The organism is Saccharothrix obliqua (genome assembly GCF_019375475.1).
GTDB classification, from domain to species: Bacteria; Actinomycetota; Actinomycetes; order Mycobacteriales; family Pseudonocardiaceae; genus Actinosynnema; species Actinosynnema obliqua.
In genome coordinates, this window is the sequence record NZ_JAHXGQ010000003.1 from 287504 (window position 1) to 402846 (window position 115343).

The window sequence follows — 115343 nt, forward strand, 5'->3', positions numbered from 1 at the left end:
TGGTCGCCATGGCGAAGCCGGTGACCAAGTGGGCCACCCGCGTCACGCACCCGTCGTCGCTGCTGCGCACGTTGCGCCGCGCGGTGAAGACCGCGATGACCGCGCCGCGCGGCCCGGTGTTCGTCGCGCTGCCGATGGACGTGCTGGACGCCGAGAACACCGAGCCCGCCGTCCCCACCACCGTGCCCAGCCAGGCCGTGGTGCCGGTGGCGCAGGACCTGGACCGGGCGGTGGCGGCGTTGTCCGGCGCCTACCACCCGCTGATCCTGCTGGGCGACGGCGTTTCCGTGTCCGGCGCGCAGGAGGAGCTGACCCGCGTCGCGGAGCTGCTGGACGCGCCGGTGTGGGGCGTGGACAGCTCCGAGCTGAACATGGACAACACGCACCCGTTGTGGCAGGGGCAGCTCGGCCACATGTTCGGCGCGCGCAGCGCGGGGATCGTCGCCGACGCGGACGCGGTGCTGGTGGTCGGCACCTACGTGTTCCCCGAGGTGTTCCCGTCGCTGGACAACCCGTTCCGCCCGGACGCGCGGATCGTGCACATCGACCTGGACACCTACGAGATCGCCAAGAACCACCCGGTGGACGTGGCGCTCGCCGCCGACCCGAAGCACGCGCTCGCGGGCATCGCCGAACGGCTCACCGCCGCCGGCAGGCGGCCGACCGCCCGGTCCTCCGCGGTGTGGCGGCGGCCCCGGCCCGAGCCCAACGCGCCGATGATGGAGCTGTTCGCGGCGGAGCTGGCCGAGCAGGGCGGCAGCGACCTGGTGCTGTTCGACGAGGCGCTCACCGCCTCGCCCGGCCTGACGAAGTACCTGCCGCCACGCGTGGCGGGCAACTACTTCTCCACCCGGGGCGGCTCGCTCGGCATCGGCATCCCCGGCGCGATCGGCGCGAAGATCGCGCGCCCCGACGCGGAGGTCATCGGCTTCACCGGCGACGGCGGCAGCATGTACACCATCCAGGCGCTGTGGACCGCGGCCCGCGAGGGCGTCGCGGCGAAGTTCGTGATCTGCAACAACCACCGCTACGAGCTGCTCGACCTGAACATCGAGGAGTATTGGCGGGAGCGCGGGATCGACCGCCACGAGTACCCGTCCGGTTTCGACCTCGGCAGGCCCGAGATCGGTTTCGTGGAGCTGGCGCGCGCCATGGGCGTGGACGCCATGCGGGTGGAGAAGCCGAGCCAGGTCGCGGGCGCGGTGCGGCGGATGCTCACCGCCACCGGTCCGTTCCTGCTCGACCTGGTCACGAAGTAGGCCGCCGATGCCCACGCTGCCCAGGCGCGAGAACGGCCGGTTGGCCGGCCGCACCATCGCGATCTTCATGGAGACCGACTACGTCGAACCCGAGATCCACTACTACGAGCGGAGGTTCGCCGAGGAGGGCGCGACGATCGAGTACCTGACCCGGTTGTGGGGCCAGGAGTCCATCACGTTCACCGGGCACGAGTACCAGGTGCCGCTGACGGTGACCGGCGACCTGGAGGCCGTCGACGACGCGCGGCTGCGCCGCTACGACGCGGTGATCGTGCCGTCCGGCATGGTGTCGGACCGCCTGCGGTACACCGAGGACGTCAACGCCCTCGCGCCCGCGGTGCGGTTGCTGCGCCGCGCCTTCGACACGCCCAGCGTGCTCAAGGGCATCATCTGCCACGGCATGTGGCTGGTCGCGCCGATCCCCGAGGTGGTGGCGGGCCGCCGCGTCACGTGCCACAACAACCTGATCGGCGACGTGCGCAACATGGGCGCGGTCTACACCGACCAGGACGTGGTGGTGGACGGCGACCTGGTGACGGGTCGCAGCGCGGACGCGGCGCACCTGTTCGCGCGCACGCTGATCGACCTCATCGCGGCCCGCACGCCGGAGGGCACCATGCGCAGCCGCCAGCGGATGCTGCGCGGGTTCGGGGTGACGCCCGGTGGCCGCTGACAACCCGCAGCCCGGCGCCAGCCCGGCCGGGCCCCGCCGACGACACGACGACAAGGTGACCCCCGATGGCCGTTGACTTCGTCTTCTCCGACCTGGTCGCCGGGTACGTGGTCCGCTTCGACCCGACCCGCGGCGCGCTGGACCTGCGCACCAGCGACGGCCGCGAGGTGCGCGTGCGGGTCACCAAGGACACCCACGCCGAGCTGATCCGCAACCTCGGCGAGCCCACCCGGCCGGTGGCCGAGCCGATGGTGGACGTGCTGGTGGCCGGCAGGCACGTGTTCGCGCACGGCCTGTACTACCCCGAGCGCGGCGCCACCACGTTCGACGCCAAGCGGATCGTGCTGGTGGGACCGGGGCTGGCGTACCGGTTCGAGGAGGCCGACTGGTGGCCCCACCAGCTCGCCGAGCTGGCCCGGTTCTACCGGCACGCGCAGTTCGGCGCGAGCAACCCGGTGGACTTCGCCGACTACCGCACGATCCTGCGCCTGGGCGGCGACAAGGCCGACGACCACGTGCAGGAGACCGACACCGTGTCCCGGCTGGTGTACGGCATGGCCAGCGCGTACATGCTCACCGGCGACGAGGACTTCCTCGACGTGGCCGAGCGCGGCACCGAGTACCTGCGCGACAACATGCGGTTCGTGGACCGGGACGAGAACGTCGTCTACTGGTACCACGGGATCGACGTGCGGGACGGCATCCAGTCGCGGTGCTTCGCGTCGGAGTTCAGCGACGACGCGCAGTCCATCCCCGCCTACGAGCAGATCTACGCGTTGGCCGGGCCGACGCAGACCTACCGGATCACCGGCGACCCGCGGATCGCCGACGACATCGACGGCACGCTGCGGCTGTTCGACCGGTTCTTCAAGGACCCGGTGCGCGGCGGCTACTACTCGCACATCGACCCGATCCTGCTCAGCCCGCACCACGAGTCGCTGGGACCCAACCGGTCGCGCAAGAACTGGAACTCCATCGGCGACCACGCGCCCGCCTACCTGATCAACCTCTACCTGGCGACGGGCGAGGAGCGGCACGCGCGGATGCTGGAGGAGACGTTCGACCTGATCGTCGAGCACTTCCCGGACGCCACCAGCCCGTTCGTGCAGGAGCGGTTCCACGGCGACTGGTCGCCCGACCGCACCCACGGCTGGCAGCAGGACCGCGCCGTGGTGGGCCACAACCTGAAGATCGCGTGGAACCTCATGCGGATGAACGCGATCAAGGGCAAGGACTCCTACACCACGCTCGCCGACCGCATCGCCCGCTCGCTGCCCGCGTACGGCAGCGACCGGCAGCGCGGCGGCTGGTACGACGTGGTGCAGCGGGTCCTCGGCGTCGGGCAGGACACGCACCGCCTGGTGTGGCACGACCGCAAGGCGTGGTGGCAGCAGGAGCAGGCGATCCTCGCGTACCTGATCCTCGCCGGCACCACCGGCGACGCGGAGTTCGTCAAGCACGGCCGGGAGGCGCAGGCGTTCTACAACGCGTTCTTCCTCGACCACGACGAGGGCGGCGTGTACTTCAACGTCCTCGCCGACGGCCACCCGTACCTGCTGGGCACCGAACGGCTCAAGGGCAGCCACTCGATGTCCATGTACCACTCGGCGGAACTGGCGTTCCTGTCCACTGTGTACGGTCGCCTGCTAGGTGGTGGCGGCCCGTTGACGCTGTGGTTCAAGCCCCGGCCGGATGGCTTCCGGGACCGGGTGCTGCGGGTCGCGCCGGACGCCCTGCCCGCGGGCACGGCCCGGCTGGAGTGGGTGGAGGTCGACGGCAGGCCGCACGCCGACTTCGACCCGGTGGCGATGACCGTGCGCCTGCCGGACTCGCGGCAGGACGTGACGGTGCGGGCGCACCTGGCGCCCGTCGAGCGGTGACGGGGTGGCGTCGCCGCCGGTGGTGCTGTTCGACCTGAGCGGCACCACCACCCTGTCCGCCGCCGCGCTGCGCAGGCTGCTGGTGGACTACCGGTCCGCCGGGCGGGCCGCGCTGGTCGGCGTGGGACCCGCGTTGCGCGGCGTGCTCGCCGCGACCGGTTTCCTCGGCCACTTCACGGTTCTGGAGCAGTCATGAGCACGGCGGAGCGCGTCGACTCCTACCCGACGCACTGGATCGCGGGTTTCGGGGTGCGTGCCGGGCGGCTGCTGCCGTTCGGCGCCACCCCGGTGCCCGACGGGATCAACTTCGCGGTGCCGTCCAACCACGCCACCGCCGTCACGCTGGTGCTGTACCGGCGGGGCGAGGCGGAACCGCTGGCGGAGCTGCCGTTACCGGACCAGTTCCGGGTGGGCGGCGTGTGGGCGGTGACCGTGTTCGGCGTCGACGCGGACACCGTGGACTACGGGTACCGCGTGGACGGGCCGTTCCAGCCGGAGGCGGGTCACCGGTTCGACCCGTCGGTGGTGATCGCGGACCCGTACGCGAAAGCCCTCACCGGCGGCGAGGAGTGGGGCGTGCGGCCCCGGCCGTACGAGCCGACGCGGTGGCGGTCCCGGGTGGTGCACGACGACTTCGACTGGGAGGACGACCGGCGACCCGGCATCGCGCACGAGGACCTGGTGGTCTACGAGCTGCACGTGCGCGGCTTCACCCGGCACCACTCGTCCGGCGTCCGGCACCCCGGCACGTTCGCGGGCCTGGTGGAGAAGATCCCGTACCTGAAGGAGCTGGGCGTCAACTGCGTCGAGCTGATGCCGGTGTTCGAGTTCGACGAGTTCACCAACTCGCGGCACGACCCGGAGTCCGGCACGTGGTGGTACAACTACTGGGGTTACAGCACGGTCGGCTTCTTCGCGCCCAAGGCGTCGTTCGCGGCGACCGGTGCGCACGGCCTGGCCGTGGACGAGCTGAAGAACCTGGTGAAGGAGCTGCACCGGGCGGGCATCGAGGTCATCCTCGACGTGGTGTTCAACCACACCGCGGAGGGCAACGAGCACGGGCCGACGATCTCGTTCCGCGGCCTGGACAACCACACGTTCTACATGCTCACGCCCGACGGCGGCTACCACAACTTCAGCGGCACCGGTAACACGGTGGACTGCAACGACCCCGTGGTGCGCGGCTTCGTGCTGGACTGCCTGCGCTACTGGGCGGCGGAGTTCCACGTGGACGGCTTCCGGTTCGACCTCGCGGCCATCCTGTCCCGCGGCCCGGACGGCGCGGTGCTGGCGAACCCGCCGCTGGTGGAGGCGCTGGCCAACGACCCGGTGCTGCGGGACTGCAAGCTGATCGCCGAGGCGTGGGACGCGGCGGGCCTGTACCAGGTCGGCACGTTCCCCGGCTACCGGCGGTTCGCCGAGTGGAACGGCCGCTACCGGGACGTGCTGCGCCGGTTCGTCAAGGGCGACAGCGGTGTCGTCGGCGAGCTGGCCACCAGGTTCGTCGGCTCGCCCGACCTGTACGGCGACCGGGCGCCCGCCGCGTCGGTCAACTTCGTCACCGCGCACGACGGGTTCACCCTCGCCGACCTGGTGTCGTACAACGACAAGCACAACGAGGCCAACGGGGAGGGCGGCCGGGACGGCGACGACGGCAACCACTCGTGGAACTGCGGCGTGGAGGGGCCCACCGCGATCCCCGAGGTCGTGCGGTTGCGGCGGCGGCAGGTGCGCAACCTGCTGCTGCTCCTGCTCACCAGCCAGGGCGTGCCGATGCTGCTCGCCGGCGACGAGGTGGGCCGCACCCAGCGCGGCAACAACAACGCGTACTGCCACGACTCGGAGCTGTCGTGGTTCGACTGGGGACTGGTGGCGCGCAACAACGACATGTTCCGGTTCACCCGGCGTGCGCTGGCGTTCCGCGCCGCGCACCCGGCGCTGCGCAGGCGCGCGCACCTGGTGGGCGGGCAGGACGTCACCTGGCACGGCCGCGAACCGGGACGGCCCGACTGGTCGGGTGGCAGCCGCCTGCTGGCGGCGACGCTCAGCCACGGCGACGACCACGTGTACGTGGCGGCGAACGCGCACTGGGAGGACGTGGACGTCACGCTGCCGACCGGGTTCGCGTGGCGGTTGTTCGCCGACACCGGCCGGGACGTGGTGCACGAGCCCGGCCACGAGCCGGCCGTCCGGACGCCGCGGCTCAACCTCGGGCCGCGGTCGGTGGTCGTGCTGACCGCCCGCCCGGACTGGCCGGACACCGAGAGAGGGGATGGGGAATGAGTTTCGCAGCGAAGAGCCACGTGTGGGACGGGACGGCGACGATCCGGCTCACCGGCGAGCTGGCCGCCAAGTCGGCGGGGCAGTTCAACCGCGTCATCGCGGACGTGTCGGCGCAGGACCCGCACCGCTTGGTGCTGTTGCTGGACGAGCTGACCTACCTGTCGTCGGCGGGCCTGCGCAGCCTGGTCTACGCGCACCAGCGGCTCGGCCGCGGCGTGGAGATCGTGCTGGTCGGCGCCCAGCCGGAGGTCGCGGAGACGATCCGCCTCACCGGCTTCGACCGCAGCGTGGTGATGCAGGAGCCGACCGGCGCCTGACATGACCACCGCCAAGTCCACAGTGGACGACATCGGCGCGCGGGTCGCGGAGGTCGTGCGGTCACTGGCCGCACGGGCGGCGCTGACCCGCGCGCAGGCGTACCGGCTGCGCCTGGCCGCGGACGAGATCGCGACGAACATCGTGCTCCACGGCTACGGCGGGGAGGGCGAGGTCGGACTGTGCGGCGGCGTCGCGGAGGACCACGTGTGGCTGCGCACGGAGGACTCCGCGCCGCCGTTCGACCCGCGTGACCACGACCCGTCGCCCGTGCTGACCGCCGATCCAGCCACCCGCGCCCCCGGCGGCCTGGGCGTCCACCTCGCCCTGGCCGCCGTCGACGAGCTGCGCTACGAGCAGGTCGCCGGCCTCAACCACACGACGCTGGTGGTGTACCGCGATGCCTGACCGACCGGCGTCCACGGCCCGCCGCACGCGGACGGTCCTCGTGGTGGGTGAGCGGCACACCGAGCTGTCCGACGCGCTCGTGGAGGCGGGTTTCGACCCGGTCACCGCCGACCCCGTCGAGATCGCGAACGACCCGGACGCGGTCGGCAGGCCGGACGTCGCGCTGCTCGCGGCCTCGCTCGGCCTGCCCCGCGTCGCGTTGCTGAGCAGGCTGCTGCGGGAGGCGGGCGCGGCCGGGGTCGCGGTGTACGCGGACGGCGACCTGGGGGCGCTGGAAACGTGCGTGCGGGCCGGGTTCGAGTACGTCGCGCCGCCGTACTCGCCGGTCCTGCTGCGCAGCAGGCTGGTGTCGGCGTGGGAACGCGGCCGGCTCACCACCAGGGGCGAGCGCCTGGCCGCGGACGAGTCGCGGCGCGAGTACGAGCGCGATTTGTTCGTGGCACACGAGTTGCAGGCCGGGTTCCTGCCCGACGCGCTGCCCCAGCCACCGGGCTGGGAGCTGGCGGCCCGGTGCCGACCCGCCCGCATGGTGTCCGGCGACTTCTACGACGGTTTCGAGCTGCTGGACGGCCGCCGCCTCGGTTTCGTGGTGGCGGACGTCTGCGACAAGGGCATCGGCGCGGGCCTGTTCATGGCGTTGATCCGGACCCTGTTGCGGCACAGCGCCGAGCACACGCCCGCCTCGCGGGTCGCCGACGGCGGGCCGGACCTGCCGCCCCGGCTCGCGTTCGGCGCCGGACCGCTGGTCCAGGCCGTGGTGGACACCAACCGCTACCTCGCGGCCAACCACCTGCGCCAGGGCTACTTCGCGACGGTGTTCTTCGGCGTCCTGGACCCGTTGTCCGGCGGCCTGGTCTACATCAACTGCGGCCACAACCCGCCGGTCGTGCTGCGGGCGGACGGCGGCACGACGACGTTGCCGCCCACCGGTCCGGCGCTGGGGATGCTCCCGGACGGCGAGTACCGGCTGGGCCGGGTGTTCCTCAACCCGGGCGACTCGCTGTTCGTCTACACCGACGGCGTGGTGGAGGCCGCGGACGCCCGCGGCGACCGGTTCGGCACGCGTGCCATGCTCGACGCCCTCGCCCCCGACCGGTCCGCCCGGGACCTGCTGGACGGCGTGGACGACGCGGTGCGCCGCCACGTGGACGGCGCCGAGCAGTCCGACGACATCACCACGCTGGGGTTGCGCCGACTGCCCGCCGGCCCGTTGCGCTGACCGCCGGGAACGACCGGTAAAACCGCACGAAGTGCCCCCGGCAGCGGATTCGAAAAGCTTTCGAGACCATTTTCCGCCATAGGATATCACTCGGCCGAAGAATTTCCGGGCCGATCGGAAGCGAAGTGCGAGGGACAGAGATGAGTGTTGTCGAGAACATCCGGTTCCGGCTGGTCGACGGCGTCACCGAGGCCGAGTTCCGGGAGCGCGACCGCAAGGTCCACTTCGAGTACATGGCGAAGCGCCCCGGTTTCGTCTCCCGGGCCTCGTCGGTGAGCGCCGACGGCGAGTGGTTCGTCGTCGTGCACTGGGCCACCCCCGAGGACGCGGAGGCGACCATCAACGGCTTCTTCGCCGCGCCCGAGACCCAGGACTTCCTGGCCGCGGTCGACAAGACGACCGTCGCGTCGGGCAGCTACACGCTGGTCAACCAGTCCTGAGGGCGGTGGCACGCGGCGGGCCCGCGGGCCCGCCGCGGCACGTCACAGCGCGGCGCGGACACCGGCCAGCGCGTCACCGAGCGCCGCCAGGTGCCCGTCGGGCGTGGTGTGGCCGAGTCCCATGGTGTCCACGGACAGGTGCGTGGCGCCGAGGTCGCGCCAGCCGCGCACGTAGTCGGCCCGCCGGTCCGCCGGCAGGTCGGCGAGCGTCAACCGGGTCTCGAAGCCGATCGCGGCCGGGTCCCGGCCCGCGTCGCGGGCGTAACCGCGGACGCGGTCGAGCTGCTCCCGCGCCACCTCGTCGGGCCACCGGCGCGGCATCCAGCCGTCGCCGAGCCGCCCGACGCGGCGCAGGGTCCGCTCGGCGTAACCGCCGAACCACACGGGTATCGAGCCGACCACCGGCTTGATGCCGGCGCCGTCGACGCGGTGCCAGCGGCCGGTGAAGTCCACCGACTCGGCGGCCCACAGCCTGCGCAGCAGCTCCACCTGCTCCTCGCTGCGCGCGCCCCGGTCGTGGAAGTTCTCGTTCAGCACGTCGTACTCGACCTCGTTCCAGCCGATGCCGACGCCGAGCCGCAGCCTGCCGCCGGACAGCAGGTGCACCTCGGCGGCCTGCTTCGCGACCAGCGCGGTCTGCCGCTGCGGCAGCACCAGCACGCCGGTGGCCAGCTCCAGGGTGGAGGTGACGCCGGCCAGGAAACCGAACAGCACCAGCGGTTCGTGGAAGGCGTCCCGGCTGGTGTACCCGCGCCACCCCGGGCGCTTCGCCGGGTCCGCGCCGACGACGTGGTCGAACGCCAGCACGTGGTGGAAGCCGAGGCGCTCGACCTCCTGCGCCCAGGTCCGGATCGCGCCGGGGTCCGAGCCGATCTCGGTGTGCGGGAACACCGCTCCGATGCGCATGGGACTCCGATCAGGTGGCGGGAAGTGGTCACGGCGGTGGCCGCGCCGAAGCGCCGCCACCGCCGTGAACCGAGGGGTGCGAGAAGTGGTCAGGCGGGTTCCGGCGCCGTTGCCGGAGCGGACGCGGGCGCGTCGTCGGCCGCGGCGTCCGCGACGGCCGGCGGCTTGAGGAAGCTGACGCCCCACGCGATCGGGAGGGCGACGGCCACAACGATGAGGCCCACGAGGAGCACGGTGTTGGGGGTGTTGCCGTCGGCGGAGATGACGCCCGCGCCGACCGCCGCGCCGATGGCGATGCCCGCGTTGATCGCGGACGGCGGCAGGGTGCCCGCCAGCGCCGCGCCGGGGCCCGCCAGGCCGACGATGCGGTACTGGAGCGACGGCACCAGGCCGAAGCTCAGCGTGCCCCAGGCGATCAGGCCGACCGCGGCCAGCGCCGGGATGTTGCCGATGGCGTAGAGGAAGCCGAGCGCGACCACCAGCAGCACGTTGATGATGACGATGGTGCGGGCGGCGTTCTTGTCCGCGAACCGGCCGCCGCCGAACGAGCCGATCGCCGCCGCGACGCCGTAGATCAGCAGGAAGGCGCTGATCAGGCTGCCGTTGATGCCGGTGACCTGCTCCAGGAACGGGGTGATGTAGGTGAGCACGGCGTACTGGCCGGTGTAGAGGACCAGCACCAGGCCGAGCATGGCGAGCACCCGCGGTGCGAGGGCGTACTTGACCTGGTCCTTGGCGCTGGACGCGCCCTGGTTCGGCACGCCGGGGACGAAGATCAGCAGCAGGACGAGGCACAGCGCGCCGAAGATGGTGATCGCGGCGTACGAGCCCTTCCAGCCCAGCGTCTGCCCGATCAGCGTGCCCAGCGGGACGCCGAAGGCGATGGCGATCGCGAAGCCGCTGATGACCATGGAGATGGCGCGGCCGATGCGCTCGGGCGGCGAGATCGAGATGGCGGTGACGAACGCGGCGCCGACGAACAGGCCCTGGAGCGAACCGGTGATGAACCGGACGGCGACGAACAGCGCGAAGCTGCCGCCGAGGATCGCGGCCAGGTTGCCCAGCAGGAACAGGACGAGGCTGGCGATCAGCAGCGAGCGGCGGGGCAGCTTCACGGTCAGCGCGGTTAACACCGGGCCGCCGATGGCCATGCCGAGCGCGTACGCGGTGACCAGCGAGCCGGTCGCGCCGATGGAGACCTGGAGGTCGTCGGAGATGAAGTTGATGATGCCGACGATCACCATCTCGACGTTGCCCATGGCGAAGGTGGTGAGGAAGAGCGTCACCAGCGCCAGGGTCAACCTGGATTGGCTCAGCGCCGGTGGCTGGGTCGTACTCATGTGAACTCCCTGTCTTGGCGTCCAGCACGGCATCCCGTTGGCCTGCGGCGAAGAGGTGGCCAAGGGCGGCGCTGCGGACTAGACTATAGGGAACCATCCCTAACAACGCAACGGCAGGAGGCGACGTCGTGCAACGCTCGGCAGCCGAGACCCGGTCGCACTTGCTGAAAGTCGCCCACGAGCTGTTCTACTGGCGCGGCATCCGGGCCACCGGCGTCGACCTGGTCGCGGCCGAGGCCGGGGTCGCGCCGACGACCCTGTACCGGCTGTTCGCGTCCAAGGACGAGCTGGTCGGGGCGTACGTGGAGCAGGCGGACCACGCGTTCCGCGAGTGGTTCGAGTCCGTGGTCGAGCGCGCGGGCCCGGACCCGCGGGAGCAGGTCCTCGCGGTGGTCGACGGGCTGCTGGTCCGCATCGGCACCGACCAGAAGCGCGGCTGCGCGCAGATGATGACGTTGGCCGAGTTCGCCGACGCCGAACTACCCGCGCACCGCAACGCGGTCGCCGCCAAGACGTGGATACGCCACCGGTTGCGGGAACTCGTCGGGCGCCTGCCCGGCGTGACCAGGCCGGACGTGATCGCCGACCAGTTGACCCTGGTCGTCGAGGGGCTCTACGCGTCGAGCCAGTCGCTCGGCGCGGACGGGCCGGCCAAGCAGGCACGGCGGCTCGCCGAGGCGATCCTCCCGACCCACGCGCCGCGGTCGGGCGGGTCCTGAGGCGAGGTGGCCGTGCCACCACGGCGGAGGGCGCCGACGCGATCGCGTCGGCGCCCTCCGGAATCGTCCCCGCGCCCGGCGGTGGCGCGTCGGGACCGTGATCAGCCCGCGCTGCCGGGGGGAGGTGGCGACAGCACGATGCCGTAGCGCGAGGACAGGTCGACGATCTGCTGCTTCTGCACGTCGGTCAGCGGCGGGGGCGCCTCGCCGGGGACGGCCTCGGTGCCGATCGAGTTGAAGAAGCCCTCCATGCCCGCGCCCGGCGAGAACAGGAACAGCATTCGGGACACGTGCAGGCCCACGTTGCGGAACCGGTGCCGCACGCCGCGCGGCACCCAGACGAAGTCGCCCTCGCCGGCCCGGAAGGTGTCCTCGCCGTTCAGGAACTCCAGGTCGCCGGAGAGGATGAAGAACGCCTCGTCGGTGTAGGGGTGGACGTGCGGGGGCGGTCCGCCGCCGGGCGGGACCGTCGCCTCCGCGAACGTCAGCGAGCCGTTCGTGTTCGCGGTGGTGGCCTTGAAGGTGTAGATCGCGTCGCCGAACCAGATGGTGGGCCCGGTTCCGGCGGGGTGATGAATTACTTCCGCCACGGGAAGCTCCTTTCTTGGCGGCTTTCAGCCTATTGATCGGGTGGTGCTCGGGAAAGGCTGGTGGAATGCCCGGCGGGCAGTCCGTCAAGTCGCTTTCCCGGTGAATGCGCGGGTGGGTCGGGGCGGTCGCGACGGGTTTGCCGCCCGGCCGGCCGCGGAGCTGGGTTGGCGTGTGCCGGGTTGGCCGCGGAGTCGGGTTGGCGCGTGCCGCGGGAGTGGCCCGCGCCGGTGGGCGGTTCCGGGTCGGCCTTTCGGTCGGCCGCGGGGTGGTCGAGTGACGATGTCCGGTGGCGGAAAGCGCTTTCCCGGCGCGACTTGGCCGGTCGCGGAGGCGTCCGGCGCGTGCGGGGAAACGGCCCGCGCCGATGGGTGCGCCCGGGACCGGCTTTGCGTTGCGGCGGAAAGCGCTTTCCGCGGCTGCCTGACCGGTTGCGAGGGCGTCCGGCGCGTGCAGGGGAGTGGACCGCGCCGATGGGTGGTCCCAAGATCGGCCTTTTGGTCGCGGAAGGCGCTTTCCAAGCCTGCCCGACCGGTCGCGGGGACGATCGGCGCGTGCGGGGGAGCGGCTTGCGCCGGTGGGTGGTTCCGAGGTTGGCGCGCGGAAAGCGCTTTCCGAACCGCCTGGTCGATCGCGGGGGCGTCCGGCGTGGGCGGGGAGCGGCTTGCGCCGGTGGGCGGGTCTCGAGTCCGCCTCCCAGTTGGCCGCAGGGCGTTCGGGTGGCTGTCCGGCCCGCGTGGTAAGAGCTTTCCCAACGGCGTCGTTTGGCGGGGCGCGCGAGCACGGCCTGCTTGATCGGTGCCGCTTCGTCGGTGTGCCTTGACCAGCCGGGTGATAAGCACGGGCGGTAAGCGCTTTCCTGGCGGTGCCGCTTGGCGGGATTTTCGGTAAGCGCTTTCCTTCGTGCCGCCTGGCCGGTCGCGGGGTGGTCGGCGTCGCACGCGTGGTGGCCGGTCGGCCGCCTGGTGGCGGGGTCGCCTGGTGGCGTGGCCGCGTGGTGGCCACGACCACCGCGCGAGGCCCAGCCGGTGGCCCCCGCGGCGTGCGGTGGCTCTCCGCCGATGGGCTGGGCCGGCGGAGAGCCCCTGCCGCGCCGCCGGTCCGGCCCACCAGCCGGCGGCGCGGCAGGGGCGCGCCGCGCGGGCGGTCAGCGGATCAGGGCGGGCACGCCGCGGAACACGTTGTCCGGGTCGTACTGGGCCTTCAGGGCGAGCAGGCGGGAGTGGTTGCGGCCGTAGGCGATGCGCACCCGCTCCTCCTCGTCCGGCCCGAGCAGGTTCACGTAGCCGCCGGGCAGCGAGTGCGCCGCCAGCGCCTGGTCCAGGTCCCGCGTCCACTCCTCGTGGACGGCTGCGGGATCGCCGGCCTCCCACGTGCCGACGACCTCGATCAGGTTGTGCTCCCGCCGCAGCTCGAACGGCGTCGCGGCGGGCGGCACGCGGGTCGACGCGCCGTGGAAGTGGTGCACGAACAACCCGGAGTACGGCGACGTGAACCGCGCTGCGGCGTCCACCAGGACGTCGGCCACCTCGTCGCTGATCTCCGACACCTGGCGGTTGGCGGCCAGCACGTGCCTGCCGTCGACCACCACCGGGTCGAGCAGGCCCAGCACCTCGAACGGCGTCATCGTGCCGAGCGTCGTGGCCACCGGCGTGCCCAGCGCGTTCAACCGGTCCGCGTGCCGCTGCGCGCGCCCGGCGTCACCGCTCCACATCGGCATCAGGAACAGCAGCGGCACGCCGTCCGGACCCGTGAAGAAACCCGTCATGACCGACAGGTCGTCCGGCGCCGCGGCGGTCAGCTCGCGGTAGCCCTTCAACACCTTGCGCGCCTGGTCCAACCCGAACAGGACCAGGCCGGACATGGCCCGGCGCAACGGGTGCGCGCGGTAGGTGGCGCGGGTGACCACGCCGAAGTTGCCGCCGCCGCCGCGCAGGCCCCAGAACAGGTCCGGGTTCTCCGCGGCGCTCGCGGTCACGTGTGCACCGTCGGCCAGCACCACGCGGGCGCTCACCAGGTTGTCCGCCGCCAGGCCGTGCCTGCCGTTGAGCAACCCGTACCCGCCGCCGAGGGTGAGGGCGGTGATGCCGACCGCCTTGATGGTGCCGGTCACGGCGGCCATGCCGTAGCGGTCGGCCGCCGCGCCCACCACGCCCGCCGTCGCGCCGCCCTGGGCGTCCACAGTGGACGCGTACGGGTCGACCCCCACGGAGCGCAGGAAACGCAGGTCGAGGACGACGCCGCCGTCACGCACCGCGCGGCCCGCCCAGTCGTGCCCGCCGCCGCGCACCGACAGCGGCAGGCCGTGCTCGCGCGCGATCCGCACGGCCAGGGCCACGTCGCCCTCGGTGGCGCAACGCGCGATCATCGCCGGGTGCCGGTCGGCGGCGCCGTTCCACACCCGGCGCGCGGTGTCGTAGTGGGGGTCCGTGGCGACCAGCACGTCGCCGATCAACGCCGACCGCAGCTCGCTCAACGCGGCGGCGGACTGCGCGGACACCGATGTCGTGGATGTCATCTGTGGCTTCCTCCAACGATGGGTGTTTCTGCTCAGGGGCGGGGCAGCAGCCAGATCGTGTCGTCGCGCACCTCGACCGGGTGCGTCGTCAGACCGGCCGACGCGGGCGGCGCGAGCGCGCGCCCGGTGCGCAGGCAGAACGTGCCGCCGTCCAGCGGGCAGGAGATCCGGCCGTCCCGCACCAGCCCGGCGGACAGCGGCGCGTGCGCGTGCGGGCACCGGTCGTCGACCGCGTACAGCCGACCACCGTCGTTGAACACGGCGATGGCGCCGCCGGTGCCGGTCTCCTCCCTCGGCACCCGCAGCGCCACGCCCGCGGGCAACTCGTCCACGCCGCACACCAGCACCCGGCGGTGCGGCCGTTCCGCCACCGTGCCCTCCCCGTCAGCCCTGGTAGTCGATCCGGGCGAGGCCGAACTCCTCGGCCGCGATGATCGGGTCGAAGAACTCGTGGTACTCGTAGATGTGGCCGGACTCGGTGAACTTGAAGATCGACACGTAGGTGTTGCGGTACCGCTTGCCGCCCTTGAGCAGGCAGTTCCCCTCGAACCGGGCGATGACCGTGTCGCCGTCCTCCCACGCCTCGGTGATCGGGAACTCCCAGCTCTCGAACATGCCGGGGGTGTCCTTCCACCGCGAGTAGACGGCGGTCTTGCCCACGATGTGGTGCGGGAACATCTTGGTGCCGAAGGGGTAGTAGTGGTCCGCCCCCTCGGCCCACAGCTCGATCCACGCGTCGATGTCCATCTCCTCCAGCAGGCGGAGGAAGGTGTGCACCGTCTGCACGTTCCGGCTCAGGCCGTCAGCCATTTGCTGTCTCCAGTGTCCGATCGCCCCGGTCTGGCGCCGGGGCTGCGGCGCCGCGCCGGCCCACCGCCGCGGCGCCGCGGGAAGTCGTGCGCTACCGCGCTTCCGGGCCGATGATCCAGTGCTCGCGCGTCACCAGCCGGTGCACGTAGCGGGTGTTGACGAACGCCTCGTAGTCCTCGGTCAGCTGCTTGTACTCCGGCGACGCCAACGCGTCGCGCAACGCCTCCACGTCGTCGAACCACAGCTGGTACGCCGCGTCGAGGGTGGGCTCGCCGATGCCGTACCAGCCGTCGACGGTGTGGCCCTGGATGTAGCGGCGCAGGCCGGGCAGCTTCAGGCCCAGCTCGCCGTGCTGGTGCAGGCTGTAGGCGCGGAAGTCCTCCAGGGACACGCCTTCCTTGCGCTTCACCAGGACGATCAGCTTGACCCAGTTCTGCCCCTTGTACAACGCGGGGCCGGCCTTCAGCTCGTGCGCGGTGGTGTCCAGCACGAGCGTCTGCCAGAACGCGGCCCAGTTCGGCTCGTCCAGGCGCGCGCCCTGGAGGAACTCCTCGGTCTGGAGCGAGGCGATCTGCTCCTCGGGGCGCAGCCAGATCTCGGCCACGCCCTGCCACTTCGGGTCGCCGTTGCCCAGGTCGAAGTCGAACGTGGTGTCGATCAGGTACTTGCGGATCTGGGGGATCTTGCTCGCGTACTGGACCGCGTGCACGTTCACCCAGTAGTCCTGGAACTCCCGCACCGTCATGCCCGGCTTGGGCGCGGCGAAGATGAGCTGGTGGATCATGTCGTGTCCCCCCGGTCAGACCTTGTAGCGCTTGATGACGTCCTCGGCGAAGCCGATGTAGTCGCGCAGCGGCCACACCTCTTCGAACTCCAGGTACTCGCGCATCGGCAGCCGGCCGAGCGCGGTGCGGTCCAGCTCCTCGGCGTTGGGCGCGTCGATGATGCCGATGACCCGCTTCTGCGCGGCCACCTTCCACAGGCCGACGGCGAACCCGGAGTCCAGCGTCTCCTGGGCGTGCTCCGCCTCCTCCTGCTCGATCTCCCACAGCTCGTCGAGCGTGATGCGGCCCTCGTGGTTCCACTTCATCTGGACGTAGAACAGCACGTGCGTCTTCTCCTTGCGTAGGAAGGGTTCTAGCGGGTCTTGGCGCGGATCAGCGCGGTCAGCGGGTGGTCCGCGCCGAACTCGTCCACCGCGAGGTCCAGCGGCGTCTTGCCGTCGTGGCCGACGACGTCGAGCCGCGCGCCCGCCTCCACGACGATCCGGGAGCACTCCTCGTACCCGTGCCAGAGCGCGTCGTGCAGCGGGGTGTACCCGTTGGTGGCGCCCTGGAAGTCCAGGTCGACCCCGGGCCAGTGGGCGATCAGCCGGGTCAGTTCGACGTGTCCGTTGTAGACGGCCTTGTGCAGCGGCACCGCGCCGAACGTCGGCTCGGTGGCGTTGACGTCCGCGCCGGCCTCCAGCAGCAGCCGCGCGATCTCGGTGTGCCCGTCGCGGGAGGCGACCAGCAGCGGGGTGTGCGCGTCGTTGAACCCGTTGACCACCGGGAACCGCTCGTCCACCGGCGCGCCGTCGCCGAGCAGCTTGCGCACGCCCTCCACGTCGCCCTGGGTGACCGCGGCCATCAGCAGCTGGTCGGCGGCGCGGCGCTCGTCGGACGCCTGGCGCTCCTGGATGTGCTGGTGCGCCAGCAGGATCTTGTCCTTGCCCATGGTGTTCACGTTCAGCTCGTACTCGAAGTGCTGCTGCAACGAGAACCCGTAGTGCGTGCTGAGGTTCAGGCTCGCGCCCCGGTCCAGGAGGTACTTCGCGATCTCCGGGTGCTTGAACCAGACCGCGTCCATCACCGGCGTGTGGCCCGTGTTCGGCGTGACGGCGTCGATGAACGCGCCCGCCTCCACCAGCGCCTCCACCACGGCGAGGTCGCCGCCCTGGCACGCCTTGTGCAGCGCGGTCGCGCCGCCGCCGCTGTCCACCGCGTGCACGTCCGCGCCCGCGGCGATCAGCAGCCGGGTCAGCTCGACGTCCGCGCGACCGGCCGCGATCAGCAGCGGCGTCAGGCCGCTCGCCGGGTCGCGGTGGTCGACGCGCGCGCCGAACCGCAGCAGCTCGGCGGCGGTCTCCCGGTCGCCCGCCCAGGACGCCGCGACCAGCCGCTCCTCGCGGTCGGCGTTGAACGCGGCCACCTCGCTGTTCGGGTCGAAGTAGACCTTCCACGCGATGATCCGGCCGTGGTCGTCCACGGTCAGCCGGTGGACGTCCTCGATCTCGAACTCCTGGCGGGTCCGGGTCTGCGCGGCCCGCGTGTAGATCACCGCGAACGCCGTGTCGCCCTCGGCGCGCACGTCCCGCAACGCGTAGTCCAGCACCTCGGTCGTCTCGCCGCGGACCGCGAACGCCCGGCGCACGGCGGGCAGGCCGACGTGGCGGCCCAGGTAGGGGATGACCTCGTTCCACCGGTCCACCGGCAGGTCGAAGTCGATGGTGTGGGACAGCGCCGACAGCGCCGAATCCAGGTCACCGCGTTCCAGGTCGGTGAAGAACTTCTCCACCACCCGGCGGGTACGCTCACTGCTCATCGCAGAGGTCCTCACTGCTCGTGCTCTTCGCTGCGGAATTGACGATGTGTCGGATCGGCGCGCGACCCGACAACGGGCCGGGCGCGCATTCAGTAGTTCACGGTGGTCGGATCCGCGACAAGGCGGCCGACAATGCGTGACGGGACTGCGTGAGGTCACCGCAGCAGCTCACGAAGTGCCATCCGGCCAGTTCGCCGACCTTGTCGGAACACCTCTCCCGGCCGCACAGTTGCGATCGAGCCCGGCAAAAAATGTAGTCGAACCCCTACAGGAGAGAGTCCACCGTGAGTGCGGAAGACACCAATTTCCGGACGGTCCGGGAAGACACCCTGGAAGTATTCCGGCAGCTCGGCCTGACGACCGTTTTCAGCAATCCCAGCCACACCGAGATGAAGCTGTTCGAGACCTGGCCGGACGACTTCCGCTTCATCATGGGCCTCCAGGAGGCCACGGTGGTCGGCATGGCCGACGGCTACGCCCAGGCCACCGGTGAGCCGTCCCTGGTGGTCATCAACGGCGGTCCCGGCACCGGCAACGCGATGGGGTCCATCTACACCGCGGCCAGCGCGCACACCCCGATGGTGATCATCGGCGGCCTCCAGGCGCGCAAGCTCCAGCAGGGCGCGCCGTTCCTGAACGCGCCCAACGCCACCCAGCTGCCCCAGCCCTACATCAAGTGGGCGGCGGAGGCGGCCCGGCCGCAGGACGTGCCGGCGCTGATCGAGAAGGCGTACCACATCGCCAAGCAGGCGCCCGCCGGTCCGGTGTTCATCGGCGTGCCCGAGGACGACTGGATCCGCCCGGCGAACTCCACGCCGTACCGGGTCCGCACCGTCCAGCCCGCCGTGGTGCCCGACCCCGAGGTGCTCGGCACCGTCGCCGACGTGCTCAACTCGGCCACCAACCCGGCGGTCGTCGCGGGTCCCGGTGTGGAGATCGGCGGCGCGCGGCGCGACCTGATCAAGCTCGCCGAGCGGCTCAACGCCCGCGTCTACGGCAGCCCGGTGTGGCCGCGCGGCGCGTTCCCGGAGAACCACCCGCTGTTCGGCGGCGTCCTCCCGCCGCTGGCCGAGCTGATCAACGCCCGGCTCGCCGAGCACGACGTAGTGATCGTGCTGGGCAGCCCGACGTTCACCCTGTTCACCACGGCCGACCTGTTCTCGCAGGCGCCCGCGCAGGTGGACACCAGCGACGCGCCGAAGCTGCCCGAGGGTACGCGGTTCATCCACGTCACCGACGACCCGGAGGCCGCGTCCTGGTCGATGGCCGGCACCGCCTACGTGACGCCGCCCGCGGCGTTCGTGCGCGGCCTGGTCCCGCTGCTGCCGCAGCGCCAGCGCCTGCCGCTGCCCGCCCTCGGCGAGCCGCTGCCGACGCCCACCGCGACCACGCCGATCACCGAGCCCTACCTGTTCCACGTGCTGTCGCAGGAGCTGCCCACCGACGCGCAGGTGTTCGAGGAGCTGCCGATCGGCCGCGCCCCGTTCCACGAGCAGATCCCGCTCGGGCCGGACAACGGCTACTTCGCCACCGCGTCGGGCGCGCTGGGCTTCCCGTTCGCGGGCGCCGTCGGCTACGCCGTGGCGCGCCCGGACCAGCGGGTCGTGGTCGTGGTCGGCGAGGGCTCGGCGCAGTACACCATCCACGCGCTGTGGACGGCCGGTAAGTACAACCTGCCGGTGACGTTCGTGATCCCGAACAACTCCGGCTACCTGTCGCTCAAGTATTACCTGGACGAGACCAGCCAGAAGGCGTGGCAGGAGGGCTGGGACCTGAGCGGCGTCGACATGGCGCAGCTGGCCCGCGGGTTCGGCGTCGCGGGCGAGCGGGTGGAGACGCCCGAGCAGCTCCAGCAGGCGCTGCGCCGCGCGCTCACCGCGGACGGCCCGGTGATGCTCGACGTGGCCGTCTCCGACCCGGGCCTGTTCCGGCTCTGATCCCCTTGCCGTCGCGTGCCACCAGCGGGCGTCCCGCCGCCCTCCCCGACGGCGGGGCGCCCCGCGACCCGGCCGACACCGCCGCCGGCGCGGTCGGGCGGCTGCCCGCGGACCCGAGTCGCCGGGAGGATTCGTCCTCCCGGCTACCGGCGTGTCCGCGGGCAGCCGTTTTGCGGATATGCGGGGTAACGCGGGAAAACCGCCGACTACCGTCCCCGGCCCGGGAGCCCGCCTGGCTACACTGGCCGGCGGCGGCCGGGACACTGGGGGAGGGTCCATGAAGGCAGCTAGTCACAACAGGGGGGAACTGGGGCGCTTTCTGCGAAGTCGTCGGGAAAGGCTCAATCCGGCGGACGTCGGGTTTCCGACCGGTCCGCGCCGGCGGTCCCGCGGATTGCGCCGCGAGGAAGTCGCGGTGCTCGCCGGGCTGAGCCCGACTTGGTACACGTACCTGGAACAGGGCCGCGACATCCGACCTTCGCCGGAAGTCGTGGACTCGCTCGCGCGCGTGCTCTGCCTGACCGAGGACGAACGCCGATACGTGCACACCCTCGCCTACGGCCACGTGGCGCGGCCATTGCCGTTGGCGAGCGAAATCTCCGCGGACGAACTGCTCCACCAGGTCATCGCGTCCTACCGGGACTGCCCGCTGCCGGTGTTCGCCACCAGCCCGCCGGGCGACCTGCTGGCGTGGAACCCGGCGGCCACCGAGTGGTACGACGACTGGGGCGCGCTGCCCGCGGCCGAGCGGAACCTCGTGCGGTGGCTGCTGGTGTCGCCGACGGCACGCGGGCGCCTGGTCGACTGGGAGGTCGAGGCACGCGACGCGGTGGCCCGGCTGCGCACCGAGGCGGCCCGCTGGCCCGGCGACGAGGCTATGGCTCGGCGGGTCGCCGAGCTGGCCGAGCTGAGCCCGGAATTCGGCCCGTGGTGGGACGAGCACATCGTCCGGGAGCGCCGCTCGCGGACCCGCTGCTTCCGCCACCCCGTGCTGGGCCTGCGGGAACTCCGCCTGGTCCCGATGCAGTCACCCGAGTTCGCACCCGCGGGCGTCGTGCTGCACCTGGCGGCGTGAGACGACTTGACGAAGTACACGCGCGGGCCGCCCGCCATCGGGAATCCCTATGTCGAGGATCATCGAAGCCGGGGGAAACCGGTCGCGGTCTGGTGCCCGCGCAACCAGATCTCGATAGCGTCGGGGTGGTTCGCAGCGACCGCGCGATCGCCGCCGACGGGAGGGGCAGATGCCGACGACCACCTGCACGAGGGGTGGCTCCGCAGTCGTCGGCCGTCCGCGCCGACCGTCCTCGCGACCGGGATCACGGGTACTCCGTGCTGTTCCCGGCCCGCCGGCGGAATACATTCGACCGGCGGTCCGCGGTTGGCTGGTAAAAGGGTTCGGAACCTACTGGGGGATTGATGCGCGTTTGTGCGGTGAAGTCCGGCGGCGGTGGCCCGCCGGAGGTAACCGGTGGTGCCGAACGGGGCAATCGGGGGTAACTGCCGCCGTGGCCGGTACTGGAACTGGGGATACCACCACAAGTCAAGTCTAGACAATCGCGTCGAGTGCTTGAAAATCTGTGATCGTCCGCGGGGCGGGACTCGACCCGCGGACAGCCGGTCAGTACGGGCCGGTTGCTGGGGGAACTGGGGCGATCATGATGGGGGTCGACCGTCGGCGTGCCCGCCGCGGCCGGTGGCACTGGGGTCACCGGAGGCGCGGCGCACCCGCCCGCGAGACGGTCGACAAGTATTTGTGATGCCGTGAGCCTCCTTCGGAAAACGCTGTGCCTAGCAGAACGACGTGGACATGAGAGCCCCGCTGTGGGGCTGCCGTGCGGCTATCCGAAATGCTGGAGGGGACCAACCGTGCACAGGTACGAAGCGGTTTCGGCCGGAGCCGATCCGTCCGATTTAGTGGGGTTCGGGGACTACTGCGAGGAGCTGTTCACGACCCTGGGCAGGTCCGACCAGCGCCGCTGGGCCGAGACCTACGTCAAGGGGCTGCTGGTCGTGCCGGGTCGCAAGTCGATCCGCCGGATCTCGGAGGTGGTGGTCGGTCGGGACGCCGACCAGTCGTTGCAGCAGTTCGTGAACCAGAGCCCGTGGGCGTGGGCCCCGGTGCGGCGCAGGCTGGCCGAGCAGGTGAGCCAGGCGATGCGCCCGCGGGCGTGGGTGGTGCGGGAAGTGGTGTTCCCCAAGAACGGGGACAACTCGGTGGCCGTGGCCAGGCAGTACGCGCCGACCGCCGGCCGGATGCTGAACTGCCAGCGCGCGGTGGGGGTGTTCCTGGCCGGGGACCAGGGCGCGAGCCCCGTCGACTGGCGGCTGCTGATGCCGAAGGCGTGGGACGACGACGCGGAGCGGCGCGCGAAGACCCGCGTGCCCGCCGACGAGAAGTCCAAGCCCACCTGGCAGTACCTGCTCGACGCCTTCGACGAGATGACGGGCAGCTGGGGGTTGCCCGTCGCTCCCGTGGTGGTCGACCTCAGCGGTGACCCGGGCGTCTTCCCGCTGCTGGGCGGGCTGGAGGAGCGGGGGATGCGCTACCTCGCGCAGGTCTCCACCTCCACGCCGGTGCTGCCGGTGAACCTGGTGGGCGCGCAGAACCAGCCGCGCACCGTCGGCCAGCTGGTCGCCGCCGCGGCGCGCCGCGGTCGCACGACGCTGTCCTGGCGGGACGAGCGGACCGGTGCGGTCACCACGTCGGACTTCGTGGTGGCGACCCTGTCCGGCCACGCGGGGGACGGCAGGCCGGGCAAGCTGCCGTGGGTGCGGCACGTGCTGGCGGAGTGGCCCGCGGGCCAGGCCCGGCCGCGTGCCGTCTGGACGACCAACCTGGGCGCCGCGGGCATCCGGGAGCTGGTCGGCCTGATGCGGGCGCGCGACCAGGCCGAGGCGCAGGTGGTCCGGCTCACCGAGGAGTTCGGGCTGCGGCACTTCGAGGGCCGCTCGTTCCAGGGCTGGCACCACCACACCACGCTGGTGTCGGCGGCGCACGGGTACCGGTTGCTGCGGGCCCTGGAGCACGAGGGCTACCCGGAGGAGCGGCTGCTGCGCCCCTACGCGTGACCGTTGGGGGAGTGGACCAACGTCGTTCCGCTTCCCCGGCGCGTAATCCGAACCGACGCGGCGCACCCGGCCCCCGAACCCATCCGGTGTTAGGTTAGGGAGAGGTCCACAACCTGGCTCGGGAGGCGTGGGCCGAGCGGGTGGGAGCCCGTGGTGCGAAGGTTCGGAGGGTGAAGGAGTCGAGGAATGCCTACCGTGCGCAGGCCCGCCGCGCAGACGCGTGAGCACGTGCTCTCCGTCGCGCACGACCTCTTCTACTGGAACGGCATCCGCGCGGTCGGCGTCGACCGCATCGCGGCCGAGGCCGAGGTGGCGCCGACCACCCTGTACCGGCTGTTCGCCTCGAAGGACGACCTGGTCGCCGCCTACCTGGCACGCGCGGACACGCACTACCGCGCGTGGTTCCGGCAGGCGTCGGCCGACGACGGCCGGGACCCGCGGGACCGGATCCTGGCGGTGTTCGACGAGCTGATCCACCAGGTGCAGCCGGACCGGTCGCGCGGGTGCCCGTTCCTGATGGCCCTGGCCGAGTTCCCGAACCCGGACCTGCCCGCGCACCGCAACGCGATCACCACCAAGACGTGGGTGCACGAGCAGTTCCGGCAGCTCGCCCGGGAACTGGCGCGGACCCGCGACGTGCCGGACCCGGACGCCCTGGGCTCCGAACTCGCGCTGATCATGGAGGGTGTGTACGCCACCGTCCAGTCGATGGGCGTGGAGGGGCCCGCCCAACAGGCGCGTGAGCTGGTGGAGCTGCTGCTGCCCGCGTGACCGCCGGGGGACGCGGCGGTCAGCGGGGCAGGTCCGCATGGCGTTCCAGGAACGCCGTGACCGACGCGGCGTCCCCGATGGGGAGCGGGTACACCACCAACCGGTCGAGGCCGAGATCGGCGTACCGCCTGGCGGTGTCGTCGGTGAGCGTGGCGGCGCCCATGTGCATGAAGCTGACCTCCAGTTCGCCGAGGTGTGCCGGTCGGTCCACGTCGGCGCGCACGTCGCGCAGCGCCGCGAGGTGCCGGGCGAGGTCGTCCGGGCCGTTGCCGATGCCGTACCAGCCGTGGGCCTTGGTGAGCGCGCGGCGCAGGGCGGCCGCGCTGTGCCCGCCGACGACGAGATGGGGGCCGCCGTCGGTGAGGGGTTTGGGCAGGGCGTCGACGTCCGCGAACGACACGTGCTCGCCGTGGTACGGCTGGACTTCGTGACGCCACAGGGCACGCATGGCGTCGATGTGCTCGTCGGTGAGGCGCCCGCGCTGGGTGAACGGAACGCCGACCGCGGTCATCTCCTCGCGCTGCCAGCCCGCGCCGACGCCCAGCCGCAGCCGGCCGCCGCTGAGCACGTCGAGGCTGGCGGCCTGCTTGGCCAGCACCAGGGGGTTGCGCTGGGGCAGGATCAGCACGCCGGTGGCCAGCTCGATGCGGCTGGTCACGGCGGCGACGAAACCCAGGTGCACGAGGGGGTCGACGACCGTCTCCGCCTCGACCGAGGTGGGCAGCACCACGTGGTCGGCCGTCCACCACGAGCCGTAGCCGAGCTGCTCCGCGCGCCGGGCCAGCGCGGCGGTGTCCGCCGGGCCGATGACCGAGCGCGTGTTCAGCCCGTGCACGCCGAGTTCCATTGCACAATCTTGACCGGTCCTCACCCGCCAAGTCCAAGATCCGTGCTGATAGCCAGCGGTTATGGATCACCGGTGGTCGCGGGTGGTTTTCCCGACTCCCCGAAGTCCCGGTGGACCGAAGTCGATTCACGCAGGTTGACACGCTCGGCCGTCAGTACCGTAGGGCATGGCGTAGTAACTTCCGGCTATGGACGTGCATGTCCGGGACCTGCGCTATTTCGTGGCGGTCGCCGAGGAGCTGAGTTTCACGAGGGCTGCTCGCGACCGGCTGTTCATCTCCCAGCCCGCGCTGAGCAAGCAGATCCGCCAACTCGAATCGTCGCTGCGCGTGGTGCTGTTCGAGCGCGACCGCCGCTCCGTCGTGCTGACCACGGCGGGCAAGGAGCTGCTGCCGCGTGCGCGGCGGCTGGTGCAGGAGTGGGACGACACCCGCAACGCGGTGGCGGACGCGGCGGCGCGGCGCGCGGCCACGCTCAAGGTCGGTTTCCAGACCCGGATCGGGCGCGGCCTCATCCCGGCGGTGACGGCGCGGATGGAGGAGCGCCTGCCCGGCTGGCGGCTCCAGTTCCGGCAGGTGTCGTGGGCGGACCCGGCGGTCGGGCTGCGCAGCGGCGACGTGGACGTGGCCGTGGCGTGGCTGCCGGTGCCGAACTCGGGTGAGCTGTCGTGGCGGGTGGTGGCCAGCGAGGAGCGGTGGGTGGCGTTGCGCCGCGAGCACCCGCTGGCGCACCTGGAGCAGGTGCCGTTCGCGGCGCTGGCGGACGAGCCGTTCATCGCCCTGCCGCAGGACGCGGGCCCGCTCCGGGACTTCTGGCTGGCCATGGAGAACCGGGTGAAGCCGGCGCGGGTGGTGGGCGAGGCGTCGACGGCGGACGAGACGTTCGAGGCGGTGGCCTCGGGGCTGGGCGTGGTCCTGGTCTCGGCCGGCAACACCGAGGTGTACCAGCGGGAGGACGTGGTGTACCGACCGGTCACCGGCATCGCGCCGAGCACCCTGGCGGTGGTGTGGCGCACCGGGGACGACCGGGCGGCCGTGGAGGTGTTCGTGCAGTCCTGCGTCAGCTGCCTGTACCCGGAAGAGGTAACCCGGTAGCGGGTGAGCCGGCCCACAGAACGATACTACTTCCGATAGACGGATGTCCTAGTAATCTGGTGGTACTTACGCGCTGCCGAAGGAGCCGTCGTGTCTGTCGCCGCACCGCTGCACACCCCTCAGCACCCGGTCCGCTTCGTGACCGCGGCCAGCCTGTTCGACGGCCACGACGCGGCGATCAACATCATGCGCCGCATCCTCCAGGCGCAGGGCGCGGAGGTGATCCACCTCGGCCACAACCGGTCCGTCCGCGAGGTGGTGGACGCCGCGGTCCAGGAGGACGTGCAGGGCATCGCCATCAGCGCCTACCAGGGCGGGCACGTCGAATACTTCAGCTACCTGGTCGAACTGCTCGAGGAGCGCGGCGCGGGGCACATCAAGGTCTACGGCGGCGGTGGCGGCGTCATCGTCCCCGAGGAGATCGAGCTGCTGCACTCCCGGGGCGTGGCCCGCATCTTCTCGCCCGCGGACGGCCAGGAACTCGGCCTCGCCCGCATGATCAACTCCATGGTCGCGGCGTGCGACCACGACCTCTCGGCCGACGTGCCCGCGTCCTGGGACGGCCTGTTCGCCGGGTCGACCGACGTGCTGGCCCGCGCCATCACGCTGATCGAGGCGGGCGCGCTGCCCGCCGAGGTGCTGGAGCGGGCGCGGCGCGACGCGCGCGACGTGCCGGTCCTCGGCATCACCGGCACCGGCGGCTCCGGCAAGTCGTCGCTGACCGACGAGCTGGTCCGCCGGTTCCGGCTGGACCAGGAGGACAAGCTCCGCGTGGCCGTGCTCGCCGTCGACCCGACCCGCAGGCGGGGCGGCGGCGCGTTGCTCGGCGACCGCATCCGGATGAACTGCCTGGACGGCGACCGCGTGTTCTTCCGGTCGCTGGCCACCCGCCGCGCGGGCGCCGAGGTGCCCGACGGCCTGGGTGACGCGATCCTCGCCTGCAAGGCCGCCGGGTTCGACCTGGTCGTCGTGGAGACGCCCGGCATCGGGCAGGGCGACGCGGCCATCGTGCCGTTCGTGGACCTCTCGCTGTACGTGATGACGCCCGAGTTCGGCGCCGCGTCGCAGCTGGAGAAGATCGACATGCTGGACTTCGCGGACGCCGTGGCGATCAACAAGTTCGAGCGGCGCGGCGCGGAGGACGCCCGGCGCGACGTGGCCCGCCAGCTCGTGCGCAACCGGGAGGCGTTCGGCGTCCCGTGGGAGGACATGCCGGTCTTCGGCACCAGCGCCGCGACCTTCAACGACGACGGCGTGACGGCGCTCTACCAGCACCTGCGCGACCAGCTGGCGCAGCGCGGCCTGGGCGTGTCGGCGGGTGTGCTGCCCGCCGCGACGGGCCGGGTGTCCACAGCCGCGTCGACCGTCGTGCCCGCGTCCCGCGCCCGCTACCTGGCGGAGATCGCGGAGACCGTGCGTGGTTACCACCGGGCCACCGAGACCCACGTGGACGCGGTGCGGCGGGTCGCGCACCTGCGGGCCGCGCGTGACGAACTCGCCGCCGCCGGCCACGACACCACCGCCATCGCCGAGCTGCTGGCCGGCGCGGAGCGGCACGTGGCCGGCGTGGCCGCGGAGCTGCTGGCCGCGTGGCCCGGGGTGGTCGAGGACTACACCGGTGACGAACTCGTGGTTCGCGTGCGGGACAAGGAGATCCGCACCAAGCTGACCCGCGAGACGTTGTCCGGCAACAAGGTGCCGCGCGTCGCGCTGCCCAGGTTCGACGACGACGGCACCCTGCTGCGGTTCCTGCGCAAGGAGAACCTGCCCGGCCACTTCCCGTACACGGCGGGCGTGTTCCCGTTCAAGCGGGACGGCGAGGACCCGGCACGCATGTTCGCGGGCGAGGGCGACGCGTTCCGCACCAACCGCCGGTTCAAGTACCTGTCCCAGGGTTCGGCGGCGACCCGGCTGTCCACCGCGTTCGACTCCGTGACGCTGTACGGGCGCGACCCCGACACCCCGCCGGACGTCTACGGCAAGATCGGCACGTCCGGGGTGTCCATCGCGACCCTGGACGACATGAAGGCGCTCTACGCCGGTTTCGACCTGACCGCGCCCACCACGTCGGTCTCCATGACCATCAACGGTCCCGCGCCGACGATCCTGGCGTTCTTCCTCAACACGGTGGTCGACCAGCGCCTCGACGCGTTCCGCGCGGAGGAGGGCCGCGAGCCCACGGCCGAGGAGGCGGCGGAGCTGACGGCGTGGGCGCTGGCCAACGTGCGCGGCACCGTGCAGGCCGACATCCTCAAGGAGGACCAGGGCCAGAACACGTGCATCTTCTCCACCGAGTTCTCGCTGCGGATGATGGCCGACATCCAGGAGTGGTTCATCCGGCGGAAGGTGCGCAACTTCTACTCGGTGTCCATCTCCGGCTACCACATCGCCGAGGCCGGCGCGAACCCCATCAGCCAGCTCGCGTTCACGCTCGCCAACGGGTTCACCTACGTCGAGTCGTACCTGGCGCGCGGCATGGACGTGGACGACTTCGCGCCCAACCTGTCGTTCTTCTTCTCCAACGGCATGGACGCCGAGTACAGCGTCATCGGCCGCGTGGCGCGGCGGATCTGGGCGGTGGCGATGCGCGAGCGCTACGGCGCGAACGAGCGGTCGCAGAAGTTCAAGTACCACGTCCAGACCTCGGGTCGGTCGCTGCACGCGCAGGAGATGGACTTCAACGACATCCGCACCACGCTCCAGGCGTTGTGCGCGCTCTACGACAACTGCAACTCCCTGCACACCAACGCCTACGACGAGGCGATCACCACGCCCACCGAGTCGTCGGTGCGCCGTGCGATGGCGATCCAGCTGATCATCAACAAGGAGTGGGGCCTGTCGGCGAACGAGAACCCGTTGCAGGGTTCGTTCGTCATCGACGAGCTGACCGACCTGGTCGAAGAGGCCGTGCTGATGGAGTTCGACCGGCTGTCCGAGCGCGGTGGCGTGCTGGGGGCGATGGAGACCGGCTACCAGCGCGGCCGGATCCAGGACGAGTCCATGTTGTACGAGCAGCGCAAGCACGACGGGTCGTTGCCGTTGATCGGGGTCAACACGTTCCTGCCGGAGGACGGCGAGCGTGAGCAGGTGTCGATCGAACTGGCCCGCGCCACGGAGGACGAGAAGCGCTCGCAGGTCGAGCGGACGCGTGCCTTCGCGGCGGCCCACGCGGCGGAGGCGGAACCCGCGCTGCGCCGGTTGAAGGAGGCCGCGCAGTCGGGGGAGAACGTGTTCGAGGTCCTCATGGACGCCGCGCGGGTGTGCACGCTGGGGCAGGTCACGGAGGCGTTCTTCGAGGTGGGCGGCCAGTACCGGCGCAACGTCTGACGCACGGGGCGGGCCGCCGGTGCCCGGCACGCGGGCACCGCGGTTCGTGCTGTGGGGTTCGCGCTGCGGGGTTCGGCGTGCGGCATCGGCGGTTCGTGCCGCGGGGTGCTTGTGTGCGGGCATCGGCGGCCAGGCGGTGTTCCTTCGGCCTCCGGGCGGTTCCGGTGCCCGCCGCCGCGCCCACGGCCCCTCACCACCCACCAGCGCTCCCCACCCACGGCGAAGCCGTTGGCTACATTGGCGGTGAGGGAGGGGTCGTGGACCGTGCCGTGCCGCGTTACGCGCCCGACCCCGGACCGCGCGCGTTGGCCAGGCGGTTGGCCGCCCTCGCCGCGGCCGGTGTGCCGGTGCGGTGCCGCGTGTGGCCGGGGCTCGGCGACCCCGACGCCCACTCGTCCCGGCTCGCCGAGGTCACGCACACCATCGCCCGGCACGTCGCCGACGGCACGACCGCCGCGCTGCCCCGGTTCAACACCAACCCCTACCCGGCGACGCGCGTGCTGACGGCGGTCGGGCACGGGCGGGTCGACGCGCTGGGCCCGGACATGGCCGCGTTCCCGGCGGATCTCGCGTCACCGCTGTGGTGGCGGGTCGTGGACCGCCTCCGCGCCGACCCCGGCGACCGGGGCGTGCTGGCGGACCTGCTGCTGCGCCTGGGCTACCAGCGGCACGCGGCGGAGGTGCTGGGGATGACCCGCTTCACCGGCTTCCACCCGGACCTCGCCGTGCGGCAGCTCGCGGTGCTCCACTGGTCCCGACCGTCGTCCGCCGAGGTCGAGGACATCGCCCTGGCGGGCGCGCGCCAGGACGACCTGCCCGCGCCCGCCCGGCACGCGCTGGCCCTGTTCGTCCTGGTCCGCAACGGCCGCCGGGGCGCGGAAACCCCGGCCCTGCACGAGGCCGCCGCGATCGTCGAGCGGACCGCGCCAGACGAACCGCTGCCCCGCCAGGCGCACTACCGGGCGCTCGCGTTCGTCCCGTTCCTGCGCGGTGACGTGCCCGGCACGTGGGACCTGCTGGACCGCGCCGCGGCCTGCCAGCACGCGGCCCGCCCGGGAACACCGCTCGACCGGCTCGCGTGGGACGACTACGCCTTCCCGCTGCACGAGACCATCGCCCGCACGCACCTGCGCACCGGCCACCCGGACCGGGCCGTGGCGGCGACCGGCGAACTGGTCGCGCTGAGCCCCAACGACCACCGCACGTGGGCCATCCGCGGCGACGCGTTGCTCGCCGCCGACCGCCCGGACGAGGCGGTCGACGCGTTCACCTCGGGCGTCGCGCTGGGTGGCCTGCCCGCCGCGCGGGCGGCGTTCTACCGGGGCGTGGCCCTGGCCCGCCTGGGACGCGCCGAGGAAGCCACCGCGTCGTACCGCCTGTCGTGGCGCATCGACCCGACGGTGCCCGCCGTCGCCGCGGCACTGGGTGCCTCGCCCCGGTGACCGCGCGCCGAGTGCTAGGCGTCGGCCCGGGTCGCGTTGCGCAACGCGAGCGCGGCCCGTTCCAGGTTGCCCAGCACGCCCGGCGGCAGCTCGTGGTGGCGGCCGACGACCTCCTGGAGCATCACCTGCATCGGCGCGGACTCCTCGGCCTCCACCACCGCCAGCACCTTGAACGCCGTGCCCGGCGGGAACACCACCCGCTCCTGCACGACGCTGCCGAACGAGTCGACCACGTTCACCCGCCGCCCGGTCACCGACCAGAGCACGAACTCGGTGCGCCCGTCCACGGGCACCGTCGGCCCGGACACGGCGGCCAGCAGGCCGTGCTCCACCAGCACGTCGCCGGTCCGGAACCGGCGTGCCTCACCCCAGCACACCGCCACGCCCTGGTGCACCGGCAGCCTCCGCAGCCCGGACACCACGGCCGCCGCGTACGGCCACAGCCGCCCCAAGCGCCCGGTGCGCAACGCCTCGACCATGACCTCCTCGTCCTGGACGAGGCACGCGGACACGGCGGCGAGGTCCGTCACCACCGCCTCGAACGCCTCCGGGTCGTCGGGGCGCTCCTCGATGTGCCGGCACGCCACGGCGGCGTGCTCGCCGTACCGCTCGCCGAGCATCCGGCGCAACGCGTCCCGCTCCTGCTCGGTGCTGCGGTGCTCCGGCGGCACGACCTCGTCGCCCTGCTGCTCGCCCCACACCGGCGCGGGCGGCGGCGGCAGCGGGCCGTCCAGGCTCACCGGCACCGGCGGGGCGTCGTCCGGCGTCGCGGGCGGCGCCGGCGCTTCCGGCACGGGTGGCTGCGGCGGTGGCGTCGGGTCGCAGAACACCACCCTCAGCAGCCGCCGCACCTCCGGCTCCAGCCGTTCCACCAGCGACGCGCCCGCCACCGCGACCGCACCCGCCGTGGTCTTGCCGGGCGAGCCCACGGTCAGCCGCGCCCACTCCGGGTCCACCGGCAGCGCGCGGACCTCAGGGCCGTTGTCCTCGGCGTCACGCACCCACAGCCCCGACGGCACGACCTCCAGCACCACGCCGCCGCCCAGGTCGAACACACCCGGCGCGCGTTCCACCAGCCCCGGCACCGGCACCCGGTAGCCGGACACGGTGGGCACGCCGGCGGGCGCGTACGCCACCTCCGTCACGTACGGCCGCCACGTCTGCTGGCCACGCGGGTTCACCGCCACCACGGCCGCCCCGGTGCGCAGCGCGCCCACCGGCAGCCCCGTGTAGAGCGAGATCGGCTCGCCGAGCTGGTCGGCGACCGCCTGGCCCTGGTGCTCGCCGCCGTACCAGACCAGCCGCACCCGCGACCGCGCCGCCGCCGACAGGCCGCCCAGCAGGCGGCACACCTCGTCGGTGGGTATCGCGGGCTGGCCGGGACCGCCGACCACCACGGTCAGCACGTTGTCGCGGCAGGGCAGCGACACCACCGGCCGCGCGTCCGGCGAGGCCGGGTCGAACGGCGCGCGTTGCGCCCGCAGCCACAGCCCGGCCGGGATCGGTTCGGACACGCCCACCTCACCGGTCGGCCACGGTGAGTTCGGGTCCACCGCCTCCCACCGCGGCACCGGGAAGCGGCGGCCCAGGGGCGTCGGCGACGCACCGGGCGCGAACCGCAGCCAGCACCCGTAACCGCCGCTGCCCACCACGAACGCCGCGCCGGGCACCGTCGTCACCGCGCCGTCCGCCGCGACGACCTCCGTGCCCAACTGGTCGGCCAGCCACTGCGCGGGCGCGGTGGGCCTCATGCTGCCCGCGTGCGAGGTCATCAGGCGCACCGGCCCGCGCCCCTGCAACGCCGCCGCCACGGCGGGCCAGAACGCGCCCTCCTCGGCGGGCGGGCAGTCCACCACGACCACCGTGCGGCCCCGGTCGACGGGCAGGTTGCGGGCGAGGTTCGCCGCCGCCGCGCCGGCGCCCGAGGGCGGACCGACGACCAGCGCGGCACCTGCGAACGACGCCGAGAACTGCGCCGGGGCGGGCGCCGGCTCGCGCTCCACCACGACGGGTTCCGGAGGAGCCACCACCGGCTCCTGCGGCACGGCCGCGGCACGTCGGAAGATCAAGGCGCCCGATCACCTCCAGGCACGACTGCGCGGGAACGCCCGCACTCTACGCGGAACCGGCCCGGTCGCGGCGAAGTCGCACCAGCCGACCACGATCAACAGCCGCCCCGTGTGGCCCCCACCACGCCCTTCCCACCAATCGGTCCGCGAAGCGACTGCCCACACCGCCGGTTCGCGGAGGCCGGTCCGCGAAGCCCTTCCCCACCGCCGGTTCGCGGACGCACCCGCGACCCCGGCGCACCGCGCGCCCCGACCGCGATCCGCCCCGCCACCCACGCCTCCACCGGGCGGGCGACCAAACCCCACCACCAACCGTCGGCCCCCGGTGCCCCGCCGCGCCCCGACCGAAACCCGCCCCGTGCCTCGACCCCACCGCCCCGGAACCGGCGGCCCCGCCGTCCCGGTTCGCGCGTTCACGCGGTCGCGGCACCCGACACGCCGTCGATTCGACTGCGGGCCGCCCACCCGACCCGGTGTGGTCTTCGCCTCGTGCCGCGCACCCCGCCCCGCCCGGACCGCGTCCCGCCGAGAGCGCCCACACCGCTTGGCCCCCAACGCGGCCGGTGCCGAAGCGGTCCACAGTGGATGGTCGCACCAGAACTCAACCAGCCCGAACACCGCCACCCGGCCGGCCGCTCACCCCACCCCCGGAACGTCACCACACATGAACAGCGCGTGTACGGTCGAGGGGAGGGACCGGCCCGCGGCCGAGGTCGAACCAGCCGCACGACGTGATTCTCCGTCGTGCGGGCGCTCAACTGTCGGTCCCGGAAGTTACCCTCCACTACCGTGAACCGCTCGACGCACGCCAAGACTCGGGGGAGAACTGCCCGGTGACCGCTGAGATCCTGTACGGGGCCGACGACCTGACCCACCTGGAAGGTCTGGAAGCGGTTCGCAAGCGCCCCGGCATGTACATCGGGTCCACCGACAGCAGGGGGATCAACCACCTGTTCACCGAGGTGGTGGACAACTCCACGGACGAGGGCGTGGCCGGGCACGCCACGCGCGTCGTGGTGACGCTGCACGCCGACGGCAGCGTGCAGGTGGACGACGACGGTCGCGGCATCCCGACCGGCACGCACGCCAAGTCGGGCCTGTCCGGGGTGGAGCTGGTGCTGACCCGCCTGCACGCGGGCGGCAAGTTCGGCGGTTCCGGCTACAAGACCTCGGGCGGCCTGCACGGCGTCGGCGCGTCGGCCGTGAACGCCCTGTCCCACCGCTTCGACGTGGTCGTCATGCGCGAGGGCAAGAAGCACGAGATGTCCTTCGCGCACGGCGTGCCCGGCACGTTCGACGGCCCGGGGCCGAAGGCCGCGTTCACCCGCCAGTCGGGCCTGCGCGTGACCGGCCGCACCAAGCGCACCGGCACGTCCATCCGCTACTGGTACGACGCCCGCTACTTCGAGAACGGCGCGAAGCTCGACGTCGAGGCGGTCCGGGCGAAGCTGCGCAACACGGCGTTCCTCGTGCCCGGCGTCACCTACGTGCTGCGCGACGCGACCGACGGCGCGATCGCGGAGGAGACCTTCCACTTCCCCGGCGGCCTGGCCGACATGGTGGACTTCCTGGCACCGTCGAACGAGAAGGCCGTCACCGGCACCCTGCTGATCAAGGGCACCGGCATCTACCACGAGAACGCCGCCGACGAGAACGGCGTGATGCGGTCCAAGGTCGAGCGCCAGGCCGAGGTGGAGATCGCCCTGCGCTGGGGCACCGGGTACGAGCGCACGGTGGAGTGCTTCACCAACACGATCCGGAACATGCACGGCGGCACCCACCGGCGCGGGTTCGAGCGCGCCGCGCTGAAGGCGGTCCAGGAGGCCATCGGCCGGACCCGCGGCCTCCTCAAGCCCAAGGAGGACCCGCCCACCCTGGACGACGTCCTGGAGGGCATGACGGCCGTGGTGCACGCCCGCGTCCCCGAGCCGCAGTTCACGTCGCAGACCAAGGACGAGCTGTCCACCGCCGGCATCACCAAGGTGGTGCTCGGCATCGTGGAGAAGCACCTCAAGGCGTGGACCGAGGACCGCCGCACCAAGTCCGAGGCCAAGGTGGTGCTCCAGAAGGTGGTCGACGCGTCCCGCGTTCGGCTCACCCAGAAGCAGCAGAAGGACGCCGCCCGGCGCAAGACCGCGCTGGAGGGCGCGGCCATGCCGCCGAAGCTGGTGGACTGCCGCACCACCGGCATCGCCCGCAGCGAGCTGTTCCTGGTGGAGGGCGACAGCGCCCTCGGCTCGGCGCGCATGGCCCGCGTCTCCGAGTACCAGGCGCTGCTGCCGCTGCGCGGCAAGATCCTCAACGTGCAGAAGGCGAGCCTCGCGGACACCCTGCGCAACGTGGAGATCGCCTCCATCGTGCAGGTGCTCGGCGCGGGCACCGGCCGGACGTTCGACCTCGCGGCGATGCGTTACGGCCGCGTGATCCTGATGGCCGACGCGGACGTGGACGGCTCCCACATCCGCACCCTGCTGATCACCCTGTTCGCGAAGTACATGCGGCCGGTGATCGAGGACGGCAGGCTGTACGCCGCCATGCCGCCGCTGCACAAGGTGGTCACCAAGGGCCGCAACCCGGAAACCCACTTCACCTTCACCCAGCGGGAGATGGAGCAGCGGGTGGCCAGGCTGGAGAAGGCGGGCAAGACCGTGGTCAAGCCGGTGCCCCGGTTCAAGGGCCTCGGCGAGATGGACGCGGAGGAGCTGTGGGAGACCACGATGAACCCCGCGACCCGATCCGTCCGCCGCATCACCATGGACGACGCGGAAGCCGCGGAGGCCGCGTTGGAACTGCTGATGGGTGAGAAGGTGGAGCCGCGCCGGGCGTGGCTCGTCGAATCGGCCGCCCGGGTCGACCAGTCCGCGATCGACGTCTGACGCAGGAGAAACAGTGGCTCGCCGCAAGACCCCCACGACCAGGGTCGACCCGTCCGCCTTCGACCAGGCGGGCGCGCAGGTGTTCGACAACTCGCTGACCACCGAGATCGAGGACTCCTACCTGGAGTACGCGTACTCGGTGATCCACTCCCGCGCGCTGCCCGACGCGCGGGACGGCCTCAAGCCGGTGCACCGGCGCATCCTCTTCTCGATGAACGAGCAGGGGCACCGGCCGACCAGCCCGTACGTGAAGTCGTCGCGCGTGGTCGGCGACTGCTTCGTGCGCGGCGCCCTGGTGTCCACGCCCACCGGCCTGCGCCCGATCGAGGAGGTCGGGGTCGGCGACGAGGTGCTGGACCCGGCCGGTCGTGCCGTGCCCGTGGTCGAGGCGTACCGGAACCCGGTCTCCGAGCTGGTCCGCGTGACGTGGGCCAACGGCGACACCATGCGCGTGACGCCCGGCCAGCGCTTCCGCACCGCCGCCGACGAGTGGACCGCGGCCCGCGACCTGGCGGGCCGCCACACCCTCGGGTACGGCGCGGCCCGCCACGCCGCGCTGGTCGCCGACGGCGGGGACGTCGAGGCGTACGTGCTGGGCCTGGTCGCGGCGGCGGGCGTCGCCGAGGCGGGCCGGGTGCGCCTGGCCCTGACCGCGCCCGAACCGCTCGACGCGGCGCACGGCTGGGCGATCGCGCACGACCTCACCGCCGCCCGCGACAAGTACGAGGGCGACGACGGCGTGGACCGCCACGTGCTCACCTTCGACCCGGACGAGGCGCTGACCGAGGCCGTGGTCCGCACACCGGCCGCCGTGCTCGCCGAGCGCACCCAGTGGGCCCCGTACCTGGCGGGCCTGTTCGACGCGGCGGGCCACGTGCACGCCGAGCGGGAGATCGGCTTCGCCGAGGACGGCGACCGCGTGTACGCGATGCTCGCCGACGCGGGCGTGCCCGCCGAGCGGGCGGCGGACGGCCTGCGCGTCGCGGGCCGCGCCGCGTCCGCCCTGGCGGCGGCGCTCCTGCGGTGGACGAAGACCGGCCACGACCGGCTGGTGGCGGTGATCCGCAACGCACGCGCCACCGCGGCGGCGGAGGACGTGGCGCACGGCGAGGTCGTCTCCGTGGAGCCGGTGGAGCCGGACACCACGTACGACATCCAGGTCGGCGCGGAGGAGCACGCGTTCGTCGTGGCGGGCCGGTTCGTGCACAACTGCATGGGCAAGTACCACCCGCACGGCGACACCGCGATCTACGACGCGATGGTCCGGCTGGCGCAGGACTTCTCCCTGAACACCCCGCTGGTCGACGGGCACGGCAACTTCGGCAGCCCGGACGACGGCCCGGCGGCCAGCCGGTACACCGAGGCGCGCATGTCGCCCGCCGCGATGCTGCTGGTCGGCGAGCTGGGTGAGGAGACCGTCGACTTCCGGCCCAACTACGACGGCTCGCTCCAGGAGCCGGCCGTGCTCCCGGCCGCGTTCCCGAACCTGCTGGTCAACGGCACGTCCGGGATCGCGGTCGGCATGGCGACCAACATGATCCCGCACAACCTGGGCGAAGTCGTGGCCGCCGCCCGGTGGCTGGTGACGCACCCGGACGCGACGCTGGACCGGCTGATGGAGTTCGTGCCGGGCCCGGACCTGCCGACCGGCGGGGTGCTGCTCGGCCTGGACGAGGTGCGCAAGGCGTACGAGACGGGCCGCGGCGTGGTGCGGATGCGGGCCAAGGTGGAGACCGGCCCGCTGGAGGGCAGCCGGGGCAGGCAGGCGATCACGGTCACCGAGCTGCCGTACGGCGTCGGCCCCGAGAAGATCATCGAGAAGATCACCGACGAGGTGACGAAGTCCAAGCGGCTGTCGGGCATCGCCGACGTCAAGGACCTCACCGACCGCGAGAACGGCACGCGCGTCGTGATCGAGTGCAAGGTGGGCGTGAACCCGCAGGCGCTGCTGGCCGACCTGTACCGGTTGACGCCGATGGAGCAGTCGTTCGGCATCAACAACCTGGTGCTGGTCGACGGGCAGCCGCGGACGCTGGGGCTCAAGGCGTTGCTGGAGGTGTTCCTGGCGCACCGGTACGACGTGGTGACCCGCCGGACCCGCTACCGCCGCCGCAAGCGCGAGGACCGGCTGCACCTGGTCGAGGGCCTGCTGAAGGCGTTGCTCGACATCGACAAGGTGATCAGGCTCATCCGGGGCAGCGAGGACGCGCAGGCCGCCAAGGACGGCCTGATGAAGCGGTTCAAGCTGTCGGAGGTCCAGGCGACCTACATCCTGGACACGCCGCTGCGCCGCCTCACCCGGTTCGACTCGATCGAGCTGGAGGCGGAGCAGGAGCGGCTGCGCGGTGAGATCGCGGAGCTGTCCAAGATCCTCGACGACGAGCGCGAGCTGAAGAAGGTCGTGTCCGCCGAACTGGCGAAGGTCGCGAAGGAGCTGGGGCAGGAGCGCCGCACGGCGTTGCTGGACGGCGACCTGAAGGAGGTGCTGGCGGCGTCCAAGCCGGCCGGGCCGCTGGAGGTCGCCGACGACCCGTGCCAGGTGGTGCTGTCGGCGACGGGCCTGGTGGCGCGGACGGCGGCCGAGTCGGAGGAGGCGTCGGAGGCACGTCGCCGCAACGGTCGGGCCAAGCACGACGCGGTGGCGGCCGTGGTGCACACGACGGCGCGTGGTCAGGTGCTGCTGGTGACCAACCGGGGTCGCGCGGTGAAGACCGACGTCCTGCCGCTGCCGGTGCTGCCGGAGCAGAGCGGGACGGTGTCGTTGAGCGGCGGCATGGCCGCGAGCGAGTTGCTGGACCTCGACCGGGGCGAGCGGGTGGTGGGCATCGCGCCGCTCAACGACACGGGGTCGCCCGGGTTGGCGCTGGGCACGCGGCAGGGCGTGGTGAAGGTGTGCTCGCCGGAGTGGCCGGTGCGGTCGGACGAGTTCGAGGTGATCACCCTCAAGGAGGGTGACGAGCTGGTCGGCGCGGTGTGGTTGGGCAGTGCCGAGGAGACGTTGGTGTTCGTGTCGTCCGAGGCGTCGTTGCTGCGGTACAGCGCGTCGCTGGTGCGACCGCAGGGCCTCAAGGGCGGCGGCATGGCGGGCATCAACCTGCCGGCGGACGCGAAGGTCGTGTTCTTCGGTGCGGTGCGGACGGACGACGACGAGCACGGTGAGCCGATGGTCGTCACGTCGACCGGGCAGAGCGTGAAGGTGACGCCGTTCGCGGAGTACCCGGCGAAGGGGCGTGCGACCGGTGGCGTGCGGGCGCAGCGGTTCCTGAAGGGGGAGAACGCGTTGGTGCTCGCCTGGGTAGGCCCGCGTCCCGCGGGCGCGGCGGCCAACGGGTCGGCGGTGGAGCTGCCCGCGGTCGACCAGCGCCGCGACGGCTCCGGCCACGCCCACCCCGGGCCCGACGTGGTGGGCCACCTGGTCGAGCGGAGCTGACCGCCGTCCGGTGAAGTGATCCGCACTCCGCCCCGTCGCGTTCGCGGCGGGGCGGAGTGCTGTCCGCGGCCTGGCCACTCGCCCGGCGGAACGCCTTCCTCCGGTGCCGGGACTCGTGACAGCGCCGGCCCCGGCTCCCCATCTCGCCGCCGCGCTTCGCCCGCGCCGCTGTGCGCCTCCGCGCTGTGCTTCGCCGCGCCCTGACCGCGCCGCGCCCCGCCGCCTCCCCACCTCACCCACGCCGCCGTGGCCCGCCGCGCCGCCGCGTCCCCAGCCTCGCCGCCGTGCCGACCCTCGACCTCACCGCTCGTCCGCCCGCGCCGCTCTCGCACCCCCGGCTCTCACCCGCCTCCCTCACCCACCGCTGTCACCTCACCGATCCCCGCCGGTCGGCACCACGCGGTCGCCCCTTCGGCGCGTGCGGGCGGGTGATGTTCCGGCCTTCTCCGCATTTTGGGGTTGATAACGACTCTCATATTCAGTAAGTATGGCACCCGCTTCTACCCGTTCGAGTGAAGGGCGCCCATGATCACCGCAGGATTGGCTTCGGTCACCTTCCGGGGCAGACCGGTGGAACAGGTCGTCGGCCTCGCCGCCGACGCCGGGTTGGGGGTGGTGGAGTGGGCCGGTGACGGCCACGTCCCGCCCGGCGACCTGGCGAACGCGGCGCGGGTCGCGCGGTGGTGCCGGGAGGAAGGGCTCGCCGTGGGCACCTACGGGTCGTACTACAAGCCGGGTGACAGCGACCCGGCCGACTTCGCCGCCGTCCTGGACACCGCCGACGCCCTCGGCGCGCCCCGCGTCCGGGTGTGGGCGGGCGTGCGGGGCTCCGCGGAAACCCGACCCGCCGAGCGCGCCGCGGTGGTCGACGACCTGCGCCGCTGCGCGGACCTGGCCGCCGCACGCGGGGTGGCGGTCACCGCGGAGCACCACGTCGCCTCGCTGACCGACCGGCTCGACTCGGCCCTCCGCCTGCTGGCCGAGGTCGACCTGGTGGCGCACTGGCAGCCGCGCGAGCAGCCGGACGTGCGGGAGTGCCTGGCCGAGGTCACCGCGCTGCGCCCACGCGCGGTGCACGCGTTCTCCTGGGGCCCGGACGGCTTCACCGACCGCCTGCCGCTGCACGCCCGCGCCGACCTCTGGCGACCGCTGCTGGCGCTGCTCGCCGAGGACGGCCGGGACCGGGACGTGCTGCTGGAGTTCGTGCCCGACGACTCGCCCGAGGCGTTCCGCCGGGACGCCGCCACCCTGCTGTCCTGGCTGGAGGACCTCCGATGACCAGGTTGCTGCTCGTCACCGCCCTCCTGCTCACCGCGTGCTCCACCGCGCCCGCCGAGGAACCGCCGCGGGCCACGCCGGTCGTGCGCACCGCCGCCCCGCTGGCGTCTTCGTTGAGCATCACCGACCCGCACGGCGTTCACATCACCCTGTCCAAGCCCGCCGAGCGGGTGGTGTGCCTCAACGGCCTGTGCGACGACGCGCTGGCCGACCTGGGTCTCACGCCGGTGGGCACCAGCAACCCGGTGCTGATCACGCACCCCGCGTTGCTCGGCGACGCGGGCCGGGCGGTGCCGGTGGTGCCCGGCACGTTCGGCGGCGAGGACGTGGAGGCGATCGCCGGGCTCCGCCCGGACCTGGTGATCGGCCTGCCCGGCGTGCACGACGCCCTGCGCCCGGCCATCGAGAAGTTCGCACCGCTGTGGACGGTCGAACCCGCGACGTGGGAGGAGTCCGTCGGCTACCTGCGTGCGCTGGGCGCGCTCACCGGGCGCACCGGGGAGGCGGTCGCGGCGGAGGAGCGGTTCCGCGGCAAGCTCGCCGACGCCGTCGAGCGCACCCACGGCAACGGGCAGGCGGCCCGCAAGGTGCTGCTGATGTACGGCAGCGCGGAGGCGATCGGCGTGGACACCACGGCCTCGCTCAAGGGCCACCTGCTCGGCCAGCTGTTCACGTACCCGTTCCCGGCCAAGGGCGGCGACGTCGACACCGCGAGCAACTACAGCGTGGAGGAACTGCTCGCCCAGCAGCCGGACGTGGTGTTCGTGTACTCCCTGCTGTTCGCCGCGGAGGACCGCGAGCTGAGCACGCAGCTCGCGGACAACCCGGTGTGGCAGCAGATCCCGGCCGTCCAGCAGCGGCGCGTGCACGAGACGCACGCCAAGCTGTGGGGGTCGGGCCGCGGGCTGCGCAGCCTGTCGGCGGTGGTGGACGAGGCGCTGGCGAAGGTGCCCGCTTGAGGCTGCTCGTGGCCGTCGGGGTGGTCGCGGTGCTCGGGTCGCTGGCGCTCGGCCGCCCGCTGGTGTTGTTCGAGTGGGGCGAGCTGGAGCAGGTGGTGGTGTGGCAGTTGCGCCTGCCGCGCCTGCTGCTCGGCGTGGTGGCCGGCGCGTGCCTGGGCACGGCGGGGCTGCTGCTCCAGGAGTCGCTGCGCAACCCGCTCGCCGTGCCGGAGCTGCTGGGCGTGTCCAGCGGCGCGGCGGCGGCGGTCGGCACGTGCGTCGCGTTCGGCGTCGCGGTCCCGTTCGCGCCGCTGACCCCGGCGCTGGCCGGTGCGGCGGTGGGTGGTGGGCTGACGTTGCTCGCGGTGCGCGGCGCGACCGGCCCGGCGGCGGTGCTCCTGATCGGCGCGGCGGTCGGGTCGGCGTGCCAGGCGGTGCTGCTGGCCGCCACGGCGGTCGCCGATTCGCGTGAGCAGGGCGTCCTGGTGCGTTACCTGCTGGGCTCGCTGACCGGGACGACGTGGCGGACGCTGGCGCCGGTGGCCGCCGGTCTGGTGCTGGTGGTGCCGGCGGTGGTGCTCGTGCTGCCGCGGGTGCGGGTGCTGCGGCTGGGCGACGACGAGGCGTTGTCGGCGGGGCTGCGCCCCGGCCGGGCCCGCCTGGCGGTGCTCGGGGTGGCGTCGCTGCTGGTGGCCGCGGTGGTGGGGCCGGCGGGTCCGGTGGCGTGGGTCGGGTTCTTCGCGCCCCGGCTCGCGGCCTGGCTCGGGCGGCCCTCGGTCCCGGTCACGGCGTTGGCGGGCGCGGTCGTGGTGGTGGTCGCGGACCTCGTGGCGCGGACCGCGCTGTACCCGGTGGAGCTGCCGGTCGGCGGGTTGACGGCGTTGGCGGCGGTGGCGGTCGGGTTGCTGGTGCGGAGGCGCGCGTGAGGTGGCGGCTCGCGGGATTGGCCGCGGTGGTCGTGGTGTGCGCGCTGGCGCAGCTCAGCGTCGGTGCGACGGGGGCGTCCCCCGGCGCGTTGTTCGGCGCCGACGAGCACGCGCGGATGGTCGTGCTGGAACTGCGTGCGCCGCGGGTGCTGGTGGGTTTGTGCGCGGGTGCGTGCCTCGGCATCGCGGGTGTGGTGCTCCAGGCGGCGATCCGCAACCAGCTCGCGTCGCCGGAGATCACCGGTGTCGGCTCGGGCGCGGTGCTGGGCGCGGTGGCCGCGTCGGTCGCCGGTGTGGCGCAGCCGCTGCCGATGGCGGTCGCGGCGCTCGTCGGCGGTGTGCTGGGCGGCGGTGTCCTGTGGGTGCTGGTCGGTGGTTCCGGCGACGTGGCCGTGCGCGGTGTCGTGGTGTCGGCGGTGCTGGTCGGCACGACGCTGGTGCTGCTGACCGCCCGTCCGCAGCTCGCCGGGGCGGTGTCGCGGTGGCTGCTCGGCTCGCTGGCCGGGCGGACGTGGGAACACCTCGCGCCGCTGTGGCCGGTCGCGGTGGTGGTGCTGGTGGCGGCCGTGTTGCTGGGCGGTGTGCTGGACGTGCTGGCGGTGGACGACGACCACGCGCACGGCGTCGGGCTGGCCGTGGTGCCGTGGCGCAGCGGGGTTCTCCTGCTGGCGGCCGTGGCGACCTCGGCGGCGGTGGCCGCGGTGGGCGCCACGGCGTTCGTCGGGTTGCTCGCGCCGCACCTGGCCCGGCGGTTCGTCGGTGTGGCGCACCGGGCCGCCGTGCCGGCCTCGGCGCTCACCGGTGCCGGTGCGGTGGCGGCGGCGGACGCGGTCGGGCAGGTGGTGCGCGTGCCCGCGGGCGCGATCACCGCGTTGTTCGGCGCGGTGGTGCTGGTCGTGGTGGCGCGGAGGACGGGAGGGATCGGTTGACACCGCTGCGCGCCGAGCGCGTTCACGTGCGGTTCGGCGAACACGAGGTGCTCAAGGGCGTGGACCTGGCGGTGCGGGAGGGGGAGTGGCTGAGCCTGCTGGGGCGCAACGGCAGCGGGAAGACGACGTTGCTGCGGGTGCTGGCCGGGTTGCTGACGCCGTCGTCGGGTCGGGTGCTGCTCGACGGCGGGCCGTTGGACCGGGTGCCGCGTCGCGCGGTCGCGCGCCGGATCGCGTTGCTGCCGCAGTCGACCCCGTACGTGCGGGGGCTGACCGTGCGGCAGTTCGTGCGCCAAGGCCGTTACGCCGCAAGGGGTCCACTGGGGATGCTCGGCGAGGTGGACGACCCGCGGGTGCGGGAGGCGTTGCGGGACACCGGGGTCGAGCAGTGGGCGGACACCCCGCTGGAGCGGCTGTCCGGCGGGCAGCGGCAGCGGGTGCGGCTGGCGTTGGCCCTCGCGCAGGACGCGCCCGTGCTGCTGCTCGACGAACCGACCACGTACCTGGACATCCGGCACCAGTACGAGGTGCTGAACCTGGTCCGGGACCTGCAACGGGAGCGCGGCCTCACGGTCGTGTCGGTGCTGCACGACCTCGCCCAGGCCGCGCGGTACTCGGATCGCGTGGTGGCGTTGCTGGACGGCGTGGTGCACGTGGACGGCGCACCGTCCGAAGTGGTCGACGCGGTGCTGCTGCGCGAGGTCTACGACGTGGCGGGTTCGGTGCTGTGGATCACTACGAACGGGGTATTGAAAATGGTTGTCGTTCCAGATTAGGTTGGTGGCGGTCGACCGACCGGAACCACCCGAAACGAGAGGAGACAGCCATGGACCAGGTCTTCGTGCAGGTCGAGGACGAGCGACTGCTGCCGCACAACTCCGCCACCCACAGCAACGCGCTGGTGGAGAACCCGTTCGACGGCGACGACGAGTGACCGACCCCGGGGCCGCTCCGGCGGCCCCGGGCCCGGCAACCACCGGAGGCGAGTGTGGGAACCCTGAAACCCGGCACGGCGTTGTTCGCCGGTCCGTCCGGGACCGTGCTGCGGGACGCGGCGGGCGAGCTGTTCGCGATCGCCCTGCCCGACGAGGCGGTCGACGCCGTCCGCGCCGCGCTCGCCGGTGCGGACGCGCCCACCGCGCCGGAGCTGGCCGCGTTCGACCACGCCGGTCACCTCGGCCGCCGGCAGACGTGGCCGGTGGAGCGGCGCACCGTGGTGGTGCTGGCCGACGACGGCGTGGACTTCGCCGACGCGTTGCGGCGGGCGGGCGCGCACCCCGTGGTGCTGCCCGCGACGGCGGACCTGGCCGCCGTGCTGGCGGAGCACCCGGCCGCCGTCTGCGCCTGGCACGACGGGCCGGCGCCGGAGCGGTGGCTGGAGTTCGACGCGCTGGCCGGGCACGGTGTCGGTTGGCAGCGGGTGAGCCGCGAGGGCAGGCACGTGCTGCTGGAACCGGTCGGCGTGCCGCACCGGGACGTGCGAGCCCGCCGGCTCGCCGCCGCGGGCTCCGGGCACCGGCACCTGCTGGCCTACTGGTCGGGCGAGCGCGTCGTGGTCGGTGACGAGGCGCCGGACCCGGCCGAGCTGCTGCTGGTCGCCGCCCTCGCCGCCAAGGACCTCGCGCGCTGGGCCACCGGCGTGCCGGTGGTGGCGAACTCCCTGACGCCGCGAGCGATCCCGGCACACCGCCGGCTGCGCGTCGTCGACCTGGACACCGGGGCGATCGCCGACCACCCCGTGCTCCCGGTGCCGATCAGTGCGCCGTGACTTCACCGTGGCGGGGCTCGCGCACACCCTCGTCACGGCCGATCGCGACGCGCCCGTGGTGCTCATCCGCACCCCGTACGGGCGGCACCACCACATCGCCGAGGCGCACGCGTGGGCGAAGCGCGGATTCCCGTGCGCCGTGGGCGATGTGCGCGGCAAACACGGCTCGACCGGCGTGTTCCGGCCCTACCGGGACGAGGGCGACGACGGAGCAATGGTGGTGGACGCGTTGCAACGCATGGGTTTCCGCCACGTCATCGCGATGGGCGCGTCCTACGCGGCGTACTGCGCCGTCACCGCCGCCATCGCCCGGCCGGACGTCGTGATCGGCGTGCTGGCCGCCGTGCCCGCGCTCGGGCTCGGGGAAACCGCCCGCGAACCCGGTGGCGCGGCGCGGTTGGCGTGCCGGGTCGGGTGGTGGGGCGAGCACGCGGCCACCGCCGGGTCGACCGACCTCGCCGCCACCCCGGTGCACGAACTGGTGGCCGGGTGGGACGACCTGTGGGCCGCGCCCGAGCGCACCGCGGCGTTGTGGCGGGCGCTGCCACGCCTCACCATGCCGCTGCTCGCGGTCGGCGGGCTGCACGACCCGTTCGCCGCCGACACCGAACGCCTCGCCGGCTCCTGGGGCGGCCCGACGAGGCTCGTGCTCGGTCCCTGGGGGCACGACCTCGACGCCCCCGCGCCCGGCGCGGCACTGGCGGGGCGCCGCGTCGGCGCGCTCTACCTGGCGTGGGCGCGAGCGGTTCACGCACTCCGCGGCCACAAGTCCTTCTACGCCATCGGTTCGCACGCGGCCGGAGCCGCGCCGTGCGGCTGGCGTCGGCACACCGCGCGGTCCCGCCCGGTGGAGCTGCACGTGGTCACCCGCGCGTTCACGGCCGACCCCGTGCGGCCGTTCCGCTCCACGCCGCTCGGCACACCGATCGGCGACCCGGTGCCGGCCGACGCGAGCGCGCTCCTGCTCACCCCGCCGCTGCCCGCCGGGGAACTGCGCGGCGGCACGACCGTCACGCTCGACGTGGTCGCCGACGCGCCCGACGCGGACTGGGTGGTCCGCCTGTCCCACCAGGGCGTCCAGCTCGCGCACGCGGTGGCCCGCGCCCGTCACCGACCCGGTGTCCCGCGTCGCGTCGCGGTGGAGCTGCCGCCGATCGGCCACGCCCTGCCCGACGGGGCGCGGCTGCGCCTCGACGTCGCCGGTCACCACTGGCCGCGCCACGCCCGCAACCCGCACACCGGCGAGGACCCCGTGCGTGCGCGGCACCTGCGCCCGAGCCATCGCGACGTGCGTCGCGCCAAAGCCCGGATTCCCTGGCACGCGCCGGGATCCGACCGAGTACCCGCCGCCGACCTGCCCGAGGAGATCGCATCGTGACCGCGCCGCCGCTGGTCGACCCGCTGACCGGAATCGTGCGCCGACTCGTCGACGTCGCACCCGTGCCCGGTGTCCCGCGCCGCTACCGCGCGGTCACCGCCGAGGTGGCCGACGCGCGCCGGCTGGGCGGGTGGCCCGCCGACCGGGTCAGCCTCGGCACCGCGTTCGGCGACGTGGACGCCGCCCGCGCCGCCGCGGTCGGCGAGGCCGTGGAGCGGTACTGCGGCAACCGCGTCCCGCCGGGTCTGCGCACGGCCACCGCCGCCGAGCTGGCCGCGGCCGGGGAACGTCACTTCGGCCCGACCGACCTGCCGTTCTTCACACCACGCCAGTACGGCGCGGAGGGTTTTCCCTACCGGCCCTTCACCGACGACCTGCCGATCACCTGGGTGGCGGGCCGGGAATCCGGGGAGACGTGCCTCCTCCCCGCTTCGTGGGTGTACCTGAACTACCACTCCGGCGCGCGGCGCGCGCAACCCCGCCTGCACCACCTGAACTACGCGGGCATCGCGACGGGCGTGAGCGCCGAGGACGCGTTCACCCGCGCCCTGCTCGAACTCGTGGAGCGCGACGCCCTGGAGCGGTGGTGGCACCTCGGTGCGCCCACCACCGGCATCTCCGTGGCGGACGTGCCCGGCCTGGCCGCCGAACTCGCCGGGTGCCCGCTGGAGGTGCACCTCGTGGAACTGCCCACCGAGCACCCGGTGTCGTGCGTCGGCGCGGTCGTGGTGGACCACGCCAACGGCATCGTCGCGGGTGGGGGAGCGGCCCGCTTCGACCCGGTGGAGGCGTGCGGGAAAGCCGTGCTGGAAGCCATCCACACGTGGGTTTTCACGCAGGGGCTGCTGGACGCGGACGGCTGGGTGTTCCAGGCCGTCGAGGCCGGTCTCCTCGCCCGCGGCCTCTACCTGCCGCACCGCGCCGACCGCCGGTACCGGGACGACGTGGGCGTGGACTACGCCGCCGTGCGCGATCTCGGCGCGCAGGTGCAGGTCTGGCTCGACCCGCGGGTGCAGGGCGAACTGCTGCACCGCTTCACCCGCCCGGAGCGGGTGGTGGAACCGCAACCGGGCGGAGACCTCGCCGCGTTGCTGGAGAGCCTGGCGGGCAACCGGATCGCGACCGTCGACCTGACCACGGAGGACGTCGCCGAGGCCGGGCTGCACGTGGTCCGGGTGTGCGCGACCGGGCTGGTGCCGAACGCGCCCGCCGCGTTCCGCTACCTCGGCCTGCCGCGGTGGGGCGACCCGGGTTCCGCGCTGCTCGACCCGCCGCCGTTCCTGTGATCCCGCTGCCCGAGCCGCACCGGCCGGCGATGGGCCTGGTGGAGGCGTTGCTGATCCGCCGTTCGCGTTACGCGTACGGTCCGTTGGACCGGGCGGACCTCGGTTCGCTGCTCCGTTACGCCGTGGGCGTTCAGCGGAACGCGCCACCGCACGTGCTCGGCACCAACCCGACCGCGGGCGGCCTGCCGTCGCTGCGGGTGCACGTCGTGCTGGACCGGCGCGTCTACGAGTACCTGCGTGAGCCGCACGCCCTGTCCGACACCGGGGAAGCCGACCTCGACGGCGTTTTCGCGCAGGAGGAGTTCGCCCGCCGCGCGCCCGCGGTCATCGTCCTAACCGGACGGATGGGGCCGGGGCTCGCGAAGTACGGGCCGCGGCACCACCGGACCGTCCACCTCGACGCGGGTGTGGCGGTGCAGAACCTGTACCTGGTCGGCACCGCGCTCGGCCTGAACTGCTGCGCCGTGGCCGGTTTCCGCGACGACGCGGTGAAAGCCCTTGTCAGGGGTGGAGAACAGGACGTGCCACTCGCCCTGTTCGTGGTCGGCGGGTCCGCGGCACCGGGCATTCGGACCTGAAAAGTGGGCATAAAGCCATTCCCCCCGAACCGCGCGGCCAATACGGTTGTCCGAGTGGCAAAAGAGGGGGAGTTGTCATGGACACCGCGAGGACGGACACGTTCGCCGGTGCGCTGCGGGCCGCCATCGCGGAGCGCGGGCTCGGGTTGGAACGCATCCGCGAGCACCTCGCGCAGCACGGGGTGCGGGTCAGCCTGGCGACGTTGAGCTACTGGCAGTCCGGGCGCAGCCGCCCGGAACGCCGCTCGTCGCTGGCCGCGATCGGCCACCTGGAGGAGATCCTCGCGCTGCCGGACGGCTACCTGGCGAGCCTGCTCGGCCCGCCGCGCCCGCGTGGCCGGTGGCTCAAGCGCGTGCCCGAGCAGCCGCCGCCCGCGGGTCCCGAGTGGTCCGAACCGGACCAGGCCGCCTGGGCGCTGCGGCAGGCCGACACCGGCCGCGACCACCCGCTGACCAGGCTCAGCCAGCACGACCTCGTCACCATCGGGCCGGACCGGGGTGAGCGGACCGTGCGGTCGCGGCACGTGCTGCGGGCCGAGGCGGACGGCGCGGACCGCTGGGTGGTGGTCGTGCGGGTGGACGAGCCGGGCCGCGCGCTGCCGCTGCTGCGCCCGCTGCGGCACTGCGCGGTGGGTCGCCTGGTCAGCCGGCCGGGCACCGGGTTGGTGGTGGCGGAGTTGTTGTTCGACCGCGCGTTGCGTCGCGGCGACAGCATCGTGGTCGAGCACGAACTGGTGCACCGACCGCCCTACCCGCCCGCGACGGACTGCGGCCGGACGTTCCGGGTGCCGGTCCGGGAATACGTGCTGGAGGTCGCGTTCGACCCGTTGGCGCGCCCCGTGGAGTGCGAGCTTTACCGGACGCCCGCCGGCGGTCACCCGGACGTGCGGCCGGCGGAAGTCGACACCGGCGGCGCGCTGCTGGGTGTGGCGCTCGATTTCGGGCCGGGCGATTACGGATTCCGCTGGAAATGGCCTAACGCGCACCGGCTGGGTTAGCGGCGCGGCGCAACGTCGGCGTCGCCCAGGCGAGCGCGACACCGACGAGGAGCACGGCGACCCCGGCGGCCAGCCCGGCACGCGGGCCACCGGCGAGTGCGGCGGCGCCCGCCAGCGCCGCGCCCGCGGGTTGGCCCAGTCCCCACGACACCATGCGGGCCGTGGTGTTGACGCGCGACTGGAGCCCCGGCGGGCAGACCTGCTGGCGGTAGGTGATCGAGTTCAGGACGACGGTCGAGTGCGCCGCGCCCCAGGCGACCGCGACCGCGCACGCCGCCACCCAGTGCGTGGTGACCAGCGTGGAAGCACCGCACAGCAAGGAGATCGGCAACGCGCCCAGCGCCACCCGCGCGCCACCCCACCGCTCGGTCAGCCGGGGCAGCACCTTCGCCGCGACCAGCGCGCCCACGCCCCAGCAGCTGAACAGCACGGCCAGCCGCGCGTCACCGGACGGTGCGACACCCAGCACCCGGTCCGCCCACGGGACCAGCATCGCCACCCACGCGCCGGCCGCCGCCGAGTGCGTCGCGCCGACCAGCGTCAGGGTGCGCACTATTCCGTGGCCCCACAGGAAGCGGAGTCCCGAGCCGATGTCGCCGAGGAGTGTCGTGGCGTCCTCGCGCGGCGTGGACAGCGCGCCGCGGATGGCGTTGATCAGCATCGCCGAGCCCGTGGCGGTGAGGACGTTGACCGCGAGCAGCCCGGCGGGGGCGACCGACGCCACCACCAGGCCGGCCAACCCCGGCACGACGAGTTCCGCGGCCGTCGTCCGGCCGAACAGCCGCGCGTAGGCCGCGGTGATGTTCTCCTTGCCCACCAACGAGGGCAGGGCCCCGAAGTTGGCCGCGTCGAAGAACACGAACGCGGTCTGCGCGAGGAACGCGACGGCCACCACGTGCGGCGCCGTGAGGGCGTCCAGCCACCAGGCGACCGGCACGCTCACCATGCCCGCCGCAACCACCAGATCGGCCCCCACCATGAGCCGCCGCCGATCCACCCGATCCGCCACCGCGCCCGCCAGGAGGCCGAACACGAGGTAGGGCAAGGCTTCCGCCATCGCGACGGCCGATGTCCAGCCGGCGGACCCGGTGAGGCGGTAGACCAGCACGGGCAGCGCCACGACGGCGACGAGGCTGCCCGTGACGGACAGCAGGCGTGCGGTGAGGTAGCGGCTGAAGTCGCGCGCGGGCACGTCCAGGGCAGCGGTCACCGGTACATGCTAATGAATACCGTGTTCATGTAACAAGCGGCAGTCGTCCCGCTCGCCGCGGCCGTCATCTCTTCGTGGGGCGGGAGGCGGTGGGGCGGTCTCCGTCGGGAGGCCCGCCACTCAACCGCGGCGAGCTGCCGCACCCACCCCGGCCGCCCAGCCCGCGCGGCTCGACCGCCCAGCCCGGCCGCCCGACTTGACCCCGCCCTGGCCGCCAGCCGTGCGGCCTGGTTCGCACGGCTTCTCGGCCCGGCACCGCCCGGTCCGGCGGCCGGCGCGCGAGCCGAGCGCCACCGATCAGGACTTGCCCTTCAACAACTGTTCGAAGGGGACGAACCGCTCGCCGGGGCGCGCGGGTGCGAGGCCGACGGCGGGTGAGGAGCGGGGCGGTTCGGGTTCGCGGGCGGTTCGAGAGCGCGGGGCGCGGGCCGCCGGTGCGGGCGGACGGGGGCATCGAGGCGTGCGTGGCCCGAGGCCGCAGGCGGTTCGAGAGCACCGGGCGTGCGGCGCGAGCCGCCGGTGCGGGCCGAAAGGGCATCGAGGTGTGCGTGCCGCGGGCGAGTCGAGGGCGTCGAACGTGCGGCGCGAGGCGTGGCGAGGCGTGCGGGTCTGAGCGTGTGACGCGTAGGCAATGACCTGCGGTGTGACCGGCGATACGAGCGCCTGGGGGTGGTGCGGGCCACCCGGTGAGCGCGGAATACCCGGTGCCGGGGTAGTGTTCCGATGAGTAGTTGAACTCACAACTACTTGGATCGAGGAGCGGCTATGCAGTTCGGGGTCTTCACCGTCGGCGACGTGACGCCCGACCCGACCACGGGACGGACGCCGACCGAGGCCGAGCGGATCAAGGCGATGGTTGCCATCGCGCTCAAGGCCGAAGAGGTCGGCCTCGACGTGTTCGCCACCGGCGAGCACCACAACCCGCCGTTCGTGCCGTCCTCGCCCACCACGATGCTCGGCTACATCGCGGCGCGGACGGAGCGGCTCATCCTGTCCACCGCGACGACGCTGATCACCACGAACGACCCGGTCAAGATCGCCGAGGACTTCGCGATGCTCCAGCACCTGGCGGACGGGCGCGTCGACCTGATCATGGGTCGCGGCAACACCGGCCCGGTGTACCCGTGGTTCGGCAAGGACATCCGCGACGGCATCGACTTGGCCATCGAGAACTACCACCTGCTGCACCGGTTGTGGCGTGAGGACGTCGTGGACTGGGAGGGCAAGCACCGCACGCCGTTGCAGTCCTTCACCTCCACGCCGCGCCCGCTGGACGACGTGCCGCCGTTCGTGTGGCACGGCTCCATCCGCAGCCCGGAAATCGCGGAACAGGCCGCCTACTACGGCGACGGATTCTTCGCGAACAACATTTTCTGGCCCAAGGAGCACTTCATCCGGCTGATCAACCTCTACCGGGAGCGCTTCGAGCACTACGGGCACGGCAAGGCGAACCAGGCCATCGTCGGTCTCGGCGGCCAGGTCTTCATGCGCCGCAACTCGCAGGACGCGGTGCGTGAGTTCCGCCCGTACTTCGACAACGCCCCGGTGTACGGCCACGGCCCGTCGCTGGAGGAGTTCACGTCGCAGACGCCGCTGACCGTCGGCAGCCCGCAGGAGGTCATCGACCGGACGCTCACCTTCCGCGAGCACTTCGGCGACTACCAGCGCCAGCTGTTCCTGATGGACCACGCGGGCCTGCCGCTGAAGACCGTGCTGGAGCAGTTGGACCTGCTCGGCGAGATCGTGCCCGTGCTGCGGCGCGAATTCGCGACCGGCCGGCCCGCCGAGGTGCCGGACGCGCCCACCCACCAGTCGCTGCTCGCCACCCGGGCGGGTGTCCGATGACCTCGCTCGCCGTGGTGTCGGCCGGGCTCGGCGAGCCGTCGTCCAGCCACCTGCTGGCCGACCGGCTCGCCGCCGGGGTCGGCGCGCTGCTGCCGGTCGACGTGCGGACCGCCCACCTGCGGGACGTCGCCCGCGACATCGCCGACAACCTGGTCACCGGCTTCCCCAGCGCCCGGTTGAAGGCGGTCGTGGACGACGTGGTCGGGGCGGACGGGCTGATCGTCGTCACGCCGACGTTCAACGCGTCCTACAGCGGGCTGTTCAAGTCCTTCTTCGACGTGCTGGAGCCGGAGTCGCTGGTGGGCAAGCCGGTGCTGATCGGCGCGACCGGCGGCACGGAGCGGCACTCGCTGGTGCTGGACTACGCGCTGCGCCCGCTGTTCGCGTACATGAAGGCGGCCGTCGTGCCGACCGGCGTGTACGCGGCGTCGGTGGACTGGGGCTCGCCGCAGGGCCTGGCGGACCGGGTCGACCGAGCGGCGGCGGAACTGGCCGCCGCGATGGAGGGCAAGCCGGCGACCAAGCCGGTCGAGCGGTTCGTCCCCTTCGAACAGTTGTTGAAGGGCAGGTCCTGATCGGTGGTCGGCCACGCGGTGATCCGCATAGGGTCGACCCATGACCGCCTCGGCACTGGACCTCGCCACCCGCAACTCCGCCGTCCTGCTGGAGATCCTGGCCCGCACCCGGCCCGGTGGGGTCCTGGTGCGGCGGCCCGGGTTCAGGGCCTTGGACGGCCCTCGCCTGTTGCGCGTGCTGCTCCAAACGCCCGACCCGGCCGCGGAGGACATGGCTGAACTCGGCCGCCTCGTGGCACGAGCACGGGCGCGGGTCACGGTGGAGGACCCGTATTCCGTGGTGGACCTCGAGGAGTGGGGCCTGGTGCCCGACCGCCTGCCGGTGATGTACCGGCCGCCCGCACCGGTGCGTGCCGCGGCCGGACCGGCGGCGGTGCGGGTGCGCACCGCCGAACGGCTCGCCGACGTGGAACGTGTTGTCGTGGAAGGCTTCCCGCTACCCGGCTTCACGACCGGCGAGGCGATCGCACCGGCACTGCTGGAGCACTCCCGGGTCACGCCCTACCTGGTGGAGCGCGACGGCGTGGCGGCGGGCGCGTGCCTGTCCGTCGTGGCCGAGGGCGTGGGCGGCGTGTACTGGGTCACGACCCTGCCCGAGCACCGCTCGCGCGGTGTCGGGAAGGCCCTGATGCGTGCGGTCCTCGCCGACTCGGACGTGCCGTACACGCTCACCGCCACCGAAGCCGGCCGCCCGCTGTACGACGCGTTCGGCTTCACGCCGGTGGCGACGGCCACGTGGTGGACGAAGCCACTGGCATGAGGTAGACCAGCAGGTCGTCCACACCGTCCAGGCACAGCAGGTCGTGCGCGAGGTCGTCGTAGAAACCGCCGACCATGCCCAGCGCGAGACCGTTGTCCTGCGCGACGAGGGCCAGGTTCTGCGCCAAGTGCCCGGCCTCGGTCATGGCCAGCCGCAGCGCGCGCAAACCGTACGTGGCGCGCAGCGAACCGACCCGCGCGTAGGGGGCCACCAGCGCGGGCGTGGTGTCCAGGTCCACCATGCCGTTCTCGTTGGAACCGAACCACATCGAGGCCGTATTCATGTCCGAAGTGGACGGAGCAGGCGCGACGAGGGCCAGGTTCCGCGCGTCTTCGTCCACGTCGTACACACCCGGCGGCAGGCCGTCCACGCGCCACGCCACCACGCGCAGGCGCGCCGAGTGCTGTGCGCCCGCACTCGGGTACGGCCGGCGGTCGTCCGGCAACGCGCCCTGCGCGGTCCACAGGAGGGTCGCCAGCCGCTCGGCGTCCAGCGGACCGCTGAGCTGCGCACCCCGCGCGGTGAACCGGCCGGCGAGCGCGTCGGTCAGCGTGCCCGGCCGCGGCCGGGGCGCGGGCAGGTCGACGGTCGGCCACCACGGAGCCGCCGGAGCGGGCACGGCGTCCTTGCGCGGGAACTGCTCGGTCACGCCCGGCAGGAACCGGCTGGCCTCCAGGTACCGGCGGTCCGGCGCGGACGGCCCGTCGTCGTGGAACGGGGCGACGCCCGCCGGCGCCGCCGCGGCGGCCGCGGTCAGCCAGCACAACGTGCGCTCCTGCTCGGAGCCGATGCCGAGCCGGTTGAGCAGCATGTGCAGCTGCGAGGACCACACCCACCGCGGCACTTCCGGGTCCACCTGCGCCATCCAGTGCGCCACGACCCCGGTGGGCGCGTCGTCCAGCCGGTCCCACCGGGCGGCCAGCTCGACGCCACGCGCGGCGTGCAGGCGGCGGGCGGCGAAGTGCGTGCCGAGGCCCGGCGGCGTGGTCGGCTCGGCCGCCTGCCGCCAGCCCGCGCCCATGCCGCGCAACCACGCCGCCGCCGCCACCCGGCCCATGCCCAGCCCGGACGCCGTGGCCATCACCAGCTCCACGGCGGCGCTGACCTTCGCGGCGGGTGACCGCACGCTGCGCAGCACGGCGACCGCGACGTCCGTGCTGCGGCAGAACACCTCCTCCGCCGCGGCCATCGCGTCCTCACCGCCGTACCGCCGCACCTCGGGCACGTACGGGACCTCACGCACGTCGCCGTGCGGCAGCCACTCGCGGTCCGCACCCGCCGTCAAGCCCGCGAAGTACGCGTCGGGATCGGGTTCGACCACCGCGAAGTCCGCGTCGCGGATCGCGTCGCACAGGCTCCGGCGCAGGTCCTCGGCGGTCTCCGGGGACGCGTCGCGCACACGCACCCGCAAGTGCGGCCCGGTGCTCCAGTAGCGGACGAAGAACCAGTCGCCTATCCGCCCGTCGGCCCGGTGGTCGTCCATCAGCGGGCCGAGGGTGTGCGCGATGAACGTGTCGACGTCCTCCACCGACCACGAGACGCGCGCGTGCAGGCTGTGCCAGGTCATGGGTTCTCCGGTGCGGGCAGCGGGGTGAGGTCGTAGGTGAAACCCGCGCCGCGTGGTCGGCCGGCGGCGAGCAGGTAGAGGACCTGGTGCGACGCGGGCGCGCGCACCGCGGCCTCCAGCACGCGGTCGTGGATGCTGCGTGCCGGGCGGCAGAACATGCCCGACCGCGCGGCGGCGTCGCACGCGTGCTGCGCCATCGCGCCGGCCGCGCGGAGCAACGCGTGGTACCCGCCCGGCCCGTCCGCCGCCACCGCCTCGGCGGCGCTGCCCGTGGTGACCAGGGCCAGGTTCATCGCCGCCACGTCGATGGTCTGCGGTGTGTGCCCGAACGCCTCCCGGACCTGGAGCAGCGCCGGTCCCGGCGCGACCGGCCGCAGGTCCAGGTCGTACCAGCCGTCCGCCAGCCCGACCACGTTCCGCACCGCCAACCGGTGCCGCAGGTCGGTCCTGGTCGGCGAGCCCGGCGGCGGCGAGGTGACCGCCCGGACGAACGCGTGCAGCGCCGCCTCGGGCAGCGGCCGGGGATCGGCCGAGATGCCGCGCGGGCCGAAGCCCGAGCCGCGTGGCGGCAGCGGTGGCACCGGGTCGCCCGTCTCGCGGTGGCTGCGCACCACCACGGTGAGGTCTTCGGCGTGCGCACGCAGCCCCAGCCGGGCGGCGTGCTCCACGAGCGCGGCGGCGACGTGGCCGACCTCCAGCTCGGTCAGCACGTCGCCGAACTCGTGGTAGGCGGGCGAGAGCCGGTCGCGGCGGCGCACCAGGTCCAGCCGCACCTCGTCGGCCACGGCGGGCGCGGCGACGCCGACCAGGGCCCGGCGCGCGGGGTCCAGCCGCAGCCGCGCCGGACCCGCGACCAGCTCCACGTCCACGGTGAACGCGGCGCGGGCCGACGGGTAGCCCCGGTGGTCGTTGTACTGGTTCCACGGTTCCCAGCGCAGCGGCGTGGCGACGTCGGTCAGCAGGTGCGCCACGGCCGCGCCGAACGGCCCCTGGGCGGCCAGGTCGCGCAACGGGACCCGGTGACCCGGCGTCGCCGTGAACGGCGGCGGCTCGCCCACCTCGACGAAGCGGCCGGGACCGTGGGTGTACGCCGTGGCCAGCGCGTCGGCGGCGGTCACGGGAACGGGTGGGGCAGCAGGGGACCGACCGGGCGCAGCCGCGGCACGCCACGCGTGCGGCGGTTCAGCTCGCCGAACGTCATCGGCAGCGTGCCGGGCACCAGCACCTTCGCCGAGTGCAGGCCGAGGCGGTCCCGGGTCACCGGGTCGCTCTGGTCGACGGCGATCACCTCCAGGTCGAGTTCGGCCCACGCCCGGACGTAGTGCTCCAGCAGGGCGTCCAGGTCGTGCCGGGGCACGTCGGGCACGGCCAGGTCCACCGGTTCGGCGGTCGGGTCGAGGAAGTCGTAGCGCTCGGCCGCCTCGGGCAGCCCGTTGACGTTCACGTGGTCTTCCATGGTGCGGATCAGCTCCGGTGCGGCCAGCATCGCGCGCAGCCGGTCGCGGTCGTACTCGCCGGGATCGGTGCGGTAGCGCTTGGCGGCGACCTCCACGTCGACCACGACCTCCACCGCCGCCGAGCGGATCGCCGCGTCCGCGTCCAGTCCCGCGCCGGCGGCGAAGAACGCCTTGGGCGGCAACGAATCCGGGCCGGTGTAGCGGGCCAGCGAGACCACCGACGGGACACCGAGGTCGTTGGTGGCGTCGTAGAACTCCAGGTCGTAGCCGAGCTGCGCCATGCGGTCGGCCAGGTGCAGCGTCACGTCGTCGTGGACGGCCAGCCGCCGCAGGGGCGACCGGGTGTACCAGGCCATCAGGAACGCGTCCCGCTCGGCCACCTCGAACAGCCCGTAGAGCACGGCTTCGGTGAGGCTGTTGCCGGTGCCGCAGCCGTTGGACGTCTCGTCCACGAACCGCCGGTCCACCCCCGCGCCCCAGTACGCCACGTGCTCCGGCACGGCGATCGGCCGGCCGTGCGTGTACGACCAGCCGTGGACCCAGCGCACCACCACGTCCGGCGAGTAGGGCGTGGCGTGCGGCGACTCCTGGTCGGGCAGGCCGAGGCGGACCGGGTCCAGCGCGTGGTCGGCGATGTCCGCGTACGACGCCTCCAACGTGGTGCGCGTGCGGCGCGGGCTCATCCCGGCCTGCCGCTCGACCGCCTCGAACAGGGCGACCCGCTCCGCGCTCGCGAAGTCCTCCGCCCGCCCGAAACCGGCCTGCTGCGCGTGGTCCTCGGGCACGATCTCGGCGCTGACCGACGCGACCGGCAGGTCGCCGACCCGGAACAGGCCGCCGACCGGCCCGTGCCGCAGGTCGAAGAGCGCGGCGCGGACGGCCGGGCCGGCGGTGCGCGGGTTCGCGCCACGCAGCGTGCCCGGCTCGACCGGCGTCGGCTCGCGGCGCACGGCGGCGGTCTCCGGCGAGTCGTCGGGCAGCGGACCGCACACCGGGCAGCCGCCCGTCCGCGGCCGGACCCGGTGCTCGGCGGCGGTGGCCAGGTCGGTCCGGACCGCCACCACCGTCTCCCGGTACGCGCCCGGGTCGGCCGTCATCCGCGTCACGAGCGCGTCCAGCAGCGGCTTGAGCGCCGGGGAAGCGACGCCGCCCAGCCGCAGTCGCGGGTCGCGACGCGGGACGGAACGGCCCAGCGCCGCCAGCCGCACGTCCTCGGCGCACCGCAGGCACACCCCACCGCCCGCGCCGCCGAACACCGGGCCGAGCAGCACCAGCCCGCCGTCGTGGCGGATCGGCAGCACGGGCGCATCCGCACCCGCGGCGCTGATCCGGTCGAGGTCGGCGATGGTGTAGTCGGTCAGTTCGAGCACGCTCACCGCGCCACCTCCGGCACCGCGAACGCCACCACACCCGCCGCGTCCAGCACCGGGCCCAGCGCGACCGGCTCGGCGTCGCCCACCAGCTCCCGGAGCCGGTCCCGCAACCCGGGCTCGGCGTCGCGGACGGCGGACGGCCAAGTCCAGTCCCGGGTCACCCAGGGCGCCTGCGGCCCCTCGGGCGCGGGCAGCGGCAACGCGCCGCTGAGCACCACGGCCTCCGCCCGACCGGCCTGCGCGCGACCGGCGGCGGCCAGGGCGGCGAACGACAACGCGTCGGCCGCGCCCGCCTCCACCGCCCACGCCACCTCGACGCCGTCGACCAGCACGCTCGCCCGCACCACGCCCTCGGCCAAGCGCGTCACGACCGCGGTCGCGGGCAGCGCGAACCGCAGCACGAGCGTCTGCCACCACCGGCGGGCGGTCGGGTCGGTGAGCCATTCGTCCTCGGCGACCGGCGTGCCGCCGAGACGGCGCGCGGCGTGCCGCAACGCCAGCCCCAGCGCGTGGTCGCGGTCCGCGCCGACGACCGCGCCCGGCGGCGCGAGCCGCTGCACGGCACGCAGCAGGGCGTCCAGCCGGGCGGCGTGCTCCGTGGTCCCGTAGCCGACCACGTCGCCCGACGCGGCCAGCTTCACCGGCAGCTGCGGCAGGTCGCCCGGCTCCGGGGTGGGCACCGGCCCGAGTTCCCGGTCACCCAGCACGTCCAGCAGGTTCCCGCCGGGCGCCTGCGGACGGGCCGCGGACAGCCACGGGTGGTACTCGGCGGACAGCGGGTCCAGGCGCGCCACCAGCACCGGCTGGTGGGGCGGGTCGCTCGGCGGCGCGTCCTGCCACATGTTGACCGCCTCGGTGGACGGGTCGGGCAGGCCGCCGAGCACGCACACCAGGCGGTGCGCGGCGGCCGAGCCGACCAGCGCGGCGAGCACTTCCGGCGGCGTGCCCGGCGCACCGGACAGGCGGGCGGCGACGGCGGTGGCGTCCGCGCGGACGTCGGCGGCGGCACCGGGTGCGACCACGAAGCCGACGTCGGCGGCGCACCCCGCGGCCACGGCGTGCGGGCCGGCGGTGAGCAGCAGGTCGTCACCGGCGGACCGCTCGGCGGTCAGCCCGGCGGCGGTGAGCGCGCGGTGTGCCGCGGCGGCGAGCGCGCCCTCACCCGCCACGGTGACCGGGGTGGCGCGCAACCGCCGCCACGCGGTCGCCGGGTCGGGTGCGACGGACTCCAGCCAGCTCGCGATGTCGGCGGGCGGCGCGTCGCCGCCCCAGTCGGCGGGCACCTCGACCAGCAGGTCGTGCTCGTGCAGCTGCTCGATGATCATCGTCAGGGCCTTCGCCACGGCGGGCGGCGCGCCGTCGGGCACGGTGAGCTGGTCCGGCGGCACGCCGTCGGCCAGCGGACCGGCGAGGCGTTCCCAGATGGTCCACAGCCCGGTGCCGCCATCCAGGCTGAAGCTGGACTTCCAGCCCCGCACGTGCAAACCGGTCGGGGTGGGGGTGGCGTGCGCGATGGGGCGCAGGCGCAGCAGCACGTCGCTCATCGCGTCACCTCCGCCATGTGCGCGACGTGCTCCGGCCACGCGACACCGGTGATCCGTTGCGCGGCCTTGGCGACCAGTGCCGCCGCGAGGTAACGCTCGACGGGCGTCACGTCGCACACGGACAGGAGTTGGTAGAGCATGTTCGTCCCGAAGCGGTAGACGGTGACCGGGCGTTGGTAGAGCGGGTGGTCCAGGTCGACGGACCTGAGTCGGCGGTGGTACTCGCTGTAGTAGTCGCGGTGGTCGCGGTGCCAGCGGCGGATGGCGGCCTCGTCGCCGAGTTCCACGGCCTTGTCGCCGTGCTGCGGGCCGTACGCGGCGGGCAGGTCGCCCGCGTCGAACGCCTCCTCGATCAGCAGGCGGCTCTCGACGGTCCACGTCGCCCACGGGGTTTCGGCGCGTCCTTCGTCCACGGCGCGCACGGTTTCCGTGACGTCGTCGGCGTTGTGCTCCCAGATCCGGTCGAAACGGGCCCGCATGACGCCGTTCGGGTCGTGGTGCAGCAGGAAGTCCTCCAGGTGCGACAGGAACGAGTGGTAGCCGTTGCCGAGCCCGGCCGGGTAACGGCTCGCGTGCGCGGCCATCGCGACCAGCGCGAGCTGGACGCGGGCGGACGTGTCGTGGTCGACCGCCACGGCGTCGCGGAGCGCGGGCACGCCGAGTCGCAGGCACCGGGTGCGCAGGTCGACCAGCACGTCCGAGCCCAGCAGCTCCCGGACGCGGGACAGGTCGGTCGGTTCCACCACGACGGTGTTGTCCGGGTGGATCGGCTCGTACGGCGGCGGCACGAGTTCCGCGACGCCGTACTGCTCCGCCTGCGCCAGCAGCTCCGCCGGCGTGGTGTCCGATGTGGACGGACGGGTGGCGAGGTGGGCGCGCAACGCGGCGGCGACCGACTCGGCGGCGGTGTCGGCGGCGGTTTCGGCCAGGCGCACGCGGACGTGCGGTCCGTGCAGCCAGTGCCGCTCGACGTGCCCGGCGGCCCCGCTCGCGGCCAGCGCGGGCAGCACCGCGTCGCGGAGCAAAGGCGCCTTCACCGGGTCGTGGTAGTAGCAGACGACGTCGGTCACGAGGTCCTCCAGTAGGTTTCCGCGACGAGTTCCAGCACCCGGCCGCCCGGCGAGTCCAGCCCCGGCACGGGCAGCGCCTCGGTCAGCCGCAGGCCGTCCGGGAAGCGGGCGAGCAGGCGGGGCAGCGCACGCAGGTGCAGCGGGTCGCCGAGGTCGGCGTACTGCGGCTTGGCCGACACCAGCGTGCGCCGGTAGACCTCCGGCGACGCCGGACCGATGTCGGGGCCCGCGAACACGTGCTCCGGCAGGCCCAGCCGGGCCCGCAGGCGGGTGACCGCCGGCACGACGGCGTCGCCCTCGCCGAGGTCGGGCACGTGGGCGAAGTCCCACGAACGGCGCGCCAGCACCACGTCCCCGTAGGTCAGCCGCCCGCGCGCGGTGACGCCGTCGACCACCACCGACTCGCGCAACGCGGTCAGGTCGACCCAGCCGCACGCCAGGTCCGAGTAGAGCGGGATCAACCGGTCCGGGAACACCAGCGGCACCAGGAAACCCAGGTACAGCACGTCCAGCGGCTCGCCGTCGCGGACCACGCGGACCTCGTCCGCCTCCGGGTCGTGCCGCACGGACAGCGACTCGGCGGGCAGGTCCACCCACCGGGCGTCCTCGCCGACCTCGTGCGCGCCGAGCAGCGGGTGCACGTTCGCGTTGAAGCCGCGCACCGGTCGGAACTGGGCGAAACCCGGCCCGAGGTGGCGGACGAGCTGCGCCGTGACCGCGTCCCGCGCGCCGGGCAGCCGGTCCAGGAACCGGCTGGTGAACTTGCCGAACCCGGTGTAGACGCGGTTCACCACGAGGCGGCCGTCCCGCGTGGGCTGGGCGAAGAAGCTGTACGAGCCGGGGCGGCGGGTCGCCCACGCGGGCAGCAGCGCGTCGGCCGCGTCGAGCACGTCGGGCGTGACGACGCCGCCGCGCACCAGCCCGGCCAGCCGGGCGCGGGCCGCCACGACGGCGGCCACCTCGGGGTCGCCCACCGCGCCCGTGTTCATGGAGTCCTGCCACGCCACCGACAACGCGCCGGAGCAGTCCGCGAGCGAAGCCGTGCCGCCCACCCCGAACCGCTCGACGAACCGCGTGCGCATCAGCCTGCGCAGCAGGACCTGCTCGTCGAACAACGCCAGCAACGGCGTGAGGTCGGCGAGCGCGGGCGCCGCGCCACGCGGCACCGGAACCGGTTCGGGCAGCAGCACGTCCTCCACCACCGGCGGCACGTCACGCAGGTCCGCGCCGACCCGCGTGGCGACCTCCGCCCAGCCGGCGGCCAGGTCGGCGACGGTCCGCGCCCGCGCGACCGGGTCGGCGGTGGCCAGCGACCGGGTCGCCAGCGCGAGGTCGGCGACACCCGGCACGTCCAGCGCGCCGAGCTGGTCCGGGTCCTGCGGGTGGACCGGCGGCACCGGCACCAGCAGCCCGATCTGCCGCATCCGGGCGACGTACGCGCGGGCCGAACCGGCGGCGTCGGCGACCGCGAGCTGCGCCGCGAGGCGGTCGGCGATGGCCGCGGGCGGCAGGCCGCCCGGTCCGGCGGCGCGGACCACCCCGACGACGAACCGCAGCGGTCCCGCGGCGGGCACGTCGACCTCTTCCTCCCGGGTCACCAGGGCGCGGTTGCCCGCGTCCACCGGCACGTCCCGGCGGAACACCACCCGGCCGTCGCGTTCCCGCAGCGCGGGTGCGAGCCGGTGCGGCAGTCCGGGCGCGAGCGCGTCCAGCAGCCGGGTCGTGAGCAGCCGGTTGACCTCGGGGTGGGCCACGGGCTCGGCGTCCGGCCACGGCCCGTCGCCCCACACGCCCCAGCCGACGTGGGTGTACCAGGACAGCGGGCTGGTCTTCGAGGTCGCCCGCAGCGCGTACCGCAGCACGGTGGGTTCCGCCTTGCGCGCCTTGCGGTCCGGTTCGCCGCGGCCCGCCGCCGTGCGGTCCAGGCCGTGCAGCAGGTCCGGTCCGGTCAGCACGCCCGCGCGTCGCACGGCGTCGGCGCCGCACACCTCGGCCAGCCGCTTGCGGGACGCCGCGAGGGCGGGCTCCCACGCGGCACGCGCGGCGGCGTGCGCCGCGTCCAGGTCGGCACGCGCGGCCAGCCAGCTCGCCAGGCCGGGCACCCGGTCCGGCAGCCCGTCCAGCGCCGCGAGCAGCGCGGGCCGGGGCGAGCGGCCGTTGTGCACGTCGCGCCGCAGCGGCAGCACCACGCGGCGGTGGAAGTCGGGGGAGTGGCCCGCGGCGCTGTCGTGCAGCGCGTCGGCCAGGCCGGGCGCGCTCGCCGCGACCTCGGCGGCGACGGCCGCGTCCAGCGCGTCGCGGAACGCGGAGGGCGCCGGTGGCGGGTGCGGCAGCGCCGCGACCCGGACCAGCGCGTACGGCGCGAGTTCCGTCGTGGTGCGTCCAGCCATGCTTCGGGTCCCCGGTGGTTTCAGGGCCGGGGACGCCGCACGCGACGTCCCCGGCGGTTCGGCTGGCTGGCGGTCGGGTCCCGGAGGACGTGACCGCGGTGCGGGCAGGACCGCGACGCGCCCGTCCCGGGCGGTGTCGCGGCGTCCCGCGTCGTGGTGACGGCCGGCTCGTCCAGTGGTGACTAGACGGGCGGGCGCTGGGGCCAACGCGGGTCGCAACAGCAGCAGGAGCTGCCGCACGAACACGCCGACGCGCCGGTTTCCGGCAGCGCGACGGCGTCCCGCATCGTCGTGACGCTCAGGTCGTCAAGAACGAGGTCGTTCTCGTCGAACGCGAGGTCGATCATCTGGACCTCCATCGGTCAGGTGGTCGGGATCAGATGGGGCGCTGCGGCGGGTGGGGCTGGCAGCAGCAGCACGAGCCGTTGCAGGAGCAGGACTGCGACGCGCCCGTTTCGGGCAGCGCGACGGCGTCCCGCATGGTGGTGACGCTCAGGTCGTCGAGGACGAGGTCGTTCTCGTCGAACGCGAGGTCGATCATCTGAACCTCCAGCGGTCAGGTGGTCGGCAGCTGCGGGGACGGGTGCCCGGGCAGCTGCGGCTGCTGGCAGCAGCAGCACGAGCCGCACGAGCAGGACTGCGACGCGCCGGTTTCCGGCAGCGCGACGGCGTCCCGCATGGTGGTGACGCTCAGGTCGTCGAGGACGAGGTCGTCGTCGTCGAACGCGAGGTCGATCATGGAAGCCCCAAGTGGTTCGGTGCGGTCAGTCGGACGACAGCTGAGGCTGCGGCTGCTGGCAGCAGCAGGTCGACCCGCAGCACGAGCAGGACTGCGACGCGCCCGTTTCGGGCAGCGCGACGGCGTCCCGCATCGTCGTGACGCTCAGGTCGTCGAGGACGAGGTCGTCGTCGTCGAACGCCAAGTCGATCATGTGAGCCCCAAACGTCGGTGCGGTCAGTTGGACGGCAGCTCGGGCTGCGGCGGCTGGCAGCAGCAGCACGACCCGCAGCACGAGCAGGACTGCGACGCGCCCGTCTCGGGGAGCGCGACGGCGTCCCGCATCGCGGTGACGGCCATGTCGTCCAGGACCAGGTCCTCGACGTCGAAGGCCAGTTCCAGCGGATTGATCGCCATGATGGCACCTCCTTTCCGGGAGCGGACTTTAAGTGCGTGGCTCACGTCCCGGCAAGAGTTCGTCGGAAAGGCTCCGGTCGGCGTTTTGGAAAACCTATCGGGCTCATTAACGGACTGTGTCAACACCCCAGAAGTGGGGGTAGCGGCAGAACCCTGCGAAGCGGTCCCTGAACTGCGGATACCAGGGTGCCCGGGTGGGTTGCGGTACATTGCGCGACGATGAACCCGAAGTTTTACTCGACCAGGCCGTCCTCGCACGCGCGACGCGCCAGGTCCAATTTGGTATAGGTGGCCCGCCCGCATTCGGTGTACTTCTGCTTGACCCGGTCGAGGTATTTTTTCGCGGTGTCCGGGCGCACTCCGGCGCGGCGGGCGGCGGTGGCCAGCGTCAGGCCGGACACGTACCCGACGAACACCGCCCGCTCCTGCTCGGAAAGCCGGGGCTCCCACGCGGGCACGGGTGGTGGCGCCGGGTCGCCCGCGGCGGCGGTGCGGATTGCCGAAGCCAGGCCGGCCAGCCCCGCCGAGCGCGCCACGACGCCGTGCGCGCCCGCGCGGGCCGCGTCGTCCGCCGCCACCGGGCTGATCACCGCGACGATCCGGCGGCCGTCGCGCAGCAGCGTGCGCACTGCCGCCAGGCTCACCGTCACGCCGAGGTCGACCACCACGACGTCCGCCCGCGGGTGTTCGCTGCCGGCCAGGTCGGCGACGCCGGTGACGGCGCCGACGACCCGCAGGTCGGCCGTCGCGCACAGCCACGCCGTGACACCGTCGAGCAGCATCCGGTCGTCCACGAGCAGGGACACGGTGATCATGGGGGCACGCTCCGGCGGGCGGTCGGGTGCCGCAGCGTGCCGGCCGCCGGTATACGCCCGGTATGCGCCGCGTGTTCCGCTCGCCCCTCGGCGTGCGACATAACGTGAGTCGGTAGTGGCGAACTTGGGGGAGCACCGGAGATGACGATCAGCCCATCGGTGTGCGCGGAGCGGGAAGTGGGGCTGCGCCTGCTGGGCGGCACGGCGGTCGACGGTCGCGCGGCACGCGGTGTCGTGCCCGGCGGGGTCAAGGCGCGCACGCTGCTGGCGGTGCTCGCCCTGGAGGCGGGCGCGGCCGTGTCCACCGAACGGCTGCTGGATCACTTATGGGAGGTGGAGCCGCCACGCAGCGCCGTGAAGAACCTCCAGCTGTACGTGCTGCGGTTGCGCCGTTGCCTGGACACGGCCGGTGCGGGCCTGTCCAGGCTGCTGGTCCGGGTCGGTCACGGCTACCGGCTCGACGTGCCCGCGGAGGCCGTGGACGCCTTGTGGGCCAGCGAACTCGCCCGGCGCGGGGCGGTGGCCGTGCGGGCGGGCGCCTGGGGTGAGGCGGCCGGGTTGCTCGGCGCGGCGTTGGCGGACTGGCCGGTGGACGGGTTGGTGGGGCTGGTGCCGTCGCGGCCCGCGCTCGCCGCGGCCACCGCGTTGCGGGAGCGCAGGTTGGCCGCGGTCGAGCGGCTGGCCACCGCGAAGCTCGCCCTGGGCGCCGCCGCCGAGGCCGCCGACCTGCTCGTGGCGCAGGCCGCCGCGCAGCCGACGCGTGAGTCCACGCACGTGCTGCTGATGCGCGCCCTGTCCGCGGTCGGCGACCGGGCCGGCGCGATCGCCGCCTACCACCGGCTGTGGCGCGCGTTGCGCGACGACTTCGGCATCGAGCCCGGTCGCGCGGCGCGTGCGGAGTTCGACGGGGTGCGCGCGTGACCGGGTGCACCGCACGTCCGGGTGAATTCCGGAAACACCGGGCGTGTTTTTCGACACGGTGCCCGGACCATTTACCGCGGACTGCTCGTAATCGGTGGAAAGCCGATGCCCCGGACCGGCCGCGAGCGTCCGGTTCGACCGGTTCCCGCGGCCCCTCCCGGCCGGACCCATTGGGGTGCTCCCATTCCCTGGGACGACACCCCGGCCCCAGGTCAGGGCGGCGCGGGGCGGTGTGGGAGACTGCGCCGCATGGCTCCTCTTCGCTTCGCCCTGCCCAACAAGGGCTCATTGAGTGCTCCCGCGGCGCAAATGCTGGTCGAAGCGGGGTACCGGGTCCATCGGTCCGGGCGTGAGCTGATCGTGGCCGATCCGGCAAATGATGTGCAGTTCTTTTTCCTGCGGCCCCGGGACATCGCGGTGTACGTGGGCGCGGGCTCGTTGGACGTCGGCATCACCGGGCGGGACCTGCTGCTGGATTCGTCCGTCTCGGCGAAGGAGATCCTGCCGCTGGGCTTCGGTCGGGCGTCGTTCTACTTCGCCTCCAAGCCGGGGGGCATCAGCGACTCGGCCGGGCTGGCGGGCAAGCGGATCGCCACCAGCTACCCCAACCTGGTGCAGGACCACCTGGCGGAGCACGGCATCGAGGCGGACCTGGTGCGGCTGGACGGCGCCGTGGAGACCGCCGTCGAGTTGGGTGTCGCGGACGCCATCGCCGACGTCGTGGAAACCGGCATCACGCTGAAGACCTCCGGCCTGGAGACGTTCGGCAAGCCGATCCTGAAGTCCGAGGCGGTGCTGATCCAGGGCGACACCGTGGACGACGTACCCGCAGCCGCCCGCTCGGTGGAAATCCTGCACCGCAGGCTCCAGGGCGTCCTCATCGCGCGCCGGTACGTGATACTGGACTTCGACTGCCCGGTGGCCACGCAGGAAGAGGCGTTCAAGCTCGTGCCGGGTATCGAGTCGCCCACCGTGTCCCCCCTGGCCCGGGAGGGCTGGGTAGCGGTCCGCTCCCTGGTGCCGCGCGACGACGCGCCGTTCATCATGGACGAGCTGTGGCGCGTGGGGGCACGCGCCATCCTGGTCAGCTCTTTGGACACCTGCCGCATCTAGTTCCGCGGGGGGCGGCCCCCCGGTGCCGCCCCCCGCGCTCCCCGTCGGCCCACTCCGGTTCCCGGCCGGAACACCCGCGCTCATCCGAACGCTCCCGCTCGGCCTCAGCCAACCGCCGCTCCACGCGCATACGCGAGGCGCCCGTTCCACCTCCGCCACGCCCACGTGGTCCGCCGCTCCGCGCGTGTGCGGGCCGCCGCTCTGTGCGGGCGGGTTCCCGCTCCGCCCCCGTCGCGTCCAGTGCGGTCCGCTGTCCCCGCGTGTGCGCGAGGGCTCCCGCTCCACCTCCGCCAAGACGCGGCCAGAACACCGCATGCGCCGCGCGCGTACGGGAGGCCGACTGTGCGCGTCAGCCTCGACGGGCGTCGGTCGCCCACGCCTTCGTGACCCAGCCTCGCTCGGCCTGGTCCGAGCAGCCCCCAGAACGGGAACCAGGCCGTCCGCGTCATCGGAGCCCGCCGGATGAGTCGGTTGTTCACTTCGCGGCGCCCCCGGGTGCGCGGCTGCGGTGCCGCCGTGGCGGTGCGGGTCACCCGCCGCGGGGTCGGTGGGTGTCGAGTGGCGCGGTCGGGCGCGTCGGTTGCGGCGCGGTGGGGAGTCCGGCGGCGGCGCGCGGGTTCGCGCCGGTGCGCAGACCTCGTGGACGCGGCTGGACACCGGCTCGGAGCAGCATCGCGCGGACCGCGCCGTAAGCGACGTCGAGTTCGGCGGCGATCGTGCGGATCGAGGCGTTCTGCGCGTACCGCGTGGGCGAGGAGCAGGTCCCGTGATGACGCTGGTTCGGCGCGGTGGGTCCGTCCTGGTCGTCCCGGGTGGTGGTGTGGGCGGTCGGCCGCGGCCGTGCAACACGGTCAACAACGCCGAAAAATTCGGGCCACCACCCTGTGGGCGCCGACCACCCTCAGAGGAGTCGCGACGGGGAGGCGACGTCGAGCGGGTCGGAGGGGCGATCCTGCGGCGTTGCAAGAGAAGCGGGATCGACGTCGTGGGGGAGGGATGAGGCTCGGATAGAGCGCGAGCCTGGCCGAGAGCACGAGCAGATGGGCCTCGGTGTTAGGCGGTGGCAAAGCGTCAAGCAACCCGCTGATCTTGTCGCGCAGCACCTGATGCCAGGCCGTCAACCTGTCGAAGGTGATCTCGGTGAGTCCGACGTCACCGAGAGGGTCCTGGAGACGCTCGACGCCGAGGAACCGCTGCACATCGAGGCGGGCAATCCGGAGTTCGTCGACGTCGATGCCGGCATGCAGCACCTGACGCGGCTGTGCCGGCGGCTTGCGGACGTCCCGCCGGCGTCACTCGGCCGGGGGCTCCGCGCGTGGCGGTTCGTCCAAGCCGAGCTCGCCGTTCTCCTCCTCGTCGTCCACCCGAGGACCGTGGCGGCGCCGTTATTCACCCTCGACCGGCGAGTTGCACGATCGGGTGAATCAGGTTCGCGTCGGCGAAAAGACCGTAGCCGTGACGCCGGTCACGGCGGTACGTTCCCGCAAGCACAGCGCACCGGCGGATCGTCGGTGTGGGGGGCGCTGGGGTTGCCCAGGGGTGCACGGTGTCGGGCCGGGGGTCGGCGAGCGCGAGGCGAGAACTTCACCACAAGTCAAGGGGACGGGGCACGCCTCCCGAGCAGACGTACCGATGGCCCACCGAGTTCCGCGGCGAGGCAGCGCATGGGCGAGATGGGGAGTGCCATGCCGTCTTCGGAAGCCGGGCGCGGAGGCGAGGGCGGGGCGGTGTCCCGCCGGACGATCCTCGTGGTCGGTGGCGGTGGTCTGCTGTTGGCCGGTCTGCCGCGCGGGTCGTCGGTCCTGGCGTCGTTCGTCCAGGAGGCTGAGCCGACGCTGCGGCTGGACCTGCTGCGGCGCGAGGACATGCTGAAGCTGCACTACGACTTCTACAACCTCCAGGTGTCCCACGCCTCCGACCCGCCGACGCTGGTGGTGGTGGACGGCACGCGGCAGTCCCTGGTCGTCGTGCGGTTCGACTCGCAGCACCTCATGGAGGAGACGACGTTCGTCTCCACCCAGGGCGGCAGCCCGCCGCCGCCGGAGGCGCTGCCCGCGCCGGGTGAGGTCCTGACCAAAGCGGTGGAGCCGAGTCGGATCGCGTTCCTCGTCCCGCCGACGGTCAAGGCGCTGCCCTACACCGAGGACGGGCTGCTCGACTGGTCGGGCTGGGTCATGCGGGTCGTCCCGGTGCTCGCCGAGGGCGCCCAGCAGGCGCCGACCGAACTCCAGACCGACCTGAGGCTGGTGGACTGGCTGCACCTGACGCCCGAGCAGGTCGCGTCGTGGGCCCACGTACGGCACCCGGTCGAGGCCGGCGGCCGGACCGAGCTGTGGCACACGCGGCTCGCCGCCCGGGACGAGCGGGGCAGGCCGGACCCGTTCCGGGGGCCGAACCCGGTGCGCGCGGTGGCGGCCGACGACGTGCCGGCGGACACGAAGTTCAAAAGCCTCATCGGGTACGGCGGCAACCGGGACGTGCCGAAGCGGCTGGTGTCGCAGAGCAACGCGGTCGAGCCGGTCAAGGCCGAACTGCTGCTGCTCAGCGCCCAGGGCTCGTCGGTGGAGCTGGCCGGCGAGTGGGGCGGCGACCTGCCCATCGCCCAGTGGCGGCACCGCTCCTCCCTCGGCCGGGACAACTACGTGCGCATCGAGGAGCGCGGTTTCCTGTTCCCGTACGGGCACCGCGCGGTGCTGGTGACCGAGACCGAGCGCCAGATCATGCCGGACGGCGCCGCGCACCTCATCCAGCGCGCCCACATCCGGGTGCAGCAGCCGGTGAAGGACTACTCGGAGAACGCGTTCCCCTTCACGTCGGTGCGGATCCTGCTCGCCGCCACGCCGAACCTCGCGCCCGTCCCGGAGAAGATCCCGGCGCGCAAGCCGGGGGAGCCGCCGACGTCGGAGGCGCGCACGTTCTGGGTGCAGTACCTGCCGGAGGGCTCGGCGGACCCGATCGCGGACCGCCGGGACATCCCGTTCCCGATGGCCGCCACGGACTGGGCCGGCAACCGCGTCGAGTTCACCGCGTTCCTGGCGTTCGTGCACGTGGAGGACGCCTACGCGGGCGACGCGCTGGCCGAGCTGCGGGCGGTGTTCGGCGCCGACCGCTACCGGCCTGGTGACCTCGGCGCGCGGCGGACCCACGCGCTCGGCGGTCAGGAGGTCGCCTTCGCGCCGCCGGCGGGCGGCAACCCCGCGGCTCGGGCCGCGCCGGCGGAGGGCTCCACCGTGCTGCCCACGGCCGCGATGTACCTCAGCAGCGCCGCGGGCGACCCGGCGGGACCGTGGCGGTGGCTGGCGGAACCGAACTTCGTGCCGCGGATGCTCGCCGCCGAGGTCCGGCTGCCGTCGGTGGAGACGTTGGTGGGCAAGGAGGTCACCGCAGCCATCGGGTACGACCCGGACTACGTCGCCGGCTCGTTCGAGCGGGTGAAGGGCGAGGCGTTCGCGCGGGTCCAGCGGACCGTGGCGCAGGTCGGCGAGCTGGTCCTCAAGCTCGCGACACCGGGCGCGACGCTGCCGACCGGCGGCGAGGTGGCGGCGCAGTTCGGCTCGGTCGTCGCCAACGTGGGCGGCGTGGCGAGCCCGGACCTCGTGATCGGCGGCCTGTCCCGCGCGCTCGGCCCGCTGTCCGGGCCCGCCGAGGTGGTCACCGACATCGTCCGCAACGGCCGGTTCGACCCGAAGAAGTTCTTCGCCGAAGGCGCGAAGCTGCTCGGCGGGATCAGCATCGGCGACCTCATCGGAGGCGTGGACCCGGTCGACCCGACCAAGCCGATCCGGCTCGACCTGGACAGCGGCCCGCGGATCGTCACCACCAGGGTGCACCCCGACGGCGACGTGACGAAGCCGCCGGAGGCCGTGAGCACCACCGTGGACTGGACGCCGCGGCTGCCGTCCGGGCTCACCGCGGGCGTGTTCTGGCCGAAGACCGACGACGGCCGCACGACGAGCCTCACCCTGCACGGCGAGACCAGGACCGCCCTCGGCGACGGCGCCACGACCTACGTGATGACCGGCGACCTGCGGGACTTCGCGCTCGAACTCGTCAAGGGCGACGACCCCGTGCTGTCGTTCGTCAAGCTCACGTTCCGCCGGTTCGCGTTCGAGGCCAGGGACAACGCCAAGCCGAACATCCACGTCGAGCTGGCGGGCGTGGCCTTCAAGGGGCCGCTCGACTTCGTCAACACGTTGCAGCGCTTCCTGGTCAGCTCCGGGCGCGGGCCCGCCGTCGACGTCCAGCCCGTCGGCATCTCGGCCGGCTGGACGCTGGCGATCCCCGACGTCGCGATCGGCGTGTTCACGCTCCAGCACCTGGCCTTCAGCGCCGCGCTGCACCTGCCCTTCGACGGCGGCCCGGCACGCGCCCGGTTCGCCTTTTGCAGCCGGGAACAGCCGTTCACGCTCACCGTGTCGCTGTTCGGCGGCGGCGGGTTCTTCGCGCTCGCGGTGGGTGCCGACGGGTTCGAGATGCTGGAGGCGGCGATCGAGTTCGGCGGCTCGGTGGCGTTCAACCTCGGCGTCGCCAGCGGCGGTGTCTCCGTGCTGGCGGGCATCTACTTCAAGCTCGAACTGACCGACGGCCGCGAACTGGTCACGCTGACCGGCTACCTGCGGGCCAACGGGCAGCTGTCGGTGCTGGGGTTGATCACCATCTCCGCCGAGTTCTACCTCGGCCTGAGCTACACCAGCGAGGGCAACCGGGTGGAGGGCGAGGCCTCGCTGACCGTCGAGATCGACATCCTGTTCTTCCACAAGTCGGTGACGCTGCGGGTGCACAAGAGCTTCGCCGGGCCGTCCACCGCTTTGACCGACGGCCGGGCCGCCGCCGCGCCGCCGAAGTTCGGGGACCTGATGGGCCGCGACGACTGGCACACCTACTGCGACGCCTTCGCGGCCTGACGGGGAGGACGACCCATGCCCGCGACCCAGACCCTGGTGAGCACCGCGCTGCCGAACGGTGTCCGCGCCGTCGACGGCCGGCCGTTCCTGTTCCTGTCCGCCTACCTCACGCCGCGCCTGGTCGGCTCGGACCGGCTCGCGACCTTCCCGGACTTGCTGGCCTGGCCGGACACGCCGATCGCGTTCGACGTCCGGATCGGCACGGCCGCGCCGGTCCGCGCCACCCCGGCGGGCCCCGGCCGGCGCGCCGACCTGTGGCGGAAGCTGTTCCGCGACAACGCGCCGGTGACCGACCACCGGGGCGCCCCGGACATCACGCCGGAGACCACGTACGTCCGGTCCTACCCGGTGCGCGGCGTGCACCACTTCGTGCGCGGGCAGTACGCGGCGATCGCCGCGCACAACCCGGCCGAGCACCCGAGGCTGGACGACTACTCGGAGCCGCGCGGACGGGACGGGGAGGGCAAGCCGACCTACCTCCTGCACACCACCTGGCTGTCCCCGGAGGCCAAGCGGGCCGCCGTCGCGCGGCTGCGGGAGGTGCTGGCCGCCACGCACGTCCTCGACGGCCGCACCGCCGAGGAACTGGCCAGGACGGCCGACCTGTCGGCGCAGCAGCTGAACTTCCTGCTGGCCGAGCAGTTCCACGACCGCAGGCCGGAGCACAACCCCGGCGGACCGCGGGACACGGCGGGCGACGGCCCGGTCACCGCGCCGAACCCGGACTTCCACCTGGTGCTCGGCGCGCTCGGGCAGTACCCCGCGCTGCTGCGCCTGCTGGGCCTCGTGCACGACCTGCGCGTCCCGCTGCCGGACCCGGTCCCGGCAGGCCCGGTCGGCGTGTCCGTGACCCCGGTGTGGACGCCCCGCGCCGATCCCGGTCAAGTCCAGACGCTGCCGCCGGTGGTGACCGTGACCGAATGCGTGATCACCGGCACGACGTTCACGCCCGCCGCACGCGACGCGCTGGTCGCCGGCGGTCTGCTCCGGCTCGATGCCGCCGACTTCGACGTCACCGAACTGGACACCGACGCGGCGGCGGTCAAGCTCCTGGCCTTCGCCGAGACCATGTCGCGCACCACGATCGGGGAGCACCCCGACCGCCGTCCCGCGCCGGACAGCCCGGACGCCGAACCGCCGCCCGCGCTCCAGAGCGGCGGGCTGTCGATCAACCACACCGGCCGGGCGCGGCGGGTCTTCGCCACCGTCGTGCAGGCGCAGGCGTTGCAGGGCGGCCAACACCTGTTCGCCGAGGACATCACGCGCGGCCTGCGGATCGACGTCCGTGACGACACCACGGGGAAGTGGCACAGCCTGTGCCTGCGCGACGGGGTCTACACCTTCGCCGGCGCCGAGGTCGCCGCCTCGGACGAGGGCGTGGTCACCACCGCGCACACCACGCAGTCCGACGACGCGAGCCGGACGTTCTACCTGCACGAGTCGCTCGTCCGCTGGACCGGCTACAGCCTGGTCGCACCCCGGCCGGGCCGGGCGATCGACAACGGCGGCGGCGTCGTCGACGGCGGCAGCACGGCGCCGGGCGAGCACTTCGACCTCCGGACGGCGTTCCGGGCGAAGCCGGGCACCCTGCCCAAACTGCGCTTCGGGCGCACCTACCGGTTCCGCGCGCGCACCGCCGACCTCGCGGGCAACGGGCCGACCGTCGCCGACCCGCCGGGGGACACCGGGGCGAGCGAACCGGTGACCTACTACCGGTTCGAGCCGGTCGCCGCGCCGACCGTGCTGTTCCGCAAGCCGCGCACCGAAGGCGAGTCCGCCGAGCGGATGGTGCTGCGCAGCGACGTCGACACCCCGCCCGCCGCGGACTGCCAGCGCCACCTGGCGCCCACCCGGATCTCCCAGCTGATGGCCGAGCAGCACGGCCTGTTCGACGTCCCGCCGAACCCGCTGATGCCCGGCGGGATGAACAAGGCGGCCTACGACCTGATCCGGGAACGGGACACCGGCTCGTTCGACCGGGGCGGCACACCGGACGGCGACTCGTACGGCATCCCGTTCTTCGACACCGACCGCCTCGCCGTGCCCTACCTGCCGGACGTGCTCAGCCGCGGCGCGGCCTTCACCGGGCTGCCGGGCACGGGCGCGGACGAGGTCGTCACGGTGGACTTCGACTTCGGCCTGCTCGGCGCGTGGCCGGACGCGCGGCCGTTCCGGGTGCGGCTGGTCGAAGGTGAGGGGAAACCGGACTTCGACGCGCTGTTCCGGGTGTTGACGGTCCGGGTGCCGAAGGGGCGCACGTTCGAGGTCCGCTACCGCAGCCGCGTCGACGCCGCCGACCTGGCGCTGCTCGGGCAGTGGGCGTGGCTCGTGCGGGCCGTGCGCTCCGGCGAGGTCACGCCGCCGCCCGGCACCACGCTGGACTCCCTGCGGGACTCCGCCGTGTTGGGCCGGATGTGGCTGCTCACGCCGTACCGCACGCTGACCCTCGTGCACGCGACCAAGCGGCCAGTGTCGCCGCCGGTCTTCGCCAAGCCGGTGGCCGTCCGGCTGCCGGGGCAGACCTACGCCAGGGTGATCGACCAGTTGCGGTTCGACCGGGCCAGCACCGGCAAGGTGGACCTGGAGGCCACCTGGACCGAGTGGGTCGACCTGCCCGACCGGCCCGCGCCGGTGAACCGGCCGGGCAGCGCGCACGCGTTCCAGGTCGTCGCCGAATCGGCGGACCCCACCGACACCCTGCTGCCGGTGGACCGCACGCACGAGTTCCACGACACCAAGCACCGCAAGGTCACCTACACCCCGATCGGCACCACCCGGTTCGCCGAGTGCTTCGTGGAGCGCGCCAAGGTGCGGCCGACCGGCGTGGAGCCCGTGAAGGTGGCGGACGGCATCGCACCCGGCACGGACATCGTGCGGGGCAAGGACATCACCTACGTGCGCGGCGCCGACTACGCGGTCGACTACGCGGCGGGCACCATCAGCAGGGTCGGCGACGCCATCCCGTCCGGGGCGGAGGTCGAGGTGGCCCACGTGCCACCGCCGATCACCAGCGCGGGCGTCGCCGTGACGGTCGACGTGCCCTCGTCGGCCCGCCCGACCGCACCGGACGTGGCCTATGTCGTGCCCACCTTCGGTTGGCGCACCGAGACTTCCGAGCGCGGCATCACCCGGACGCGGCAGGGGAACGGTCTGCGCGTGTTCCTGCGCCGACCCTGGTACTCGTCCGGCGACGGCGAGCAGCTCGGTGTGCTCACCGCGGACGACGGGTCCCGGGCCGCCGACCTCACCCGGTACACCACGCGGTGGGCGCAGGACCCGGCTTGGCGGTCCACCGCGGTCACCCGCCCGCCCGCGGTGACCGACTTCCCGCTGGCCGCCCACCCGAGATCGGGGCTGGCGCTCGCCGAGGGGGAGAAGGACGAGACGATCGCCGACGCCACCGTGTCGGTCGCGCCGCACGACGTGGTGTACGACACCGAGCGGGGGCTGTGGTTCTGCGACGTCGTGCTCACCCCGCCCCAGCCCGCGCCGTACCGCCCGTTCATCCGGCTCGCGCTGGCGCGGTACCAACCGGTGTCGCTGCACGGCGTAGAGCTGTCCACCGTGGTGCAGGCGCAGTTCGCGCAGCTCGACCCGGACCGGGCGCTCACCGTCGTGGACACCGACGCCACCCGGATCGCCGTGACCGTGGTCGGTGTCGGCTACACCGAGGTCAAGGCAGGCACGGCGGCCGTGGTGACGGCGACCGTGCAGACCGCCGATCCCGCGCTGAGCGGCAACGTCCGCTGGTCCTCGGGCACGGCGCCCGTCGTGCTGGAGCGCGAGGTGTCGGGCGGTCAGACGTTCTGGCGCGGCACGCTCACCCTGCCCGCGCCCCGCGGCAGCCGCCCCCTGCGGCTCGTCGTGGAGGAGACCGAGAAACCCCGGGAAGGCGGCGAACGGCTGGTCTACGCCGACGCCGTGGAGCTTTAGAACAGCACCGTCGAAGGAGAACCCGTGCACCGGTTGCCAACACTGCTGTGCACCGCGCTCGCGGTGCTGCTCGGCGCGTCCACCGCGTCCGCTGTGCCTGCCGAGCGCTCGGCGGCCGAGCTGAAGGCGGGCGTGGTTCACGCCCGCGCCGCCGCCCTGCCACCCGGCGGGTTCGGGAACGGCATCTTCCAGGTCCACCTGCAACAGCGCCAGGGTTTCGGCATCGGCGGCTTCACCGTGCTGACCGGGCCGGACCACCCCGCCGGGCCGGGGCTGAACGTCCTGTTCGGCGACGGCGTGCCCGGCACCAGCTTCATGACCGTGCGGAACCTGGTGCGGCGCGAGGACAACGTGCAGTCGCCGTACCTCACGCAGCCGGGAGAGGTGTCCCTCGACGACCGCTCGCCCCGGGTGGTGCGGGTCGGGCCGACGTCGTCCCGCGTCACCTGGTCCGTCTACACCACCGAGGCGTCCGCGACGGTGACCCAGGACATCGTGGTGCACGGGACGACGGTGGCCGATTCGAGCGTCGAGGTGACCACCGGCGTCGACGGCGCGACCGCCGACACCTTCCAGGTCCAGTACCTGTGGGACGTGGCCAACGGGCGGGACGACGGCCCGGTCATCCAGCAGGTGCCCGAGGGCGGCGGCTACCGGCCGTTCGCGACTCCGGTCACCACCGAGCAGACGTTCACCGGGGCGAACAGCTTCGCCGCGGCGGACAACGACCGCGACCCGGCCGCGCCGACGTCGGCCACCGGCTTCACCGGCGCCGGGCCGTCCCGCGTCACCCCGACCCCGACCCCGCCGGAGTCGGTGAAGTACGCCTGCTGGCCACGCGCGGTGGGCGCGCCGTTCGGCTCCTACCGCACCGATCCGACGGTCGACGTCAGCACGTCCGCTTCGGACTGCACGCGGACCGGTTCCGGGGCCGACTCCGCCCTGCTCTACCTGTTCCCGCGCATGGCGTCCGGCGCGCGGGTGACGGCGTCGCTGTTCGCCACACCCACCACCCCGTACCCGACCGCGCTGTCGGTGGCCCCGGTGCGGGTCGGCGGCAGCCCGAGCCTGGCCGCGACCCTCACCGACACCACCGCCGGCCGCCCCGTGCCGGGCCGGGCCGTGACCTTCGCCGCCGGCTCCCGGGCGTTGTGCACCGCCGTCACGGGTGCGGATGGCGTCGCGGCATGCGGAGGGGCGGCCGAGGGGTTGGCGGCGCTATTGGGCTATTCGGCGACGTACGCGGGCGGCGCGATCTGGGCCGCCACGTCCGGGCGGCGGTGACCGATGCGCCGGACCACCGCCTTGGCAGCCGCCCTCCTGGCGACCACGCTCACCACCCCGCCCGCCCGGGCCGCGATCGACCCGCGCGACTTCGGGATCTGGGCGGGCTACGTCGCCCGCAACGACTCCCGGCCGACGCACTTCTTCGGCTCCGTCTACGCGGAGTGGACCGTGCCGCCCGTGACGTGCAAGCACAGCAAGGACCTCTACGCGGCGTGGGTCGGACTCGGCGGCGGCACCCCGACGGACGACTGGCTGGTCCAGGGCGGCACCGTGACGGACTGCAAGACCCCTGACGGCCGTCCACGCCACTACGCGTTCTACGAAGCCGTCCGCCCCCAGGGCACCCCGTCCCCGCCCGTGAGGGTGCGCAACGCGGTCGACACGAACGACCGGATCGTCGCGAGCGTGTCCTACGACCGCCGCACCACCTGGGTCGTCACCGTCAGCAACACCACGAAGGGTTGGCAGTTCTCGAAGACCTACGACAACCTCGAGGTGGGGCCGAGTTCGGCGGAGGCCGTGGTCGAATCGCCCGCGCACAACTACCCGGACTTCGGCAACGTCTCGTTCCAGAGCGTGGCCGTCGACGGCCTGCCGATCAGCCGGGCGAACCCGGAGAAGTGGCGCGCCTTCGACAGCAAGGACATGTTGATCGAAGCCGAACCGGGCTCCATCGCCACGACACCGGCCGGGAAGGACGGCTTCCCCGTCTTCTGGCGCCGGGAGTGATCCCCACGTCCTCCACCACAGCCTGCCCCGGCAGCCGATGGGGTCTCCAGGGCGCCGTGGCCGTCGAGCCGACGTTGTACCGCGCGCCGCTCGGCCACCCGTTGCTCGATGCGGTTGCCCGAGGTCACCCGGTTGTGCCGGGCGCCCATGTGCATCGCCTCACCGATGGTGCGGGCGACCGTGTAGCCCAGCCCGGTCGCGGGGTTCGCCCGACGAGGTCGATGTCGCCATACTCGGGCCGGTAGCACCGCGAGGAGCGCAGCAGCCGCGCCGGACGTGTGCGGGCAGGCGTCGCGTCACCGACCTCGTCAAGCGAACGTCCGCTCCTGCCGATGAGCGGGTGTCAGCCGGCGGAGCGTTGTCCGATGATCGCGGTCAACCCCTCGGCGCCGCGGCCGGCCGCGATGAGCGCCTCGATCCTCGCCGCTACCTCCGGTAGTCCACCGTCACCGAGACGTTCCCCGGCTCGTAGTTCCACGAGGTGGCGGACGACCGTCAGGTGCTCGGTGAGGTTGGCGGGACCTGCCGGGTAGGAGGCGTGCAGCATCTCCGACACGGTGGCGGGGACCGCCGCGACCACGTGGTTGAGTTGGGTGTTCGCCGTCCGGGCGAACTGCTCCACGTCGATGCCGGCCTCGCGTGCCGTGTCCAGGGCTCGAAGCAGCCCGAGTTGGGCGTCATACCACACCCCGAAGAGGGCGAGGTTCCAGACCGCGGCCGCCTCCGGTGCTTCTCCGACCAGGCGTGGCGTGCCCAGCAGTTCCAAGACCGACCCGTATTGCTCGAAGGCGTGGCGGGAACCGCTGTACAAGATCGTCGCGGTACCGGTGCCGATCATCTCGGGCGAGGCTTGGATCCCCGCGTCGACATATCGCGCGCCCAGGCTCGCGACCCGCTCTGCGGCTTGCCGCGCCTGGTCGGCAGTGCCGGTGTGCATTCCGACGATCGTCCGCCCGGACAGGTCCGCGTCCAGGTGGGTGAGGCACTGCTGTACCGCCGCGTAGTCCTTGAGCGTCAGCAGGACGAGCGGACTGGACAACACCGCCTCCCGGAGCGTCCGCGCCGGCAGCGCCCCCGCGGCCACCAGAGGAGCAGCACGACTCCGAGTCCGGTTGTACACCGTGACCTCGTGCCCACCGTCAAGCAGCCGACACACCACCGCACTACCGACGGCCCCCGTACCGATGACCGCGACCCTGGCTGATGGCTTCTCGATCTCGACCATGACACGATCTTGGAACTTCGACCATTCTGGAGGTCAAGCCGGTCACTCACCGCGACCCACCGCCATGCCGCGAAGCGGGCGCTTGAACCCTCGTATGCCCGCGCAGGGAGAGCGAGCTTCAGGGGTGGCCGGAGCATCGTCACCCGGCAGGAGACGTGTCGGCAGCTTGGTGGTGGAGGCCCGATTCACGCTGTCGCGGCCGGATGTGTCAGGAAGCGGCGGTGGGTAGGTCGTCGTCCGCTAGACGGGACCAGGCCGTTGCGGACGGCCTGGCTGGTCGTGTCGTGAACCTTCGCTCCTGCCGGTTGCCGGAGGTTCGGTCAGGTGGGGTTCGCCGCGGGACGGCTCTGTGTGCTGGTGTCGGGTGCGTGGTCGAGGGCTGCTTGGACGAACGCGCGTACCTGTGTTGTTTCGTTGGTGGTTCGCCAGGTGAAGGCCCATTGCGCTTCGGCAGACGGTGCGACGTTCTTCTCGGTGCACTGGAACGTGAACGGCTTGTTTCGCATCACCGAGGCCGGCGACGGCACCGTAACCGCGACCTTCGACCCCATGCGCGTCGGCACCGACGATCCCGGTGACGTCGTCCCTGACTGGGCCGCCGAGGTGCCGTTCGAGGTGGGCAAGCTGCGCGCGACATCGCCGGCTGTCGCCGAGCAGCAGACCGGCGTGCCGTTCGACCAGGTGTGGCCGGCAGCCAAGCTGCCGACGTACCGCATCCCCGATCCCGATGTGTTGTTGAAAGGCGTGGGGGGCTCGGGGGAGCTGTAACAGCACCTGGCAGATCTGGGCCGAACCGACAAGGTAGCTGTCGAGTCACGCGGAGTGCTCGCGGGTGTCAGGCGCGGGCGGGTTGGCCGTGTGGCTGAAAACGCAGCGGTGAGCTGACATGTACTGCGAAGTGTCGGTTGGCGAAGGACTTCCCGCGCCCGCGGATCGGGTCGGCTCGACACCGCGCCGGCACGGTCCCGCGCACCCGCGATGTCCTCGCACCGGGAATTGTCGTACCCCGCCGCTAGCATCGCCGAGCGCGTTCGCGCGTCTTCTGGCGTGCTGCTAGTTCCGGTCTGGCGGGACGTCTCGCGCCCTACAGGTGTGAGGAGGTGGGCCATGCGACCGCTGCGCATCGCCGTGATCATCGGCAGCACGCGCCGCGCCAGGGAGGGGGAGGCGATCGGGCACTGGGTGGCGGAGTTCGCCTCGCGGCGCGACGACACCGAGGTCGACCTGGTCGACCTGGTCGACTACGACTTCCCCGCCGCGTACCCGGACCGGCCGACCGAGGCGGTGCTGCGGTTCACGTCCCGCGTCGCGCGCGCGGACGGGTTCGTGGTGGTCACGCCCGAGTACAACCGCAGCTTCCCGGCGTCGCTCAAGCAGGCGATCGACTACGCCTACGACGAGTGGCACGCGAAGCCCGCCGGGTTCGTGTCCTACGGCTACCGGTCGGCGGGCATGTACGCGGTGGAGCAGCTGCGCGCGGTTTTCACCGAATTGCACGTCATGACGATGCGCGACGGCGTGGGCGTCAACCTGCTCGACGACGGGCCGCTGGACGACGAGCGCCGCCGGAGGGCGGCCACCGCGATGCTCGACCAGCTGACCTGGTGGGCCGAAGCGCTGCGCGCGGCGCGGCAGGCCCGCCCCTACGTCTCCTGAGAGGGGAACAACTTGAACGCGATCGAAACCTCCGGCCTGGTGAAGGTTTTCGGCGACACCCGCGCGGTGGACGGTGTCGACCTCACCGTGCCCGCCGGCACCGTGTACGGCCTCCTCGGCCCGAACGGCGCGGGCAAGACGACGACGGTGAAGATGCTCGCCACGCTCCTGCGCCCGGACGACGGGGAGGCACGCATCTTCGGCCACGACGTGCGCGCCGACCCGAACGCGGTGCGCCGCCTGGTCAGCCTCACCGGCCAGTACGCCTCGGTGGACGAGGACCTGACCGGCACCGAGAACCTGCTCCTGCTGGGCAGGCTGATCGGCCACCCGCGGGCACGCGCCCGGGACCGCGCCGCGCAACTGCTGTCGGCGTTCGGACTCACCGAGGCCGCGGGCAAGCAGGTCAAGCACTACTCGGGCGGCATGAGGCGGCGGCTGGACATCGCGGCCAGCATCCTCAACACCCCGAAGCTGCTGTTCCTGGACGAGCCGACCACGGGCCTCGACCCGCGCAGCCGCAACCAGGTGTGGGACATCGTCCGCGCGGTCGTCGCGCACGGCACCACCGTCCTGCTCACCACCCAGTACCTGGACGAGGCCGACCAGCTCGCGTCCCGGATCGCGGTGATCGACCACGGCCGCGTCATCGCCGAGGGCACCAAGGGCGAGCTGAAGGCGTCCGTCGGCGTCGGCTCGGTGCACCTGCGGCTGCGGGACGCCGACCAGCGGCCCGCGGCACGTGACCTGCTCGCCCACGTGCTGGACGCGGAGGTGTCGCTCGACGCCGACCCGGTGGCGCTCACGGCGCGGCTGTCCGGGCGGGCCGCCGAGCAGGCCGCCGAAGCACTGGCGCGACTGTCCCGCGAGGGCATCACCGTGGACAACTTCTCCCTCGGCCAGCCCAGCCTGGACGAGGTCTTCCTGGCCCTGACCGACAAGCAGAAGGAGGCGGCGGCGTGACCGTCACCGAGGACATCGAGGCGCTCGCCGCCCCCGACACGAACAACCTGACCGAGGTCCTGCTCGACGACGACCAGCCGACGCGCCCCAGCGCGTTGTCCGCGTCGCTGACGTTCGGGTGGCGGGCCGTGCTGAAGATCCGGCACGTGCCGGAGCAGCTGTTCGACGTCACCGCGTTCCCGATCATGATGATCCTGATGTTCACGTACCTGTTCGGCGGCGCGCTGGCCGGTTCGCCGGGGGAGTACCTCCAGTACCTGCTGCCGGGCATCACCGTCACCAGCGTCGTGATGATCACCATGTACACCGGTGTCGCGGTGAACACCGACATCGCGAAGGGCGTGTTCGACCGGTTCCGGACGCTGCCGATCTGGCGGCCGGCGCCGATGGTGGGCTACATCCTGGGCGACCTGCTGCGTTACGTGCTGGCGTCGATCGTCATCATGGTCGTCGGCCTGGTCCTGGGCTTCCGGCCCGGCGGCGGGTTCGTCGGCGTGGTGCTCGGCGTGGCGCTGCTGGTCGCGTTCTCGTTCGCGTTCTCGTGGGTGTGGACGATGTTCGGCCTGTTGATGCGCAACGAGAAGTCCGTGATGGGTGTCAGCATGTTCGTGCTGATGCCGCTGACGTTCCTGTCCAACGTGTACGTCAACCCGGAGACCATGCCGGGCTGGTTGCAGGCGTTCGTGGACGTCAACCCGATCACGCTGCTCGTGCGGAGCGTGCGCGCGTTGATGGCGGGCGAGTTCGACGCTTCGGCCACCACGTGGACGCTGGTCTACGGCGTGGTGTTCACCGTCGTGTTCGGCACGCTGACCATGCGGCTGTACAACCGGAAGTGACCGGTGCGGGAGGCCGCGTGCCACGCGGCCTCCCCGGTCACAGCCGGAAGTGGTCCGGTCCGGAGTAGACGCACGTGGCTCCGGTCGACACGTGCTCACGCAGGTGCGCGGCGAGTTCGGGGTGCCGGCCGTCGAGCTTGCGCAGGGTGTCGCGGATGCGCGCGGTGACCGCCTTGCGTGCCCGCTCCGCCTCGTCGCCGAGCCTCCGCGTGCGGCCCGCCAGCCCGGCCGCCGCGCGCAGCTCGGCGAGCAGCGCCGCGCGTTCCCGGTCGAGGGCGGCGGCACGCTCGTCGTCGAAGGCGTGGTCGATCTCCTCGTCCAACCGCTCCAGCCGGCGGCGGTAGGCGGCCTTCGCCTCGTCGTCCAGCACCGGGTCACCACCCAGCCGCGCCGACGGCGCGGCCTCCGGGTCGAGCAGGCTCACCGCCGCCACCGGGCTGCCGGGACGGCTCAGCAGGACGTGCAGATCACGCAGCCCCTTGGAGTCCGGCATCCGGACCGTCGTGCCGCCGTAGGTCAGCGACCACACGTCGGCGTCACGGCGGAACTCGTTGGGCGGCAGGTGATCCGCCAGGTGCCGCAGGTCCAGCGACGCGGCGTCGCGCACCACCCGCCGCGCCAGGTCGTCGGCCGCCGCGCCGCGGGTCCGCCGCGCGGTTGCCAGGTGCCGCAACGACTCCACGGCCCACGGCCGCGCGCCCATCGCCTCCGCCGACCGGTGTGCCGCGGTCAGCTCCGCCACGGCCTCGTCGCACCGGTCCAGCACGAGGTCCACCAGGCCCAGCCACAGGTCCACCGGTCCGCTGATGTCGCAGCCGTAGACCGAGACCAGCCAGTGCCCCCGGTGCGGCGCCAGTTCCGCGCGCACCCGCTCCGCCAGCTCCCGGTCGCCCGCCGCGTGCGCGTACTGCGCGCGCAGCCGCTGCCACAGGGGTTCGAACATGCGCTGGAACCGGTCGTCCTGCGGGTCGTGCGAAGCCAGGCACGCGCGGGCCGTCTCCAGGTCGCCGCGCGACACCGCGGTGATGCCGCGCAGCAGCTCCGGGTACGGGTAGCGGCTCAGGTCGAGCCGGTCCACGTCCTCGAACCGGCCCTGGAGCAGGTACCGCGCCCACCACAGGTGGGTGTGCATCATGTGGAAGCCGCCGGTCTCGGCCGCGGCGAGCGCGCCCGCCCGCGCCAGGTGGGCGTCGCTCTCGGTGAACCGGCCCCGGAACGCCGCGACGATGCCCTGGTCGACCGCCGCCGCGAACGCGAACTTCGGCAACGCCCACCGCTCGGAGTTCGCCACGAACACCCGCAGCTGGTCGAGGTAGGCGGGGTCGCCGAGTTCGACCATGGCCACCCAGCGCAGGGACGACGCGTAGTGCTCGGACGTGCGGTCCGCGATGCGGCGGGCCACCTCGCCCAGCTCGCCGGTCAACGCCAGCCGCCGGCGCGCGGTGCCCAGGCCCCACGTCGTGTCGTGCTCCGCCCACAGGCTGTCCGCGAGCGCCGGGTCGTCCTGCCCGTCCCGGGCGAGCTGCGCCACCCGCGCGCCGAGCCGGCGCGCCACCACGTCGGCCGGCTCGTCCGGCGGCGGCCCGATGAGGCGCCGGTGTGCTTCGCGGATCAACGCCGCGCCCTCCTCGTCGGCCTCCGCGTAGCGGAACCGGAGCAGCGCGACCCGCGCGATCGGCTCGGGTTCGTCGAACGACCGGGCGAGCCGCACCGCGCGGTCGAAGTGCCGGGTCGACTCCACCGGGTCGCCGCAGTGGAACAGCTCGTGCGCGAGTTCCAGTTCGAGGCGGAGCACGCGGTGCGGATCGGCGGTCCGCTCCAGCGCGCGCCGGTAGTGGCCGGCCGCCTCGTCCACGGCCATCCGGCTGCTCGCGTCCCGCGCGGCGGCCACGATCAGCTCCACCGCGCGGTCCTCGGGCAGCTCGTCGCCCGCGAGGTGCGCGTGCCGGGCGAGGTCCGCCGGGATGGCGTGCTCGGCGAAGTCGCCCGCCAACGCCGTCGCGACCGCGGCGTGCCGCGCGGCCACGTCGGTCAGCCCCGCGTAGAGCGCTTCGCGGACCAGGTCGTGGGTGAACGCGAACCGGCCCGCGCCGAGCGCGCGCACCAGCCGCGCCTGCACGGCCTGGTCGAGCAGCCGGTCCACGTGCGGCACGGGGCGCGCGGCGGTCGCGGCCAGCACCCGCCGGTGGAACTCGCGACCGAGCACGGCGGCCGACGCCAGCAGGTCGCCGACCGGCGCGGGCAGGAGGGACAGCCTGCGCCGCACCGCGTCCCGCACACCCGGCGGCACGGCGGTGACCGGGCTGCCGCCCTGCCACAGGCGTGCGGTCTGCTCCACGAAGAACGGGTTGCCGCCGGTCCGCCGGTGCACCTCGGCGACCAGCTCGGCCGCCGGCGCGCGACCCGCCGTGCCCGCCATCAGCTCGCCCACCTCGGTCTCGGTCAGCCCGGTGAGGGTGACCGACGTGGCCCGGCTGACCAGCGGCGTCATCAGTGGGGCCAGCGGGTGCCCGTCCGCCTCGACCTCGGCGTCCCGGTAGGTGCCGACCAGCAGCACCCGCTCGAACCACGTGTGCTGCGCGGCGAACTCCAGCAGCCGCAACGACGCGGCGTCCGACCAGTGCAGGTCCTCCAGCACCACCACGACCGGCCGCCGCTGCGACGCCGCGACCAGCGCCGAGGTGACCGCGTCGTAGAGCGGGAACGCCTCCGGCCCCTGGTTGGCGGGCGCCTCGCCGAGCAGCACCGCCAGCCACTCGTGGTCGACCCGCGCCCACTCCTCGGGGTGCGCGGTGCGGCGCAGCGCCCGCACCACCTGCACCCACGGCCAGTAGCCGGGCGCGGAACCGGAGTCCCAGCAGGAGCCCCCGAGCACCAGGGCGCCCAGTCGCCGCGCGCGGTCCGCCGCGCCGGTCACCAGTGCGGTCTTGCCGATGCCCGCCTCGCCCGCCACCAGCACCAGACCGCCGTGGCTGCGCGTCGCGCGCTCGACCTCGGCATCCAGCACCGCACCGGGGTGGTCCCGTCCGATGAGTCGCATGACGGTCCCGAACCTACTCCATCCGGGTGTCCGAAACGGGCGGATGACGTGAATTCGGCACCGGAAATTCGGTCACGTGTTCGAACGCGGGCCCAGGTCCTCCGGCGGACCGGCCGGCCCGTACAGCGGGCCGCACGCGGTGTCCGCGCCCGCGTCCCGCCACCACCGGGCCTGGGCCGGTGTCGCCACACCGGTCACCGACACCCCGACGCCCGCCTCCCGGACCACCGCCGTCAGGTCCGCCAGCACGCGTGCCACCAGCGGCTCGGGCCGGTCGGTCAGCGGGCGGGACATGCGCACCGCCCGCGCCGGCGAACCCGCCACCCGCGTCAGGTCCGCGGGGGCGGCGGTGAACCCGTCGGCCTCGACGCCGACACCGGCGTCCGCCAGCGCACGCAGGCCGTCGGCCGCCTCGCCGTCGCCGAGCACCACGTCCGCGGGCACGCCCAGCCACAGCGATCCCGGCGGCAGCCCGTCGTCCGCCAACGCGGACCGCACCACGGCCACCAGGTCCGGGTCGGTCGCCTGCGCGTGGGCCAGCGACACCCGCACCGGCAGGTCCCGGCCCAACTCGCGCCACGACCGCGCCTGCGCGCACGCCGCGCGCAACGCCCACGTACCCAGCGGCACCACCAGCCCGATGTCCTCGGCCAGCGCGAAGCACCGCTCGTGCGGCACCTCGCCCAGCTCCGGGTGGTCCCAGCGCAGCCGCGGCTCGGCCGCCACCAGCCGCTCGTCTTCGAGCGCCACCAGCGGTTGGTACCGGACGACGACCTCACCGCCCTCCCACGCGCCGGGCAGCGTCGCGGCCAGGCCGAGCACCCGCCGGTCCAGGCGGTCCCGGACCGGGTCGGCGAGTTCCCACCGCCGCCCGCCGCCCTTGGCGCGGCGCAACGCCAGGTGGGCCGAGTCGAGCAGGTCCTCCGGCGACGCGTGACGCGGTGGTCGGTGCACCACGCCGATCCGGGCCGTGCACGCGATCCGCCCGCCCCGCACGTCCACCGGCTCGGCCAGCCGGTCGTTGATCCGCCGCGCGGTCGTCACCACGTCCGGTGTGGACGGTGAGTTCTCCACCAGGATCGCGAACTCGTCGAAGCCGAACCGCGCGACCATCGCGGACTCCTCCGCCACCACCTCCTCCAGGCGGGCGGCGGCGACCTTCAGCAGGTGGTCGCCCACCTCGCGGCCGAGGCCGCCGGTGACCGCGGAGAAACCGTCCAGGTCGAGGTGGAACACGGTGACGCCGGTATCCGGGTCCGCGGTGCGCAGCGCCTGCTCCAGCCGGCTGGTGAAGAACTGGCGGTTGGGCAGGCGGGTCAGCACGTCGTGCAGCGCCTGGTGGTTGAGCTGCCCCTGGAGCAGGTTGACGTCGGTGGCGTCCTCGGCGAGCACCACCACCCGGTCGCCGCCCTCGTGGCGGCGCAGCGGCGACAGGGTCAGCGTCACCCAGGCCGTCTCGCCGTCCGCGCGCAGCAGCTTGCGCGGCTGGGTGATCGACGTCGTGCCGCCCCGCGTCAGCTGCGCGTAGTCGGCCCGGATGCCGTCGCGCTCGGCGGGGTGCGCCAGGTCGAACAGCGACGTCCCGGCCAGTGCTCCGGGCGCGCGGTCGACGATCCGGCCGAGGGCGGCGTTGACGCGCACCACCCGCGCCCGCGGGTCCGTGGTCGCGATGCCGGTGGACGTGTGGCCCTCCACGACGTCGTGGTGCGCCCGGACGACCTCCAGCTCCACCTGCGCCTGACGCATCGCCCGGTGCAGCGAGCGCCCGAGCTGCTCCTGCTGCGCCAGGGTGACCGCGCGGACCCGCTCCACGAAGCCCGCCGCCAGCGCGGCGACCGCGGTGGCCACGCGCTCGCGCGACCCGCCCATGGCGAGCAGGCCCCGGCCCACGACCTCGACGGTGCACTGGAGGCAGTCCGGCGTGGCGCAGTCCAGGTCGACCAGCGCCACGCCGACCTCGCGGCCGACCCGGTGCGCCGGCGCCTCGCCGCCGACGCCCGCGCACAGCCGTTCCACGAAACCGAGCAGGTGGCGTTCCAGGTCGCGGTTGGTCAGCGGCACGAAGGCCCGCGAGCTGAGCAGGTAGGTCCACTTCTTCGCGAGCTTCGCGCGGGCACGCGGCGCGTCCCCGTCCCGGGGCAGCGCGGCGGTCATGTCAGCGTCCCCCGTGCCCGGTGATCCGGTGTCGGGTGCGCGGTCGGCTTCACGCCGACCCCCGCGTACGCCACCGCGTTGTCGTCCGCGTCCGCGGAGATGTCGCCCGCGCCCTCCGGCCGCCACAGCGCGAACCCGGTGACGCCCGGCTCCAACAGGTCGAAACCCGCGAACAGCCGCGTCACCTCGGCCCGCGTGCGGTAGTGCAGGCGTTCCCGGGTGCGCGCGGTGGAGTCGGCGACGTCGCGCATGGCGCGGGTGCGGCGGTCGGCGGTCGCGTGCGTCACCACGAGGTGGCTGCCCGGCGCGAGCCGGTCGCGGTAGCGGGCCACGACGCCCCACGGGTCGTCGGAGTCGGGCACGAAGTGCAGCGCCAGCAGCAACAGCAGGCCGATCGGCCGGTCGAAGTCGAGCAGGTCGGCGACCTCGGGGCGGGACAGCACGTCGTCCGGGTCGCGCAGGTCCGCCTGGACGGCCGTGGCGCGGTCGACGTCCGCGAGCAGCAGCCGGGCGTGCGCCACGGCGACCGGTTCGGAGTCGACGTAGGCGACCCGCGCGCGGGTCGCGACCTCGTGCACGTTGCCCGCGGTGGGTATGCCGGAACCGAGGTCGAGGAACTGGTCCACGCCGGAGGCGACCAGGTGGGTCACGGCGCGGCGCAGGAAGGAGCGGTTGATGCGCGCCATCCGCCGGGCGCCGGGCAGCGCGTCGAGCACCCGGTCGCCCAGCTCCCGGTCGACGGCCAGGTTGTGCGCGCCGCCCAGGAGGTAGTCGTAGGTCCTGGCCACGTTGGGGACGTTGGTGTCGATGCCGTCGGGCACCCAGCCGAGGTCGGTCACGGCCTGCTCCGCTCCAGTAGTGAACCCGGACATCCAACCGCTTCGCGTGGTCGTGCACCAGCCGGTGTGAGAACTTAACTCGATTGCGCGATCCCATTGCGTCCGAACGGCGCATAGAGTGCTCGCGGTCAATCCCGGCCGTGTGCCTGGTGGTGGTGAATATGAACCTTTCTATGTGTCATGCCACCGCGCTGAGCTGGGAAAACACATCGCGTTCCGACGGTTCGCCGTGGTGGGGCGCCTGACTTCGCGTGACCCGTGAATTGCGATGCCGGTTGTTTTCCACAAAGACCCGCAAGGTGTTGGTCAGTGGCCGGTCACGCCGTTGATTCCGGGTGGAGTGGGTTGCACATCCGGTCGTCGGACGTGATTTCGCAACGAAGGAGGCCGTACTCGCCTTGCGCCACTCATTCGCCGCGGCGGCACTGCTCGCCGCCGCCACCACCCTCACCGCGCCGCCCGCCGCCGCCGCGACCACGTGCCGCGACGTGCACGCGCCGGTCACCGTGCTCGGGTCGCCGGAGACCGTGCACGGCCGGCTCTGCACCCCGGGTCGGGGCGCGACCACCGTCGAGGTCCTGGTGCCCGGCGCGACCTACAACAGCGCCTACTGGGACTACCCGGACGGCGCGCACTCGTTCCGCGCCGCCCAGAACGCGGCGGGTTTCGCGACGTTCGCCCTCGACCGCCTCGGCACCGGGGGCAGCTCGCGCCCGGTGGCCGCGACGCTCACCGCCACCGCGCAGGCCGCCGCCGTGCACCAGGTCGTCCAGGGGCTGCGGTCCGGCGCGTACGGCCCGGCGTTCACCAGGGTCGTCATCGGCGGTCACTCGCTCGGCGCGGCGATCGGCGTCCTCGTGGCGGGCGCGCACCACGACGTGGACGGCGTCCTGCTCACCGGTATCGCGCACCGCGTCAACCCGGGCGGCGTGGTGGGCGCGTTCGCGAACTTCGTGCCGGCCAACCTGGACCCGAAGTTCGGCGTCCTGCACCCGCTCGGCTACCTCACCACGGCCGCCGGGAAGCGGTACGAGAGCTTCCACGCGCCGGGACCGCTGCCGGCACCGCTGCGGGAGTTGGAGGAGGCGACCAAGGACGTGTTCTCGCCGACCGAAGCGGTCGACGGCCTGGCCGCGACGGTGCTGCCGCCGTACAGCCTGCTGATCAACGTGCCCGTGCTGTCCGTGGTGGGCAGCGAGGACACCGCCGTCTGCGGTCCGCTGGCCACGAACTGCTCGACCGCCGAAACCCTGCGGGAGGCCGAGGCGCCGTACTTCACCGCGCCGCTGCGGACCCACGTGGTGACCGGCTACGGCCACTCGATCAACCTCGCCCCCGACGCGGCCCGGTACTACGCGGTGGTCGCCGCCTGGGTGGCGGAGGAGGTCGAGCGCTGACGGCCGGTTCCTCCGGACGCACCTGTTCGCGCCCCCGGCCGCGGCGGATGATGGGACGTGGCGCGCTTCCCCCGACGCCGAGCGGCGGAGGGGGCTTGCCATGTCGTGGACGGGGTCGAGGGGCGCGGGTGGTGCCGCGGGTGACGCGGTCCGGCGGGTGCGGTCATGACGCCCGTGGACGCGGCCCTGGCCGCCGCCGCACGCGGGTGGCACGTCTTCCCGCTCGTGCCGGGCGGCAAGACACCGGTGATCCGGGCGTGGGAGGAGCGGGCCACCACCGATCCCCGCCTGATCCGCCGGTGGTGGGCCGACCGCCGCCGCAACGTCGGCATCGCCGTCGGCCGGTCCGGCCTGCTGGTGGTCGACCTGGACGACGGCCGCGGCGAGCACCCGCCCGAGCGGTTCGCCGGCGCGCGGCACGGTGCGGACGTGCTGGCGCTGCTCGCGGCCGAGGCCGGCGCGCCGGTGCCGCTCGACACCCACACCGTGGCCACGCCGCGTGGCCGCCACCTCTACTTCCGCGCCCCGGCGGGGGTCGAGCTGCGGAACACGGCGGGCCGGGTGGGGTGGCGCGTCGACTCCCGCGGCCGCGGCGGCTACGTCGTCGGCGCGGGTTCCCGGCGGCCCGAGGGTGACTACCGGGTGGTCCACCGCGCCCCGGTCGCGGACCTGCCCGCTTGGCTCGCCGCGGCGTTGGCACCGCCACCGGTCGAACCGGCGCCGCCGATGCGGCTCTCCCGGCGTCGGGCGACGGCGTACCTCCGGGCGATCGTGGAGGGCGAGGCGCATGCGGTGGCGTCGGCGCGCACCGGGTCGCGGCACGACGCGTTGTTCCGGGCGGCGTGGACGCTCGGTCGGCTGGTCGGCGCGGGTGAACTGGCCGAGGGCGAGGCGTGGCACGTGTTGCTGGACGCCTCGGCCCGTCACGTCGGCGTGGACGGGTGCACGGCGCGCGAGGTGGAGCGGACCATCCGGGACGGCATCGCCTACGGCAGGCGGCGACCCCGGTGGATCTCCGCCGACCGCCGCGCTGGCTGAGCCCTGATCGTCCAGCGCAGCCCGGTGTTCCGGAGCAGCATCGGACCCATCAGTTTTCGGCGAGGGGACCCGCTGCTTCAGCTGCGGGGTTAATCGCCGCTACGGAGCCGCCGGTCGTCTTCGCCACCTCTTCCCGACTATTAGTTGTATAGTGCGTGTATAATTTTTGGGTGGTCACGACCAGGAAGGTGCGTCGGTTCTCCGGTGGCGTGTACGACCTCGGGCTGCACGTGGTGTGGTGCCCGAAGTACCGCCGTGCGGTGCTGGTCGACCGGGTCGCGGCACGCCTGGACGAGCTGGTCCGCGCCAAGGCGGCCGAGCACGGGTGGGAGGTCGTCGCGCTGGAGGTGATGCCCGACCACGTGCACCTGTTCGTCAAGCACGACCCGAAGTCGTCGGCGTCGTACGTCGCGAACCAGTTCAAGGGGTTCACCTCGCGGGCCCTGCGGGAGGAGTTCCCGCACCTGCGGTCCCGGCTGCCGACGCTGTGGTCCTCGTCGTACTTCGCCGCCAGCGTCGGTGCGGTCAGCGCCCAGACGGTGCAGCAGTACATCGACACCCAGCGGGAACGCCCCTGGCGCAAGGAGCCGGGGTCGTGAGGCGGACCTACAAGTTCCGGGCTTACCCGACCGGACCGCAGGAGGTGCGGGCGGTGCGGCTGTTGCGCGACCACTGCGACCTCTACAACGCAGCGTTGCAGGAGCGCCGCGACGCCTGGCGGCACGTCTCGAAGACCACTGTGCGCTACGGCGACCAATCCGCGCAGCTCAAGGAGATCCGCCGGGTCGACCCGACCGGGCAGGGACGGCACTCCTTCACCGCCCAGCAGCAGACGCTGCGCCGGGTCGACACGGTGATGGGCTCGTTCTTCGCCAGGGTGAAGACAGGCAAGGCTGGCTACCCGCGGTTCAAGCCCCACAACCGGTTCGACCAGGTGGTGTTCGTCGACCGAGACGGTGCCAAGTGGAGCCCGGCCGAGCCGGGCGCCCGCTGGGCATTCGCGCGGTTCCAGGCCGTGGGCACGGTCAAGGTCCGTCAGCACCGTCCGGTGCGCGGCACCGTGAAGACGCTCCAGCTCAAGCGCGAGCACCGACGCTGGTACGTGATCGTCGTCGTGGACGTCGAGCCCGAACCGCTGCCCGCCGCCGGCCACACCGTCGGCGTGGACGTCGGCGTGGCGAGGTTCCTGACCACCTCCGACGGCCAGGTCGTGGACAACCCGCGGTTCCTGGCCGCCGCCGCGGGCGACATCGCCGAACTGCAACGCCGCAAGGCCCGCAGCCGACGCGGCTCCGGCAACACCCGGCGTCTGCGCCAAGCCCTGGCCAAACGGTGGCGCAAGGTCCGCCACCAGCGCCACGACTTCCACCACAAGACCGCCCGCGCCCTCGTCGACGCCTACGACGTGCTCGCGGTCGAAACCCTCAACGTCGCGGGCATGACCCGCGCCCCGCAACCCCGACCCGACGGCACCGGCGGGTACCTGCCCAACGGCGCCGCCGCCAAGGCCGGACTGAACAAGTCGATCCTCGACGCGGGCTGGACCCGGTTCGCGAACACCCTCGTCGCCAAAGCGGAAGAAGCTGGACGACGTGTCGTGTTCGTGAACCCCGCCTACACCAGTATCGACTGCCACCGGTGCGGCACCCGCTGCACCCGCCCCCGCCAGGACACCGTCATCTGCCCCCGCTGCGGGCCGATCGACGCCGACCTCAACGGGGCACACAACGTCCACACCAGGGCCGGGCTGGGCTCTGGTCACACCGCACCAGCGGCGTGAGAAGCACGCGCCTTCAGGCGTGTGAGCAGTCACGAAGAAACCGCACAAGGGCGACAGGGCGACGACAAGGTCACCTGGTCCAGCCACGGGCAGACCGTGCACGGCGAGGTGGTCGAGGAGATCACCGAGGACGCGGAGGCCGCCGGCAGGCAGGTCCGCGCCTCGGCGGACGAGCCCCAGTACCGCGTCCGCAGCGCGAAGAGCGGCAAGGACGCGGTGCACAAGGCGACCGCGTTGCGAAAGGACACCTGACCGGAACCGCGGTCAGCGCCCCGCGTCGCTCCCACGCCCGCTCCGGCGCACCGGGGGCGGCCTGCGCGCGCCGGTCCGCTCCGGGATCACCCGCGCGGAAACTCCTCCGAGCAGGCTGAAACCACGCATCCCCCGCTCCGCCTGGCACAGGGATGTAGGTGTCGGCGGCTTCCGCATGGGCTTCCCGTTCACACCAATGGCGGTAGGCGTGGCAGGTGCGGCGTGACGCGGGCCCGCACATGTCGCGGAACGCCAAGAAGTCGGCGCGGATCGGCAAAGATTCACCTCGCCGGTCTGCCGCAGACTGGCCCCCGGACCGAGTTCTCCGGGGGGACTGATGCGCAGTGTCGCGCTGGCCTTGGCGATCGTGCTCGCGGGCGGCCAACCCGCCACCGGCATGACGGACACCTGGCTCGCCCGCACGTTGTCGGCGGCGGTGAGCACACCGGACGCCATGACGTCGGTCCGGGCGTTCGACGCCATCGCGCGGGCCAACGGTGGCAACCGCGAAGCGGGACGGCCCGGTTTCGAGCGCTCCCGCGAGCACGTCGAACGGGTACTGACCCGCGCCGGGTACCGCGTCCACACCGAACCCGTGCCGTACGAGGGTTTCCGGGTGGACGCGGAGGAGTTGACCGCTCCGGGTGACGTGCGGGTGCTGATGGCGCAGTTCGTGCCGTCGGGCGTGGTCACCGGCCGGCTGGACCGCGCGGCGGGCGCCGGGTGCGCCGCCACCGACTACCCGGCGGGCGTCGCGATCGCCGTCGTCGCGTCCGGCACGTGCACCAGCGGTGACAAGGCGACCGCCGCCCGGGACGCCGGCGCGCGGGCGCTGCTGCTCTACGACGTGTCCCCGGTGCCGGACACCGTCATCCGCCGTCGCGCCACCGGTTCGCCGCTGCCGGTCGGGTTCGTCAGCCAGCGCGCCGCCGAAGCCCTCACGCCCGGACCCGCGACGCTGGAGCTGCGCGGTCACGCCGTCCAGGACACCACGGTCACCGTGTTCGCCGAGACCGCCGGCGGCCGGCCGGACCACGTCGTGATGGCGGGCGCGCACCTGGACAGCGGTGCGGACGGGCCCGGTGTCAACGACAACGCCACCAGCGTGGCGGCGTTGCTGGAGACCGCCGTGCGGCTCGCGCCGCACCAGCGGCAGGTGACCAACAAGGTGCGGTTCGCGTTCTGGGGCGCGGAGGAGCTGGTGAACCTGGGCTCCACCCACTACGTCGCGACCCGCACGCCGCAGCAGCTCGCCGCGATCCGGCTGTACCTGAACTGGGAGCTGATCGCCTCGCCGAACTACGTGCGGTTCGTCGTGGACGGCGACGACAGCGACCACGCGGGTACCGGTGCGCCGCCCGGACCGGCCGGCTCCGGGACCGTCGAGGAGGTGCTGTCCGACGGCTACCGCGTGCAGCACCTGCCGTTCCGCACCGCCGACCAGAACGACATCCGGTCCGACCAGGAGCCGTTCGCGCGTGCGGGCGTCCCGGTCGGCGGCGCGTTCGGCGGGGTGCGCGGCATCAAGACCGCCGAGGAGGCCGCGGTGTTCGGCGGCACGGCCGGGCAGCCGTACGACCCTTGCTACCACCAGCCCTGCGACGACCTGTCCAACGTGCACGTGGGCGCGTTGGGCGAGGCGATGCGGGCGATGGCGTGGGCGGTGGGACGTTTCGCCGTCAACGACGACCTGCGGACGTGAAGGGAGGTGCCGTCATGGACTACCCCCACTAGTTAGCCGCTGAGGGGTGGGGCGCGCGGCTCGGCGCGCCCCACCACGAATCCCTGGAGTCGCAGATGACGAGCATCTTCGCCCCGCTGTCGCCCACCATGCTGGCCGACCCGCACGCGGTGTACGCCCGACTGCGCGCGGAGGACCCCGTGCACTGGCACGACCAGCTCAACGCGTGGGTGGTCACCCGGCACGACGACTGCACGCGCATCCTCAAGGACACGGCGGCGTTCGGCTCCGACCCGCGTGCGCTGGGCAAGCCGATCCCGGAGACCGTGCTGAGCCTCCAGACCCTCGACCCGCCCGAGCACACCGCCGTGCGGCGGCGGTTCCTGCACCCGTTGCGGGCCCGCGAGGAAGGCGTGTGGGACGCGGAGATCCGCCGTGCCGCGCGGGACGTGGTGGCCGGGCTGGGCGAGGTCTCGGACTTCGTGCGCGACGTGGCCGAACCGCTGGCCCTGCACGCCGTGTGCGTCCTGTACGGCATCCCGTTCCCGGCCGACCACGAGCGGTTCCGCACCGCGTCCCGGACCCTCGTCCTCGGCATGGACGCGGGACTGGACCCCGCTCGCCGGGAACCCGCCCTGGTCGCCCGCGACGAGATCAACGGCATGATCGCCCGGTGGCGTGCGGACGCCGCGCCCGGCGGCGTGCTGGCCGCCGTCGACCCCGGCGACGACCGCGTCCTGCGGAACTCGCTGCGCGCGGTGTTCGACGCGGGTTACTCCACGACCAGCAACCTGTTGAGCAACGCGGTGCACCGGCTCACCGCGCGACGCGCGTGGCGCGGCGCGGAACTGGCCGCGCTGGACGGCCGGGCGGCGGACGAGCTGGTCCGGCTCGCCGGTCCCGTGCAGGCGGTGAGCAGGCACTGCAAGGAGGACGTGGAGCTGCGCGGCAGGCGGGTGCGGCGCGGTGACGTGCTGGTGGTCGTGCTCGCGGGCGCGAACCGCGATCCCGAGGTGTTCCCCGACCCGGACGTCGCGGACTTCGGCCGCAGCCCCAACCCGCACCTCGGGCTCGGCCGCGGCGCGCACGCGTGCTTCGGCGGCCACCTGGGCAAGCAGCTGCTGCTCGTGCTGCTCGGCGAGCTGTCCCGGCTGGACCTCGTGGAGGCCGCGGGCGAGGCCGTGCTCCGCCCCACCGCCACCCAACGCGGCCTGGACCGCCTGCCGATCCGGATCCGGCGGGGGAGTGCCGCCACGGCGACTTCTCCCTGAGCCGTGGTCACGACGCCCCGCGCCGCGTCGTGGAGGCCGGGGAGGGCCGCCCGGCCCAGAGCGACCCTCCCCGGGGTTGGGAGGAGCGGACCACCCCGCTGTGGTGGCCCGCTCCGGCTTGTCAGGACTCCGCGCCGCGGATGAGTGCGGTGTCGGCGACCTGTTCGAAACTCGTGACATGACCGTCCGCCACGCGCCAGATGTGCGTGAAACGAGCCGTCATGCTCTTGCCGGTGGCGCGGTGCACGCCGGTGTACGCGCCCAGCGCGATCACGGTGTCGCCCGCCTCGAACAGCTCCGCGACGGACGCCTCGAACGACGCCCACTCGGCGCCGATCCGCTGGAACACGTTGGCCACGATGGCTTCCCGGCCCACGTACGTGCCTGCGTAGGTGGAACCGGCGGCCTCGGTCCAGCTCGCGTCGGGCGCGAGCGGGGCGAGCATCCCGTCCAGGTCTCCCCGGTCGGAGGCGGCGTAGTGGGCGCGGACTACTTCCAGTGCGGTCATGGTCATCCTTAGACGGGCTGGTCGTCGCCGGGGTACTCGACCCGGCCGAGGGGGATGATGTGCGCGCCACCCGGTGCGTTGCGGATCTGGCCTTCGCCGTTGAGGCCGAAGAACGTGCCCGTGGTGCGCATCGCGTCCATGTCGTAGAGCCACGTCGTGGCGACCGGGATGCGGAACTCCCGGAAGGTGAACACGTACCGGTTCTCGGCGATCTTGTACGCCGTCGCCAGGTCCACGTCGCCGTGCCCGCGCTGCTCGCCCACCAGGCACTGCCACGCGTAACGCTCGGAGCTGAGGTACACGTGCTCGTACAGGTGGTTCGGGCTGTACCGGTAGAGCGCGCGGAAGCCGATCAGCTCGCGGGTCGGCGCGGGCGCCTCGCCGGAGGGCTCCCGGCCGTCACCGGCGTCCAGCACGCCCGGCCGGAACACCTGCGAGACCTGCGGGACGCCGTCGACCTTCTCCTCGGCGATGGTGGTCTCGACGGTCAACGTGCGCAGCGTGTTGACGTCCGCGACGAGGACCTCCGACTGCCGCGGCGCGTCGCCGAAGGTGCGGGAGATGAAGAAGATCCCCGGCGCGCCCTCCACGGCCTGGTACCAGTCGGAACCCGAGCGGTCGCCGCTCGTCCAGTCCATCGTGGACTCGTCGCCGAACGAGAGGGCCGCTTCGCCGCCCTCGTCGTGGCGCACGGTCCACTTGCGACCCTTCAGCGCGGTGCTGCTCGGCAGCCGGTTGCCGTCGATGCCCGCGGCGAAATCGTCGACGGTCTTCCAGTCAGACATCGGTGTCCTCTCAGGCCAGTTCGATGGTGGGCAGGTCGACGGCGCTCGCGCCCGCGTCGGCGGTGACGACCGCGCCGCTCACGATCGAGGCGTCCGACGAGGCGAGGAACGCGATGACGGACGCGACCTCCTCCGCCTCGGCCGGTCGCCCGAGCGGGGTGTTCTCGGTGACCAGGGCGTACGCGTCGGCCCGGCTGATGCCGCGCGACTCGCCGAACCGGTCCATCTGCTCGTCGGCCATGGTGGTGCGCACCCAGCCGGGGCACACCACGTTCGCGCGCACGCCGTGGCGGCCGTAGTCGCGGGCGATGGAGCGGGTGAGGCCGATCAAAGCGTGCTTGGTGGAGGTGTAGCCCGCCACGCCCGGCCCGGCGAACAGGCCCGCGAGCGACGACACCAGCACCACCGAGCCACCGCCGTCCACCAGACCGGGCAGCGCCGCCCGGACGGTCACGAACGCGCTGGTGAGGTTGGCGTCCAGGGAGAGCTGCCAGCCCTCGTCGGTGGTCTCGCCCGCCGCGCCGATACCGTGCCCGCCCGCGTTGGCCACGACCACGTCGACCCGGCCGAAGCGCTCGGTCGCGGTCGCCACCACCGCCGCCATGGCCGCGCCGTCCGCGGCGTCGGCGGGCAGCGCGAGGGCCGCGTCACCGAGCGGACCGGCGACCTCCTCCAGCGGCGCGGGCCTGCGGCCGGTCAGCACGACCCGGCCACCCTCGGCCACGACCTGCCGGGCGGTCGCGGCGCCGATGCCGGTGCCCGCGCCGGTGATCAGGGCGACCCGGCCGGTGAATCGAGAGCCCATGTCGGTCCTCCAGTGGTGACGGCGAGGCCGGCGACGGTGTCGGCGACCTCGGCGGGATCGGGGGTGCAGCGGGCGGAGAGGGAGCGGACCTGCACGCCGAGCGGTTCGGCGTGCCGGGCCAGCGCCCGCACCAGGCCCCGGACGCCGCCCGCGGCGGCGGCCTGGTGGGGCAGGTCCGGGCAGGCGACGGAGACCGCGACGATCACGCCGCCCGCGGCGCGCATCGCCCGTAACGCGGCCCGGGTGGTGTAGAACGCCGCGTCGAGCCGCGTTCCGAGCACCAGGTGCCACGCCTCGTCGTCCAGGTCGAGCGGGGTGGGACCGTCCCCGGCCGCGGTGACAGCCGGGGACGGTTCCCCGTCGCGCCCGGACGTGGCGGTGACGGGCGCGGCGGAACCGGGGGTGGGTGCGTGGTGGGGGCACGGGAGCGCGGGCGAGGTGGTGACGAGGAGGTCCAGCCGGCCGTAGTGGTCGACCACCGCCGCCACCGCCGAATCCGCCTGGGCGGGGTCACCGGTCTCGGCGCGCACCGCCATCCCGCACCACAGGGTGCCGCCGACCAGCTCCACCGCCGTGGAGTCCGCGTCCAGCGCCGCCACCCGCGCACCGGCGGCGTCGAGCCTGCGCGCCACCGCCGCGCCGATGCCAGAGCCCGCTCCGGTGACCAGCGCGACCTTCCCCTCCATGCCCATGATCGGACGTTAACCGCGGTGCGCCCGCCCGCCCCAGGGTCCGGGACGGGCGGGTGCGCCCGAGGTCAACGGGTGTTCACGGTCGGGCAACTCCGAACCGCGGCGGGGTCAGGTCGCCCACCGCCACGTGCACGGCACGCAGGTCGCTGTAGAAGTCGATGCTGTGCGCACCGCCCTCCCGGCCGACGCCGCTGGCCTTGATGCCGCCGAACGGCGTGCGCAGGTCGCGGACGTTGTGCGAGTTGATCCACACCATGCCCGACTGCACGGCACGCGCCACGCGGTGACCGCGCTTGAGGTCCGACGTCCACACGTAGCCCGCCAGGCCGTACTTGGTGGCGTTGGCCAGCGAGACGGCCTCCTCCTCGGTGTCGAACGGCGTCACGCAGACCACCGGCCCGAAGATCTCCTCCTGGAACACCCGCGCGTCCGGAGCGACGTCCGCGAACACCGTGGGGGACAGGAAGTTGCCGGTCGGCAGGTGCTCGGGACGGCTGCCGCCCGCGACGACCCGACCCTCCTGCTTGCCGATCTCGACGTACTCCAGCACCCGCGCGTAGTGCTCGGGGTGGATCAGCGCGCCGACCTCGGTCGACGGGTCGGACGGCAGGCCCACCCGGACGTTCTTGGCCCGCTCGGCCAGCGCCTCCACGAACCTGTCGTAGATGCCGCGCTGCACCAGCACCCGCGAGGACGCCGTGCACCGCTCGCCGTTGAGGGAGAACACGCCGAACACGGCGGCGTCCACGGCCTTGTCGAAGTCGGCGTCGTCGAAGACCACGCACGGCGACTTGCCGCCCAGCTCCATCGACACCTCCTTGAGGTGCTGCGCGGCCGTGCGCATGATGATCTGGCCGGTGCCGCTCTCACCGGTGAACGACAGGCGCGGCACGTCGGGGTGCGCCACCAGGGCCGCGCCCGCCGACTCGCCGATGCCGTGCACCAGGTTGAAGACGCCGTCCGGCACGCCCGCCTCGGCCATGATGCCCGGCAGCAGGCTCGCCGACAGCGGCGACCACTCGGCGGGCTTGAGCACGACCGTGCAGCCGGAGGCCAGCGACGGCGCGAGCTTCCACGTCTCCAGCATGAACGGCGTGTTCCACGGGGTGATCAGGCCCGCGACGCCGGCCGGCTGCCGGATCGCGTAGTTGACCTGCTTCTCGCCCACCAGGTAGGCGTCCTCGTGCTGCGCCACGATCACGTCGGCGAAGTAGCGGAAGTTCTCCGCCGCGCGGTGCGCCTGGCCCTTGGCCTGGGTCACCGGCAGACCGGTGTCGAACGTCTCCAGCTCGGCCAGCCGGTCGGCGCGCGACTCGATGGCGTCGGCGATCCGGTTGAGCACCTTGGCGCGCTCGCGGTCCGACATCCTCGGCCACGGGCCTTCCTCGAAGGCGCGCTTCGCGGCGGCGACCGCGTTGTCGATGTCGGCCGGACCACCCGCGGCGACGCGGCCGTACTCGGTGTCGGTCACCGGGTCGGCGACGGGGAACGTCGCGCCGTCCACCGAGGGGACGTCCTTGCCGTCGATGTGGTGCAGCAGCTCGGTGGGCAGGTCGGCGGGCTTCTTCACGGTGCTCATGCGTTCACTCCAGACGGGACGAGCAGGTCGGCGGCTTCGGCGCGGAGCTTGTTGATCCGCTCCAGGCCCGCGGGGGTGGGCTCGACCAGCGGCGGCCGGACGTAGCCGCTGGAGATGTGGCCGAGGTCGGCCAGGACGTGCTTGGCCGGCGCCGGGTTCGTCTCCACGAACAGCAGCTCCACCAGGGGGGACAGCCGGTAGTGCAGGTCGATCGCGCCCTGGTGGTCGCCCGCCACGTACAGCTCGTACATCTTCGCCACGGAGGCGGGCGCGAGGTTGGCCAGCGCGCTGACGAAGCCGATGCCGCCGATCGCGAGCAGCGGCAGGCACAGCAGCTCGATGCCCGACCACATCAGGAAGTCACGGCCGCACTTGTGCAGCACGTGCGAGAAGTGCTCGAAGTCCTTGGTGGTCTCCTTGATGCCCACGATGTTGGTGTGGGCGCGGCGCAGCTTCGCCACGGTGTCCGGCGCGATGTCCACGGCCGTGCGGGACGGCACGTTGTAGATCACGATCGGCATGTCCGGGAACTCGCGGGCCACCGCGTCGTACCAGGCGAACAGGCCCTCCTGGGTCGGCCGGCTGTAGTACGGGGTGATGACCAGCGCGAGGTCCGCGCCGAGCTTCTGCGCCTCGTCGGTCAGCTGGAGCGTGTGCTCCAGCGTGACCGCGCCCGTGCCGGGCAGGAACGGGATCTCGTCGCGGAGTTCGTCGGCGACGACCCGCATCGCGGTGATCCGCTCCTCCAGCGACTGGGCGCTGGGTTCACCGGTCGAGCCGCCGATGGACACACCGTGCGAGCCGGACGCCTTCTGCCAGCGCACCAGGGCGCGCAGGCTGTCGGTGTCCAGCGCGCCTTCGGCGGTGAACGGGGTGACGACGGGCGCGATCGAGCCGCGGATCGACGCCGGGTCGGAACGGAACCTCATCTCGGGAACTCCCCTGGAAGCGGGGCCGGGGACCTCGTGTCCACGGCCCGGAGGGTGTTGAGCTTGTGCTCGCGGGCGAAGCGCTCCACGGCCTCGGCGGGTGCCTCGGCACGCAGCAGGCGCAGTAGTTCGGCGTGCTCGGCGACCGACTCGCGGGCCCGGCCGGGCACCAGGCTGAAGGTGGTGCGCCTGGTCATGTCCAGCCGCGCCCACTCCTTGTCGACCAGCTCGCGCAGCCTCGGGTTCGGCGTCGCGCCGCACAGCAGCAGGTGGAACTCGCGGTTGAGCCGGGTGAAGCCGAGCGGGTCGAACTCCACCAGGGACGCGGCCATCAGGTCGTTCAGGTGGGCGGCCCGGTCCAGCAGCGCCGCCGACAGCCGAGCGGTGGCCACGGCGTGGCCTTCCAGCAGCGCCAGCGTCTCCATGGTGTGCCGGTAACCGTCCGGGTCGAACTCGGCGACCTGCGCGCCGACGTTCGGCTCGAACACCACCCAGCCCTCGGCCTGGAGCCTGCGCACGGCCTCGCGCACCGGCACCGGGCTGACGCCCAGCTCACGCGCGATGCGGTCGAACACCAGCCGCGCGCCGGGCCCGTACCGGCCCTCCGCGATGCGGTCGCGCAACGTCTCGTAGGCGTACTGGGTCTTGGACCGGGTGGGCGCGGTCATCCCGACCACCGCTCGTACTCGGCGCGCTTGGCCTCGCCGAGCGGGTACAGGCCGTCGATGGACTCGCCGTCCGCGACGCGCTCCAGGATGAAGCGCTCCTCGTGCTCCATCTTGACCGCGTCGGCGGCGATCTCGTCCACCAGCGACGGCGGGATCAGGATGACGCCCTCGGCGTCGCCCACCAGCACGTCGCCCGGCCGCACGAGGACGCCCGCGCACGCCACGTCCACGCCGACCTCCCACGGCACGTGCCGACGGCCCAGGACGGCCGCGTGCGCGCCCGCGCTGTAGGACGGCAGGTCGATGTCGGCGAACGCCGGGCTGTCCCGCAGGCACCCGTCGGTGACGACGCCCGCCGCACCGCGCTTGAGGGCGCGCAACGCCAGGATGTCGCCGAGCGTGCCCGCACCGTGGTCCTCGCGGGCGTCGATCACCAGGATCTGGCCCGGCCCGATGGCCTCCACGGCGCGCTTCTGCGCGTTCATCCCGCCGCCGCGCTCGGCGAACTGGTCTTCGCGCAGCGGCAGGAACCGCAGCGTGTGGGCCGTGCCGACCATGCGCAGGTCGGGCCGCGCGGGCTTGAGGCCGGTGAGGAACGTGTGGTGCAGCCCGCGCTTGCGCAGCTGGCTGGACAGCGTCGCGGTGGCCACCGACCGCAGCGCCGCCTCGGTCTCCGGCTTGATGGCGGGCACGCTGCCGCCGACCGCCGCCGCCCGGTCCTCGCGGGTGACCTTGGGCCGCGCGCCCGGTCGGGCCAGCGGCGCGGCCTCGCGGACCGCGTTGCGCAGCCGCTCGGTGTCGTTGATCGCCACCTCGACGACGTCGCCGGGCGAGACGACCGTGGCGCCGGTCGGGGTGCCGGTGAGGATGATGTCGCCCGGCTCCAGCGTGACGTTGCGGCTCAGGTCCGCGATCAGGTACGCGAAGTCGAACAGCAGGTCGCCCGTGTTGTCGTCCTGCACCAGCTCGCCGTTGACCCAGGTGCGCAACCGCAGGTCGTTCAGGTCGACCTCGTTCGGGTCGAGCAGCACGGGGCCGACCGGCGTGTAGCCGTCCGCGCCCTTGGAGCGCAGGTTCGAGCCGCGGTCGGCGTACCGGAGGTCGTGCACGCCGAAGTCGTTGGCCGCGGCGACGCCCGCGATGTAGCCGACGGCGTCCTCACGGGCCACCTGGCTCGCGCGCTTGCCGATGACCACGGCGATCTCGCCCTCGAACGCCGACAGCTCGGTGCCCTCGGGCCGCAGCAGGTCGCGGCCCGACCAGGACAGCGACGACGGCGGCTTGAGGAAGTACGACGGCTCCTCCGGGAACCGGCCGCGCTCGGCGGCCCGGCTGCGGAAGTTCAGGTGCACCGCGATGATCTTGGAAGGCGCCAGGCCCAGCGGGTGGCTCATGCCTTCAGCCCGTCCGGGATCGGGAAGTCCACGATGACCTGACCGGTGCCGCTGCTCGGGAAGTAGTCGCACAGCTGCTCACCGTGGCCGGTGTAGTTCGACCACCCGAGGATGCCGAACAGCATCGCCGTGTCGGCCATCGCGGCCTCGCCGGTGAACCGCTCGTTGTACGCGGGCAGCGCGTCCAGGAACTCCGGGATGCGACCGCTGGTCCACTGGTCGAGGACCAGGCGGTCGGCCTGCTCGTTGATCGGGTTGCTGATCTTGTCCAGGTACTGCGACGAGGTCTCGTTCGGCGGGAACTGGTGCGACAGCGAACCGCTGGCGAGGAACGCCACCTTCCGGTCGCTGCGCAGCACGGCCCGCGCGATGGCCTCGCCGACCCGGCGGTTCTCGTCGATGGACGAGTAGATGTTGCAGCCCACCGGCACCACCGCGAGCGGGTCGCCGTCGCGGTTCATGAAGTGCATCGGCACCAGCGTCGCGTACTCCAGGCCGAGGTCCTTCACGTCGTGCACCATGGACTTCTGCCCGCCGGCGTTGATCTCCTCGCCGATCAGGGCCGCCAGCTCCTGGCACCCGGGGTAGTCGTACTCCAGGTCCTGGATGAAGTGCGGCAGTTCGTGGGACGCGTAGCTGCCCTGGTGCCGAGCTTTTCCGTTGATGTGGAAGCTCATGCTGTTCATCCAGTGCGAGTCGGCCACCACGAAGGTGTCCGCGCCCCGCTCGCGCGCCCGGCGGCCGACCTCGGCCAGACCGACCTCGGCGGGCCGGCGGATGCCGTGGTGCTTACCGGGGTGGATGGACAGCCAGATCGACGGCACATGCGTGATCTTCGCGGCGAGCACGACCTCACCCATGGTCACCTCCACATCGGGGATCGTGTAGCGGATCGAATACGATCCGTGCTCGGCACGGGCTGTCGTGCCGGCTATCCAGGTCTAACAGTCGGGCGGCGCAGTGTCGTTGACCACGGACGCACGGTTCTTGACTCCCCGTGCACACGGCCGTGGCGCCATTCACGACTCGGCAACGAACACTTGACGAACGGGCGAATGCAGACGACTGTCGCTGTCACCCAGTGTTACCCAAGCCACTATCCACCCCAGGTCCCAGGAGGGCAACGATGTCCTACGTGCTGACCACCTCGGGCGTGCCGGCGACACAGCAGTTCGAACTCTGGCAGTCGGCTGTGTCGCAGACGTTCGTGCCCCTGGAGGCCACCGCTGGCGAGCACTCGGCGTTCCGCGGGCGGTTGCGCGGTCAGAACCTGGGCAACGTCGCCGTGTACGAGGCGTCCGCGGACGCGCACACCGTGCGGCGAACGGCGCGGACCATCTCGCGCGCCGCCCCGGACTACTACAAGCTCTCGCTCCAGCTGCACGGCACGGCCAAGCTCAGCCAGGACGGCCGCCAGGCCGCCCTGCGGCCGGGTGACTTCGCCATCTACGACACCACGCGGCCGTACTCGCTGGCGTTCGACGACGTGTCGTCCACCCTGGTCCTGATGTTCCCGAGGTCCATGCTGTGCCTGCCGTCCGGCCAGGTCGAGCAGCTCACCGCGATCCGCTTCGCGGGCGGGCAGGGCGTCAGCGGCATCGTCAGCACGACCCTGGTGCAGCTCGCGCGCAACATCGACGACCCGCAGGTGCACGGCAGCGTCCGCCTCGCCCGCAACGTGGTGGACCTGCTCGGCACGGCCTTGGCGGACCAGGTCGACTACGTCGACGTGCCCGCCGAGACGTCCCGCGCGGCGATGCTCGTGAAGATCAAGTCCTACGTCGAGGCGCACCTGGAGGACCCGGAGCTGTCGCCCGGCGGCATCGCGGCGGCACACCACATCTCCACCCGGTACCTGCACAAGCTGTTCAGCGAGGCGGGCACCACCGTCTCCGGCTGGATCCGGCACCGCCGGCTGGAGCGCTGCGGGCAGGACCTCGCCGACCCGGGCAAGCACCAGCTCGCGATCGGCGTCATCGGGGCGCGCTGGGGCCTGGTCGACGCCTCGTACCTGAGCCGGGCGTTCAAGACCGAGTACGGCGTCTCCCCGTCGGAGTACCGGCGGCGCAGCGTCGAGCACCGCGCCGGCTGACACCCCCTACGGACGCGCTGACGGTCAAAGTCCGTGCGCCGGCGTGCAAGCGCGCCGCGCGCCCGGCGGCAGACACTGGCAACCGCTTTCAGCCAGTGGAGGGGAGTCGACATGCGCGCGACAGGTCTTTACATCGGCGGCCAGTGGACTGCCGGTGCCGGCGAGTTCACCACCACCGACCCGGCGACCGGTGAACCGTTGGCGGTGGTCGCCGACGCGAGCGCCGGCGACGTCGACAACGCCGTGGCCGCCGCGCGGGAGGCGTTGCCCGGCTGGACGGCGACCCCCGCCACCGAGCGCGCCGCGCTGCTGTGGCGGCTCGCCGACCTGATCGAGGCGGACGCGGAGAAGCTCGCCGAGCTGGAGACGCGTGACCAGGGGCAGCCCCTGGGCGTGTCCCGGGCGGTCAGCGTGACCGGCGCGGCCGAGCACTTCCGGTACTACGCGGGCTGGGCGACCAAGCTCGACGGCGCCGTGCGGTCGGTGTCGTTCCCCGACACCTGGCAGTTCGACCGCCGCGTGCCGGTCGGCGTGTGCGCCCTGATCGCGCCGTGGAACTTCCCGCTGATGATCATGGCGTGGAAGCTCGCCCCGGCCCTGGCGTGCGGCAACACCGCGGTCATCAAGCCCGCCGAGCAGACGCCGCTGACCACCGTCCGGCTGGTCGAGCTGTGCGTCGAGGCCGGTTTCCCGCCCGGCGTGGTGAACCTCGTGACCGGTGGCCCGGAGACCGGCAAGGCCCTGGTCCGCCACCCCGGCGTGGACAAGGTGTCGTTCACCGGCTCCACGTCCGTCGGCCGCGAGATCGTGACCGCGTCGGCGGCCGACCTCAAGCGGGTCACCCTGGAGCTGGGCGGCAAGACGCCCACCGTGATCGCGCGGGACGCCGACATCGACGCCGCCGTGGCGGGCACCATCGCGGGCGGCCTGCTCAACAGCGGCCAGGTGTGCGCCGCCTACGCCCGCATGTACGTCGACCAGTCGCGGCAGGACGAGTTCACCACGAAGCTGGCGGACGCCGCGGCCAAGCTGCGGCTCGGCGCGGGCCTCCACCCGGACACCGACCTCGGGCCGCTGGTCAGCGCCGAGCACCGGGACCGCGTGGACTCCTACGTGCGCGGCGCCGTCGCCGAGGGCGCCGAACTGGTCACCGGCGGCTCGCGGGGCGACGGTCCCGGCAACTTCTACCAGCCGACCGTCTTCGGGTCCGTGCAGGACGCCATGGCCATCGCCCGCGAAGAGGTCTTCGGTCCGGTGCTGGCGGTCCTCGCCTACGACGACGAGGACGAGCTGCTGCACCGCGTGAACGACTCGCCGTACGGCCTCGCGGCGGCCGTGTGGAGCAACGACCTGCGCACCGCCCACCGCCTGGCCGACGGCATCCGCGCCGGTGCCGTCTTCGTGAACATGCCCTGCGTCCCCGACGCAGCCGCCCCCTGGGGCGGCTTCCGCTCCAGCGGCTGGGGCCGCGAGATGGGCCCGTACGCGATCGACGCCTACACGGAGATCAAGGGCATCTGGATGCACCACGGCTGACAAGCCGACGCGAACGGCCCGGGGCTCGCGCTCCGGGCCGTTCGCGTACACCCGGTTCGTCCTCCTCCGCGGCGTGATCTCCCAGATGGTCGCCTGGCCCTTCGGTGCCGTCGCTATGTCGCCTTCGGGAGCTGTCCCTCGAAGGGGGCATTGCAGGGGAAGGCGGGGTGGGGTGTGTGGGACGGTGAGCGCAGCGCGCTCACACGGCCGTGCTGCGGGAACCGGTGCTTCGGGCCGCGCGACTGACGGGGAGGATGCGATGTCGTTCACCACTACGGGCGCGCACCCGCCGAACGCCGCGGAGACGGCCGTGACGATCCGTCGTGCGGTGCCGTCGGACGCCGAGCGGTTGACCGCGCTGGCCGTGGGACTGGCGGCGTACCAGGGGAAGTACGCGCGAATCCTGCGCGGCTGGGAGGTCACCGGCGAGTACGTCGAGAACAACCTGGTGTACCTGGCGGAATCGGGCGACCTGCTCGGCTACTACGCGTTGATCACCCCGCCGGAGCTGGACCTGCTGTTCGTCGCGGACAGCGCGCAGGGCCGGGGTGTCGGCCGGCTGCTGGTGGCGCACATGCTGTCCACGGCGCGAGCCCACGGTATGACGCGGGTCCGCGTGGTGTCGCACCCCGACGCGGAAGGCTTCTACCGGGCGATGGGCGCGCATTGGTTGGGGACCGTGCGACCCGATCACCGGGTCGGCTGGCCGCGCCCGGAGTTCGAGTTCCGGCCGGGACCCGCCTGACCCCGCCCGCCGACGCGGTGCCGCCACGACCGACCCGCCAGTCGCGGTGACCGGATCGGTGAAGGACCGGTTCGTCAGACGCTCCGACGCCAAACCAGACGTCGGTCTTCAACGGCAGGCACGTATGGGACCGTGCGGATGCCGTAGGAGCGTACCCGTTCGCCGTAGGCACGTAGAGCGGGAGTCCCCGTGTGCAGTGCGTCGGCGACGTCGCCGAGCATGTCGGCCACGTTCTCCCAATACGGGGCGGGCCGGCTGCCGTCGTCCCGGCTCCAGTGCTGGACGCAGCCCTGCCACCGGCCGGGCCTCAGGTCCACGAAGAGGTGGTCCCCGGTGCCCATCGCCGCGATCGGCACGAAGGCCGCCTGGAACACGCCGGACCGACCGCCGGCCTCGCCAACCGGTCCGGGAACCGGCCCCACGAGGTACCGCCGCTTCCGCAGTGCTTCCCCGGCCGAGCAAGGGTCGAAGAACGGCAGCAGCAGCTCGGTTCGCCCGTCCGATCCGCCGCACAGCCGCCACCACGCGACCAGGTCTTCGGGCAACGGTGTCGAGACGTCGATCTCCAGGGCCGTGAGGTCGCGGGCAGGAGGGGCGAGGCTGTCGAACGTCACGGGCGCGTGCACCCGCAGCCATGAGGTGATCCGATCCCACGATTCCGCCACTGATGGGCTCATGGCGCGAGGATGCACCATGAGCCGAAGACCGCCGCGTTGTGCCGCGCGCGCAGGAAACCGTGTCCGGTGGGCGGCTGGCACATGCCGCGAGAAGCCGTGGGCGTGCGTCGGTCTCAGCGTGAGGCGGATGTGCGGAGGAAGTCGCGCCACATCGTGTAGTACGCCTCGCGGGTGATCCGGCCTGTCCGATCGGGATCGAGTGACGCGGTGAACGCCGCCGGGTCGGGGATGTCCAGGGGCGTCAGCAGGATGTGCAGGGCGTCGACCGCCATGTCCTCGCCGTCCGGTGCGGCGAGGTCGTACTCGAAGTCGACCACGGGGCCGAAGGTGCGGTCGAAGTCGGCCGTCGCGACGCCGGCGCGGAAGTCGGCTCGGGTCAGGACGTCGTCGGTGGTGGCGAAGGCGTTCCACAGGGTGCGGTAGTGGTGGTCGAGCGCATGGGCCCGCGGTGAGGCGGGTGGGTGGCCGAACGACGCGAGCACGGCACGCCCCATCGCCCGCAGGTCCTCGTAGTGCAGCAGGTCGTCGCCGTCGCGGTCGAGGAGGTCGAACAGGTCGTCGGCGGACACGGTGCTCCTGTCGGCAGGGCCGGGGAGGCGTCACGCGCCTCCCCGGCGGGTGCGGGTCAGATGCCGGCGAACACCCTGGCGCCGATCGAGCCCGCGCCGCTGAGGTAACCGGCCGCGGCCTCGACGTACTCGTCACGCGAGACGACGCCGTCGTGGTCCCGGTCGAGGCGGTCGAACGCGTCATTCACGTTCCCGCCCTGACGGCTGAGCGCCCGGATCAGGCGGGTGAAGTCGTCCCGGTCGAGCGAGCCGTTCCCGCCGCTGTCGGCGGCGTCGAACTCGGCCGCGCTGGTCCGGGTCAGGTGGGACCTGAAGCGCGGGTCCTCGGCCAACTGGGATATCGCGCGGTTGAACTCCTCGCTGTTGATCCGGCCGTCCCGGTCGGTGTCGAGTTCGTCGCTGAGCAGTTGCCACGCCTCGCCGTAGCTCCGCGTGAGCGCCGAAGCCTTCCCGGAGTCCGGCTGGAGGCCGAACTCCCGGATGACGGCGTCCGCCACCGACTCGAAGTCGTGGCGGTCGATCGCGCCGTCGCCGTTGTGGTCGAGGTGTCGGAACGCGTCCTGGGGCTGTGCATTGGTCATCGTGGTCGGACCTTCCTGATCGGGATCGAGGCGCGGATCGCGTCGATCACCACTGGAGTGGCAGTGCGGCCAGGCCGTAGGTCGCCGACAGCGACTGGAACCGGACCTCTTCGAACGGGACCCCGAGCCGCAGCTCCGGGAACCGCCGCAGAACCTGGCCGAGCACGGTGCGCAACTGGAGCCGTGCCAGTGCCGCGCCGGCGCAGTAGTGGATGCCGTGGCCGAAGGCGAGGTGGGCGGTCGGCTCACGGGTGACGTCGAACCGGTCCGCGTCGGCCAGGTAGTCGGGATCGCGGTTGCCGGAGGGGAAAGCACACATCAGCCACTCGCCGGCGCGGATGGGCACGCCCGCGACCTCGGTGTCCACCACGGCGCTCAGCACCACGCCGTAGTGGACGACGGTGAGGTAGCGCAGCAGCTCCTCCACGGCGCGCCTGGCCAGTGCCGGTCGCGCACGCACCAGCGCGGCCTGCTCGGGGTGGCGCAGCAACAACAGCAGACCGAGGCCCAGCATGTTGGCGGTGGTCTCGTGCCCCGCCAGCAGCAGCAGGTTGGCCGTGCCGGCCAGCTCGGCGTCGGTGAAGTCCTCGCCGTGGTCGCGCACGAGCCTGCCGACGAGGCCCGGACCGGGGGCGTTCCGGTGGCCGCGGACCAGCTCGGCCATGTACTGGCCCATCTCGGTGAAGTTCGCGGCCTGCTGCTCGGGGGTGGTGGTGAGGTCGAACAGGCGCTCGGCCCGCCGGCGGAACGCGGGCCGGCCACCACGCGGGACGCCGAGCAGCTCGCAGATCACCGACGAGGTCACCGGGTGGGCGACCGAGGCCATGAAGTCCGCACCCGGTCCCCGCGCGGCGAACGCGTCGAGGTGCTCGGCGCAGATCCGCTCGACGCGGTCCGCGAGCCGGTTCACCCGGCGCACCCCCAGTTCACGTGCTATCGCACGCCGGTAGCGACCGTGGTCAGGTGGGTCGTAGGCGACGAAGAAACCGGGCTGTGCGGCGGGTACGCGTCCCTCGGCGTCCCGCGGCGGCGGGATCGGGCCCGCACCCGCGACGGCGTTGCTGAAGCCGGCCGGGTCGCCCAGCACGCGGAGGATGTCGGCGTGCCTGGTCACCACCCACGCCTCGTCGCCGGTCGGCAGGGTGGTCCGGAACACGGGTTCCTCGGCGCGCAGGCGGGCGAACTCCTCGGCGGGGGAGAACGGGCACGTGCGCCCACGGCGCAGCGGCAGCATCGGTTCGGCGGTCGTCGTCACGCGATCACCTCCTCGTCGGCGCGCAGCCGCGCGGTCATGTCGGCCAGCAGTCGTGCCGCCTGGGGAACGAGGTAGAAGTGGTCGCCCGGCCACACGCGCACGCACGCGCCCGCGGAGGTCAGGTCGGCCCACCCGGCGAGGTCGGCCGGGTCCACCAGCGGGTCGTCGGCTCCCGCGTAACCGACGACGGGCACGGGCAGCGGCCCCCGCCGCGTCGGCTGGTAACGCGTCATCAGGCGGTGGTCGGTGCGCAACGGGTCCAGCACGAGGTCGACCAGCTCCGGGTCGTCCAGCAACACGGGGTCGACACCACCGAGGTGGCGCAGCAGGGCCGCCAGCTCGGCGTCGGGGCGCTCGGTCCGCTCGCCGAGCCGGTGGGGCGGACGGTGCGCGGACACGAACAGCGCGACCGGTGTTCGGCCCGTTTCCACGAGTCGGTGCGCGACCTCGTAGGCGACGACCGCGCCCATGCTGTGCCCGAACAGCGCCACCGGCCCGACGTCGCGGAGTTCCGCCACCACCGGCTCGACCAACCGGTCCACCGTGGTGGCGGGCGGCTCGGCGAGGCGTTCCTGGCGGCCGGGGTAGGCGGCGACGGAGATCTCGACGTCGGGGGGCACGAGGTCGGCCCAGGTGCGGTAGAACGCCGGGCCCGAGCCGCCGTGGGGGAAGCAGATCAGCCGTGCCGACGGGGCACGCACCGGTCGGTAGCACCGCAACGCGTCACCCATCGCGTGCCTCCAGCGCTCGGGCGAGCCGGGCGATCGTCGGCGCGCCGAGCAGCGTCCGCGGGCTCACCGGCGCGCCGAGGGCGTCGGCACAGCCGCGGGCCGTCCGGATGGCCACCAGCGAGTCGCCCCCGAGGTCGAAGAAGTTGTCGTGCAAGCCGATGCCGTCGATGCCGAGCGTGGCCTCCCACGCGCGCAGCAGGGCGCGTTCGACGGTCGTGGCGGTCTGTGGGCCGCCGTCGCCACGGGTCGGTGGGCGTGGTGGCGCGGCGGGCGGCGGCGTGTTCGGGTCGTCCGGTGTGACGACGACCTGGCCGAGGTGCACGAGGCCGAGCGCGGCGTCGAAGGCGGCGACGGCGTCGGCCGGGTCCAGCCCGCCGGGGGCCTCCGCGCCGGTGAGGTCGCGGTGGCGCCGCTCGACGTCGACCGCCATGCCGGTGGCGCGCCAGCGGTCCCAGTCCAGCGAGAGCGCGGGCACACCGAGTTCGCGGGACGCGTGGACGGCGAACGAGTCCAGGAACGCGTTGGCGGCGGCGTAGCAGGCCAGTCCGGGCGCACCGCGCAGAGCGGCGACGGAGGAGAACAGCAGCAGGAAGTCCGGCGGGTCCGGGCGCAGGGCGTCCACGAGCACCCGTGCGCCGTTCACCTTGGCGTGCAACGCGTCGGCGACGGTGGACGTGTCCAGGGCGTGCAGGACGCCACCGCCGGGCACGCCCGCGGCGTGCACGACGCCGTCGAGCCGGCCGAACCGGTCCCGCACCCGGTCCAGCAGCCGCCGGACCTCTGCGGCGTCCGCGACGTCACCGCGGTGCGCCGCCACCTGCGCGCCCAGCCCGCGCAGCCGCGCCACCAGGTCGGGATCGGCCGGGCGGCGGCCGAGCAGCGCCAGCCGGGCGCGGCGGGTCTTGGCGAGGTGTTCGGCGACCGCCACGCCGGCGCCCCCGAAGCCGCCTGTGATCAGGTAGACGCCCTGGTCGCGCAGGACCCCGGCGCCGCCGGTGACCGGTTCGAACGACCTGGTCCACCGGTAGCCGCCGCGGTAGGCGACCGGTGTCGCGCCCGCCCGGTCGAACTCGGCCGCCAGCAGTTCCGCCACGCCGTCGGCGGTCCGCCCCGCGGTGGTCCCGACGTCGGCGACGAGCACCCGCGTGCCGGGGTGCTCGACGGCCAGCACCGGGGCGGCCCCGATCGCCAGCGCCTGCGCCGGGTCCAGCCGCTCGTCGCCGGTCACGGCCAGCGCGTCACGCGTCACCACCAGCACCTCGACCGGCACGGTGACGTCCAGTCGTGCCCACTCGGCGAGCGCGAGAGGTCCACCCGCGCCGGCCTGGAAGTCGATCACCCGCAACGGTTTCCCGCGCACGGCCGGTGGCACGAGCGCGGCCACCCGGTCGGCGAGGGCGGAGCCGTCGGACCGGATCAGCCAGTCCCGCTCGGGCGGCGGTGGTGGGGCGAGGTCCACGGTGCGCCGCCAGGTCACGCCGTGCAGGACACCGCGTGGCCTGGTCACGACCGGCTTGGGCGACGGGAGCGGGGTGGCCGCGAACGGGTAGGGGGCGATCGGCGCTTTGAGCCGCCGTTGCCCCGCGTGCCAGGCGTGTGGATCGACGTCGACCCCCGCTGTCCACAGCGCGACCGCGGCGTCCAGCACGGCCGCCTGGTCGGGGCGGGTGTCGCGGGTGTGCTTGCCGGCGGCGACGGCGACCACGCCGGGGACGTGCGCACGGGCCAGGCCGGTCAGCGCGGTGCCGGGCCCCGCCTCGACGAACGCCGTGTCCGGCAGCACGTCGAGCGCGTCGGCGAACCGCACGGTGCCGCGCAGGTGCGCCACCCAGTACCGGGGATCGGTCACCTCGTCGGCGACCTCGCGGCCGAGCAGCGACGACACCAGCGGCAACGTCGGACGGCGCAGCGGGACGCCCTCCAGGAACCGGCGGAACCGGGGCAGTTCGGGGTCGATCAACGCCGAGTGCGCGGCCGTGCGCAACGGCAGCGGGCGCACGTCGACACCACGCCGGCGCAGGTCGGCGGCGACCTCGCGCACGCGGCCGGCCGCTCCGGCGAGCACGCACTGGTCCCGGCCGTTGACCGCGGCCAGCGACACGCCCCGCCCCAGCAGTGGCCGCACGGTGTCGGGCGGTGCGGCGACGCCGAGCATCGCGCCGCGTGCCGCGCCGGCCAGGATGTCGGCGCGTTCGACCACCACGGCGAGCGCGTCGGGCAGCGTGAACACGCCGGCCACGTGCGCGGCGGCGTACTCGCCCAGGCTGTGCCCGAGCAGGACGTCCGGCCGCACGCCCAGCGCGCCGAGCAGCCGGGTGAACGCGACCTCCGCGACGAACAACGCGGGCAGCGCGTGCCGCGGGTCGCCCTCGTCGGCCTCGCCGGCGAGCAGCGCCCGGATGCGATCGGCCGCGGTCGGCGCGGCCACCTCCAGGCACTCGGCCACGGCCGCGCGGAACACCGGTTCGGTGTCGCGGAGAGCCCGCATCGCCCCGGTGGGTGAAGCCCCGCCGCCGGGGAACAGGAACGCGAGCCGGGACGGCGCCCGCCCGGCGTCCCCCGTCGTGGGACCGGGGCCGCCCGCGGCGAACGCGGCGAGCCCGGCGGAGGCCGAGGCCGCGTCCGCGAACGCGCCGCCGACGCGGTGGTCGAACGCCGTGCGACCGGTGGCCAGGGTGTGCGCCACGTCGGCCAGGGCCACGTCGCCGGCTGCTGTTCCACCCCGCGCCAGGTCGGTCGCGCACCGGCCCGCCAGGTCGCGCAGTGCCCGCGGGTCGCGGGCGGACAGCACGATCGGCGTCCACGGCCGCGCCGGATCACCCGGCTCGCGTGCCGGCGCCTGCTCCAGCACGAGGTGCGCGTTGGTGCCGCCGATGCCGAAGGCGCTCACCGCGGCCCGGCGCAGTCCGGGCCACGCCCCGTGCGCGGCCGGGTCGAAAGCGGCGAAGTCGATCTCCGGGTTGGGCGTGCGGAAGTGGACCAGCGGCGGTTTGACCCCGTGGTGCAGCGCGAGCGCGACCTTGATCAACCCGGCGACCCCGGCGGCTGCGTCGGTGTGCCCGATGTTGGCCTTGACCGAACCGAGCGCGCACCGCGCCGAGCCGGTGCCGCCCGCGTCGCGGTGCGCGGCGGTCAGCGCCGCCACCTCCACCGCGTCGCCCAGCGGCGTCGCGGTGCCGTGCGCCTCGACGTAGCCGATGGTGTCCGGGTGCACCCCCGCGGCCTCCAGCGCGTCCAAGATCACCCGGCGCTGCCCGTCCGCGCTCGGCGCGACCCAGCTCTGCTTGGCGTGGCCGTCGTTGTCGATCGCGCTGCCCTTGATCACCGCGTACACCCGGTCGCCGTCGGCGAGCGCGTCGGCGAGGCGGCGCAGCACCACGACGCCGAGCCCGTCGGCGGGCACGAAGCCGCTCGCGGCGGCGTCGAAGGGCCGCATGTGGCCGTCGGTGGACCAGACTCCGCCGTCCTGGCGGAGGTAGCCGTAGCGGCGCAACGGGGTCCACGACACGCCACCGGCCAGCGCCGTGTCGCAGTCGTAGGTGAGCAGCGCCTGGCACGCCAGGTGCACGGCGACGAGCGACGTCGAGCACGCGGACTGCACCGCGACCCCCGGCCCGGTCAGCCCCAGCTTGTAGCAGACCCGGCTGGGCAGGAAGTCCTTGTCGTCGGTCGCCGCGAGCAGGTCGGCCGACGTGCCCAGGAACGTCACCGGGTCCAGTACGCGGTGGGTGCCCAGCGTCTGCCCGGCGTAGACCCCGACCCGCCCTCCCGGACGATGCCCGCTGTCCTCCAGCGCGTGCCAGCACGCTTGCAGGAACATCCGCTGCTGCGGGTCGATCCGGGCGGCGTCGGCCACCGGGTAGCCGAAGAACGCCGCGTCGAACGCGTCCGCGCCGGCCAGGATGCCGGCGGCGGGCACCAGGTCCGGGTCGGCGGCACGGGCCGCGTCCACGCCCGCGGCCCGCAGGTCCTCCGCGTCGAGCCGGGTGATGCCCTCCCCGCCCTCGCTGATCAGCCGCCAGTAGCCGGCCGGGTCGTCGGCGCAGGGGAACCGGCAGCTCAGACCGACGATCGCCACGTCGAGGTTCACCCGCGCACCTCCCGCGCCAGGGCTTCCAGGTGCGACCGCCTGCGTTCGGCTCGCGTGCCG

The 115343-nt window shown here is 73.2% G+C and carries 97 protein-coding genes and 1 pseudogene (2 of these 98 running past the window's edge); 53 read left to right on the forward strand and 45 right to left on the reverse strand.

Features of this window, described 5'->3' with window-relative positions; all coding sequences use genetic code 11:
• From KZQ38_RS11215 to KZQ38_RS11255, 9 genes are all read left to right on the forward strand, one after another.
• Positions 1 to 1259, forward strand: partial view of a thiamine pyrophosphate-binding protein gene (locus KZQ38_RS11215; RefSeq protein WP_219440919.1) — the 3' portion only. Its footprint begins 352 nt before the window's first position; 1259 of the gene's 1611 nt are visible here — the last part of the coding sequence; the start codon falls outside the window, past its left edge; it ends in the stop codon at positions 1257 to 1259.
• A 7-nt stretch (positions 1260 to 1266) separates the two neighbouring features.
• The gene (locus KZQ38_RS11220) at positions 1267 to 1932 is read left to right on the forward strand and encodes a DJ-1/PfpI family protein (RefSeq protein WP_219440920.1); all 666 of its coding nucleotides are present in this window, start codon (positions 1267 to 1269) and stop codon (positions 1930 to 1932) included.
• A 65-nt stretch (positions 1933 to 1997) separates the two neighbouring features.
• Positions 1998 to 3812, forward strand: a complete 1815-nt coding sequence (locus tag KZQ38_RS11225; protein WP_219440922.1) for an AGE family epimerase/isomerase — start codon at positions 1998 to 2000, stop codon at positions 3810 to 3812.
• A gap of 4 nt (positions 3813 to 3816) precedes the next feature.
• Positions 3817 to 4008 (forward strand): STAS domain-containing protein, encoded by a 192-nt coding sequence (locus KZQ38_RS11230; protein ID WP_219440924.1) that lies wholly within the window; start codon positions 3817 to 3819, stop codon positions 4006 to 4008.
• Positions 4005 to 6095, forward strand: a complete 2091-nt coding sequence (gene glgX / locus KZQ38_RS11235) for a glycogen debranching protein GlgX (protein ID WP_219440926.1) — start codon at positions 4005 to 4007, stop codon at positions 6093 to 6095. Before KZQ38_RS11230 ends, glgX begins: the two co-directional genes overlap by 4 nt.
• The gene (locus tag KZQ38_RS11240) at positions 6092 to 6412 is read left to right on the forward strand and encodes an STAS domain-containing protein (protein WP_219440928.1); all 321 of its coding nucleotides are present in this window, start codon (positions 6092 to 6094) and stop codon (positions 6410 to 6412) included. Before glgX ends, KZQ38_RS11240 begins: the two co-directional genes overlap by 4 nt.
• 1 nt (position 6413) lies before the next feature.
• Positions 6414 to 6818 carry an ATP-binding protein gene (locus tag KZQ38_RS11245; RefSeq protein WP_219440930.1) on the forward strand — a complete coding sequence of 135 codons (405 nt, stop codon included), beginning with the start codon at positions 6414 to 6416 and terminating at the stop codon, positions 6816 to 6818.
• Positions 6811 to 8037: a PP2C family protein-serine/threonine phosphatase gene (locus KZQ38_RS11250; protein ID WP_219440932.1), complete on the forward strand. Its 1227-nt coding sequence runs from the start codon at positions 6811 to 6813 to the stop codon at positions 8035 to 8037. The genes KZQ38_RS11245 and KZQ38_RS11250 overlap by 8 nt, the downstream gene beginning before the upstream one ends.
• Before the next feature lie 140 nt (positions 8038 to 8177).
• Positions 8178 to 8477 (forward strand): antibiotic biosynthesis monooxygenase family protein, encoded by a 300-nt coding sequence (locus tag KZQ38_RS11255; RefSeq protein ID WP_219440933.1) that lies wholly within the window; start codon positions 8178 to 8180, stop codon positions 8475 to 8477.
• A gap of 42 nt (positions 8478 to 8519) precedes the next feature.
• On the opposite strand, the gene KZQ38_RS11260 is transcribed toward KZQ38_RS11255, so the two are convergent.
• Together KZQ38_RS11260 and KZQ38_RS11265 are read right to left on the reverse strand one after the other, a co-directional pair.
• Positions 8520 to 9383 carry an LLM class F420-dependent oxidoreductase gene (locus KZQ38_RS11260; protein WP_219440935.1) on the reverse strand — a complete coding sequence of 288 codons (864 nt, stop codon included), beginning with the start codon at positions 9381 to 9383 and terminating at the stop codon, positions 8520 to 8522.
• An 89-nt stretch (positions 9384 to 9472) separates the two neighbouring features.
• A complete protein-coding gene (locus tag KZQ38_RS11265) occupies positions 9473 to 10723 on the reverse strand; it encodes an MFS transporter (protein ID WP_219440937.1) in 1251 nt (416 codons plus the stop codon).
• A 128-nt stretch (positions 10724 to 10851) separates the two neighbouring features.
• On the opposite strand from KZQ38_RS11265, the gene KZQ38_RS11270 reads away from it, so the two are divergent.
• Entirely contained in the window at positions 10852 to 11442 is a 591-nt protein-coding gene (locus KZQ38_RS11270) for a TetR/AcrR family transcriptional regulator (RefSeq protein ID WP_219440939.1), read from the forward strand.
• A gap of 101 nt (positions 11443 to 11543) precedes the next feature.
• Here KZQ38_RS11270 and KZQ38_RS11275 read toward each other — a convergent pair whose 3' ends face one another.
• The 7 genes from KZQ38_RS11275 to KZQ38_RS11305 all read right to left on the reverse strand — a co-directional run bounded on the left by KZQ38_RS11275 (position 11544) and on the right by KZQ38_RS11305 (position 17941).
• Positions 11544 to 12032, reverse strand: a complete 489-nt coding sequence (locus tag KZQ38_RS11275; RefSeq protein ID WP_219440941.1) for a cupin domain-containing protein — start codon at positions 12030 to 12032, stop codon at positions 11544 to 11546.
• Between the two features lie 1145 nt (positions 12033 to 13177).
• The gene (locus KZQ38_RS11280) at positions 13178 to 14548 is read right to left on the reverse strand and encodes an FAD-binding oxidoreductase (RefSeq protein WP_219440943.1); all 1371 of its coding nucleotides are present in this window, start codon (positions 14546 to 14548) and stop codon (positions 13178 to 13180) included.
• Positions 14549 to 14580: 32 nt separating this feature from the next.
• Positions 14581 to 14919: a non-heme iron oxygenase ferredoxin subunit gene (locus KZQ38_RS11285; RefSeq protein ID WP_219440945.1), complete on the reverse strand. Its 339-nt coding sequence runs from the start codon at positions 14917 to 14919 to the stop codon at positions 14581 to 14583.
• A gap of 13 nt (positions 14920 to 14932) precedes the next feature.
• Positions 14933 to 15358: a nuclear transport factor 2 family protein gene (locus tag KZQ38_RS11290; protein WP_219440946.1), complete on the reverse strand. Its 426-nt coding sequence runs from the start codon at positions 15356 to 15358 to the stop codon at positions 14933 to 14935.
• 91 nt (positions 15359 to 15449) lie between these two features.
• Complete coding sequence (locus tag KZQ38_RS11295) at positions 15450 to 16142, reverse strand: EthD domain-containing protein (RefSeq protein WP_219440948.1); 693 nt, start codon at positions 16140 to 16142, stop codon at positions 15450 to 15452.
• 15 nt (positions 16143 to 16157) lie between these two features.
• A complete protein-coding gene (locus tag KZQ38_RS11300) occupies positions 16158 to 16466 on the reverse strand; it encodes a muconolactone Delta-isomerase family protein (RefSeq protein WP_121219005.1) in 309 nt (102 codons plus the stop codon).
• A gap of 29 nt (positions 16467 to 16495) precedes the next feature.
• Positions 16496 to 17941: an ankyrin repeat domain-containing protein gene (locus KZQ38_RS11305; protein WP_219440950.1), complete on the reverse strand. Its 1446-nt coding sequence runs from the start codon at positions 17939 to 17941 to the stop codon at positions 16496 to 16498.
• A gap of 284 nt (positions 17942 to 18225) precedes the next feature.
• On the opposite strand from KZQ38_RS11305, the gene mdlC reads away from it, so the two are divergent.
• The 4 genes from mdlC to KZQ38_RS11325 all read left to right on the forward strand — a co-directional run bounded on the left by mdlC (position 18226) and on the right by KZQ38_RS11325 (position 23721).
• Positions 18226 to 19878 (forward strand): benzoylformate decarboxylase, encoded by a 1653-nt coding sequence (mdlC, locus tag KZQ38_RS11310; RefSeq protein WP_219440952.1) that lies wholly within the window; start codon positions 18226 to 18228, stop codon positions 19876 to 19878.
• Between the two features lie 277 nt (positions 19879 to 20155).
• Positions 20156 to 20953 (forward strand): helix-turn-helix transcriptional regulator, encoded by a 798-nt coding sequence (locus KZQ38_RS11315; protein ID WP_219440954.1) that lies wholly within the window; start codon positions 20156 to 20158, stop codon positions 20951 to 20953.
• A 794-nt stretch (positions 20954 to 21747) separates the two neighbouring features.
• Positions 21748 to 22950, forward strand: coding sequence for an IS701 family transposase (locus tag KZQ38_RS11320; RefSeq protein WP_443706236.1), 1203 nt, complete (start codon positions 21748 to 21750; stop codon positions 22948 to 22950).
• 186 nt (positions 22951 to 23136) lie between these two features.
• A complete protein-coding gene (locus KZQ38_RS11325) occupies positions 23137 to 23721 on the forward strand; it encodes a TetR/AcrR family transcriptional regulator (RefSeq protein WP_219440958.1) in 585 nt (194 codons plus the stop codon).
• Between the two features lie 19 nt (positions 23722 to 23740).
• Here KZQ38_RS11325 and KZQ38_RS11330 read toward each other — a convergent pair whose 3' ends face one another.
• Positions 23741 to 24568, reverse strand: a complete 828-nt coding sequence (locus tag KZQ38_RS11330; protein ID WP_219440960.1) for an LLM class F420-dependent oxidoreductase — start codon at positions 24566 to 24568, stop codon at positions 23741 to 23743.
• 187 nt (positions 24569 to 24755) lie between these two features.
• Here KZQ38_RS11330 and KZQ38_RS11335 point away from each other — a divergent pair, with 187 nt between their 5' ends.
• The 3 genes from KZQ38_RS11335 to KZQ38_RS11345 all read left to right on the forward strand — a co-directional run bounded on the left by KZQ38_RS11335 (position 24756) and on the right by KZQ38_RS11345 (position 30430).
• Positions 24756 to 25661, forward strand: a complete 906-nt coding sequence (locus KZQ38_RS11335; RefSeq protein ID WP_219440962.1) for a LysR family transcriptional regulator — start codon at positions 24756 to 24758, stop codon at positions 25659 to 25661.
• 90 nt (positions 25662 to 25751) lie between these two features.
• Positions 25752 to 28988: a fused isobutyryl-CoA mutase/GTPase IcmF gene (gene icmF / locus KZQ38_RS11340; RefSeq protein WP_219440964.1), complete on the forward strand. Its 3237-nt coding sequence runs from the start codon at positions 25752 to 25754 to the stop codon at positions 28986 to 28988.
• Positions 28989 to 29245: 257 nt separating this feature from the next.
• Positions 29246 to 30430, forward strand: a complete 1185-nt coding sequence (locus tag KZQ38_RS11345) for a tetratricopeptide repeat protein (RefSeq protein ID WP_219440966.1) — start codon at positions 29246 to 29248, stop codon at positions 30428 to 30430.
• Between the two features lie 14 nt (positions 30431 to 30444).
• Here the strand turns inward: KZQ38_RS11345 and KZQ38_RS11350 are convergent, their stop codons facing one another.
• On the reverse strand, positions 30445 to 32499 hold the full coding sequence (locus tag KZQ38_RS11350) for a hypothetical protein (protein ID WP_257901188.1): 2055 nt from the start codon (positions 32497 to 32499) through the stop codon (positions 30445 to 30447).
• Between the two features lie 833 nt (positions 32500 to 33332).
• Here KZQ38_RS11350 and KZQ38_RS11355 point away from each other — a divergent pair.
• The 13 genes from KZQ38_RS11355 (at position 33333) to KZQ38_RS11410 (ending at position 48884) form a co-directional block, all read left to right on the forward strand.
• The gene (locus KZQ38_RS11355) at positions 33333 to 35375 is read left to right on the forward strand and encodes a DNA gyrase/topoisomerase IV subunit B (protein WP_219440968.1); all 2043 of its coding nucleotides are present in this window, start codon (positions 33333 to 33335) and stop codon (positions 35373 to 35375) included.
• A gap of 13 nt (positions 35376 to 35388) precedes the next feature.
• On the forward strand, positions 35389 to 38805 hold the full coding sequence (locus KZQ38_RS11360; protein ID WP_219440970.1) for a DNA topoisomerase (ATP-hydrolyzing): 3417 nt from the start codon (positions 35389 to 35391) through the stop codon (positions 38803 to 38805).
• 525 nt (positions 38806 to 39330) lie between these two features.
• Positions 39331 to 40083: a sugar phosphate isomerase/epimerase family protein gene (locus KZQ38_RS11365; RefSeq protein WP_219440972.1), complete on the forward strand. Its 753-nt coding sequence runs from the start codon at positions 39331 to 39333 to the stop codon at positions 40081 to 40083.
• Complete coding sequence (locus KZQ38_RS11370) at positions 40080 to 41042, forward strand: ABC transporter substrate-binding protein (RefSeq protein ID WP_219440974.1); 963 nt, start codon at positions 40080 to 40082, stop codon at positions 41040 to 41042. The genes KZQ38_RS11365 and KZQ38_RS11370 overlap by 4 nt, the downstream gene beginning before the upstream one ends.
• A complete protein-coding gene (locus KZQ38_RS11375) occupies positions 41039 to 41947 on the forward strand; it encodes a FecCD family ABC transporter permease (RefSeq protein ID WP_219440976.1) in 909 nt (302 codons plus the stop codon). Before KZQ38_RS11370 ends, KZQ38_RS11375 begins: the two co-directional genes overlap by 4 nt.
• The gene (locus KZQ38_RS11380; RefSeq protein WP_219440978.1) at positions 41944 to 42876 is read left to right on the forward strand and encodes a FecCD family ABC transporter permease; all 933 of its coding nucleotides are present in this window, start codon (positions 41944 to 41946) and stop codon (positions 42874 to 42876) included. The genes KZQ38_RS11375 and KZQ38_RS11380 overlap by 4 nt, the downstream gene beginning before the upstream one ends.
• Positions 42873 to 43652 (forward strand): ABC transporter ATP-binding protein, encoded by a 780-nt coding sequence (locus KZQ38_RS11385; RefSeq protein ID WP_257901189.1) that lies wholly within the window; start codon positions 42873 to 42875, stop codon positions 43650 to 43652. Before KZQ38_RS11380 ends, KZQ38_RS11385 begins: the two co-directional genes overlap by 4 nt.
• Positions 43653 to 43702: 50 nt before the next feature.
• The gene (gene amiA, locus KZQ38_RS36020; RefSeq protein ID WP_257901190.1) at positions 43703 to 43810 is read left to right on the forward strand and encodes a streptamidine family RiPP; all 108 of its coding nucleotides are present in this window, start codon (positions 43703 to 43705) and stop codon (positions 43808 to 43810) included.
• A 54-nt stretch (positions 43811 to 43864) separates the two neighbouring features.
• Positions 43865 to 44644, forward strand: coding sequence for a hypothetical protein (locus KZQ38_RS11390; RefSeq protein ID WP_219440980.1), 780 nt, complete (start codon positions 43865 to 43867; stop codon positions 44642 to 44644).
• Positions 44634 to 46022, forward strand: coding sequence for a CocE/NonD family hydrolase (locus KZQ38_RS37010; RefSeq protein WP_219440982.1), 1389 nt, complete (start codon positions 44634 to 44636; stop codon positions 46020 to 46022). Before KZQ38_RS11390 ends, KZQ38_RS37010 begins: the two co-directional genes overlap by 11 nt.
• Positions 46019 to 47308: a YcaO-like family protein gene (locus KZQ38_RS11400; protein WP_219440984.1), complete on the forward strand. Its 1290-nt coding sequence runs from the start codon at positions 46019 to 46021 to the stop codon at positions 47306 to 47308. Before KZQ38_RS37010 ends, KZQ38_RS11400 begins: the two co-directional genes overlap by 4 nt.
• Positions 47305 to 47886 carry a SagB/ThcOx family dehydrogenase gene (locus KZQ38_RS11405; RefSeq protein WP_219440986.1) on the forward strand — a complete coding sequence of 194 codons (582 nt, stop codon included), beginning with the start codon at positions 47305 to 47307 and terminating at the stop codon, positions 47884 to 47886. Before KZQ38_RS11400 ends, KZQ38_RS11405 begins: the two co-directional genes overlap by 4 nt.
• Positions 47887 to 47963: 77 nt before the next feature.
• Complete coding sequence (locus tag KZQ38_RS11410) at positions 47964 to 48884, forward strand: XRE family transcriptional regulator (RefSeq protein WP_219440988.1); 921 nt, start codon at positions 47964 to 47966, stop codon at positions 48882 to 48884.
• Here the strand turns inward: KZQ38_RS11410 and KZQ38_RS11415 are convergent.
• Positions 48862 to 50094 (reverse strand): MFS transporter, encoded by a 1233-nt coding sequence (locus KZQ38_RS11415; protein WP_219440990.1) that lies wholly within the window; start codon positions 50092 to 50094, stop codon positions 48862 to 48864. The two genes, KZQ38_RS11410 and KZQ38_RS11415, sit on opposite strands and share 23 nt — an antisense overlap.
• A 765-nt stretch (positions 50095 to 50859) precedes the next feature.
• Between KZQ38_RS11415 and KZQ38_RS11420 the strand changes: the two genes are divergently transcribed.
• Genes KZQ38_RS11420 through KZQ38_RS11430 form a run of 3 tightly spaced genes read left to right on the forward strand, consistent with a single transcriptional unit; the run spans position 50860 to position 53274 of the window.
• Positions 50860 to 51939: an LLM class flavin-dependent oxidoreductase gene (locus tag KZQ38_RS11420; RefSeq protein ID WP_219440992.1), complete on the forward strand. Its 1080-nt coding sequence runs from the start codon at positions 50860 to 50862 to the stop codon at positions 51937 to 51939.
• A complete protein-coding gene (locus KZQ38_RS11425; RefSeq protein WP_219440994.1) occupies positions 51936 to 52514 on the forward strand; it encodes an FMN reductase in 579 nt (192 codons plus the stop codon). The genes KZQ38_RS11420 and KZQ38_RS11425 overlap by 4 nt, the downstream gene beginning before the upstream one ends.
• Positions 52515 to 52554: 40 nt before the next feature.
• Entirely contained in the window at positions 52555 to 53274 is a 720-nt protein-coding gene (locus tag KZQ38_RS11430) for a GNAT family N-acetyltransferase (protein WP_219440996.1), read from the forward strand.
• On the opposite strand, the gene KZQ38_RS11435 is transcribed toward KZQ38_RS11430, so the two are convergent.
• The 12 genes from KZQ38_RS11435 to KZQ38_RS11490 form a co-directional block, all read right to left on the reverse strand.
• Positions 53228 to 54841, reverse strand: a complete 1614-nt coding sequence (locus tag KZQ38_RS11435; RefSeq protein ID WP_219440998.1) for a thiopeptide-type bacteriocin biosynthesis protein — start codon at positions 54839 to 54841, stop codon at positions 53228 to 53230. The genes KZQ38_RS11430 and KZQ38_RS11435 overlap by 47 nt on opposite strands.
• Complete coding sequence (locus KZQ38_RS11440) at positions 54838 to 55959, reverse strand: hypothetical protein (RefSeq protein WP_219441000.1); 1122 nt, start codon at positions 55957 to 55959, stop codon at positions 54838 to 54840. The genes KZQ38_RS11435 and KZQ38_RS11440 overlap by 4 nt, the downstream gene beginning before the upstream one ends.
• Positions 55956 to 57674, reverse strand: a complete 1719-nt coding sequence (locus KZQ38_RS11445; protein ID WP_219441001.1) for a TOMM precursor leader peptide-binding protein — start codon at positions 57672 to 57674, stop codon at positions 55956 to 55958. The genes KZQ38_RS11440 and KZQ38_RS11445 overlap by 4 nt, the downstream gene beginning before the upstream one ends.
• Positions 57671 to 59215 (reverse strand): hypothetical protein, encoded by a 1545-nt coding sequence (locus KZQ38_RS11450; RefSeq protein WP_219441003.1) that lies wholly within the window; start codon positions 59213 to 59215, stop codon positions 57671 to 57673. Before KZQ38_RS11450 ends, KZQ38_RS11445 begins: the two co-directional genes overlap by 4 nt.
• Positions 59212 to 60285 (reverse strand): lantibiotic dehydratase C-terminal domain-containing protein, encoded by a 1074-nt coding sequence (locus KZQ38_RS11455; protein WP_219441005.1) that lies wholly within the window; start codon positions 60283 to 60285, stop codon positions 59212 to 59214. Before KZQ38_RS11455 ends, KZQ38_RS11450 begins: the two co-directional genes overlap by 4 nt.
• Positions 60282 to 62675, reverse strand: a complete 2394-nt coding sequence (locus KZQ38_RS11460) for a lantibiotic dehydratase (RefSeq protein ID WP_219441007.1) — start codon at positions 62673 to 62675, stop codon at positions 60282 to 60284. Before KZQ38_RS11460 ends, KZQ38_RS11455 begins: the two co-directional genes overlap by 4 nt.
• A gap of 182 nt (positions 62676 to 62857) precedes the next feature.
• Positions 62858 to 63022: a thiazolylpeptide-type bacteriocin gene (locus tag KZQ38_RS11465; RefSeq protein ID WP_257901191.1), complete on the reverse strand. Its 165-nt coding sequence runs from the start codon at positions 63020 to 63022 to the stop codon at positions 62858 to 62860.
• Positions 63023 to 63051: 29 nt separating this feature from the next.
• Complete coding sequence (locus KZQ38_RS11470) at positions 63052 to 63216, reverse strand: thiazolylpeptide-type bacteriocin (RefSeq protein ID WP_257901192.1); 165 nt, start codon at positions 63214 to 63216, stop codon at positions 63052 to 63054.
• A gap of 15 nt (positions 63217 to 63231) precedes the next feature.
• Positions 63232 to 63414: a thiazolylpeptide-type bacteriocin gene (locus tag KZQ38_RS11475; RefSeq protein WP_257901193.1), complete on the reverse strand. Its 183-nt coding sequence runs from the start codon at positions 63412 to 63414 to the stop codon at positions 63232 to 63234.
• Positions 63415 to 63439: 25 nt separating this feature from the next.
• Positions 63440 to 63607, reverse strand: a complete 168-nt coding sequence (locus KZQ38_RS11480) for a thiazolylpeptide-type bacteriocin (protein ID WP_257901194.1) — start codon at positions 63605 to 63607, stop codon at positions 63440 to 63442.
• 23 nt (positions 63608 to 63630) lie between these two features.
• The gene (locus KZQ38_RS11485) at positions 63631 to 63810 is read right to left on the reverse strand and encodes a thiazolylpeptide-type bacteriocin (RefSeq protein ID WP_257901195.1); all 180 of its coding nucleotides are present in this window, start codon (positions 63808 to 63810) and stop codon (positions 63631 to 63633) included.
• Between the two features lie 233 nt (positions 63811 to 64043).
• Positions 64044 to 64625 (reverse strand): hypothetical protein, encoded by a 582-nt coding sequence (locus tag KZQ38_RS11490; protein ID WP_219441009.1) that lies wholly within the window; start codon positions 64623 to 64625, stop codon positions 64044 to 64046.
• A gap of 141 nt (positions 64626 to 64766) precedes the next feature.
• Between KZQ38_RS11490 and KZQ38_RS11495 the strand changes: the two genes are divergently transcribed.
• Positions 64767 to 65546: an AfsR/SARP family transcriptional regulator gene (locus tag KZQ38_RS11495; protein ID WP_219441011.1), complete on the forward strand. Its 780-nt coding sequence runs from the start codon at positions 64767 to 64769 to the stop codon at positions 65544 to 65546.
• A 249-nt stretch (positions 65547 to 65795) separates the two neighbouring features.
• Positions 65796 to 66659: an ATP phosphoribosyltransferase gene (gene hisG / locus KZQ38_RS11500; RefSeq protein WP_219441013.1), complete on the forward strand. Its 864-nt coding sequence runs from the start codon at positions 65796 to 65798 to the stop codon at positions 66657 to 66659.
• 529 nt (positions 66660 to 67188) lie between these two features.
• On the opposite strand, the pseudogene KZQ38_RS37485 reads toward hisG, so the two are convergent.
• Positions 67189 to 67395, reverse strand: a pseudogene (locus KZQ38_RS37485) (helix-turn-helix domain-containing protein); the annotation flags it as partial.
• A 949-nt stretch (positions 67396 to 68344) separates the two neighbouring features.
• On the opposite strand from KZQ38_RS37485, the gene KZQ38_RS11505 reads away from it, so the two are divergent.
• Genes KZQ38_RS11505 through KZQ38_RS11520 form a run of 4 tightly spaced genes read left to right on the forward strand, consistent with a single transcriptional unit; the run spans position 68345 to position 77512 of the window.
• A complete protein-coding gene (locus KZQ38_RS11505; RefSeq protein WP_219441015.1) occupies positions 68345 to 71563 on the forward strand; it encodes a hypothetical protein in 3219 nt (1072 codons plus the stop codon).
• A gap of 15 nt (positions 71564 to 71578) precedes the next feature.
• Positions 71579 to 75496, forward strand: coding sequence for a hypothetical protein (locus tag KZQ38_RS11510; RefSeq protein ID WP_219441016.1), 3918 nt, complete (start codon positions 71579 to 71581; stop codon positions 75494 to 75496).
• Between the two features lie 24 nt (positions 75497 to 75520).
• Positions 75521 to 76780 carry a hypothetical protein gene (locus KZQ38_RS11515; protein WP_219441018.1) on the forward strand — a complete coding sequence of 420 codons (1260 nt, stop codon included), beginning with the start codon at positions 75521 to 75523 and terminating at the stop codon, positions 76778 to 76780.
• A 3-nt stretch (positions 76781 to 76783) separates the two neighbouring features.
• The gene (locus tag KZQ38_RS11520; protein WP_219441020.1) at positions 76784 to 77512 is read left to right on the forward strand and encodes a G1 family glutamic endopeptidase; all 729 of its coding nucleotides are present in this window, start codon (positions 76784 to 76786) and stop codon (positions 77510 to 77512) included.
• Positions 77513 to 77855: 343 nt separating this feature from the next.
• On the opposite strand, the gene KZQ38_RS11525 is transcribed toward KZQ38_RS11520, so the two are convergent.
• Positions 77856 to 78737, reverse strand: coding sequence for an NAD(P)-dependent oxidoreductase (locus KZQ38_RS11525; protein ID WP_219441022.1), 882 nt, complete (start codon positions 78735 to 78737; stop codon positions 77856 to 77858).
• 417 nt (positions 78738 to 79154) lie between these two features.
• On the opposite strand from KZQ38_RS11525, the gene KZQ38_RS11530 reads away from it, so the two are divergent.
• From KZQ38_RS11530 to KZQ38_RS11545, 4 genes are all read left to right on the forward strand, one after another.
• On the forward strand, positions 79155 to 79505 hold the full coding sequence (locus KZQ38_RS11530; RefSeq protein ID WP_219441024.1) for a hypothetical protein: 351 nt from the start codon (positions 79155 to 79157) through the stop codon (positions 79503 to 79505).
• A 339-nt stretch (positions 79506 to 79844) separates the two neighbouring features.
• A complete protein-coding gene (locus KZQ38_RS11535; protein WP_219441026.1) occupies positions 79845 to 80393 on the forward strand; it encodes an NADPH-dependent FMN reductase in 549 nt (182 codons plus the stop codon).
• Positions 80394 to 80405: 12 nt separating this feature from the next.
• Positions 80406 to 81356, forward strand: coding sequence for an ATP-binding cassette domain-containing protein (locus tag KZQ38_RS11540; protein WP_219441028.1), 951 nt, complete (start codon positions 80406 to 80408; stop codon positions 81354 to 81356).
• Entirely contained in the window at positions 81353 to 82195 is an 843-nt protein-coding gene (locus tag KZQ38_RS11545) for an ABC transporter permease (protein WP_219441030.1), read from the forward strand. The genes KZQ38_RS11540 and KZQ38_RS11545 overlap by 4 nt, the downstream gene beginning before the upstream one ends.
• 37 nt (positions 82196 to 82232) lie before the next feature.
• Here KZQ38_RS11545 and KZQ38_RS11550 read toward each other — a convergent pair whose 3' ends face one another.
• From KZQ38_RS11550 to KZQ38_RS11560, 3 genes are all read right to left on the reverse strand, one after another.
• Positions 82233 to 85235 carry an ATP-binding protein gene (locus KZQ38_RS11550; RefSeq protein ID WP_219441032.1) on the reverse strand — a complete coding sequence of 1001 codons (3003 nt, stop codon included), beginning with the start codon at positions 85233 to 85235 and terminating at the stop codon, positions 82233 to 82235.
• A 72-nt stretch (positions 85236 to 85307) separates the two neighbouring features.
• Positions 85308 to 87389 carry a putative bifunctional diguanylate cyclase/phosphodiesterase gene (locus KZQ38_RS11555; RefSeq protein ID WP_219441034.1) on the reverse strand — a complete coding sequence of 694 codons (2082 nt, stop codon included), beginning with the start codon at positions 87387 to 87389 and terminating at the stop codon, positions 85308 to 85310.
• Positions 87386 to 88261 (reverse strand): SAM-dependent methyltransferase, encoded by an 876-nt coding sequence (locus KZQ38_RS11560; protein ID WP_219441036.1) that lies wholly within the window; start codon positions 88259 to 88261, stop codon positions 87386 to 87388. The genes KZQ38_RS11555 and KZQ38_RS11560 overlap by 4 nt, the downstream gene beginning before the upstream one ends.
• Positions 88262 to 88626: 365 nt before the next feature.
• Here KZQ38_RS11560 and KZQ38_RS11565 point away from each other — a divergent pair, with 365 nt between their 5' ends.
• From KZQ38_RS11565 to KZQ38_RS11595, 7 genes are all read left to right on the forward strand, one after another.
• A complete protein-coding gene (locus tag KZQ38_RS11565) occupies positions 88627 to 89625 on the forward strand; it encodes an alpha/beta hydrolase (protein ID WP_219441038.1) in 999 nt (332 codons plus the stop codon).
• 165 nt (positions 89626 to 89790) lie between these two features.
• A complete protein-coding gene (locus tag KZQ38_RS11570) occupies positions 89791 to 90663 on the forward strand; it encodes a bifunctional DNA primase/polymerase (protein ID WP_219441040.1) in 873 nt (290 codons plus the stop codon).
• Between the two features lie 170 nt (positions 90664 to 90833).
• Positions 90834 to 91262: an IS200/IS605 family transposase gene (gene tnpA / locus KZQ38_RS11575; RefSeq protein ID WP_443706237.1), complete on the forward strand. Its 429-nt coding sequence runs from the start codon at positions 90834 to 90836 to the stop codon at positions 91260 to 91262.
• Positions 91259 to 92443, forward strand: coding sequence for an RNA-guided endonuclease InsQ/TnpB family protein (locus tag KZQ38_RS11580; RefSeq protein ID WP_219441042.1), 1185 nt, complete (start codon positions 91259 to 91261; stop codon positions 92441 to 92443). Before tnpA ends, KZQ38_RS11580 begins: the two co-directional genes overlap by 4 nt.
• 21 nt (positions 92444 to 92464) lie before the next feature.
• Positions 92465 to 92695, forward strand: a complete 231-nt coding sequence (locus tag KZQ38_RS11585; RefSeq protein WP_219441043.1) for a hypervirulence associated TUDOR domain-containing protein — start codon at positions 92465 to 92467, stop codon at positions 92693 to 92695.
• Between the two features lie 337 nt (positions 92696 to 93032).
• On the forward strand, positions 93033 to 94397 hold the full coding sequence (locus tag KZQ38_RS11590; protein ID WP_219441045.1) for a M28 family peptidase: 1365 nt from the start codon (positions 93033 to 93035) through the stop codon (positions 94395 to 94397).
• Between the two features lie 95 nt (positions 94398 to 94492).
• Positions 94493 to 95647, forward strand: coding sequence for a cytochrome P450 (locus KZQ38_RS11595; protein WP_219441052.1), 1155 nt, complete (start codon positions 94493 to 94495; stop codon positions 95645 to 95647).
• 121 nt (positions 95648 to 95768) lie between these two features.
• Here the strand turns inward: KZQ38_RS11595 and KZQ38_RS11600 are convergent, their stop codons facing one another.
• From KZQ38_RS11600 to hpaD, 9 genes are all read right to left on the reverse strand, one after another.
• Entirely contained in the window at positions 95769 to 96155 is a 387-nt protein-coding gene (locus tag KZQ38_RS11600; protein ID WP_219441054.1) for a nuclear transport factor 2 family protein, read from the reverse strand.
• An 8-nt stretch (positions 96156 to 96163) separates the two neighbouring features.
• Complete coding sequence (locus KZQ38_RS11605) at positions 96164 to 96940, reverse strand: molybdenum cofactor biosynthesis F family protein (RefSeq protein ID WP_219441056.1); 777 nt, start codon at positions 96938 to 96940, stop codon at positions 96164 to 96166.
• 10 nt (positions 96941 to 96950) lie between these two features.
• On the reverse strand, positions 96951 to 97745 hold the full coding sequence (locus KZQ38_RS11610) for an SDR family NAD(P)-dependent oxidoreductase (RefSeq protein WP_219441058.1): 795 nt from the start codon (positions 97743 to 97745) through the stop codon (positions 96951 to 96953).
• A complete protein-coding gene (locus tag KZQ38_RS11615; RefSeq protein WP_219441060.1) occupies positions 97712 to 98437 on the reverse strand; it encodes an SDR family NAD(P)-dependent oxidoreductase in 726 nt (241 codons plus the stop codon). The genes KZQ38_RS11610 and KZQ38_RS11615 overlap by 34 nt, the downstream gene beginning before the upstream one ends.
• A 76-nt stretch (positions 98438 to 98513) precedes the next feature.
• Complete coding sequence (gene hpaE, locus KZQ38_RS11620; protein ID WP_219441062.1) at positions 98514 to 100016, reverse strand: 5-carboxymethyl-2-hydroxymuconate semialdehyde dehydrogenase; 1503 nt, start codon at positions 100014 to 100016, stop codon at positions 98514 to 98516.
• Positions 100013 to 100945, reverse strand: a complete 933-nt coding sequence (gene dapA, locus KZQ38_RS11625) for a 4-hydroxy-tetrahydrodipicolinate synthase (protein WP_219441064.1) — start codon at positions 100943 to 100945, stop codon at positions 100013 to 100015. The genes hpaE and dapA overlap by 4 nt, the downstream gene beginning before the upstream one ends.
• Positions 100942 to 101613 carry a GntR family transcriptional regulator gene (locus tag KZQ38_RS11630; protein WP_219441066.1) on the reverse strand — a complete coding sequence of 224 codons (672 nt, stop codon included), beginning with the start codon at positions 101611 to 101613 and terminating at the stop codon, positions 100942 to 100944. The genes dapA and KZQ38_RS11630 overlap by 4 nt, the downstream gene beginning before the upstream one ends.
• Positions 101610 to 103007: a fumarylacetoacetate hydrolase family protein gene (locus KZQ38_RS11635; RefSeq protein WP_219441067.1), complete on the reverse strand. Its 1398-nt coding sequence runs from the start codon at positions 103005 to 103007 to the stop codon at positions 101610 to 101612. The genes KZQ38_RS11630 and KZQ38_RS11635 overlap by 4 nt, the downstream gene beginning before the upstream one ends.
• Entirely contained in the window at positions 103004 to 103867 is an 864-nt protein-coding gene (hpaD, locus tag KZQ38_RS11640) for a 3,4-dihydroxyphenylacetate 2,3-dioxygenase (RefSeq protein WP_257901196.1), read from the reverse strand. The genes KZQ38_RS11635 and hpaD overlap by 4 nt, the downstream gene beginning before the upstream one ends.
• 266 nt (positions 103868 to 104133) lie before the next feature.
• Between hpaD and KZQ38_RS11645 the strand changes: the two genes are divergently transcribed.
• From KZQ38_RS11645 to KZQ38_RS11655, 3 genes are all read left to right on the forward strand, one after another.
• Entirely contained in the window at positions 104134 to 105099 is a 966-nt protein-coding gene (locus tag KZQ38_RS11645; protein ID WP_219441069.1) for an AraC-like ligand-binding domain-containing protein, read from the forward strand.
• A gap of 111 nt (positions 105100 to 105210) precedes the next feature.
• Positions 105211 to 106635, forward strand: a complete 1425-nt coding sequence (locus tag KZQ38_RS11650; RefSeq protein ID WP_219441071.1) for an aldehyde dehydrogenase family protein — start codon at positions 105211 to 105213, stop codon at positions 106633 to 106635.
• Positions 106636 to 106894: 259 nt separating this feature from the next.
• Complete coding sequence (locus KZQ38_RS11655) at positions 106895 to 107380, forward strand: GNAT family N-acetyltransferase (protein ID WP_219441073.1); 486 nt, start codon at positions 106895 to 106897, stop codon at positions 107378 to 107380.
• 74 nt (positions 107381 to 107454) lie between these two features.
• Here the strand turns inward: KZQ38_RS11655 and KZQ38_RS11660 are convergent, their stop codons facing one another.
• The 7 genes from KZQ38_RS11660 to KZQ38_RS11690 form a co-directional block, all read right to left on the reverse strand.
• Complete coding sequence (locus KZQ38_RS11660; RefSeq protein ID WP_219441075.1) at positions 107455 to 108057, reverse strand: SMI1/KNR4 family protein; 603 nt, start codon at positions 108055 to 108057, stop codon at positions 107455 to 107457.
• Positions 108058 to 108170: 113 nt separating this feature from the next.
• The gene (locus KZQ38_RS11665) at positions 108171 to 108626 is read right to left on the reverse strand and encodes a hypothetical protein (protein ID WP_219441077.1); all 456 of its coding nucleotides are present in this window, start codon (positions 108624 to 108626) and stop codon (positions 108171 to 108173) included.
• Between the two features lie 56 nt (positions 108627 to 108682).
• Complete coding sequence (locus KZQ38_RS11670) at positions 108683 to 109207, reverse strand: EF-hand domain-containing protein (protein WP_219441079.1); 525 nt, start codon at positions 109205 to 109207, stop codon at positions 108683 to 108685.
• A gap of 46 nt (positions 109208 to 109253) precedes the next feature.
• Positions 109254 to 110462 carry a cytochrome P450 gene (locus KZQ38_RS37015; RefSeq protein ID WP_219441081.1) on the reverse strand — a complete coding sequence of 403 codons (1209 nt, stop codon included), beginning with the start codon at positions 110460 to 110462 and terminating at the stop codon, positions 109254 to 109256.
• Entirely contained in the window at positions 110459 to 111193 is a 735-nt protein-coding gene (locus KZQ38_RS11680; RefSeq protein ID WP_219441083.1) for a thioesterase II family protein, read from the reverse strand. The genes KZQ38_RS37015 and KZQ38_RS11680 overlap by 4 nt, the downstream gene beginning before the upstream one ends.
• On the reverse strand, positions 111186 to 115283 hold the full coding sequence (locus KZQ38_RS37020; RefSeq protein WP_219441085.1) for a type I polyketide synthase: 4098 nt from the start codon (positions 115281 to 115283) through the stop codon (positions 111186 to 111188). The genes KZQ38_RS11680 and KZQ38_RS37020 overlap by 8 nt, the downstream gene beginning before the upstream one ends.
• Positions 115280 to 115343, reverse strand: partial view of a non-ribosomal peptide synthetase gene (locus tag KZQ38_RS11690; protein WP_219441087.1) — the end only. Its footprint extends 1715 nt past the window's final position; only the last 64 of its 1779 coding nucleotides appear in the window; its start codon lies off the right edge, out of view; its stop codon occupies positions 115280 to 115282. Before KZQ38_RS11690 ends, KZQ38_RS37020 begins: the two co-directional genes overlap by 4 nt.

Coding starts and splice junctions, on each gene's coding strand:
- KZQ38_RS11680 (WP_219441083.1), bottom strand. CDS start 111,193: ATGGGTGACGCGTTGCGGTGCTACCGACCGGTGCGTGCCCCGTCGGCA.
- KZQ38_RS11635 (WP_219441067.1), bottom strand. CDS start 103,007: ATGAGCCACCCGCTGGGCCTGGCGCCTTCCAAGATCATCGCGGTGCAC.
- KZQ38_RS11290 (WP_219440946.1), bottom strand. CDS start 15,358: ATGGCTGACGGCCTGAGCCGGAACGTGCAGACGGTGCACACCTTCCTC.
- KZQ38_RS11650 (WP_219441071.1), top strand. CDS start 105,211: ATGCGCGCGACAGGTCTTTACATCGGCGGCCAGTGGACTGCCGGTGCC.
- KZQ38_RS11505 (WP_219441015.1), top strand. CDS start 68,345: ATGCCGTCTTCGGAAGCCGGGCGCGGAGGCGAGGGCGGGGCGGTGTCC.
- KZQ38_RS11240 (WP_219440928.1), top strand. CDS start 6,092: ATGAGTTTCGCAGCGAAGAGCCACGTGTGGGACGGGACGGCGACGATC.
- KZQ38_RS11555 (WP_219441034.1), bottom strand. CDS start 87,389: ATGACCGCCGCGCTGCCCCGGGACGGGGACGCGCCGCGTGCCCGCGCG.
- KZQ38_RS11600 (WP_219441054.1), bottom strand. CDS start 96,155: ATGACCGCACTGGAAGTAGTCCGCGCCCACTACGCCGCCTCCGACCGG.
- KZQ38_RS11655 (WP_219441073.1), top strand. CDS start 106,895: ATGTCGTTCACCACTACGGGCGCGCACCCGCCGAACGCCGCGGAGACG.
- KZQ38_RS11590 (WP_219441045.1), top strand. CDS start 93,033: ATGCGCAGTGTCGCGCTGGCCTTGGCGATCGTGCTCGCGGGCGGCCAA.
- KZQ38_RS11260 (WP_219440935.1), bottom strand. CDS start 9,383: ATGCGCATCGGAGCGGTGTTCCCGCACACCGAGATCGGCTCGGACCCC.
- KZQ38_RS11460 (WP_219441007.1), bottom strand. CDS start 62,675: ATGGCTGGACGCACCACGACGGAACTCGCGCCGTACGCGCTGGTCCGG.
- KZQ38_RS11490 (WP_219441009.1), bottom strand. CDS start 64,625: ATGATCACCGTGTCCCTGCTCGTGGACGACCGGATGCTGCTCGACGGT.
- KZQ38_RS11225 (WP_219440922.1), top strand. CDS start 1,998: ATGGCCGTTGACTTCGTCTTCTCCGACCTGGTCGCCGGGTACGTGGTC.
- KZQ38_RS11450 (WP_219441003.1), bottom strand. CDS start 59,215: ATGAGCGACGTGCTGCTGCGCCTGCGCCCCATCGCGCACGCCACCCCC.
- KZQ38_RS11330 (WP_219440960.1), bottom strand. CDS start 24,568: ATGGAACTCGGCGTGCACGGGCTGAACACGCGCTCGGTCATCGGCCCG.
- KZQ38_RS11295 (WP_219440948.1), bottom strand. CDS start 16,142: ATGATCCACCAGCTCATCTTCGCCGCGCCCAAGCCGGGCATGACGGTG.
- glgX (WP_219440926.1), top strand. CDS start 4,005: ATGAGCACGGCGGAGCGCGTCGACTCCTACCCGACGCACTGGATCGCG.
- KZQ38_RS11645 (WP_219441069.1), top strand. CDS start 104,134: ATGTCCTACGTGCTGACCACCTCGGGCGTGCCGGCGACACAGCAGTTC.
- KZQ38_RS11250 (WP_219440932.1), top strand. CDS start 6,811: ATGCCTGACCGACCGGCGTCCACGGCCCGCCGCACGCGGACGGTCCTC.
- hisG (WP_219441013.1), top strand. CDS start 65,796: ATGGCTCCTCTTCGCTTCGCCCTGCCCAACAAGGGCTCATTGAGTGCT.
- KZQ38_RS11465 (WP_257901191.1), bottom strand. CDS start 63,022: ATGATCGACCTCGCGTTCGACGAGAACGACCTCGTTCTTGACGACCTG.
- KZQ38_RS11325 (WP_219440958.1), top strand. CDS start 23,137: ATGCCTACCGTGCGCAGGCCCGCCGCGCAGACGCGTGAGCACGTGCTC.
- KZQ38_RS11410 (WP_219440988.1), top strand. CDS start 47,964: ATGGACACCGCGAGGACGGACACGTTCGCCGGTGCGCTGCGGGCCGCC.
- KZQ38_RS11470 (WP_257901192.1), bottom strand. CDS start 63,216: ATGATCGACCTCGCGTTCGACGAGAACGACCTCGTCCTCGACGACCTG.
- KZQ38_RS11595 (WP_219441052.1), top strand. CDS start 94,493: ATGACGAGCATCTTCGCCCCGCTGTCGCCCACCATGCTGGCCGACCCG.
- KZQ38_RS11535 (WP_219441026.1), top strand. CDS start 79,845: ATGCGACCGCTGCGCATCGCCGTGATCATCGGCAGCACGCGCCGCGCC.
- KZQ38_RS11560 (WP_219441036.1), bottom strand. CDS start 88,261: ATGTCCGGGTTCACTACTGGAGCGGAGCAGGCCGTGACCGACCTCGGC.
- KZQ38_RS11430 (WP_219440996.1), top strand. CDS start 52,555: ATGACCGCCTCGGCACTGGACCTCGCCACCCGCAACTCCGCCGTCCTG.
- KZQ38_RS11525 (WP_219441022.1), bottom strand. CDS start 78,737: ATGGTCGAGATCGAGAAGCCATCAGCCAGGGTCGCGGTCATCGGTACG.
- KZQ38_RS11370 (WP_219440974.1), top strand. CDS start 40,080: ATGACCAGGTTGCTGCTCGTCACCGCCCTCCTGCTCACCGCGTGCTCC.
- KZQ38_RS11265 (WP_219440937.1), bottom strand. CDS start 10,723: ATGAGTACGACCCAGCCACCGGCGCTGAGCCAATCCAGGTTGACCCTG.
- KZQ38_RS11660 (WP_219441075.1), bottom strand. CDS start 108,057: ATGAGCCCATCAGTGGCGGAATCGTGGGATCGGATCACCTCATGGCTG.
- KZQ38_RS11420 (WP_219440992.1), top strand. CDS start 50,860: ATGCAGTTCGGGGTCTTCACCGTCGGCGACGTGACGCCCGACCCGACC.
- KZQ38_RS11630 (WP_219441066.1), bottom strand. CDS start 101,613: ATGACCGCGCCCACCCGGTCCAAGACCCAGTACGCCTACGAGACGTTG.
- KZQ38_RS11245 (WP_219440930.1), top strand. CDS start 6,414: ATGACCACCGCCAAGTCCACAGTGGACGACATCGGCGCGCGGGTCGCG.
- KZQ38_RS11475 (WP_257901193.1), bottom strand. CDS start 63,414: ATGATCGACCTCGCGTTCGACGACGACGACCTCGTCCTCGACGACCTG.
- KZQ38_RS11670 (WP_219441079.1), bottom strand. CDS start 109,207: ATGACCAATGCACAGCCCCAGGACGCGTTCCGACACCTCGACCACAAC.
- dapA (WP_219441064.1), bottom strand. CDS start 100,945: ATGAGGTTCCGTTCCGACCCGGCGTCGATCCGCGGCTCGATCGCGCCC.
- KZQ38_RS11570 (WP_219441040.1), top strand. CDS start 89,791: ATGACGCCCGTGGACGCGGCCCTGGCCGCCGCCGCACGCGGGTGGCAC.
- KZQ38_RS11495 (WP_219441011.1), top strand. CDS start 64,767: ATGACGATCAGCCCATCGGTGTGCGCGGAGCGGGAAGTGGGGCTGCGC.
- KZQ38_RS11280 (WP_219440943.1), bottom strand. CDS start 14,548: ATGACATCCACGACATCGGTGTCCGCGCAGTCCGCCGCCGCGTTGAGC.
- KZQ38_RS11615 (WP_219441060.1), bottom strand. CDS start 98,437: ATGGGCATGGAGGGGAAGGTCGCGCTGGTCACCGGAGCGGGCTCTGGC.
- KZQ38_RS11435 (WP_219440998.1), bottom strand. CDS start 54,841: ATGACCTGGCACAGCCTGCACGCGCGCGTCTCGTGGTCGGTGGAGGAC.
- KZQ38_RS11220 (WP_219440920.1), top strand. CDS start 1,267: ATGCCCACGCTGCCCAGGCGCGAGAACGGCCGGTTGGCCGGCCGCACC.
- KZQ38_RS11610 (WP_219441058.1), bottom strand. CDS start 97,745: ATGGGCTCTCGATTCACCGGCCGGGTCGCCCTGATCACCGGCGCGGGC.
- KZQ38_RS11550 (WP_219441032.1), bottom strand. CDS start 85,235: ATGCGACTCATCGGACGGGACCACCCCGGTGCGGTGCTGGATGCCGAG.
- hpaE (WP_219441062.1), bottom strand. CDS start 100,016: ATGAGCACCGTGAAGAAGCCCGCCGACCTGCCCACCGAGCTGCTGCAC.
- KZQ38_RS11510 (WP_219441016.1), top strand. CDS start 71,579: ATGCCCGCGACCCAGACCCTGGTGAGCACCGCGCTGCCGAACGGTGTC.
- KZQ38_RS11315 (WP_219440954.1), top strand. CDS start 20,156: ATGAAGGCAGCTAGTCACAACAGGGGGGAACTGGGGCGCTTTCTGCGA.
- KZQ38_RS11335 (WP_219440962.1), top strand. CDS start 24,756: ATGGACGTGCATGTCCGGGACCTGCGCTATTTCGTGGCGGTCGCCGAG.
- amiA (WP_257901190.1), top strand. CDS start 43,703: ATGGACCAGGTCTTCGTGCAGGTCGAGGACGAGCGACTGCTGCCGCAC.
- KZQ38_RS11425 (WP_219440994.1), top strand. CDS start 51,936: ATGACCTCGCTCGCCGTGGTGTCGGCCGGGCTCGGCGAGCCGTCGTCC.
- hpaD (WP_257901196.1), bottom strand. CDS start 103,867: ATGGGTGAGGTCGTGCTCGCCGCGAAGATCACGCATGTGCCGTCGATC.
- KZQ38_RS11365 (WP_219440972.1), top strand. CDS start 39,331: ATGATCACCGCAGGATTGGCTTCGGTCACCTTCCGGGGCAGACCGGTG.
- KZQ38_RS11480 (WP_257901194.1), bottom strand. CDS start 63,607: ATGATCGACTTGGCGTTCGACGACGACGACCTCGTCCTCGACGACCTG.
- KZQ38_RS11305 (WP_219440950.1), bottom strand. CDS start 17,941: ATGAGCAGTGAGCGTACCCGCCGGGTGGTGGAGAAGTTCTTCACCGAC.
- KZQ38_RS11605 (WP_219441056.1), bottom strand. CDS start 96,940: ATGTCTGACTGGAAGACCGTCGACGATTTCGCCGCGGGCATCGACGGC.
- KZQ38_RS11255 (WP_219440933.1), top strand. CDS start 8,178: ATGAGTGTTGTCGAGAACATCCGGTTCCGGCTGGTCGACGGCGTCACC.
- KZQ38_RS11485 (WP_257901195.1), bottom strand. CDS start 63,810: ATGGCGATCAATCCGCTGGAACTGGCCTTCGACGTCGAGGACCTGGTC.
- KZQ38_RS11520 (WP_219441020.1), top strand. CDS start 76,784: ATGCGCCGGACCACCGCCTTGGCAGCCGCCCTCCTGGCGACCACGCTC.